We start from the raw sequence: 114,504 nt of genomic DNA on the forward strand, positions 1-114,504 counted from the left end.
GCGAGGTCAACGTCGACGCCGCGCTCGTGCGGGGCGGCGCTGCCGCGCTGCGCCGCGTGGAGGAGCGGCTCGTCGAGATGTCGAACGGCTGCATCTGCTGCACGCTGCGGGAGGATCTCCTGGTCGAGGTGGCCCGCCTGGCGGCGGAGGGGCGCTTCGACTACCTGCTGATCGAGTCGACGGGCATCTCGGAGCCGCTCCCTGTCGCCGAGACGTTCACCTTCGACGATCCGGCGACGGGCAAGCGCCTCTCGGAGGTCGCCCGGCTCGACACGCTGGTCACCGTCGTCGACGCGCAGCGGTTCCTCGCCGACTGGACGAGCGCCGACGATCTCCGCGCGCGCGAGGCCGCGCTGGACGGCGACGACGAGCGCACGGTCGCGGATCTGCTCGTCGAGCAGGTCGAGTTCGCGAACGTGCTCGTGCTCAACAAGACGGATCTCGTGAGCGATGACGAGGTCGAGCGGCTCACGGCGATGCTGCTGCACCTGAACCCCGGCGCCCGGATCGTCAGGGCTTGCCGCGGCCGTGTCGATCCTCGCGAGATCCTGGGCACCGGGCGCTTCGATTTCGAGGAGGCGGCGCGCTCGCCCGGCTGGATGCGGGAGCTGCGCGGGGAGCACGTCCCCGAGACCGAGGCGTACGGGATCGAGAGCTTCGTCTACCGCGCGGAGCGCCCGATGCACCCGGAGCGGCTCTGGGCCTTCCTCCACGGGGCGGCCGCCTGGGATGGAGTGCTCCGCTCGAAGGGGTTCTTCTGGCTGGCGACGCGCATGGACGTCACAGGCGCCTGGTCGCAGGCGGGCGGCGCCGCCTCGTTCGAGGCGGCCGGGCTCTGGTACGCCGCCTTGCCGGAGGAGGAGCGGCAGGAGGACGACCGGCCGTGCGCCGCATGGCATCCGGTCTGGGGGGACCGGCGGCAGGAGATCGTCTTCATCGGCGTCGACATGGCTCGAGAGGAGCTGACGCGCGGGCTCGACGCCTGCTTGCTCACGCCGGACGAGATGGCCGCGGGGCCGTCCGCGTGGAGGCGGTTCGAGGATCCCTTCCCGGCGTGGGAGGACGCGAGTGAATCGAGTGAACAGGAGAGCGAGGCCGGGCCGGCGCAGCTCCTGTCCTGAGGCGCTCCGTGCAGGCTGGCTGACTCAACCTCGGCGACGCGGTCATGCAGCGCACCCACGCTGGCTGCATGACCGTGAGCGCTGGAGTCGCGTTTACTTGCCGCCTCCCTTCGAGATCTTCCCTTCGGTGAAGACAACGTGTTTGCGGGCGATGGGATCGTACTTCTTCATCTGCATCTTCTCCGTCATCGTCCGCTTGTTCTTCGTCGTGTAGTAGCAGTGGCCCGTCCCTGCAGACGAGACGAGCTTGATGATATCGCGCACGAGGTGCCCTCCTTGCCAATCGGCGTCAGGTCGCGCTCCGCGGCAGCGGCGCCGGATCGGCATGACCTGCTGGATGCAACACCATTACTTCGGTCCTACCGTTGATGCAAATAGATTGCATAAACGGCGTGATTCATGACATCTCGTCCATGAGTCTTCGTCGCGGCAGCGCTTCGGTTGCACCGGGCTCCCCGGAGCGAAGCGCCCCTGCGAACACGGTCACCCGCCTTCACGTCGAGTCGGCATTCCCTCCAGAGATCGCCGCTGCGCGGCGTTCAGCCGGATCCCCGGCCGCCGGAGCCGGAGCTGGGCCTCCGCCTCGCTCACGCTCGCGGCGAGCCCCCGGTTCAACAGCAGGGCTGCCGCGATCGTCGCCGAGCGACCATGGCCGGACGCGCAATGCACGTAGATCGCTTCCTTGCCGTGCAGTCGATGGATGAGCTCACGCAGCGCGCCCGCTTCGGGGCCTGTGCCGTCGAGCACCGGCACGCACAGGTAACCTGGATGGCGGCGCATCACGGCGGCAGCGGGAAACTCCGCCGTCATGTCGACGATCACCCGCACGCCCTCCGGTAGCTCCTGGCCGCAGGGGCGCCGACCGACCCAGAGCCCCGGCACGACCTCGTTCGCGCAGTCCTCGCGCCCGAGCAGGCGCTCGCCGTGCCATATCCACCACGTGAGCAAGAAGTACGGCGCGAACAGCAGCCAGGCCCACCACGCGAGCGTGCCGTCGACCCGCTTTCCTAGCAGGGCGGGCTTGCGCGCCAGGTAGGCAGCGCCGACGAGGGCGAAGCTCAGCGCCGGCCAGAGGAGAGCGAGCCCGGCGCCGCCGGCCACGACGGCGAGCCACAGGAGCGACGCGCTCAGCGCGATGAACAAGGAGCCGTAGCGCATCGAGCGGCCCGATCGTACGGCCCGGGCTCAGCCGGCGCGAGCCTGCCGCATCACGGTCGCGAGGACGCGCTGCGCCACGCGGCGCATCATGGAGCGGAGTGTGGCTTTACAGAGCGCGCGAAGGGTGAATCATGCGGTCGACGCTGCGCGACTGCGGGATGGCCTTCAACACGGCACCCACGGTGCCCCGAGGCGTTCCCGCGGAGGCAGCGACGAGAGAAGTGTTGACGCGATTCCAGGATTGCATCGAGAGTGCGTGGGCGGACGCGCAAGGCGGCGCGGCCCTGGCATCGCGATCGACAGGACGACCCTGTAGGGAGGAGCGGACATGAAGCTGTTTCGGTTTGCGAGCGGCGGCGGCCCTCGGCTCGGGCTCGAGGACGAGCGGGGAGCGCGCCACGACCTCACGGCGGCATCCCCGGAGGCGTTCGCGTCCGTCGCCTCGTGGCTCGCCTTGCCGGATCCCCTCGGCGCGGTGCGCGACGCGCGCGCGCGCGCCGCGGCCCACCCCCTCCCGCCCGACGTCCCGCTGCTCGCCCCGATCGACGGGCAGGAGGTCTGGGCGGCGGGCGTCACCTACGAGCGCTCGCGCGCCGCGCGCAAAGAGGAGAGCGCCGGCGGCGGCGACTTCTACGACCTCGTGTACGAGGCCGATCGCCCCGAGCTGTTCTTCAAGGCGACGCCCCGCCTGGTCGTCGGCCCGGGCGCGCCGGTCCGCATCCGGCGCGACTCGAGCTGGAACGTGCCCGAGCCGGAGCTCTCGCTCGTCGTGTCCACGGCGGGCCGCATCGTCGGCTACACGGCCGGCAACGACGTCTCGTCGCGGTCCATCGAGGGCGACAATCCCCTCTACCTGCCGCAAGCGAAGGTCTACGATGGCTGCTGCGCGCTCGGCCCCGCCATCGCGCTCGCGGACGAGCCCGGGCTCGACCTGCGCGCGCTCTCCATCGAGCTCGCGATCCGGCGCAGGGGCGAGGCGGTGTTCTCGGGGAAGACCTCGACCGCGAGCATGCGGCGCTCGCCGGAGGAGCTCGTCGCCTACCTCACGCGCGAGCTGAGCTTCCCCGCGGGCGTCGTCCTCATGACCGGGACCGGCATCGTCCCGCCAGACTCGTTCACCCTGGAGCCCGGCGACCTCGTGGAGATCACGATCCACGGCGTCGGCACGCTGGCGAACCCCGTATCTGCACATTGACAAGGCGCCCCATGGAATTTCTCGCCCACAACGCCGCGACCGGGGAAAAACTCGGCGCCTACCGTGACGCCACCGCCGACGAGATCGACGCCGCCGCCCGCGCCGCCGGCGCCGCGGCGCCGGCCTTCGCCGGCCTCGCGCCGGAGCTGCGCGCCCGGCTCCTGGAGACCGCCGCCGACGAGCTCATGGCGCTCGGCGACCCCCTGATCCAGACCGCGCACAGGGAAACCGGGCTGCCCGTCGCCCGCCTCGAAGGCGAACGCGGCCGCACCACCGGCCAGCTACGCCTCTTCGCCGCCGTCGTGCGCGAGGGCTCCTGGGTCGATGCCCGGATCGATCCCGCGCTGCCCGACCGCAGGCCGCTCCCGCGCCCCGACCTGCGCCGCATGCTGCGACCGCTCGGTCCGGTCGCCGTCTTCGGCGCGAGCAATTTCCCCCTTGCGTTCTCCGTTGCCGGCGGCGACACCGCCTCCGCCCTCGCCGCGGGCAACCCGGTCGTGGTCAAGGCCCACCCGGCGCATCCCGGTACCTCCGAGCTCGCGGCCTCGGCCCTGCGCTCCGCCGTGCAGAAGGCGGGCCTGCCCGCGGGCGTGTTCGGCATGGTGCACGGCGCCTCGCCCGAGGTCTCGCTCGCGCTCGTGCGCCACGAGGCCATCCAGGCGGTGGGCTTCACCGGGTCCACCCGCGCCGGCCGCGCCCTCTGTGACGCCGCCGCGGCCCGCCCGCGGCCCATCCCCGTCTTTGCCGAGATGAGCAGCATCAACCCGCTCGTCGTGCTGCCCGGCGCGCTGCGCGAGCGCCGCGACGCGATCGCCGAAGGGCTGATCAACTCGTGCACGCTCGGCGTCGGCCAGTTCTGCACCAAGCCCGGCCTTGTCCTCGGGCTGGCCTCCCCCGAATGGGACGCGTTCGCGCGGTCGGTCGCCGACCGGGCCCGCACCATCACGCCGGGTGTGATGCTGCACGCCGGTATCCAGGCGTCGTTCGACCGCTCCGTGCGGGAGCTGAGAGGCGTGGAGTGGCTGACCGACACCGGCGCGCGCGTCGCTCGGGTGTCCGCCGCCGACTTCGCGCGGGAGCCGCACCTCGCGCACGAGATCTTCGGGCCGTACACGCTGCTCGTCACCGCTTCGGACCGCGGAGAGCTGCTTCGGCTCCTCGACGGGCTCGAAGGCCAGCTCACCGCCACGCTTCACGGGACCGCCGACGATCTCGCCGCCGCCCAGGACCTCGTCGACGTCCTCGGCCGCGTCGCGGGCCGCCTCGTCTTCGATGGCTACCCGACGGGCGTGGAGGTGTCGCACGCCATGCACCACGGCGGGCCGTATCCAGCGAGCAGCGACGTGCGCTTCACGTCGGTTGGAACCGCGGCCATCCTCCGCTTCGCGCGCCCCGTTTGCTACCAGTCGTGTCCGCCCGCGCTGCTCCCGCCGGAGCTGCGCGACGAGAACCCGCTCGGGATATCGCGTCTCGTCGACGGCCGAGCCACCCGCGACCCCATCGCACCCCGCGCATGAGCCACGATCCGGTTTTCGAGTCCGGCAGCGAGGCGATCTACACCCTGCGCACGACCGCGCCCGGACCGTCGGGGCGCCTCCCGCTCGGGGCCGAGCAGCTGCGCGCCATGTCGAGCGGCGAGCTGTTCGGCTGGACGCAGAATGCCGGGATGGGGTGGGATCCTGCGCGCCTGAACGGGAAGCAGTTCCTCGTGCTCAGCACGCAGGGGGGGATCCGCGCGCCCGACGGCACGCCGATCGCGCTCGGGTACCACACGGGGCACTGGGAGGTGGGGCTGCTCATGGAGGAGGCAGCCCGCACGTTCACGGCCGGCGGGGCCATCCCGTTCGCCGGCTATGTCAGCGACCCGTGCGACGGGCGGACCAATGGCACCGTCGGCATGCTCGACAGCCTCGCTTACCGCAACGACGCCGCCATCGTCTTTCGACGACTGATACGTTCGCTGCCCACCCGCCGAGGCGTGCTCGGCGTCGCCACCTGCGACAAGGGCCTGCCGGCCATGTTGATGGCGCTCGCCGGCACCCTCGACCTCCCTGCGGTGCTCGTGCCGGGAGGCGTCACGCTCCTCGCGGAGGAGGCCGAGGACACCGCCAAGGTCCAGACGCTCGCAGCGCGTTACGCGCGCGGGGAGGTGAGCCTCGATTACGCCGCCGAGATGGGCTGCCGCGCCTGCGGTTCCCCCGGCGGCGGCTGCCAGTTCATGGGCACGGCCGCGACGAGCCAGGTGGTGGCGGAGGCGCTCGGCCTCGCCCTCCCGCACGGCGCGCTCAGCCCGTCGGGCGCCGAGATCTGGCGCGACCTCGCCCGCCGCTCCGCGCACGCGCTCATGGCCCTCGATCGACGTGGCGTGACCACGCGGGACATCGTCACCGACGACTCGGTCCACAACGCCATGGTGCTGCATGCCGCCGTCGGCGGGTCGACCAACCTGGTCCTCCATGTGCCGGCGATCGCCCACGCGGCCGGGCTCCGGCGCCCCACGGTGGACGACTGGGCGCGCGTCAACGCCCTCGTTCCGCGGCTCGTGGACGTGCTGCCCAACGGGCCGAAACACCACGCCACGGTTCAGGTCTTCCTCGCGGGAGGCGTCCCGGAGGTCATGCTCCACCTGCGCGAGCTCGGCCTGCTGCGGCTCGGCGCGCGCACCGTCAGCGGCCGGACCCTGGGCGAGAACCTCGAGTGGTGGGAGCGCAGCGAGCGGCGCCGGCGGCTGCGCGACAAGCTACGGCAGCTGGACGGCATCGACCCGGACGACGTGATCATGTCCGCCGGAAAGGCGCGCGAGCGCGGCCTCACCAGCACGGTGACCTTCCTGCGCGGCAACCTCGCGCCGGAGGGAGCGCTCGTGAAGAGCACCGCGATCGCCCCCCAGGTGATCGGACCGGACGGCGTTTATCTGCACGAAGGGCCTGCGCGCGTGTTCGGCAGCGAGGACGCGGCGATCGAGGCGATCAAGGCGGGCGCCGTGCAGCCGGGCGACGTGATGGTGCTGATCGGCATCGGTCCCGGTATCGGGATGCCGGAGACGTACCAGATCACCTCTGCCCTCAAGCACGTGAAGGAGGGGCACCGTATCGCCCTGGTCACGGACGGTCGTTTCTCCGGCGTCTCCACCGGGGCGTGCGTCGGCCACGTCAGCCCGGAGGCGTGGGCGGGCGGCCCCATCGGCCGCGTGCGCGACGGCGACCGCGTGAGGCTGCAGATCGACACGCGCAGGCTGGAGGGGACGGTCGACGTCGTGGGCGTGGAGGACGGCGGTCTTGCCGCCCGTCCGCCCAATCCAGCCCTTCAACCGGACGGCCGAGTGAACCCGGATACGCGGTTGTGGGCTGCGCTTCAGGATGCCAGCGGCGGCAGCTGGGGTGGTTGCGTCTATGATGCGGAGCGCATCATCGGGCTCCTCGGTCGCGCCATCGCCGCGGAGCGGAGCTCCTCTGGCACATAGGCTTTTGATGTAGTGTCATTTTTCCAGGAGGAAGGCGCATCGTGCGAGGTTTCATCATCCAGCCAACGTGTGCAGCGTGGCTGTACGATGTGAACGGTCACAACGAGGAGCTTGACTTCCGGATCGCGTTTCGATTTCCTAAGCCTCGAAACCAGAAGATCTCTCGTGGTAGGCCCCACGAGCGTCGCCGATCGCGTCATTGAATTTTGAGGGTGCTCGCGGGATCCGCGTGGTGCCCCGGGAATGACGCGCGACACCGTCGCTCGCCAAACGCGAATCGTTTGTACCCCAGTGCTTTTGCCGTGAGCGACGCGGCGGCACGCAGACATTGCCCTCGTGGTCCGTGAGGGCGAGAACGTGACGACGTGGGATGGGCCGTAGAGCTCTCGATTCGACCACGTCTCTTTGCTCGAAAGGTAGCGGCACGATGTCGATTGGCCAGTTGAAGTCACGTGGATCGGCGCGGCGCGCAATGGCGGTGTTGAGCTGCGCGCTCGGGCTCTTGGGTCTGTCTGGTCTGCCTGCTTGCAAAGACAAGCCCGACAGCGCTCCGGCTGCAGGGGGCTCCGCCAGCGCCGCGGCCAGCGCCGCGGTTGCGCAGGCGCCGAGCGGGCAAGGGCCCAAGGTCGTGCCAGGGCCCGGCTATAACCCCGAGTGCTTCGCGCCGTGGAAGCAGGACACCAAGTATCTGCAGTGGACGGCGCGAAAGCCGCCGTTCCGCCTCGCGCTCGTCAACGGCTACGTCGGCAACGCCTGGCGCATCCAGATGGTCAAGACGGCCAAGGCCTTCGCCAAGGATCCGGCCATCGCGCCGCTGATCAAGGAGTTCAAGGTCGTGTCGACCGGCACCGACGTCGCGGCCCAGCTCGGCGCGATCGAGGACTTCATCAACCAGGGCTTCGACGGCATCGTCACGCTCGCCGTCAGCCCCGACGGCTTCGATCGCGTGATCCGGCTCGCCGACAAGAAGGACGTCATCCTGGTCCCGTTCGACAACGTGCTCGACACGGACAAGGTGATGCAGGTCAACGAGGACCAGCTGGCGATGGGGCGCCAGTGGGGCGAGTTCCTCGACAAGCAGCTCGGCGGGAAGGGCAAGGTGCTCGAGGTCCGCGGCCTGCAGGGCAACTCCGTCGATCGCGACCGCCACGTCGGCTTCCGCCAGGTCATGGAAGCGCCGGGGAAGAGCTACACCATCGTGGAGGTGGTGGGCAGCTGGGACGACGGCAAGGCGCAGAAGGCGGTGGCCGACGCGCTGGCCGTGCACCGCCAGTTCGACGCGCTCTTCGCGCAGGGCGGCTCGACGGGCGCCGTCCGCGCGCTGCTCGACGCCGGACACAAGCCGATCCCGGTCGCCACGGAGGCCGAGAACGGCGTGCGCAAGCTGATCGCGAAGCACCACGAACAGGGCATGAAGGGCCTGTCGCTCGGCCAGTCGCCGGGGCTCGCGGCCATCGCGATGAAGGCGGCGCTCGAGGGCCTGCAGGGCAAGGTGATGCCGCAGATGATCTCCGTGCCGATCCCCGCCGCCGATCACACGACGCTGAAGGACGGCGAGAGCTTCTTCTCCCAGCTCTCCGACAACTTCTTCACGCCCAACGAGTTCCCGCCCTGCGGGGTCAACATCTCGGGCGTGAAGATCATGAACGAGTCGGAATCCGACGTGAAGTAGACGTCAAAGACACGTCAAAGACACGTCAAATAGACATGAAGTCGCGCCCCGCGGGCGCCCCAGCAAATAGACATGAAGTCGCGCCCCGCGGGCGCCCCAGCATCATGATCGAACCGGTGAGCCCTCCGCTTCTCGAGCTCCGGGCCGTCTCCAAGCACTACGGCGGGGTCACCGCCCTGAGCGGCGTCGACTTCGCCTGCGAGCCGGGGAAGGTGCACGCGATCCTCGGCGAGAACGGCGCGGGCAAGAGCACCCTCATCAAGATCATCGGCGGCGTGGTCAAGCCGAGCGCCGGGGAGCTCTTGCTCCGCGGCAAGCCGGTCCGGTTCGACCACCCGATCGAGGCGAACGCCGCCGGGATCGTCTGCGTCTTTCAGGAGCTGTCCCTGATGCCGACGCTGACGGTGGCCGAGAACATCGGCATCACCATGCCGACGGGCCGCCTGGGGCTCTTCGATCGCAAGGCGCAGGTCCGCAGGGCCGAGGAGCTCCTGGCGCGCGTCGGCTGCGAGGGCGTGAACCCGAACGCCTGGGTGAGCGACCTGCCGCTCTCGCGCCGCCAGATGGTCGAGATCGCGAAGGCGCTCGGCAAGGACCCGCGGCTGCTGATCCTGGACGAGGCCACCTCCGCGCTGACCCACAGCGACGTCAAGAAGGTCTACGAGCTCCTGGCCGAGCTCAAGGCGCAGGGCGTCGGCATGCTCTACATCTCGCACCGCATGCACGAGATCAAGGAGCTCGCGGACGTGATGTCGGTCTTCCGCAACGGTCGGCACATCGAGACCTTCGCCAAGGGCCAGCGCAGCGACGACCAGATCGTGGAGCTCATGATCGGCCGTGACATGGGTCACGTCTTCCCGCCGAAGCCGGCGGCGCGCAGCTTCCCGGCGACGCTGCTCGAGGTGAGCGGCCTGAGCTGGGAGCGGCAGCTCGAGGACGTGTCGTTCAAGCTCGGCAAGGGCGAGATCCTCGGCATCGGCGGGCTCGACGGCCAGGGCCAGCGCGAGCTGTTGCTCGGCTTGTTCGGTGTGCTCAGGGATGTGCGCGGCGAGATCAAGATCGACGGCAAGCCGGTCAAGCTGACGAGCCCGCGAAAGGCCAAGGACCGCGCGCACGGCATCGCCCTCGTGCCTGAAGACAGGAAGACCGAAGGCCTGATGTTGCCGATGGCCATCGCCACGAACCTGTCGCTGGCGTCGCTCGACAAGTTCACGCGCGGCGTGGTGATCGACCGCCGGCGCGAGGCCGCGCGCATCGACGAGGTGGTGCGCCGCATCCAGATCAAGATCGGCTCGCTCGACCACCCGGTGTCGTCGCTGTCCGGGGGCAACCAGCAGAAGGTCGTGCTGGCCAAGTGGCTGATGACGGAGCCGCGGCTGCTGATGCTCAACGATCCCACCCGCGGCATCGACGTCGGCACGAAGCAGGAGATCTACCAGCTGCTCCGCGAGCTGGCGGACGCCGGCACGTCCATCCTCTTCTACACCACGGACTACGACGAGCTGATCGGCTGCTGTGACCGCGTGCTCGTCCTTTACCAGAACCGTGTGCAGGGCGAGCTCGTGGGGCCCGACATCACCGAAAAGAACATCCTGGACCTGGCCCTCGGTCTGCGCGGCGGGCCTGAGCGCGCGAGGCGCGAAGACGAACGCGCGCCATCGGAGGCACGATGAACGACTGGAAGCTCCGCCTGCGCCAGAACCAGGGCCTGCTCGTGGCCGTCGGTCTGTGCATCGTGTTCTACGGGCTCTACTCGGCGTCTCATCCCAAGGGCTTCAGCGCGCCGCTGGTGGGGCAGAACGCCAACGAGTCGTTCGTGCTGGTGGCGGCGGCCATGGCCCAGACGATCCCCGTGCTGACCGGCGGCCTGGATCTGTCCGTGGGCGCGGTGATCACGCTCGTCAACTGCGTGGCCTCGCACGTCCTCGCCGGCAGCGCGCTCACGATGTTCCTGGGCATCCTGCTGTGCCTGGCCGTGGGCATGGCGGCGGGCCTGCTCAACGGTTGCCTCGTGGTCTATGGCCGCCTGCAACCGATCATCGCCACCCTGGCCTCGGGCACGATCTTCCTCGGCGTCGCGCTGTTCCTGAGACCGACGCCCGGCGGCCAGGTCGACGGCGATCTGGCGTTCGCGGCCACCTTCGATCTCAACGAGCTGCTGCAGGTCGCGGGCGCCGCCCCCCTCGACGGCGCGCTGGGCTTCGTCGGCAAGATCCCGTCGCCCGCGGTCTGGATGGCGCTGCTCGCGCTGCTCTGGACCTACTACCGCCGCACCCGCTACGGCCTCGGCGCTTACGCCGTCGGCGCGTCGCAGGAGGCAGCGTACATGTCGGGCGTCCGCATCAAGCGCGTCAAGCTGGCCGCGTACACGCTGTCGGGGTTCTTCGCCAGCGTCGGCGGCCTCTACCTCGCGCTGCAGACGACGTCGGGCAACGCCGACATCCCGCAAGCCGGCTCGTACACGCTGAACTCCATCGCCAGCGTCGTGATCGGGGGCACCTCGCTGTACGGAGGGATCGGCGGCGCCATAGGATCGCTCTTCGGCGCGCTGGTGCTCCGCTCCGTCGCCTTCAACTTCCGCGTCTTCGACGAGGGCTCGGCGCTTGGCCTCCTCGCCAACCCGCTCTACCAGCCGCTGTTCGAGGGCCTCATCCTGCTCGCGGCCGTCTGCCTCGGCGCGCTCTGGGTCATCCGCGTCAAGAACCGGCTGCAGGTCTTCAGGTGAGCTCGATGCAACAGCCCCTCTCCCTCAAGAGCCGTCTCGGCGAGATCGACAAGCCGACCTGGTACGCGCTGCTGTCGATCGGCGTCGTCCTCGTGAGCGGCTCGATCGGCACGCTGGTCACCCAGGGCACGCTGAGCTTCCTGAGCCCGTACTACATCCTGCAACAGCTGCAGATCGCGGCCTTCCTGGGCGTGGCCGCCACGGGCATGATGTACGTGATCCTGCTCGGTCACATCGATCTCTCGCTGCCGTGGGTGCTCACCTCGAGCGCCATGCTGGCCGCAGGGATAGGCGGCTGGGCCGCGTTGCCCTGCGGCCTGGCCGTCGGCGCCGCCGCGGGTCTGGTGAACGGGCTCGGCGTCGCCTATCTGCGCGTGCCCTCGATGATCTTCACGCTGGGCACGAACACGGTGCTTCAGGGGCTGATGGTGCTCTACACCGGCGGCTTCGCGCCGCGCAGCGAGGCGCCGGCGTGGATGGAGGTCCTGGCCGTGGGCAGGACGCTCTCCATCCCGAACTCGCTGTTCGTCTGGATCCTGGTCGGCGGCGTCGCCACCTTCGTGCTGAAGAAGACCGCGCTCGGTCGCTACATCTATGCCGTGGGCAACCAGGAGCAGGCCGTCTACCTCTCGGGCGTCCGAACGCACTTCGTGCTGATCGGCGCCTTCGTGATGTGCGGCGTGTGCTCCGCCATGACCGGTATGCTGCTGGCGGGTTTTTCGCACAAGGCCTACCAGGCCATGGGCAACGACTACCTCATGCCGGCCATCGCCGCGGTGGTGATCGGCGGAACCAACATCATGGGCGGGCGCGGGACGTACCTCGGTACCGTCCTCGGCACCATCCTGATCGTGCTGCTCCAGAGCATGCTCAGCGTGCTGCAGATGCCCGAGGCCGGCCGCCAGATCATCTACGGCGCCGTGATCATCGCCATGCTGCTCGTCTACGGCCGACAACATCAGGAGGGACGATGACCCGTTCCAGGACGCCTTGGGGCGCCCCGCTCTAACAGCGGTTTCCGCCCCCCTCTGCACCCTGCCGAGCAGAGCGACGGTCTCCCGCACAGGAGACGGGCCCAGATCGGCGTTTTCGGCGCGGAAGCGAACGAAGGTGCGCTGAGCACCGAAAACGTCGAGGTGGGCCCGTATCCGAAGCGGGTGACCGTCGCTCTAGCCGCGGGTGTTCAGGTAGACGGCGTACAGCGAGGTCGTGCCGCAGATGAACAGGCGGTTGCGCTTGGCGCCGCCGAAGCAGACGTTGGACACCGTCTCGGGGATCAGCACCTTGCCGAGGAGCGCGCCGTCGCTCGCGTGGCAGTGCACGCCGTCGCCGGCCGACAGCCACAGGTTGCCGTGCACGTCGACGCGGAAGCCGTCGTACACGCCGACCGGGCAGGTCGCGAACACCTCGCCGCCGGTCAGCGTGCCCTTCGCGTCGACGCGGAACTTGCGCACGTGGCGCGGGCCGCCCTTCACGTGCGTCACGCCGGTGTCGGCGATGTACAGCAGCGACTCGTCCGGCGAGAAGGCGAGGCCGTTGGGCTGCACGAAGTCGTCCGCGACGACCGTGAGTGCACCGGAGACCGGGTCGAGGCGATAGACGCGCTGCGCGCCCTGCTCGCTCGGCGACGCGTCGCCTTCGTAGTCGCTGTCGATGCCGTAGCTCGGGTCGCTGAACCAGACGCTGCCGTCGGACTTCACGACAACGTCGTTCGGCGAGTTCAGCCGCTTGCCCGCGAAGTGCGACGCGAGCACCGTGCGCGAGCCGTCGTGCTCGGTGCGCGAGATGCAGCGGCCGCGGTGCTCGCAGGACACGAGGCGGCCCTGCAGGTCGACCGTGTGGCCGTTGGCGTTCATCGCGGGCTGCCGGAACACCGAGACCGAGCCGTCGGTCTCGTCCCAGCGCATCATGCGGTCGTTCGGGATGTCCGACCAGACGAGGTAGCGCCCCGCTGGGAACCACGCCGGCCCCTCCGCCCAGCGGCAGCCGGTGTACAGCTTGTCGACGTGCACGTGCGGGAGCGCGAGCTTGCGGAAGCGCGCGTCGACCACCTCGAAGCTCGGGGTCAGCTCGATGACCATCGGGTTCTCCTACTAGAGCGGGGAGCAGGTCCGAGGGATACAGTACCCGCAGTGGTTGAACCAGCCGCGTGCGTCCGTCGGAGTGATCGCTCCGATCGCGTGCCCCATCGACTTGTAGACGGCTGAGGGCGTTCGAGGTGCATCCGCTCGGATCGACTCTTTGATCTTGGAACCACAATTCTCGACCGGTGAAAAGTCCGGGGAGTAGGGCGGCAGGTACATCAACTTCGCGCCAGCGCCTTCGATCGCTTCGCGAACGCCCCGCGTGCGGTGTGACCCGAGGTTGTCCGCGATGACGACCTGGCCTGGCCTCAGCGCGGGCACGAGCTGCCCCTCGACGTACGCGCGGAAGGCTACGCCGTCCATCGTGCCCTCGAACGCGAAGGGAGCGACGACACGATCGAAGGCCAGCCCGATCGTGAGCGTGATCGTGGGGTCGGTGTTGATCGGCACCGCACCGTGGGCACGGACTCCCCGTTGCGCCCATGCGTGCCTCCGCGTCATGCCCAGATTGGTCCCAAATTCGTCAATAAAAATCAGCTTTTGTGGATCGAGTCGAGCGAGCTTCTTCGCGAAGGCCCGGCGAGCCGCTCTCACATCCTCCGTGTCGCGCTCGGCTGCGTGGAGCGCTTTTTTTTCCGGGTGATGTTCAGCCGCCGCAACGCCCGGCCGACGGTATGGCGGCTGGCTACGATGTGATCACGGCGCGCGAGCTGGTCAGCCAAATCGTCCAGGGTCGCATCGGAGGACGTCGCCACGAGCGACCTCAGGTCATCCAGGGCTTGCCCGTCGATCTTCGGTCGCGGCCCGTTGGCGCGAGGGCGCGGCGCAACGCTGCCGGTCGTCCGGTAGAGCGTGAGATAGGACTGCACGGTTTTCGGTGCGACTTCGAACTGCTCGGCCAGGTCGCGTACCGATCCTTCCCCGTTCTCGTACGCCTTGACGATGCGCTCTCGAAGGTCGAGTCCGCAGGGTCGCATCCTTGCTGCCCTCCCGCCACGGGGATGCAAGCCGCGTGCACCTCGGACCTGCACCCCGCTCTAGAGCGACAAACGGGTTGAAACCACGAGAAAAAGCAGGAACTTCACAGGGAGGCGGGGAGGCGGGGAGCGAGAGACGGCAAGAGGGAGAAATTTATTTCTTCTTCCTCCCCATCTCTTGCCTCCCTGTGAAAATTCTCCGGGTTTCAACGTGATCGATGTTCTAGCCGTTCCGGACTTGCCGCATCACCGTCGCGAGGATGAGCTGCGTCACGCGGCGCATGAAGCCGTAGTCGAGCGTCTCGGGGGTGTCCGTCGGGCGGTGGTAGTTCGGGTTGCGGAACTCGGCCGTGTCGGTCCAGAGCATGGCGGGGATCTTCGCCTTCCAGAACGGCGAGTGATCGCTCCGGTGGAGCACGGGGAGCCAGTCTTCGAGGCCGAGGTAGACCTTGAGGCCCACGACCGGCAGCTCGGGCACCATCACCTCTGCCTGCTTCGCGGCGAGCTCCACGAGGTGGTTCGAGCGCTGGTTCGTGAGCAGCCCGATGAAGTCGCCGACGTCCGGCGCGCCGGGGACCGGGACCGGCATCCGCTGGGATCCCGGCTCGTGGCTCGCGTAGCCGACCATCTCGAGCACGTGCACGGCGGCGATCGGCCCTCCGCCCTGCGAGCGATGGCGCGCCACGAACTCGACGCTGCCGAGCAGCCCGTCCTCCTCGCCGTTCCAGGCCACGAAGCCCACCGGCGGGGCCGGCTCGAAGCGCGAGAGCGCCCTGGCGCAGGCGAGCATCGCGGCGATCCCGCTCGCGTTGTCGTCGGCGCCGGGCGTGTCGGGCACGCTGTCGTAGTGCGCCCCGACGAGGATCATCGGGCGATCGACCGCGGCCCGAGGCGTCGCGACCACGTTCCCGAGCTCGCCCTCGATCTCGACGGCGTAGCCCCGCTCCTCCAGCGCCGCGGCGACGTACTGCGCCGCGCGGCGGTTCTCCGCGCGCTGGCGGAACATGTGCCGCGGCCTCGCGAGCGCGACGACCGCGTCGAGCAGCTCCGCCTCGCTGACCGACGCGAGCGCGTCGATCAGGCTGCCGTGACCGCCCATGGCCTTCGTGCGTCTCAGCTCCATCGCGGGGACTCCTCCTGCTACCGGCGGAGTGTAGCCGAGCCCCACCCCTCCCCTCACCCCTCCCCTCACCCCGAGGCTCGGCCGCGGCCAAACGACCGCATGGGTCACCCGAGCGGGTGCACTTCGTACCTCGGAACGCTGATGATCCCCTCGTCGCTCACGAGGCCGCACAGCGCCGGGTCGAGCAGGACGTCGGCCACGCAGCGCTGCTCCGACCCGAGGGCCATCAGGCCGCCGATCAGCCGCACCCCGTGGCTGTAGTCGACGTAGGTGTCCTCGTGCGGCAGCCGCCGCCGGAGCGACGTGTCCAGCGGCTGCCACGGCTTGCCGTCCGCCTTGTAGAAGCCGAAGATCGCCAGCCGGCGCGCGTGGTGGTGCAGCCGGTTGGTCACCACGACGTCCTTCTTGTGTCCCGCGAGCAGCTCGCCGAGCTCGCCGACCCGGCGCTGCTCGATGGCCAGGTGGTGCTCACGAAAGCGCTCCACCTTGGTGCCGTCCCGGGGATCGAACGGGATGGCCGTCTGCTTTCGCGAGGCGGCATAGACGTCCTTCACGAGCTTCTTCGTCGGCAGCACGCAGCCGCACGCATCCGCGACGCGCTGGGCGGTGACGCCGGTGAGCGGCATGCGCAGGAAATCGGTGTCCGGGCCGATCGCCAGGTAGTCGGCGCACACGTACACGACGCCCCGCTTTCCGTCGGGCGCCTCGACCGTCACGCGATGGAAGCGGCGCAGGAAGCTGGGCACGTTCCCCCGCAGCACCTCCTGGAGGAAGAGCTCCTCCCGCGCCGCGAGCGACAGGCCCCGGACCTGCTCGTAGAACCTCGTGCCGGTGAGCGCGCCCGGATCACGCGGCGGCAGCCAGTCGAGGCCCGTCCCGTCGAACACGGGCGCCAGCCGCGCGGACCCGGGCTGCGCCTGGCTCGACGCGAAGAACGCCACGGCGCCCCCGGCGTCGTTCGCCCGAGCCGCCGCGACCGGCTCGGGGGTGGCGGTCACCGTGAACCGGAAGCCGCTCTCCGCGAACGTGTAGCTGCGGGCGCCTGCCGCGTCGTGGCCCGGCGTCGCCATCGCCGCCGACCCGCCCGCCGCTCCCTGGAGCTCCGCCTGCGGCCCTGCGGCGCGCGCCGCGCCTCCCGCGGCCGCCCCCTGGCCGACGACGCCCAGGAGCGCTCGGCCCAGCGCGCGCGGCAGCTCGAGCGCGCAGGGCGGGCGCGGCAGCGCGCGCTGCATGGCGTCGCGCGTCTCGGGCCCGACCGCGCCGGTCACGGGCAACCCCATCTCCTGCTGGAAGATCCGCGTGGCCGCCTCGGTCTCCGCGCCGAAGTCGCCGTCCGCGCCGAACCGCGGCAGGAGCCCGGCGCGCCACATCGACAGGTGCTGTTGCCAGGCCTTCACCTCGGGCCCCTTGGCGCCGCGCGCGAGCCCGCCGCCCGGCGGCGCGGCGCCGTAGTCGAGGCCCGGGATCCGGCCCGCGTGCGTCCAGCCGCGGTCCAGCGCCGGGAACACGCCGACGCCATGCGCGGTGTCGCGCGCCTCGATGGTGCGGCCGTCGCCCAGGCTCATGGCCACGTGGGCGTGCTCGGGGCGCCCGCCCGTGAACGGGTCCGCCGAGAAGCGGAACAGGAGGGCGCCGCGGGTCGCGATCGCCGTGTCCACCGGCATGAGCAGCCGCGCCGCCTTCACGTGGCGCGCCTGCATCCAGGAGCCGTCAGGCATCGTGGGCTCGACGGCGAGCTGGGCGCAGCCCCACTCGATGAGCTCGGAGCAATCGAACGCGGAGGGGTTGGGATCGGTCAGGCGCACCTCGTGCCCGAAGATGTATCTGTCGTCCGCCTGCGAGAGCAGCTTCTGGCAGAGCGCGTCGGCCGTGGGCAGCGGCTCGGACGTCACGGACCCGGCCTCGAGCCGGGCGAGGCGCCGCAGATCGCTCACCGTTCCATTGAACAGGTTGGCGTCCACCGTGTTGGTCCGGATGCCCGGCATCACGGCCTTGGCGGTGATCTGCCAGAACGACCACGCAGACCAGGGGTCCCAGGACCTGAGCGGCTTCCTGTGCGCCCAGTCCGCCCATTCCTTCGGGTTGGCCGGCGGCCTCGCCCGCACCGAGTCGAGGCCGTAGGTATAGTTCGCGATCCAGAGCGGGCAGTCGACGAACTCGGAGCTGCCGCCGAGGTGATCGTGCCAGAAGTTGTGGCGGGTATAGAGGATGACCGAGCGGCCCGGGTAGCGCGACTTCACCTCCTGGACGAAGCGACGGGTCCACACCTGAAGAACCAGGGTGTCCTGCGACGTCCAGACATGGCCGCTATTGCCCGCATGCTGCGTCTCCTCGAGGTCGAGCACGATGTCGAGCTCCCCGGGCTCGAGGTCGCCGACCGCGCTGCATAGCTTCTGCGCCTGCGCGGCGGCGTCGAGGCGCGGCAACGCATAGTGGTAGTACCCCCGGAGGAGCCCGCAGCGCGCGGCCTCGGCCCGGTTGATTGCGAACTTCCTGTCGACCCCCTCCGTCCCGTACGTCGCCCGGATGAAGACGAAATCGAGCCGTGAGGCGAACGCGTCCCACTGGATATTTCCCTGGTGCACCGAGACATCAGCACCGCTCAACATAGGCTCCCACCTCCCCCGCACGCGCGGAGCGCGGCGTCGTGTCCGAGAGCCGTGCTCCGCGTGCGCGCCCTTACGCTCATGTCGCGCCGCCCGGGCGACGTGATCCCCGGGGTAGCTCAATTGCTATCGCAGGGCAGCGCGTCCGTCGAGCCAGGTCGACGCCGCGGAACATCCGTCCGTGCGGTCATGGTGGCTGTGGCGACGGTGAAGGCGGCACGATGGCCGAATCGGCTGGTCACATGTCGTTGGTGTGCACGAGCTACCGGCGCGGCGAAGGCGGGCAACGCGATAGCGCGCTTCAAAGGAAGGAGTCCTGCAATACCTGCTGCTTAAAGGTCATGCATTGCGGACCGGGCATTGCGATCGGCACGGGTCCCAACGAGCTGTCAGGGAATGTGACGAGCCGCTGCGAGCCCGCCCTCCACGGCGTCACCCCTCGCCCGCCGTGTCGACCGCCGCCGCGAGCACGAGCGCGGCTCTGCAGCTGCCGCCCCTCCTGCGCTGGCAGCGCCCTGGCCTGCTGGCGAAGCGGCCGAGCAGCGCGGCCCGATCCAGGCCCGCGCCCGGCCCTCAGGGCCCCTGCTCGCCGTCGCTCCCCCCGCCGAACCAGCGCTGGAGCGTCCGCCGATCGACGCCGAGCAGGGCCGCCGCCCGCTGCTTCTTGCCGCCCACGCGCCGCAGGACGACCTGCGCGTACTCGCGCTGGAGCTCGTCGAGCGTCATCAGCCGATCCGCCGCGGTGTCGAGGAAATCCGGCGCGCCTCGCCGCGCGCGCACGCCCTCGGGGAGGTCGTCCGGGGAGATCCGCGCGCCGTCGCAGAGCGCCACCGCCCGCTCGATCGCGTTCTCCAGCTCGCGGACGTTGCCGGGCCAGTCGTGCGCGAGCAGGCGCTTCACCGCCGCGCCCGAGAACCCGGCGATCGGCTTGCCCGCGTGCGCGGCCGCCCGGGCCAGGAAGTGCTCGGCCAGCGGCAGGATGTCGTCCGTGCGGTGCTTGAGCGACGGGATCGCGATCTCGATCACCGCGAGCCGGTAGAAGAGGTCCTCGCGGAAGCTGCGCTCGGCGACCGCCGCGCGCAGGTCGCGGTTCGTCGCCGCGATGACGCGCACGTCGACGGGCTCCGACGACGCCGCGCCGACCGGGCGGACCTCCCGCTCCTGGAGCGCCCGCAGGAGCTTCGCCTGGAGCGGGAGCGCGAGCTCGCCCACCTCGTCGAGGAACAACGTCCCTCCGTCGGCCTCCTGGAACATCCCGGGCCGGTCGCTGCGCGCGTCCGTGTAGGCGCCCTTGCGCACCCCGAAGAGCTCCGCCTCGATGAGCGACTCCGGGATCGCCGCGCAGTTGACCGCCACGAACTTCCTCCCGCGACGCCGGCTCTCGCCGTGGAGCGCGCGCGCCACGAGCTCCTTGCCGCTCCCGCTCGGGCCGCTCACGAGGACCGTCGCGCGGCTGTCGGTCACGCGCCGCACGAGCGCGATCACCTCCTCGATCGCCCGGCTGCGCCCGACCATCCCCGCGATCGAGAACCGCTGCGCGACCTCCGAGCGGAGGTCGGTCAGCTCGACCGTCATCGCCCGCTGCCCGAGCGCCCGCTCCATGCGGAGCGCCATGTCCGCGGGCTGGAACGGCTTCGGCAGGTAGTCGAACGCGCCGGCGCGCATGGCGCGGACCGCGGTGTCGATCGAGCCGAACGCGGTCATGGCGATGATCGCCGTCCGGGGATCGAAGCGCGCGATCCGCTCGATGAGCTCGATCCCGTCCATCTCGGGCATGCGCACGTCGGTCACGACGAGGTCGAACTCCCGCTCTTCGAGCAGCGGGAGCGCGAGCAGCGGCGCGGTCAGCGTCGCCGGCTCATGGCCCATGTCGCGGGCGATGTCGGCCACGAGCTTCACCATCTCGAGCTCATCGTCGACGATGAGCACCTTCGCGCGGGCGCTCACGCTCGAGCCTCCGCGCGCGCGGGCAGCGGCGCGGACACGGCGCGCGGCAGGGTGACGCGGAAGCAGGCGCCGCCGTGGTCCGTCGGGGCGAGCTCGACCGAGCCGCCCGCCTCGCGCACGATCCCCTCGACGATCGCCAGCCCGAGGCCGGTGCCGCCGCGATCGCCCTTCGACGTGAAGAACGCCTCGAAGACGTGCTCGGCGACCTCGCGAGGGACCCCGGGCCCGCGGTCCTCGACCTCGAGGGCCGCCTTGCGGGCGTCGACGGTCTGGAGCCGCACCGTGATCTCGCCCCCGCGAGGCTGCGCCTGCGCCGCATTCAGGCACAGGTTGAACGCCACCTGGAACAGGTGGTCCGCGTCGAGCACCACGTGCAGCGGCGCCCCGTCGTGCTCGATCCGGGTCGCGACGCCGCGCTGCCGGCACTCCGGCCCGAGGAACGCGAGCACCTCGCGCGCGACCTGGGCCACGTCGCTCCCGCGACCGAGGAGCCTCGGCGGCCGGGCGACCGAGAGCAGCCGCGCCACCACGCGGGAGATGCGCTCGGATTGCGTCGCGATCGTCTCCAGCTCGCCGCGGGCCGGCTCGGGCCACCCGGGCTGATCGGCGAGGCGGCGGGCGCGCGCCAGGATGACGCTGAGCGGGCTGCCGATCTCGTGGCCGATCGAGGCGACCACCTGCCCGACGGCCGACAGCGCGTGCGCCTGCTGCAGCTTCCGCTCGGCGGCGGCGCGGGCGGCCTGCTCCTGCTCCAGGCGGGCGCGCGCCTCGGTGAGCGAGGCCGTCATCGCGTTGAACGCCCGCGCGAGCCGCCGGAGCTCCTCGGCGCCCGCCTCGGGCACCGTCACCTCGAGCTCCCCGCGCGCCACCCGCTCGACGCCCGCCACGATCGCGCCCGCCGGGCGCCCGACCGTGGCCCGGCTCGCGAACGCGGCGATCAACGCCACGGCGCCGAGCAGCGCGGCGCCGGCGAGCGCCAGGCCCCGGTTCGAGCTCCGCGCGAAGGCGTCCAGGTAGCGGAGCTCCCGGACGACGACGGCGACGACCGACAGACCCCGCTGCGAGAACGTGACCGTGCGGACGAGCGCCCGCCCTCCGCCGAGCATCCGCTCCTCCTCGATCTCCTCGCCCGTCGCGAGCGCCCTGCGCGCGAGCGCCGCGAGCTCGGCCGACTCGCCGGCGATGGGATCCGTCACGAGGATCGGGCCCCCGCGCTCGTCGAACGCCGCGATCCCGAGGATGCGCTCGGCCTGCGCGAGCCGCTCGATGCGCTGCTTGAGCAGCTCGACCTGGCCGCGCTCGACGGCCCCGCCGATCGCCGCCTCGACCAGGCTCGCGTGGTGGCGCAGCTCGGCCGATGCCTGCCGGCGGAGGAACTGGTGCCGCGTCGTGTGGATCACCGCCCCGTAGAGCGCTACGGCCAGGACGATCGGCACGAGGAGCATGAGCCAGAGCTGGAGCGTCAGCCCCATCGCGCTCCGTCTCTCGTGGCTTTGCGCGTTCATGCGATCCATTGTCCCAGAGGCGACACGATGTCGCATCTCATCGGGCCTCGCAGGCGCCCTCGCGGCAGAGCTGGTCGGACCGGCAGTCGCGCGTGTCCCGGCACCGGGGCACGCATCGACCCTCGATGCACCGGTCCCCCGGGCTGCATAACGAGCTCGAGACGCACTCGACGCCGCGGGAGTTGATGCAGTACGCGAGCCCCTCGACGGGGCGCTGACACTCGCTGTCGTCGGCGCAGGGCGCGCCGCGTGGCTCCGGAGCGCAGCCCGCCGCCGCAGAACCGGCCATGGCGGCGAGCGCGGCGAGCAGGGGGAGCGGGGCGGCGTCCGTCCTTTTCTTCATGCATGGGCGGGCAGCAACTCCCGAGCCAGCTGGGCACGGATGCTGCTCCAGCACGGGCACGCGGCTCTCGGGCGCGAGAGCCCCGGCGCGCGACGGCCGCCAGAAGGGGCCTCCGTGCTCCGTCAACGCGTGCTGGCGACGATTGCTGGCGGGCTGCGGGGCGCACCGACGCTCGCGTGCACGCCCGCTCTGGAAGGCGACGGTGATTCCGGAACTCCTCATCAAGCGAACTCTCCCGGTAATCCTCGGCGGGATGATCATGACGGCTGCGTACCAGCAGGCCTCCGGGATCTCGTACCTCGTGGAAGAAGCGTGGCTGTCCGGACTTCCGCAGCCGCGGCCGCAACCGCGGCCGCAGCCGCGGCCTCTCCTGGACGACGGCGATCATACGACCAGCGCGACAGCCATCCTGGCGCGGAACCCGTTCGACTCGGTGACAGGGCCCCTCACGCCGAAGCCCGCCAGCCAGCAGGAGGACGAGGCCTCCGCCGTGGGCGCCGATCCTCTGTTGGATCCGATCTGTGAGGGCGCGCGCGTCCTCTTGATCGCCGCCTCGGAGGATCCCTCCTGGTCCTTCGCCACGATCGCGGCCGGGCGAGGGGAGCCGCTCCTGCGCCGTGAGGGCGACGTCATCGAGGGCCGCTCCGTCGTCGCGATCGGCTGGGATCGCGTCTGGCTCGCCGAGCCGGGGGCGCGGTGTCAGGTCCGCATCGGCGACAACCGGGGCGCGCCGCGCGCGCCCCCCGCGCCGCCGCCCGCGGCGCCGCGGCCGAAGCGCGGCGCGCTCCCGCCGGAGATCGCGTCGAAGATCCGGAAGGTGAGCGACCGCGAGTTCGTGGTCGACCGGACGGCGATCGAGCTGGTTCTGGAGAAGCAGGGGGAGCTCATGCGCTCCGCGCGGATCGTGCCAGCGCGGGAGGGGGAACGCGTGATCGGCGTCCGCCTCACCCGCGTCGCGCCCAACTCGCTGCTGACCGCGGTCGGCCTGCGCAAGGGGGACACGATCCGCTCGATCAACGGCTTCGACATGACCGACCCCCAGAGCGCGCTTCAAGCCTACGCCCGGCTGCGCTCGGCGAACAACCTCGCGATTTCCCTCCAGCGGGGGGGAAAGGACATGACGATCGATCTCCGGATCCAGTGAGCGCGCCCTTGCAGGTCCATGACCTCGACCTGGTCCGACGCGGACGACCCCTCCATGCCGGCGCCGCCTGCTCGCGATCGAGCGGTTTCTCGAGCGCGAGCCGAGGCTGCGGGACGAGGTCCGCTCCCTCCAGCTCGCCGTGCCCACGCGGGAGATGGCCGGCGCGTACACGGACTTTCGGCGGCTCGTGCACGAGAGGGTCGGACGCGGCGTCGTCCGAAGGCGCCCGCGCTTTCCAAGAAGAGCGCGGCGGAGCGGCGCGTGATAAGCCCGGCCATGGATCAGCACCCCAGCCGTGAGCCGCCGCTCGAGGAGCCGCCCGGGGGGGCCATCCCGGTGGCCCTGCAGGACCGCATCGCAGCCGCGTTCGGCATCGAACCTGAGGGTCGCGAGGCCATCGTCCGGAGCATGCTGGAGCGGAGCGCCAGGGGGGCAGCGGGCTACTGGCTCCAGCTCTTCCTCGCCATGGGCATCGCCTCGCTCGGGCTCGTCCTCGGCAGCGGGGCGGTCGTCATCGGCGCGATGCTGATCTCGCCGCTCATGGGGCCCATCGTCGAGCTCGGGATGGGCCTCGCGATCGGCTCGCCTTTCCTGGCGCTGCGCTCCTTCGCCCGCGTCACCTCCAGCGTCATCGCCGTGGTGACCAGCGCCGCGCTCCTGACCTTGGTGCTGCCGTTCTACGAGGTGACGGCGGAGATCGCGGCGCGCACCTCGCCGACCGTGCTCGACCTGCTCATCGCGATCTTCTGCGCGATCTCGGCCGCCTACACCACGGTGAGACCCGGCTCGGACACGACCTCGACGGCCGCAGGGACCGCCATCGGCATCGCGCTGGTGCCCCCGTTGTGCGTGATCGGGTACGGGATCGGCACGCGGATGAAGAACATCGCGAGCGGCGCCGCGCTGCTCTTCACGGCGAACCTCTGCGCGATCCTCCTGTTCGCCATCCTCTGCTTCCTGCTCCTCGGCTACGGCGCTGTCAGCACCGCGAAGCTCGAGCACGCGGAGCTCGCGAAGCAGAAGCCGGGGGCCATCCGCCGTGCGGCGCGCGCGTTCCAGGTCTTCTTCGAGCTCCGCCACGGGTGGATCTTCCGCGTCCTGATGCCGCTCGCGCTCCTCGGCGCCGTGTACTTCCCGCTCCGGGAGGCGCTCGCGCGGGTGTCGTGGCAGGTGCGTGTCCGCACGGCGATCCAGCGCATGCTGGACGCGCTGCCGCAGAGCACGGTGCGGTCGAGCGTCACCGTCGACCATGGTAGCGTCGCCGTGCGCCTGGTGACGCTCGGGCGAGCGGGCGATGCGGAGAAGCTCGAGCACGACCTGCGCGACAGGATCACCGCCGTCGCGGGCATGACGCCCAAGGTCGACGTGATCGCCGTCCCCGACGCCAGCGCGCTGGAGGAGGTGGCGGCGTCGGTCAGGGCGCCGCCCGCCCCCATCGACATGGTGCGCAGGGGGCCCGATCTCGTGCAGCTGCGAGAGGAGCTCACCGCGTCGCTCGCGGGATCGTGGCCCCACGCGGCCGGGCCGCTCGTCACGTGGCGGCTCCGGTTCCCGGAGAACGAGCCGGTCCTGCTGGAAGCCGTCCATGTCGGGCCAGAGCTCGGCGCCGCGGCGGCTGACCTGCTCGGGCGCGCGATCTCGCGGGATCTCGGCGCGGAGATCGCGGTGCACGATCGCGCCATCTCGCCCGAGCTCATCGCGGCCGAGCCGGCAGGCGGACGCTCCTGGATCGAGGAAGCGCGGTCCGCGCTCGCCTGGGTGGAGGACATCGAAGAGCTGTACGGATGCGTCGAGGTGCCCCAGAAGGTCCCCCAGAGTCCGAGGGAAAAGCCGAACGAGGAGAACGAGGAGATCGAAGCGACGCTCGAGGCGCTCCGGTCCCTGCCGGCGCTCCGCACCGATCGGGTGCACGTCCGTGAGGGCGCGCGGTGGCGGGCGGTCGTCTCGACGTCTCCGTGCGCACCGCCGGAGCCCGCGCCGGCCGATGCCGGCGCCCCGATGGACCCCCGAGCTCCAGCGGACGCCGCCGCGGTCGCTCGCTGAGGCCAGTCGCGCGAGGGATCCGCTCACGGCGATCATCGCGGATTGGGCCGGTGCCGGTGCCCTGCCGCGGACTGGCCGGGCGCCCTGCTGCAGCTTGGCCGGGGGCCCTGTTGCGGCTGGGTCTCTGATCCTGCTCTGGATCGGTGGAGCGCAATTCGAGGTGCAGTGTGGATTGTGAGCTGGCCGCGGCGCCGTATCGCGCTCGTGGCGAAGCTCGTGCGGGGCGTGACGGCGCGTGAGGCGGCTGTTTACCGGCGCCTCGCGACCTCCGTCGCGCGGAGCTTCTCGCCCGAGCTGCTCGGAGCGCAGCGTCTCGGGCGTCGGCGCTGGCTCCTCTACCTCGAACAGATCGTGCCGGCGCACCGCTGGCCCTGGACCGACAGCGCGCCCACCGCCCAGGTGCTCGAGCGGCTACCTCGTCGCGCGCGGCCTCGCCCCCGTGCTCACCCGGCCCCTGCGCGATGCCTACTGGTTCGCGGCGGCCTCCAACGTGCTCGCGGGCGCGCTCGGGCACCAGCTCTCGATGGCGAGCCGACCCGGGGCCTCCCCCAAGGCCCGCGCGGCCGCGACCCGGAACGCGACGGACTGGCTGCGCGTCATCCGCCGGGCGGACGCCTGCTGGCGCTGACATGCGCGCGGTCGTCAAAGAGCAGCGAGATGCCGCGGTCCGCGCGAGCTCGCACGGCGGGCAAACCGTGCAGACGTCGTTCGGTGAACTGGTGGCTCCCCCGGAGAGGCATCAAAGAGAAGATGTGAGGATGGAGAGCGCGGCGCGCTGTGAAAAGCGGGAGACGCGGGACATCGCTCCCTCATCCCCGCGCCCGGACGAGCGGCGTGAGGCACTTCTCGACAGCCGAGCGGGCGTTAAGCTTCCTTCATGAAGCTCGGCGCACGGCTCACCACCCACGCATTCTCGGCCGGCGCCGCCGGGATCAGCTTCATCGTCCAGCCGCTCCCGGGTTCGGACCAGCTGTTCGTCATTCCGATCCAGTACCTGCTCGCGGCGTCGCTCGCGAAGGAGCGAGGCACGTCCCTCTCGAAGCCGGCGTGGTCCCAGGTCCACCAGCTCATCTGGGGCGGCGGCGCCCTTCGTCTCATGATCGGCTTGACCCTGGGGCTGATCCCGCTGGCCGGCGCGGTGACGAACGCGATCACGGCGCTCGTTACGACCGAGTACCTCGGGCACTACGTGGACAGGGCCCTCGACAACCCGGACAAGCCGCCTCCTGACCTGTCGATCCAGGATATCCTGGACTCCATCACGTCCCTCTTCACCACGCGAGCGCGGTAGGCAAGCGGTCCCTGGGTCGAGCTCACCTGCGGCTCTTGGAGCCGAAAGGTGAGCTCCCCCAGACGGCCCTGCGCAAGGTGTTCGGTCGATGAGCCAGCCCGGCCGCATCAAGGCCCGCGCGAAGACGGGATACGCGCCCGCCGCGCGAGCTCGCCCGGGAGCGCGACGAGCAGCACGCCGACGGTGATCGTCGCGACGTCGGACCAGTCCGCCCTGAACCCGCCGAGCGTGATGAGCATCGTGGTCGCCGCGGCCGGCGCGTGCTGGGCCTTGAGCAGCTCCTGCGAGAGCAACGTCAGGGCCACGGCGAGGACGGACGCCCACGCGCGGCGCCACAGCAGGTGTCCGGAGCCCATCACGGACGGCTCGGCCGCGGCGCCGAGCACGGCCACGGCCGCGGCGGCAGCCACGATACCGAGCAGGTGGCCGACGAGCGTGTTGTAGAGCCGCGCGCCCGGGCTCCGCGGCGTGGTCACATGAACGAACACGGTCGGCCCGAGGCTCGGGAATAGCCACGGCTTGCCCATCACGAGCCCGACGGCCGCAGGGAGCGCCATGAGCGCCGCCCCGGCGAGCGGAGCCCAGACGGCCTCCGGTAACCTGGCGAGGCGAGCGCGCGCGGCGTGGAGCCTGGGTCTGGGTGCGGTGCGGTTCATCATCGGCCAGCGCTCGCCCGCGCCTTGGTCCGGGATCATCCCTCCTGCCGTCAGAGCGGGACGCCCAGGATCTGCGGCGCATGCGCGCCCACCTGCGTCAGGAGCCACGCCTGCTGACGATGGGTGTTCTCCTCGATCCTGTCGCAGCTCGCCATGAGCGCGCGATCGAGCAGCATCATGGCCGTCTTCTTCACGGCGACGAGCGTGATGTGCAGGTCGGCCGCGAGCACGTACAGCTCGTGCAGCCCCCGGAGCTGCCCGAGGTGGCCTTCCCTTGCCCGGTTCAGGCGGATCTTCTCCGGCAAGGAGCCGAGCTCGTTCGCGTCGCCGGCCGGCGGGGCCGGGTTGTACGGCCGCGCCGCCGGCTCCAGCCACGAAAGCGACTGCCGCGAGATCTCCTGGAGCCGCGAGAGCCCCATCGACAGCTCGCCTTCGTTCAGCGCGTGCTCGGACGCGGCGTCACACGCCACGATGAACCGCTCGTGGGCCAGCCGGAGCAGGCCGAGGTAGTCGGCCAGGCGCTGTCGCTCGGGCGCGTCGCCGGAAGGGCGCGTGATCGCCGACGCGATCGCCGAGGCCGCGGCGCCAGCCCGCTCGACGACCCGCTCCGCCACGCCGGCGACCTTCGCGACCGCGGTGCGGGCGGCGCTCACCTTCTGCAGTTTGGCCGCAGCGAACTTCACGGCCGGCTGCTTGCTCACCGGGTCCCAGGTCGTCATCGTCAGCTCGTTCGCGGCCCGCGGCCGCCCGTCCGGCTCCGCCCCGTCGGTCCCCTCCTCGTCCCAGTACCCGTAGTGAAACGGGATGAACACGTGCCCCGGGAGGATATCCCCGAGCCTCGCCGCCCCGCGCACCCGGCCACGGCGGGTGATGACGTCGACCATCTCGCCCTCGCTCACGTCCATGCGCGCGGCGTCCTCGGCGCTCATCTGCACGAACACGTCCGGGGCCGCCGCCTGCAGCGCCGGGGACCGGCCGGTCTTCGTCCTCGTGTGGAAATGGTAGATGAGCCGCCCGGTCGTCAACCAGAACGGATACTCGTCGTCGGGCGACTCCGGCGGAGCAAACCAGTCAGCAGCCTTGAGGATCGCGCGGCCCGCCGGGTCGTTGGCCGCGTACTGCTCGCGCGTGACCGCCGCGCCGGTCTCGATGTCGTGCCCATAGCTCCCGCACTCGTCGACGCCGGTCGGGAAGCGCAGATCCGTGTACTGCCGCTCGGTCCCGTCCGGGTGCTCGTCGTTCACCGGCCACTGGATGCCGGAGCCGCCAGTGAGCTTGGCATACGTCAGGCCGGAGTAGTCGCAGTTCTGCCCCTTGGTGCACGCGCGCCACGCGTCGAACGCGCCCTCGGGCGTGTCCCACTTGATGAGCGGTTGACCGTCCCTGTCCGTGAAGCCCATGCGCCGGGCGAAATCGATGAAGATATCCATGTCCGGCCGCGCCTCGCCCGGCGGGTCGACGGCCTTGTACGAGATGTGCACCGTCCGATCGGTGTTCGTGAACGTGCCGGTCTTCTCCCCCCACATCGCGCTCGGCAGCACCAGGTCCGCGAACCGCGTTGTCTCGGTCGGAAAGACGTCCTGAACGACGACGAAGAGATCCTCCTTCGCCAGCGTCTTGCGGATGCGGGGCAGGTTGGGCATCGAGACCGCCGGGTTCGTGGCGATGATCCAGAGCATCCGGATCGACCCCTGCTCGGCCAGCCGGAACAGCTGGGTGCAATGGGTGTGGGGCGCGAAGGTGGGGATCACGTCCGGCTCGACGTTCCACACGCGCGCGAGGTCGGCCACGTGCGCCGGGTTCTCCATGTTGCGGAACGCGGTGAACTCGCCGTCTGCGCCGGTCTCGCGGGTGTTCTGGGCGGTCGGCTGGCCGTTCGACTGGATCACGCCGCAGCCGGGTTTGCCGATCATGCCGCGGATCAGGACGAGGTTGTTGACCTGGCACGCCGCGGCCGTGGCCTCGTGCGCCTGGTAGATGCCCTGGAGCGCGGTGGCCAAGAGCCGCTCGCTCGTCCCGAGCAGGTGCGCCGCGGCGTTCAGCTGATCCACGGGGACGCCGGTGATCTCGGCCACGCGCCGGGGCGGGTACGCCGCGACCTTCTCCCGCAGCGCCGCGAACCCGACCGTGTGCGCGTCGACGAACGCCTGGTCCACATGCCCGTGCTGGATGATCAGGTGCATGAGCCCGTTCAGCAGCGCCACGTTCGTGCCGACGCGCAGGGCCAAGTGGACGTCGGCCTCCCGGGCGGTGTCGGTCGTCCGCGGGTCGATGACGACGAGCCTGGGCGGGTTCGGACCCCGGCGGCGGTCGAGGATGTGCATCCACGACACCGCCTGTGTCGCCGCGATGTTGTGGCCGACGTGCAGGATGCAATCGGCGACGTCGAAGTCCCGGTAGCTCGACGGCTGCCCGTCGCGGCCGAACGTCTCGCGGAGGGAGCTGCCAGCCGTGGCGGTGCACAGCCGCGTGTTCCCATCGATGTGGTTCGTGCGGAGCCCGGCTTGGGCGATGACGCTGAGCGTGTAATAGTCCTCGAGAAACAGCTGTCCGCTGTTGTAAATGGCGACCGCGCCGGGCGTGTACCGGGCGACCACGTCCTTGCACCGGCGGGTCAGGAGCTCCATCGCCTCGTCCCACGTGGCCTCGCGGAACGTGTTGCCCGGCTTCTTGCCGGTGCGGATCAGCGGCCGGGTCAGCCGGTCGGGGCTGTTGTTGGCGACCCAGCCGTTCAATCCCTTCGGGCCCAGCCGGCCGCGGTTGACGACGTCCTCTGCCCGGCCACGGACGCCGACGATCCTGTTCCCCTTGACGCCGATATCGAGCCCGCATCCATTCGTGCACAGCACGCAGCAGGACTGGACCCACCGCTCCGGCTCCTCGTCCGTCTGCGCGTCGACCCGTGCCGGCCACTGGTGCTCGCCGAAGTACGGCGTCCGCTCGCCCCACGGGCTCGTCACGCTGTTGCGTGTCTGGTGCATGCTTCGACTCCTTCCGCGTCGTCCTGCGTTACGCAGCGATCATCAGACCCATTCCCCTGCGAACAGCGGCGTTGCCCGGCGATTGCCGCAATCCATCCGGAGGTCCTTGCTCCGGCGGGCCCTGCCTTGCGGAGCATGGATGTCCGGGAGCTGCTTCTGCCCGATCACGATCAGCCGGTAGAGGTCCTTGTCGTCCGGCCGCGGCACGGCAAAGAGCCGCTGGACGTCGTCCATTCCCTCGACGTCACCGAGCTCCCGCTCGACCTTCGGCCGATAGAGGAATTCGGCCGATAGAGGAAGTAGATCTCGCCGCGCTCGAGCACCTCCGTCACGTCCCCACCTCCTTCGGCTCGGTCCCGGCGGAGCAAGCACTGAGCGTGCCGCCTGCGGCCGGGGGACCCAGCTCAAGGGTCACCGCCGCCCGACCAGGTAGGCGGCGAGCGGTGAGGTGCCTTGAAGGCGAGCGCCGCCCGGCTCAGCGCCGGAGCGCCGCCGCCGCCCGCCCCGAGACGGCGGTTCCGCTCACGACGACGGCCGACCCCAGCTCGAGGAGGGCGACGAACGTGAGCACCATGGGATAGATGCCGACCAGCGCGAGGATGCCGAGCACGACCGCGGCGGCGCCGACGAGCGACTGCAGGCCGGCGGCGGCGATCGACGCCTGACGAGCGACGTAGGCGAGGTGCTGGTGCGCGCCGTGAGTGTCGAGCGCGCCGAGGTCCGCCGTCGCGCCGCCGCCGAGCAGCAGCGCGCCGCCGAAGACGATCACCGCGATCGAGGTCAGCGTCATGGGGGCGAGGCCGAGGAGCGCGAGGATGCCGAGCACGACGCCGGCCGCGCCGCAGACGAGCTCCGCGCCCAGACCGCCTCCGAGCTTGCCGCGCGTGTCCCACTCGACGGGCGGCGTGGCGCGGGTCAGCGCGCCGAAGCGCGAGGCGATCGCGCCGCCGTGCGCGATCAGCGCGGCGCCGAAGACGATCGTGGCGATCGAGGTGAGCTCTCCCGGGATGATCCCCGTCAGCCCGATGATGGCGAGGACGATCGTCGCCGCGCCGCACAGCACCTCGGCGAGCGAGCCACCGAGCACGACCTTTGGCGCCGCCTTCTCCTGCTCTGGTATGCGCCGCGCGCCTGACAGCGGCGGTATCTGGCGCTCCGGCTGTGCAAACCGTTCACGTTCCTCGGGTCCTGGTGTCGGCATCTGCATGATTCTCCCGTCCTGTGGTGAGGCTTCGTCGCGCTCACGCGCGCTCGGACCTGCACGTGCTGCGCCGGCCTCACGTGAGGAGGCGCCGCCAGGGGGCGCTGCGCTGGGCCGCTGCGCGCCGCGCGGAGGCCCCGGCGATGGCCGCTGCGCACAGCGCTACGGCGCCGAGCGACCAGCGATGGATGTCGAACCAGAGCTCCGGGATCGAGGCCTTGGCGCGCCGGTCGAACGGGCCGCGTGCTCCGAAGTTCCACGGCACGGGTGCCCACAGGTTGTCGAGGCGATTCGGGTCCAGGGGCTCATCGGTCTGCTGTCGCGTGTACCCGACCTTCGCGAGCCAATGATCGAGCAGCCCCGGGATCACGCCCAGCGTCTGGGCGGGCGCGGCGGCTCCTGCACCGGAGGCTCAGCCGAGCAGGATCGGTGTTTCGTCTGCGCGCGCGGGCCTCGTGGTCGCCTCCAGATAGGCCTTTCCAATGTCGGCCTCGTCCACGAACCCGACGATCGCGCCCTCGCCGTCGACGACCGGGAGCTCGCGGACGCCGTGCGCCACCATCGCCTCGATCGCCGTCCGCAGATCGTCGGCGACCGTCACGGCCACCGGCGGTTGCATCGCGTCGGCCGCCACGGTCATCCGCTCGAGGTCGTGCTCCACCGCGACGATGCGGAGCGATTCGCCGGTGATCATGCCGACCATCTTGCGCGCCGTATCGAGCACCGGGAAGACCTCCTGCCAGCTCGCGTCGGCGGCTTGCCGGAGCATCTCGCGGGCAGGCGTCCCCGGCGCGAACGTCACCAGCGTGCGCTCCTCGATCATGATCTGCCGTACACGGATGGTCTTGAGCACGTCGAGCGTCGGCACCGGGTGCGCGGGAGACTCGCGCTGGGTCGGGAGCTGCGCGTGGTAGAGCGAGTGCTTCCGCAGCGCGACGAAGGCGACGCCCTCGGCGAGCATCAGGGGGACCAGGAGGTCGTAGCTGCCGGCGAGCTCGCAGACCATCACGAGGGAGCTCACCGGCACGTGCGCGACGCCGCCGTAGAAGGTGCCCATGCCCACGAGCGCGAAGGCGCCCGGATCGATGCGCGGATCGTTGAAGAGCAGCGCCGCCGCGCGCCCGAACGCGCCGCCGAAGAGCCCGCCGATGACGAGCGATGGCGCGAAGTCGCCGGCGCACCCGCCGCTGCCGAGCGTGAGCGACGAGGCGACGATCTTGGCGGCGCAGAGCAGGAGCATGAGCTCCACGCCGCGCCAGTCCGGGTGGAGCCACGGCGCGCCGGTGATCGCGACCTGGACCGCGCCGTAGCCGCCGCCGAGCAGCCCGAGCCCTTGCCCGGGGCTCTCGATCCTGTGGCCGACGAACCAGAGGACGGGCACGCAGAAGAGCCCCAGCGCGAGCCCGCCGAGCCCTGGGCGCGCCCAGGGGGGGACCGGCAAGCGCGCCGCGAGCGCCTTCACGCCGCCGAGGCACTTCAGGAAGCCGATCGCGACGAAGGCCAAGAGCAGCGCGAGCAGCGCATAGAGCGGGAGGTGCGACGGGATGAACGCATACTTGGGCGCGTGCGCGAAGAGCGTCGATTCGCCGAAGAACGAGATGAAGACCGAGTAGGAGACGACGCTGGCGAGCAGCGCCGGGATCAGCGCCTCCGCCTCGAAGTCGTCGCGGTAGAGCACCTCGACGGCGAGCAGCGCGGCGCCGAGCGGCGTGCGGAAGATGGCGGACATCCCGGCCGCGACCCCCGCCAGCATCAGGATGCGATGCTCGCGCCGGCCGACCGCGAGCCCACGCCCCACGAGCGAGCCGAGCGCTCCTCCGATCTGCATCGTCGGCCCCTCGCGACCGCCGGCGCCGCCCGAGCCGAGCGTGAGGATCGACGCGATCGCCTTGACCCACGCGACCCGCTTGCGCATCCGGCCGCCGTGGTGGTGGAAGGCCTCGATCATCGCGTCTCCGCCGCCGCCCGCGGCCTCGGGGGCGACGCGCCAGGTGAGGATGCCCCCGGCCAGCGCTCCGAGCGCCGGGATCACCAGCAGCAACCAGAGCCGGACGCTCCGGTGCTCGGAGCCGTCGCCGCTGAAGATCGCCTCGCCGTGGGCTCGAAGCCGCGCGTAGCCGGCGAGGCGGCCGAGGAGCAGCTCCTCGAGGAGCTCGAGGGCGCCGAAGAAGAGCACGGCGACCAGGCCCGCGATGGCCCCGACGAGCACGGCATGCAGGATCGTGCGCCCGACGAGCCGGAGATCGAGCGGCGCGATTTCCGAGATGAGCGCGGAGAACGGGCGCAACCGTCGCATCACGCCGGTGCGATTTGCTGGGACTGGTTCCGGCATGGCGATGGTCATGGTCGCGTCCGGGCGCGGGCGCAACGAGGCTGAGGCAGTCCGGTGCACGCTGAGCACACCGCCCTGACGGACGCGTCACATCGTCCTGTCCGGGCTTGAGCACCTAACATTACTCTGCTGACGTCGCTCGTTTCTCGCTTGAGCGGCGCGAAATGTGCGACAGAATACAGCATGGGCAAGCTGTTGGTGCCGGACGAACTCTGGGGACGAGTCGAACCTCTATTGCCGAAAACGGAGCCGAAGCCGCAGGGCGGCCGGCCGCGTACGCCTGATCGGATCGCCCTGACGGGGATCTTGTTTGTGCTCAAGACAGGGATCCCTTGGGAATATCTCCCGCAAGAGCTCGGCTGCAGCGGAATGACGTGCTGGCGCAGATTGCGCGATTGGCAGCAGGTTAGGTGCTCTTACCTCAACCCTCCTGGCGTTGTACGAGCCGTAACTTCCACCGTCCGATAAGGCGCGTGGCGGTAGTCAAACTTCAGTGGAACGGCCGTGAAGCACAAGAAGCCCAGCCACGACGCCCGGCGATCATCTCGTACCGCGCAGGACGACCTCGCCTCATCCTTTGCGAGATTCAGCAGGCTCGTCCCCGAGGGCGGCGGCGACGAGTGCTGGTATGGGTTGGGAGCGGTGAACGATCGCGGCTACGGCGTCTTCCGGCTCGGCCGCCGCATCGTCATGGCCCATCGGCACATGTTCGAGATCGATCACGGCCGCCCTCCCGCCGGGATGGTCCTGCACTCGTGCGGCAAGAAGTCGTGCGTCAACCCGCAGCACTTGTGCGGGGGTAAGAAGCCCAAGCCGCACGACGCGGACGCATCGCGGCTCGAACAGCTCGATCGCGCTGCTCTTCTCCCGGCCTCGCCGCTGCGCGGCACCTCCGGGGTAAACAACCCGCGGGCTCAGCTCAACGAGGAGCAGGTCCGGAAGATCTGCACGCTGCTCGACCAGGGCGTGAGCCCGAGGATCATCGCCTTCGACTTCGGCGTGGACGCGAAGAGCATCCGGAACATCGACCAGGGCAAGACCTGGCGACATCTTCCAGAAGTAGCGCGGCGCGTGGACATGCCGCGGAGGCGGCGTCGCCGAGCATGGCGGCGGTACGGTCGCTGACGCTCGGGCATGTACCCCCACTCCGGGGGCGAAGGACAATGCCGTCCACCAGCGCGCCCAGGTTAGAAAAACAGGCCGCACCCATCTCCTCGGCTGATCCGTGCTGCACTGGCATCGACGAAGCGGGCGGACTTTGCGTACTCGTCGAGGCGACGTTCTCGGCGCGGCGAGCTTCACGGAGCACCGTCCCGTGGACTACCTCGACCAGCTCCCGACGGGCGGCGTGCTCGTCGTCATCGGCTCGAGCGCCCGCCTTGAGGTGTCTTGCGTGAGCGGGTGCGAACTACGCGTCGGGCTCCATGTCGGCAGCCAGCGCCGGCAGCCAGCGGCTGGACCTCGGGCGTGCCAGGTCGCGGTGGACGTGGCGGACTTGTCCCTCCCTGTCTGCGCGGCTACCCAGGCCGGCGTGCAACACGCGGAGCACTTCCTGTCACGCCTCGATCGTCTGCCGCGCAACGAGGTGGATCTCGCGCTCGAACTCTACCGCGACCCCGAGCTGCTCCGCACTGTGCTCGACGCCACCACGCTGCCGGAGCGCGTGGAGCGGGTGGCGATCTCGCTCGACGATCCCGTGCAGGGCCCGTTCCTGGTCGTCACGCGCAGCGGCCACTTCGTCACGTGCCTCGGTAGGGGCATGCGGGCCGGGGATCTCCCCATCGTGAAGCGCGGCGAGCTCGACGCGATCTCCCGGAAGGTCGCCCGGCTCCGGGAGAGGATGGACCTCGCGAAGCAGCTCGGCGGCGAGCGAGGGCACGCGCGCCTGCTGCGGCGACTCCTCGTCGCGTCCGACTCGGTAAGCCGGGAGGACTTCCTCGCCGTCGCGGCCTGGGAGCCGCTCCTCGGCCCGGTGTTCCTCGACCTCTACCTGGCCATGGGGCGGGAGCTCTCACTGCAGGGGCCCATGCTCCGGACGCGTCGCAGCCGCCGGGCCCAGGACGAGGAGGTCCTTCACGCGTACTGGAACCTCCTGCACGCCGCGGGGCACATGGCCCTCCTGGGCGCGATCACCGCCGACCGGGAGCAGTACGTGTCGCTCACCGACCAGTACAAGGGAGCGCGGGCCGCGTTCAGCTATCCCCTCACCGGGACGGGCGTCGTCACGTTCATCCTCAAGGGCGCGTGGGCGGCGGCGCGCCTCGGCAAGCTCATGCTGCCCGACTACAAGCGGGCACTCACGGAGGACGTGAGCTTCTTCGAGCTGCTCGACACGCTGTTCGCGCTCCTCGCGATCGGGACCCGGGCGAAGAACACCCGCGCCGAGATCGTGAAGGCGCTCCACGCGGCACCCAGCACCGCCCGTACGCCGCAGGCCAAGCGGATCCGGGAGGCGATGGGCCGCCAGGTGCAGCTCTGCTGCGAGATCACCGCCCAGCTCCTTGAAGCGCCCCCCGAGGAGCTCGAGGCGGTGGTCCGTCGCATCGGCGAGAGCTACTTCGATCCGGGTGCCGAGCGGCTGGACGATCCGATCCGGGAAGAGCTCGTCCGTACGCTGCCGTTGATGTCCTGGACCGATGGGATCACGGACGGGAAGAAGCTGCTGGTATCGCTGCACCTCATCGCAGCCACGGCTCGTGGCACGCCGGAGCAGTTCTACGTGCCGGGCGAGCTCGCTGAGGCGCTCCACCAGCCGTGGACACCGGCCAACACGTGGCTGGTGCTCGATCCGCTGCTGAAGGCGGAGCAGGCAGGGCGCAAGCCCGGCGCACACGTGGCGTCGATCGGGCGGCAAGATCCCTGCCCTTGCGGCAGCGGACGGAAGTTCAAGAGGTGCTGCGGGAAGTAGTTACCGCGTGTGGCATGCGTTTCAGTCACCACCGCGTGGCTCTGCGTGGCCTTCGCCGTCGATGTCGAGCTTTGAGACGTGACGCGCGAGAGCGACCGGCAGCTCCCCATAAAGGTGGGGGAACAAGTCCCCGCCGCGGGAGGGCTCCCAGCGAAGGCCGGCGCCGAGATCATCGGGGTCGACCGCAACAAGCACGAGATCGCGCTGGCCGGCGAAGTGGCGGCGCAGGGTCTCGGCGAGCTGGGCGCCCGTGGAGAAATGGATGAAGCCGTCCCGGAGGTCGACCGCCGAGCCACGGTAGGCGCCCGCCGCGACGGCATCGCGCCAGTCGGCCGCGGGGCAGACCTTGTAGATGAGGTGGCTGTCGTCGGTGGGCATCGATCGGGCCTCGGCAGAACAGTCCGGGTCTCGACAGAACAGTCTCAGGCAAGGCGCTGGCGGAGACCACCCTCGGGCTCGTCAGAGCGCGCCGTGCTCGCGCTCGGCCGTGGCGACGGCCTCCTTCCAGCGGCCCAAGTCGCCGAGCTGGACCACCGCGTCCATGCCCACGTTCTCCAGCAGCATCCGGAGGATCAGCAGCCGGGTCTTCTCGTTTCCAAAGAGCTTGCCCCTGGAGATCTCAAGCTCGACCCCGAGCAACCGGTCGGCACGGGCGGTGAACTCCTCGGGCGTCCAGGATCGACCCTGGCGGCGGATGTCCCAGGCGATTGGCGCAGCCGCGTCGGGCGTCTCATCCATGGACATTCTCGTAGCAGTGCCCGCGAAGAGCGCACCGTGTCCGTGGCGTCGATGGCACCGTGGCAGCCGGACAGCTCGGCATGCAGGCTCTCGCGAGGAGGTGCACGATGGCCACGCGAACCACAAAGAAGCTAGCCGCGACAAGGAGCACCGCGAAGGAGTCCACGGCGAGCCAGCTCATGGTGGCCACCCGGCGCAGACCGGCGCGAGCGACCAGGCCGAAGGTCAGCACTGCGCGTCTCAAGGAGCTCATCAAGGAGGCTACCGTCGACGCATACAACGAGACTGAGCAGCGCGTCGGTTTTCTCGCGATGATCCAGGAGCACCTCGGGGTCCCCTTCGAGACGGACGTGCTCGGCGTGCCGGTTCAGGTCACTGGCATCGACTTCAACGACGCGGACGAGATCGTCGCCATCTGCAAGCGCGGCGAGCTGGTGCAGCGCATCCCGGTGGTGGATCTGCCGCTGCCGAAGTCTCCCCCGGAGGGGTTCGAGTGGATCGAGGCGTATCGCTTCCAGCGCGGCGGCAAATGACCAGAGCGCGGTGGTCGAACTCCCAACCGGGGAGCAACCGTGCTGCGCTTCATCGCGGCGGGCGGCGTCACACGGCTGCCGGCTGGTTGGCGGCAGAGGGCGGGCACGGTAGACCGCGCCCATGATGTTCAACATCCATCGCCCCCTGACCAACACGCACGGCGAGCTCGACGAGGATGTTGCGGGGGAGTTCGAGGCCGAACTCATGCAACGCTTTGCCGACTCGCCCGAGGCGACACCGATCCTGGAGCGCACCGGCGATCTGGGCTGGGCAGGCTCGGTGCTGGAATACGGCAGGATCTATGAGGGCGTCACCGTCACGACGATGGGCAAACGGGAGCTCTCACGCGTCCTGCTCGACGTCTTCCCCCGCAAGGTCTCGTGCGAGCCGTCATCGGCGCCGGAGATCATCGAGGAGCTCCGCTCGTTCTGGTCGTTCGTTCGTCGCGAGTTCGGCCTGCTGAACGCGGATGAATGCCTCGCCATCCTCGACGAGGAGATGAGCCGGATCATGGAGCGCGAGCTCGCCGACCCCAGGAACTTCGGCATGGCCAAGTCGTTCATGATGGGCGGGATGGCGGCGGGCTTCGACATGACCACGGAGGAGGGCATGGGCGCGTTCGTGCGCGCCTACAACACCAGCCTGCCTGCCGTCGCGCGTGGGCCGGCTCCAGCGCCCGGACGGCTGCGCCCGCCGACGCAGGCGGAGAGGAACAAGAAGAAAGCCCAGCGGAAGGCGCAGCAGGCCAGCCGCCGGAAGAGCCGCTGAACGCGCAGCCGATCGGGCGGCTCGCCGAAGGGGTCGAGCAGAGCGGCCGATGCCGCTCGAGAAGGTGTGGCGGAGGTTGACGTCGGCGCCGGAACGGGAGTCGCTTCATCGCATGGCGACCCTGCGCCGCATCGTATTCACCTGTTACTGAGGACGTCGATGGCCATTATGAAGAAGCCGCGCTTCACCGAGACGCAAGGGCGCTACCTGGCCTTCCTCCACGCCTACACGGCCGTCCACGCGCACGCGCCCTCCGAGGAGTGGTTAGCTCTCCGCAATCCGCGAGCGGGTTGACTCCGTGTGCTCACCGCCTGCGGGATGGTGCCAGCGGGGACCGAGGGCAGGCGACGTTCGGCATCCTGCCACAGGCTTCAGCGCGGCCGGGAGATCACGCCGAACGAGAACAAGGCCGTCCGGCGCGCCGCCGTGCACGTTCGCGGCGCCGAAGAGTGCGGTGTCCCAGCGAAAGAGCGGCCCTCCTTCACGAAGGAGCTCCGATCGGCCCCGATCGAACAACTTTTCCTTTGATTCCATGCAGATACGTAGCTCGACCCGGGGCCCAAGCTTGGCCTGCACCCCTGAAACTGTCACGAGGCAATGGCAAACCCAACAGCCGATCCCCGAGAGCACCATACGGCCGGCGAGCAGAAGAGCGGCTTCACGGTCCATCAGGAGCGGGTACTCCAACCGACTAGAAACGACGCCATTCCTATGAGTTACGAGGATCGTGCCGACACACGCGAAGAGCTCGAAGGGTTGACCGCCGAGATCAGGATCGGGGGCGTCTGGGTGGAACTGTTCGAGATCACCGACCCGACGTGCCGTGCTTCTGCCGGCGCGGGCGGTGAGCCTTTCGTACGGCGCGGTGAAGAACTCCTTCAACGGCAACTGGATTGTCCTTCCATGAGGAATAGGACCGCGACGCTCGGGCGCTCTTGTAGCTGAGCTCCCGGCCGACGTGCGCCGACTGAGCCGGTCGGATCTTGCCGCGGTGGTTCACGATCCGCGCCTCGGTGCTCGTAGAGGCCGGGCGCTTCGTGCGGGTCGAAAGCGGCGCTGCTCGCGTCCCGCTGCCCTCAAGCACCACGCATGAGCAACAAGTGCCCTGCGTGCGGGGTCGACAGAGAACGAGCAGTATGTCGACTTCGGGCCCGCCTACAATGAAGCCGAAGCGCAGCACGCCGAGGCGCAACACGTCGAAGCCCATCACGCCGAAGCGCAGGACGGAGACCTTCTCCACGAAGGCGGCGCTCCTCGAGAAGCTCATCCCGATGTGCGCCGACGAGTACGAGAAGCTGTTCGGCCATCCCTGGAGCCAGCATCCGCTCCGCTGGTACGAGGCGATCCTCGGGTGCTCGCAGATCGAGACCGACGCCTGGCGCGTGATGAACACGCTCGGCAAGGCGGCATCGGCAGCCCTGGATTTCTTCGAGAGCCGCGGGCTCGACCCGGACCGCCGCGACCACGGCATCTACTACGCGCACGAGCTGCACAAGCTGCTGAAGCGGCATCGTCGGCTCCTCGGAAGGCTCAAGGAGAAGGTGGGCGAGTACCCCCGCCCCATCGACAGGCGGCAGGCGCTCGTCAAGAGCGTGAACATCCCCGGGTCGAACGCCTTCGCGGGGTTTCTCTACGGCCGGAAGCTCAACGATCGAGAGCTCGCGATCATCAACCTGCTGATGCACAAGGGAGAAGGCCTCTCGTTCACGTCGGGCATGACGATCGGCGACGCGATCGATCGAGAGCGGCGCCGGATGGGCCTCGCGAACAAGCGCGCGTCCAAGCCGACGAAGAAGTGGATGAGAGAAGTTCCCGAGGACTGACACGCAGAGCCGCGCGGCCCTGAGGTCGCACGGCTCCGCCGTCGGTGCAGGAGCGTCTCGGAGTTCGGCACGATGCCCTCCAGCGCACCGTGCCGTGGAGGGATCTCCGGCGGGGGCTTACGTCTTTGCCCATGAACGATGCAGCAAGGGACTTCTCCCTGACGGCCGAGGAGCGCCGCTCGTTGCTCATCCTGATCGAAAAGATGGGTGAGCGCGCCGTCCTGGCCGAGCTGAGCGTGTCGCGCCAAGCGCTGGGCCGGGCGCTCGCCGGCCTCAGCGTCGCAGCTACCTGACGCACGTGGAACGGATGCTCCGCGACGCCACGGCTCGCCTCGAGAGCGCCTCGTGGCGCTTTCTCCGCCCCAATGGCGAGCGGTACATCGGGAACCTCGACACCACGGCGGACGCCGATGCGTGGCTGGTCGACTGGCTGCATGCCTTCTACGCGCCGGCGAAGGCGTTCCACGGGAAGTCGTACGGCGTGAGCGCGGCCAAGGCGGCTCGCGTCGCATTCGTCGGTGTAGCCCTCCGGGAGACGATCCCCGAGCTCTGGCTCGGTTGGGTAGAGGGTTACGCGCCGAAAGGCACCCTCGAGCCCGAGCTCCCGCGGTTCTATGGGCTCATCGACCCGCCCAAGCTGCCCGGCGTGCCCGATCCGGTCGTCGCTCTCGATGGCCTCGCGTGGTCCAGGGCCGCGCCAAACGAGGACCACCCGGAGATTCGCGTGGCGCTCGAGCGCGTGCCGCTCTCACTGATCGGTTCGGCATCCGACGTCGAGTGCGTGATCGATGCGCTCGTTGCAGCTCTCGGAGGGTGAGCGGCGCTTCTGCCCCGCGAAGGCCGTTCCGGAGGCACCAGCCGGCCGCCCGCGACCGCAACGCCGGGCGCGAAGAACGGCACCCTTATGCACCCCCCGCCTTCGCCAGGTTCACGAACTCGTCGCAGTGGTCGTAGAGCAGCGACAGCGACCCGTTCAAGTCGGCGAACGTCTGCTGCGCCGTCCTCGCCCGTCCTCCTCGTCGAAGCGGCGGTGCTGGAGCACCGTCTGTGGGGACCCCTGGTAGAGAGCGGTGGGTTGGGAGGACGCGGCCTCGGTCCAGCGACGTGCGGAGCGGTAGGCATCAGGGCCGGCCGGTTGCGCTCGACGAGGATGAGACCCGTGGAGAGGGCGCCGTCTTGACACCTGGCGAGCGCGAGGAACGCTCCTCCCGGAGCCGCGGAACAAGCGGCGGTCGACAATGCGCGACCGAGCCACACGGGTTGCTCTTCCCCCGCGTTTGGCGGAGCGTTACAACTTCCGTCTCGTACGCGACCCGCATGCCGACCCCCGAGACCGAACCCATGTCGATCCTCGTCGCCGCGAGCATCCCCGACGACAGCCGTGCCGTGCAGCTCACCGTGGCGTGGGCTGGCGAGGGAATCTGCGCGCCCCCGCGGCTCGGCTGGTGGCGGACCGATCTCGTGGCCGTGGAGGGCGGCGGCGATCTCCTCGAGCGCCTGCTGCCGCGCACGCACGCCTGGGCCTCGCTAGAGTCGGTCCTCAAGGCCGAGGCCAAGTACCCCGGTCCTGGCGAAAAGGGGCTGGCGGTCACGCTGGCCTGAGGTGCGGAAGGACCCACCTTGGAGACGCTCCAGTCACCCTTGGTGAGAGCGGGGCGCGGCACCGTCGGCGGTAATCGAGCGCGAAGGAGCGGATGATGGGCGAGGACAAGCGTGAGTTCTACAAGAAGTGGTCGCTCCCCGAGTGCCGCGACTACCCGCAGGAACCTCCTGCCGCCCATCAGGCCAAGGCGTTGGGTGAGCTGGGCAAGTGGTACGCGAAGCAGGGGAAGAGCGCAGGCGCCGGCATCCTGGTGCTCCCGACGGGCGGCGGAAAGACGTTCACCGCTGTCCGGTTCCTGGCTGAAGGTCCGCTCTCGGACGGGTACAAGGTCCTGTGGCTCGCCCATACGCATCACCTCCTCGAGCAAGCGTTTCACTGCTTCCGTCCCGGGAGGATCGGGGCCATCCGCGAGCCTCGCTGCGATCTCCGGCTCCGCGTCGTCTCGGGCACCGAAGGCCATTTCCCCCCGCGGTACATCGAGCCCACCGACGACGTCGTGATCGGCACGCTCCAGACGATCGCCATCGCAGTCCGCGACGGGCTGCCCAACATGAAAGAATTCCTCAAGGCCGCCGGTAAGAAGCTCTTCGTCGTGTTCGATGAGGCGCACCACGCGCCTGCTCCGAGCTACCGGAAGCTCCTCCAGGGACTGCAGGCGCAGGGCGCGCCCGTCCTCGGCCTCACCGCAACCCCGATATACAGCGACGAGAGCAAGCAAGGCTGGCTGAAGAAGCTCTTCCCCAGCGGGATCATCGCCCAATCCCGCGCCAATGAGCTGATGGCTGCAGGCGTCCTCGCCCGTCCCCATGCGGTTCCGATGAAGACCAGATTCACGCCGCGCTTCGACGCCCGCGACTACCAGAAGTGGCTCGGGACCTTCAAGGACATCCCTGAGCAACTGGTCGACGAGCTCGCAAACAGCAAGGAGCGCAATGCCTTCATCGCCCAGACGTATGCCGACAACCGGGAGAAGTTCGGAAAGACTATTATCTTCACCGACCGTTGGTACCAGTGCGAGGCCATCGCTGAAGCCCTCCGCAAGCACGGGGTCAAGGCCGGCTCGGTGTACTCGCACGTCGACGCCAGCGTACCGGCCGCGCAGCGGCAGAAGCGTGATGCCAACGAGAACGCCAAGGTGCTCGCTCGCTTCCGCAACGACGAGCTCGACGTCCTGATCAACGTCCGCATGCTGACAGAGGGCACCGACATTCCCGACGCCCAGACGGTCTTCATCACACGGCAGACGACGAGCCGTATTCTGCTCACCCAGATGGTTGGACGAGCGCTGCGCGGTCCGAAGTTCGGCGGAACCACGGATGCGTACATCGTCTCGTTCGAGGACGACTGGCGCCAGCAGATTCAGTGGGCGGGCTTCGACCTGAGCGACGGCAGCGCCGGGCCCGGCGAAACCGGGAAGCGGCAGGCTCGCCCGCCGCTCCAGCTCATCTCGATCGAGCTCGTGCAGAGGTTAGCTCGCCAGATGGCCGGTGGCAGCAACGTGGCGTCGGTGCCGTTCCAGTCGCACCTCCCCGTGGGCTGGTATCGAACGATGTTCGACGCTCGGCTGCCCGAGAGCGACGCCGTTGAGCCGGCGGATCTGCTGGTCATGGTCTACGAGGACGAGCGCGCGGGCTTCGAGAAGCTCATCGACTATCTCCTCGCGGAGGTGCCCGAAGCTCTCGCCGACGAGAGCGCCACGCTCGAAGCGCATGAGGCGCGTGTACGAGGCTGGCGTGAGAAGTTCCTCGGGAAAGCCGGCCGCAGCGCCACGGACCTGGAAGTCGAGATCCTTCAGCTCGCTCGCCATATCGCCCAGCGCGGCGCGGCTCCGCAGTTCTTCGCGTTCGAGGTGCGTGCGGACCACGATCTGGATGCGATCGCGGCGCGGCACATCAAGAATCGCATCGACGTGGTTGGAGCCAACGACGAGCTCCGGCGGGAGTTCGCCAGGGAGGATCGGTTCTGGCGGACGCTGTTCTACCGCTACGAGCAGTTCCGCAACTTCTATGATGGCTGCTTTCAACGCATCATCGCTGGCCCGGCTGGTCCGGCGCCGGATCCCAGCGAGACGAAGAAGGCGCCGCCGCCCAACGAGGTCGACGAGGTGACGAAGGCGGAAGTCCTGGCGCGTGACGGGCATGCCTGCCTGGCCTGCGGGACGACACGAAACCTGAATGCCGACCACGTCGTCGCAGTCTACGTCGGCGGCTCGAACGAGGTAGGCAACCTCCAGACGCTCTGCCGGCAGTGCAACATCCTCAAGGCCAAACAGCGCATCAGCTTCCGGGTCGCGCGGACATCCCTCGTACAGCCGGCCGCGGCACTGCCAGACACCCGAGCGCCTGCGTCGGCGGACGCCGCGAACGCGGAAGCCTGGGGGCGGTTCCTCCGCCGATCGATCAACTTCTTCTACCAGTGCGCAGCGGTTGGTGACGTCGCCATCGGGCAGAAGGGCGACGGCTACTACAACTGGACCGTGACGCTGTGGAGCGACAACCCGCAGTCCTGGCTGAAACCGCACATGGCGGGGCTCTTGGAGCGGATCCAGGCCGTGCGCGAGGCAGGCGGGAAGCCGCGGGTAGCGAGCCTGCGGATCGTGGCGCCGGGGCAGAAGGATCTGATGGTGAAGGACAAGGGATGACCCATGGCTGACGACGGAGCCAAGATCCTCGACGAGCTCTCCCCGAAGGACCGGCGGTGGGCCCTGCCCATACTGCGAACGATCGCGGCGCTCGGAGGGGCCGGCCGGCGCAAGGAGGTCGTCGAGCGCATTCACGCCGAGCACCGCGCGCTCCTTCCCGAGGCGACCTGGACGTGGATCCTCAAGAGCCACCGGATCGAGTGGACCCGCATGGCTCTGCGAGACGAAGAGTTGCTGACGAGCGGTGGCCACGGGATCTGGAAGCTCACCGACCGCGGGCGTCGAGCGCTCGCCGAATGCGAGGACGACAGCGTGGACCTGAGTGGGGAACGTCCGCCCGGATCCGCGGAAGGCGGAGAGCGAGCTCCAGAGGTGGAGCCGGCCAGGGTGCCCGGCGAAACGGTCCTCCGGACCAGCGTCAGCGGTTTCGAGCTACCTGCCCTCGAGGCGCTGGCCGCCGGCGCTGACGATCACGGCAAGATCGAGGCATTCATCGAGAAGCAGTACGGAAAGAAGCTCACGCCGGGTGATCGCCGACTTGGTTTCAACGGCAAGGTGCTCTGGCAGTACACCGCGTCGTGGGCCCTCTCCTACCTGAAGAAGCGCGGGCAAGCGCAGAACCCGAGCCGGGGCCAGTGGGCCATCACCGAGGCGGGACGCCAGCGGCTGGAGGAGGAGAAGAAGCACTTCTCCCTCCCGAAGTACCAGACCTCACGCACCAGCGTGCCGATCGGCGGAGGCTCCGTGGCGGGCGCGGACGGCGTCGAGACGTCCGACGATGAGGCGGCCGCGCGGGCCGAGCAGATGCAGCAGTTCGATACGGCACTCAAGGACGTCGTCTCCCCCGAGATCCTGCGCAAGCTGCACCACGTCCTGCGCGTGGATCTCGGAGCCGCCCCGAGCCGGGCGGTGCCGCGAAACATCATCTTCAGCGGACCGCCGGGCACGGGGAAGACTTGGCTCGCGGAGGCCGTAGCCCGCGCGCTGACGGGCGAGGAGGGGCCCTCCGAGGAGGGGCGGATTCGTCTGGTCCAGTTCCACCCGAGCTACGGCTACGAGGACTTCATCTGGGGGATCCGGCCGGTCCTGAGCGACAAACGCACGGGGTTCAAGGAGCACCGCGGGCCGTTCCTGGAGATCTGCGAGGACGCGAACGAGGAGCAGGATCGCTTCTTCGTGCTCGTCATCGACGAGATCAATCGCGGCGATCCCGCGCGGATCTTCGGCGAGCTGCTCTACGCCCTCGAGTACAGGAACCGCTCGGTCGCGCTCGCTAGCGGAGGCACGCTCGTCGTGCCACCGAACCTGGTGGTGATCGGCACCATGAACAGCGTGGACCGCTCGGTCGCGCTCGTCGACTATGCGCTTCGCCGTCGGTTCGCGTTTCTGCGCGTCGATCCCGATCCCGAGCTGGTAGCCGACGTGCACCCGACGCCGGCGGGTCGAGCAGCAGCTCGCGCGTTGGGGGCGCTCAACAAGCAGATCTGCGCCGTCGCGGACCCCGATCACCAGCTCGGGCACAGCTACTTCCTCTCGGCTGGCCGTCTGCTCGCCGGGCGAGCGGATCTAGCACTGATCTGGGAGATGGAGCTCGAGCCCCAGCTCACCGAGCTGTTTCATGGCCAGGCCGATCGCGTGAAGGACCTTTACAAGGTCTGGGTTCAGCACGTGGACGAGACCCTCGCCGAAGAGGCCGAAGAGCAAGAGGAGGCCGCGGCGTCGTGAAGGAGGTGCGGGAGGGGGTGGCCGTCGACCTTGACCTGGCGCCGGGCGACGTCGCCTATCTGCGACCGCTCCTCGGTCTCGCCTCAAGCTTCGAGCGGCAGGGCAGTGGGGCCTTTCGCACGCTCATCCGCCGCGTCGCCGGCCTGTGGGCCCTGCCTTCTGGAGAGACGCTGGTCGTGCAGCCCGAGAAGGGAAACGGCGCTGACGTGTTCGCCTGGATGTGCGCGGTGGATCCGCGCTTCCGACCGGTGAAGTGGCGAGGGACCGCGCCCGAGGGTGCCGACGGACAGCACGGCGTGGCGTCGATCGCGGTGCGTGCTTTCGCACAGATCCTCGAGGAGGACCTCTCGCGCGCTGGGCCGCGCCGCGACTACCAGCGGCGAGAGGCCGACGCGAGCGTGCTTCGCGGCACCATCCGCTGGGCGGAGTTGGCCCGCCGGACGTCGCCTGTCCCGGTGCCGTGCCGCTACTGGGAGCGCACTATCGACACGCCGCTCAATCGCCTATTTGCCGCGGCAGTTCATGCAGCGTCCGCGCACGACAGCCTCCGCGAGGCCGGTGGCATGCCCCTCGATCGACTCCATGGCATCTTCGGGCACATCCCGCGCCTGCCACCGGCCTGGATCCTCGACAGTACGCGCCCGCTGCCCCGACTGGAGGCCGACTTCGAGGCCGCGCGGAGCCTTGCCATCACCATCCTGGAAGCGTTCGGCATTTCCCACGGCGGCGCGCAGCGGGCGCTGGCATTCCACGTGGATCTGGAGCGGCTGTTCGAGATGACCATCGAGGCCGCAGCGCGAACGCAAGCGTGGGACGGCAAGGTGGCGATTCAGTGTCAGCCGCCGTACGAGGCCGACGTTGCGGGCGAGGAGAGCCGCATTGACGTGCTGGTGCGCGCTCGTGGAGAGGCCCTCGTGATCGACGCCAAGTACAGTAAGGCGTTCTCCAAGAGCCACTTGTACCAGGTGCTGGCCTACATGAAGATGCTCGGCGCACGGCGCGGTGCGCTGGTGTACCCGAAGGGGGCGGAGCTGCGTGGCGAGAGGTTCTGGTCCGCGCCCGGGGGGCCAGAGTGGGAGGTGCGCCTCCACGAGGTGGATCTCGTCGCGGTGGCGAGCAATGGTCGACGGGAGCTCGAGCGCCTCGGGGAGGCGCTGAAGGCTGGCATGGGCCGAACGCCCGAAGAGGCTACGGCGTGAGCCACTCGAGGAGGCTGGTCAGAAGGGGCGGGAGCAACCGGGAGCCATAGGCGCTGGCGTTCGACGAGCTGCCCAAGTCCGAGGCGGCGCCGGTGCATGCCGCGTGCGGGGTACGCTTCGTCGAACCCCGGCATGGCGAGATCGAGACGGTTCACCGCGGGGGCGCACCTCGCCTGGCGAAGTGCGCGTAGTAGCGCTGGTACATGTCATGCCACCTCGCGTACTCGGCCGGGGACCCGCGAAGCCGCTCTTTCCAGGCCGCATCGACCACTGACCGGACCTCGCTGAAACCCAGGCCGTAGCGCTGGAAGATCGACTCGGCCATGGCGGGGGCCAGGGCCAGCTCCGCGCAGAGCGCGGCATACTGCGCGAGCGGCAGGATCGTCTCCAGCGGCTCTGGGAGGGGCACCATACCGCCCTCCCCGGCCGTGCTCGACGGCTTGGAAGGCGGCGATGCCTTGGAGGTCTGGGAGGCTGCTCCGGTCACAGGGGCCGGCGAGGACGCGGTTTGCGTCAGCAGCTCACGGGGGATCGCGACGTGCAGCGACGTCTCCCGGAGGTCTGCTGCCGCGTGAGGAGCGGGCCTCGATGCCGCCAGAGCGCCGGCACGCCTCGTGGGGTCTGCTGCCGCGAAGGGGCTCACCGGGAGCAGGGGCCCCGTGCCCTGCAGCGCCGCCGGGGTCAGGGCCGACGCCACAGGACCAACGATCGCCTCGCAGGACGGCACGGCGGGCGCAGATGACGCGGCGGTAGATGCTGGCGAGCGCTCGACATTGCCAGCCTCCCGCGCTCGGGCGAGGAGCATCTCCAGCCGACGCGCGTGATGCGCCTGGAGCCGCTCGAAGTCTTTCGCCAGCGCCGCGTCACGCTCCAGCGCTGCTTGCCACCGCCGATCCAGCGCGGCGCGCAGCTCCTCATCGACCAGGCCGTGGCGTCGCAGCACCCGTTCACGTTGCTCCGGCAGCGCATCGAGCTCCGCGCAGAGTGCAGCGTACTCGGCCAGGCCCAGCCCGGGCTCGCCGAGCGGTACCGCCGCAGAATGTTCGTCTGCAGGCCCCTTCGCCGATCCCCGCGCCTCGGCTACCCTCGACGGTCGCAGCACCCGAGGGGCGATCCGGAGCGGCCCCAGCTTCCCGGGCTTCGCGTGCAGCTCCTCGAGGAGTTCACCGACCTTCGCGTTCTCTGCGGCGCGCCGCGCCCATCGGCGGCGGAGCCGCGCGACGTCGTTCATGCCCAGGTCGTTCTCCTCCAGCAGCTCGAACGGGGCCGGGTGCGCCCCGAAGGCAGCAAGGAAGCTCGCCCAGGCGGTCGGTTCCTCCGCGAGCGGTTCGACCTGCCGATCCAGCCAGTCCTCCGCCTGCGCCAGTTCCTGCTCGTACGCCGCGAGCAGCTCCAGCTCCGCGGTCAGCCGCTGCTTCCAGGCAAGATCGGCCCGCGCAAACGTACGCGGCTTCAGCCCCTCGACCGTGAGCACGTCCGCGAGAGGGAACCCCTCCGCCATCGCCGCCCTGACGGCCGCATACTGCGCCAGCGAGATCCCTTCGCTCGCTTCCAGCGCCCCCGCTGCAGGCTTCGTGGCTGCCGCCATCCTCTTGGTCCCTAGTCGCCGACCAGCACCGTCCCGGCGGCGATCACGTTCCCATTCGGGGCATCGGCCGGGTCGTTGCAGGTCAGCGCCAGATCCCCGAGGTGCGCGGCGGGCTTGTTGTTGATGAGCACCGTCTTGCTGCCCGTATGCACCCTGGCCTGGTTTGACGGAGGACGCTGGAAGGTGCCCCCTGCGGGCGCATGCGCGGGCGTGTTCGTCGCGGTGCTGCCCTGGATCGCTGCTGGCTTGCCCTCGACGAGAACGTCTGCGCTCAGATCGCCGGACAGGTTCCCGCTGAACGGCATCGGCGTCGGCGTGGGCACAGGCCCTCCCGGCGACGGGACCATCAGCACATGCGTGTCGATGCCGACGATCCTGTCGCCTTGCTTCGCCGCTGGCTTTCCTGGCCTGGGGGATCGTGATCGCATGTTCCTCCGTGCTCTCCTGTGCTGGTTACCGGGGCGATGTACCGCGCGTGTCTCCTGCTCGAGTGGACTCGATCGGACCGACGGCACTCCGGCAGCTGTCTGCGTCCTTCAGGACAGGTGAAGGCGCCATGCGTCGTCGTGCTGCTCGGGCCATCAGGCGATGTTGCTTCTGTCGGGCGCGCGGGTGTCGATCGGCGTCAGCCGCTCCCCTCGTCACCCGGCTTCGGTGCGGCGACCCCGAGGGGTGGATCCAGGGGCTTGCCCGTCTGCGGGTCGAACCGCTGGAGCCGCTTTCCCTCCGGTGCGCTCTGCCCGGCGGCCCGCGCCTGGCCGGGCTGGAACGGCATGTCGGGTCGCGGAACGAACTCCGCGATGTCGGCCGTGCCCTGGGGGATGCCCGCCCGTTCCGGTGGGCTCGGCGGGCCGCCCCGCCGGAGGGGCGCTGGCGGGCCTGGCGGCGTGGCGACCACCTCGGAGCGGGGCGGAGGCGGCGCCGGAGGCCGGCTGCCGTCGCTGGCGGGCCGGGCGTGCGCATTGGCGGCCCAGGGCGAGACCTCGTTGCGTTCGGTTGGCAAGCGCGGCGAGACGAACGCCGGCCCCTGAGGGGGCGCGAGCGCCGGCGGCGCTGCAGGCGGCGGCCGGGCGTGCGCCGGCGCGGCGTCCTCCGCCGCCGGGCGCTGCGCCGGCCCGATCGACGCCAGGGAGGGGCGCTTCGCCTCGAGGCTGCGCCGGGTCCTCGCGAAGGCCGAGCTGAAGCGGAGCGCCTGGATGCCCTGGTTGCGCTTCGCCGAGAGCGCGAGCTCTGCCGTGTGCTCGGCGTCGGCCCGCTCCCAGTCTGCCGGCGCGACGCCGAGGCGCGCGAGCACCTCGTAGAGATCCGCGCCGCGGAAATAGACCACATGGGCCAGGACCTCGGCATACCGCTCAAGCCGCATAGACCTCTCTTCCCTCCCGATCACGGCCGCTCTCCGTCATCACCGTTCTTCCTCGCCGGTCGACGGCGGCGGGACGGGTCTTTGCAGGCGGCGGAGGTCCTTGCATGACCTCCCCCGATGCTGGCACATCGTCGTGAAGATCTCCACGGCCTTCTCGACGTCCTTTTGCGTCCCGGTGCCTGTTTCATACATTCTCGCGAGCTGCTCGCAGCTCCGTATCCAACCGGATCCGCGCAGGTCTATGCGGCAACCCATCTTCGTGACCTCGAAGACCTTCCTGTCGATCTCGGGCCCGCTACCCTGCTTCATGAGGCGGTCTGCCGTGCGCCAACATCCGTCGTAGTCGCCGTGTTGGCAGGCGGCCAGGTCGAAGAAGCGCGCCTTCTCAGGATCCCCGGGAACGCCGTCGGCGGATTCGAACCGAGTAGCAAGGGCCGCGCACCGCTTAAAATCTCGACCGTCGACACACGCATGATACGTGAGCTCCGCGGCGGCCGATGGCCCTTGCGGGTCGTAGTTGTGCGGGCCGACGCAGGTGACGGCGAAAGAGCACCTCTCCGCTCGCCCAGCGCGGCACTCGGCCTGGGAGAACTTGCACCATGGAACCCCGGTCTCTTTCCTGATGCTGCTCCGCTCCTCTGGCGTCTTGTTCGTCCAGGAGTAGAAGAGCGCGGGCTCGCAGGCGCGCATCTCGCCTGCACGGCACATCGCGAGGAGCTTTTCCGCAAGGGCTCTCGCTCGGGGCTCGTCCTCGTGCCGCTGGGCTACTTCCAGCAGCGTCGAGCACGCGGCGACGTGGGACGCCGCGCAGGCGTCCTCTGCGGTTTTCCGTGCGCTCTTGCCCACAGTGTCTCGCCAGATGCTCAACTCCTCCGGATGACGGAGCACATCCAGCGCGAGCGCCAGGCAGCCCTCTTTCTCACCATGGTCGCAAGCTAGCTGATGTTGGGAGGCCATCGCGAGCTCCGGCCGCACCTTGTCCGGCCAGTCGTGCGAATGGTAGTACTCCACGGCGAGCTCCATGCACGCCTTCGTGTTCTTGCCGCGGCACGCCTTGTCGTAGAGGCCCTCCGCGCGCGCCGCGTCCTCCACCACACCAAAGCCGTGGAGGAACAGCCAGCCGGCAGTGCGGCAACCCTCCATATCCCCCTGCTCGCAGCGCAGAAGGGCGGGCGCTGGGTCCTCTGCTTTCGGCGAGGAGAAGCGCTCGTCCGGAGCCTTCCCTGGCCCGGGCGGGGCGGAGCTCGGCGCCGACCGCCGCGGCACGACGATCGGACGCATCTCAGCTTTTCCGGATGGCGTGCTCGAAGCGCCGCAGCTGACGAGCAGGACCGAGAGGGCCGCCATGGCCAGAGCCGAGTGTTCATGAAAGCGCTTGCGCATCGTCATCTCCCTTGAGCGGGGGCGCTCCGTCCAGGAACATCGAAGGCGTGAGCGCGTCGATCTGCTCCTCGACCCCTTCACCGAAGCTCGGGTGCACAAAGACTTTATTCCACGCCGTCTCCTTGAGCTTTGTCTCGAGCGGCGGAGGCCACGCACCGCCAGGTTCTGCTTTCCCTGAGCCTCCGGACATGTACTTCCATCGACACTGAAACCTTGTCTTTCCGGCGTACTCCGGGTGCTGCTGCCCGCTGTTCGTGATCGCCACGGCGGGGAAGTAGTGCTTGTACAATATCAGGCTCTTTGCCTTACCGAACTCCTCTTTCTTGGATGCAACCTCAGACATGAACATGCTCAACGTCATCTCGCGCCCGCCATGCGCCCACATGGAACGTGCGAGCACCCCGCACGGGATGAAGAAGATCACCCATGGCTGCAGGTTCGTGAATCCTGGGGTGTTCCGGAGCCCCCAGAGCATCTGCGCGATCGTGTAGTTCTGCTCGGGGGAGCTGCCGTACATGCGGGCGAGCCGGCTCACGTAGAGCACGTCGTTTGGCGTCATCACCGCCTTGCTGGGCCGCAGCGTCAGCACAATGCGAAACAGGCCGATCGGGCGTGCCTTCTTGATGAACGCGGCCATCTCGCCGAGGTCCTCGGGAGGAGGCGGCGTGACGCCCATGCCGCAGAAGCCGAGCATCTGCCCAGGGCCGACCTTGTTCTGCGCGCTTCCGTCGACGATGCCGACCTGCATGAACTCGACGAGCGCTCCCCGCCCCGGGCTCTCCCGGTTCTCCCCCTTGATCTTCGCCCAGAAATTGGCACCGTTGCCGGTGTCCATGAGCTGCACGAGCGGCTTGTCCTTGTGCACCCGGAGGACGTAGTGGATGTGCGAGCCGTCGAGTTGCTTCTTGAGATCGATGACGACGGCGCTCGTCTTGGTGTCGAGCGCCAGCGCCTTCTGGTGCTCCCATTCGGCGAGGCCTTTGTTCAGCTTCTCTTGCATCTGAGCGCGCTTTTGCTCCGCGAGCGCCGGCTGGCGGTTCTTCTCGAGGAATTGAATTTCCTTGAGGAGCCCGGGGTCTTCCTTCGGCTTCGCGAGGTCCAGCTCTTGCTGGTAATCAGGGGCGATTCTGCCCTTCTGCGAGTAGGGGCTCTCGACCTCCTGCGCTCCGGGCGTCTTGCGCGCTGCGAAATGTTTCAGGAGGACCTTTTCACGAATGCATTCGTCCTCGTACCTGCTCAGGTAGAGCGTGACCTTCTGGGCTCCGGCGTCGGGATCGAACACGAAGATGGTCCCTGGCGCGAGCGGCGGCGACAGCTGCCTGGCGCGCTCGATCTTGAGCAGGTCCTCGTACGTCACGGGTGCGGACGACGCTCCTGCATCAGGGGCCGTGTTCACCTTGTCCGCGGCAACGGGCTGGAGCGTGTACCAGCGCCCGCCCTGCGGAGGAGGCTCATCGCCGGGCGCCGCCGGCTTTCCCGAGAAGATGGCGAAGCCACCGGTGCCGAACTGGGCCGCATAGCCGACGCTGTCCAGGTGCTCGATGCGAAAACCTCGCGTTAGCGCCCCATACGTCGCGAGGTGCTGGCAGGCGACGACGATGGGCACGGCGGGATCGGTGTTTTCCTGCTCCCTCCAGCGGGGGCCCACCGGGTCCGCGAGCAGCTTGCCGTCCTTCATCGGGCCCACGACCGGCGGCTTGCCCTCGGGCGGCGCCGGGTCATCGAAGGGCCCGCTCGAGGCGTCATCGGGAGGTGTGGGCTTGTCCGGATCGATCAGATCGTCCGGAATGGGTTCCGGGTTCTGCCAGGAAGCGACATTGTGGCATCCGTAGATATACTTCTGGTTCTTCGTGGGCCGTGCCAGCTTGCTCCGATACCGCCTCTGGATCCGGCTGAAGATGTACGACTCCCAGTTCTCCGACACCGGGAACGGAGACGCGTTCTTCTTCGTCCCCATGTTGTAACAGCCGCCGGGGCCGCCGTACGTGGCGCCGAAGAGGATCTCCGTGACCGCCTGGGCCCACTGCTCCTCCTTCGGATCAGCGCACCAGTTCATGAGCGGCCCTGCCTGCGTGAGCCACACCTGATCCATTGGAAAGGCGTGGATTCGCTGGTCGATCCACGCGAGCACATCACCGATGGTCTCCGGCCGGTAGATCGCGTCCTCCGGCACCTCGTGGCACACCGGTCGTACCCCGTCGTCGCCGAACACGGAGCCGTCGGGCGCCCCCGCGGCCATGTCGTTGATCGCGACCGTCAGCCGCGGCGGCTCGTCGCCGTAGGGGTACGCCTCGGAGAGCTTCGTCAGGAAATCCCCAGCCGGCGCCTGCGCCTGCCCACCACCGCCCTGGTTCCCGTCCGCCATCTCGATGCTCCTCAGCTGCCGTGTACTCGCGCCAGCTCGCTTGCCGTCTGCGCGTCGAGCTCCCCTGCTTCCCCGAGCTCGTGGTCCTTCTGGAACCACGCGAGCGCCGCCCGGAACCCCTTGTCCGCCGGGTGGTTCTCCTTGATCGCCCCCTCATAGTACCCGAGGTTCTTCAGCCGTCGCAGCGCCCCCTCCACCGTCGTCGCCTCGGGCAGCGCCGCGACGCGCACGGTCCACTTCTTCCGCGGGCCCGTCGGGTACTTCCCCGGCCACATCGTGATCTCGACGAGCTGCGCCGTCTCCGGGATCTCCACCGCGATCGCCCCGTCCACGTCGGTCTCGCCCTCGAACAGCCGGCCCTCGGCGACGAGCTGGTAGCGTTTGCCTCCGTACGGCTCGAGCTCCTCGTCCGTGAGCTGCACGTTGAACGGCTTCGTCTTCTCCTCGTCCTCGTCGCCGCCGGGCGGCGGTTCGTCGCGCGAGCAGTTCAGCTTCACCAGCTTGCCCCACAGCGCGGCGTCCTCGTCGAGCTCCAGCGCCGCGTCGGTGGAGAGCATGCGGATCTTCTTGGCGGCGAGCTCCGCCTCTTCCCCGAGCGACAGGGTTGGTCCCTTGCCCGCCAGCGAGAGCGCCTGCGTGCCGGCGATCTCCACCTTGCCGGCCATGATCCGGATCCCCTCCGGGCTGATCTCGAGGGAGCTCTCGCCCGCGGAGAGGGTGAGGCTCCCCTGCGTGATGAGGCGCAGCGACCTGGAGCCGCCGATCACCAGCGAGCCGGAGACATTGATCTGAGCCGCGCCCGCGTCGTCGCCCGTGCCGACGTCGATGCTGTACTCGCCCGTAACGCGGAGGATGGACGGCCCCTCGACGGTGAGGACCGAGCCGCCGAGGAGGTTGGTCTTGTCGATCCCGTCGACGCGCAGCGCGCGGTTGCCGAGGACGTGCTCCTCGCTCTCGCCGAAGACGCGGACGCTCCTCCGGCCCTCGACCTCGAGGTCGTCGTCGCGGCGAACCTTCGTGAGCCGATCGCCCGTGTCGAGCGCGTCGCGGCTGGCCACCGTGACAAAGCGGTCGCCTCCGACACCGACCCGCTCATCGGTCCCGACGCGGACGTCGAGCTCGCGCTCGGCGCGCAGGTGGACGAGCTCGCTGCCCTTCCGATCCTCGAAGCTCAGCTCGTTGTGACCGCCGCCGTTCGGGCTGCTCCGCGTCTTCACGCCGCTCCGGGTCCTGGCATCCGGGAGCTGGAACGGCGCGCGGTTCACCGCGTTGGCGACACAGCCGGTGACGATCGGGCGGTCGACATCGGCCGAGCGCTGGAACTGCTGACCGAGACGATGTTCCACGCCTGGCATCGCGTGCGCGACGGCACCATGACCCGAGAGGCGTTCCAGAAGCTCATCCCACCCCTACGCGAGCACGTGGGCGCACGACTGCGGGAAGGCGCGTCCTGCCCAGCCTGGCCCGTCGCCGCACGATGCAGCGAGATCCTGCTGTTGGAGCCTGCGCTCTGGACTTTTGCGTCCGTCGAAGGGGTCGAGCTGACGAACAACGCCGCCGAGCAGCGCGTGCGTCACGGCGTGATGTGGCGAAAAACCAGCTTCGGCACGGACAGCCCAAACGGCAGCCGCTTCGTGGAGCGCATCCTGACCGTGGTGACCACCCTGAGAATGCAAGGACGCAACGTGCTCGACTACGTCACCACCGCCTGTGAAGCCGCCCTCTCTGGGCACGCCCCGCCGTCCTTGCTGCCCAGCACCAGTTGAAACCGCTGCCGGACTTCGCATCGGAGATCCAGACGGCGAACGCTTACCGACGCCATTCCTATGAGTTACGAGGATCGTGCCGACACACGCGACGAGCGCGAAGGGTTGGCCGCCGAGATCAGGATCGGGGGCGTGTGGGTGGAGCTGTTCGAGATCACCGATCTTCCTTCATCACGGAGTGCTTCAAGGGCGGCGCCTCGGCTCCGACGGTGCAGCAGCTCGCCGGCCACCTGCACCTCTCGGTCACCCAGCGCTACGCGCACACCAACGACAACCTGAAGAAGGACGCGGTGCAGGTCTTCACCCGGCGGTCGGCGTAGCCTCGGCGTCGCCGTGTGAATGGCGTGTGAATGGACCCGCGAGGCTCACCAGGGAGCGCCCACGCTCCCCAACGAAATCCTCAATGGTTTCAGCGGAGGAGAAGGGATTCGAACCCCTGGTTGAGTTGCCCCAACGGCGGTTTTCAAAACCGCTGCCTTCGACCGCTCGGCCACTCCTCCAAACATCCAGAACGACTCGTTTTTCTGCCTCTTCTACCGCCCCCTGTCAACGCCGCCCTGAGACCAGCACCCCTACCCTGCCCTGCTCCGGGCAGCCCCCTGCGCCCTCCAGTCCCGGCCCCGCCACTTCCGCCCCCACCGGCATCCCCCGCAGCCCCACCGCCCTTCGACCCCTGCCCCTTACTTCTCCCTCTCCGCCGCCTGCACCCCCGCCACCGCCCCCGCGGCCTGCACCCCCGCCCCGCCCTTCATCACCTCCGCCAGCCACTTGCCAGCGCCCGCGCACGTCCCCGCCGCGCTGACCTCCCCTCCCCCACCTCCCCCGCGCCTCGCGTACGGCCCCGCGACGATCGCCACGTCGCTCCCTCGCGCCGTCCACGCGATCGGCCCGAGCGCCTCCCGCCGCCGGCACACCTTCCCGAAGCGCCGCTCGATCAGCTTCCCCGCCTCTGCCGCGTCGGCCGCGCTGTCGAACCGCAGCCGCCACGCGAGCGCGAACTCTCTCCGCGACGGGTCCTCCGGATCATCCCGCCGCACCACCGCGAACCGATCCCCGCCCCACCCCGCCGCCGCGCCGATCGCGGCATCGCGGTGCGCATACGCCGCGAACGCGATGCGCAGCGCCTGCTCGCCCATCACGTCGTCGAAGACGACGCGGAACCCCGGGCCCAGCGCCGCGGCCGTCGGGACCGCCACCGCGACGGCGGGCTCCCGCGCGGCGAGCTTCTCCGGATGGAGCAGCTGCTCGGTGGTCTCCGGCAGCGCGCGCCAGACCGCATCCACCGAAGCCCACCCGCCGTCGCGGCGCAGCGCCTGCACGAACGCGAAGCCGTCCGTGTACGGCGCGCCCAGCGACTCCTGCAGCACGAGCGGCGTGTCGCCCACGGACGACAGCGCCGTCGACATCGCCACGAGCCTCCGGAGCATCGCCTCGTCGACCTGGAAGGCCGAGCCGACCAGCACGTCGAACATCGCGCTCATCGCCTCGCCCTCGACGAGCGCGTGCGTGGCCGCCAGCCGATCGCTGTCGCCGAGCTTGAAATCGAGCAGGCTCCCCAGCGAGAAGCTCTGGTCCTGGAGCGCGTGAACGAGCTCGTGCGCCAGCGTCTCCTCCGCCTCGGCCTCGCTGAGATCGTCGACGAGGTACATCGTCGCGTCCTCCGGCTCGTAGAAGCCCGCGATGCGGCCCTCGAGCAGGCGGTACATCCCGGCGGTGAAGTCGTAATCGGCCGGGATGAGCTCGAGGGCCGCGAGCACCTCGCGCTGGTGATCGAGCACGCCCTCGGGGATCTCTCGCTCCACGTGCGCGCGGACCCGCTCCAGGATCTGCCCGCGCGCGAGCACGCGGCTCCGCACATCGCGGCGCACCGGCAGGCCGCGCGCCTTCGCCACGCGCGCGAGCACGCGCGCGATCTCGCCGTCGGTCAGGCGAGCCGCGTCCTCGTCGAGCTCGCCCGCATCCACCGGGCCTGCGCCCCCGGCCAGTCCAGGCGCGGCTGACGCCACAGGGCGCGCCGCAGCCGAGGCCTGCGCTCGCGGCGGCGCCGCAGGCGCGGCCGCCGGCGCGCACCCGACCAGCGCAGCCGCCCCGACCACCCCGACCACCCCGACCGGCCCCGCCGCCGCAAGCCCCGCCACCGCCGCGAACGCCGCGCCGCGCCAGCGGCCGCGCTTCGACGTCACGCCCATCGCGAACGCCGCGCCCATCCCACACCGCCCCTGACCCGCCGCGGCAGCGTCCTCGACGCGCCGGGTCACGACGGCTCCCTGGCGGGCGCGCGAAGCGCGCCGATCGCCTCGGCATACCGCGCGACGCGCTCGTCGAACGGCAGATCCTCGCCCCGCGCCACCACACCGAACACCGCCGAGCCCGCGACGAGCGCCCGCGCCCCGGCGGCGATGACCTGCCCGGCGGTCGACGGGGCGACGCCGCCGTCGACCTCGAGCGCGATGTCCAGGCCTGCCTGGTCGATCGTCTGGCGCAGGCTCCGCAACTTCGTGAGCGCCTCCGGGATGAACCGCTGGCCGCCGAACCCGGGGTTGACGCTCATCACCAGCACCAGGTCGATATCCGCCATCACATGCCGGATCGACTCCTCCGGCGTGTGGGGGTTCAGCACGACGCCCGGGCTCGCGCCTGCGTCCCTGATCTGCTGGAGCGTCCGGTGCAGGTGAGGCGACACCTCGACGTGGACCGAGATGCGATCGGCGCCGGCGGCCGCGAACTCCGCGACGTAGCGCTCGGGCTCGACGATCATCAGGTGGACATCGAGGGGAAGACGCGTCGCGGCGCGAACCGCGCGAACGACGAGCGGCCCGATCGTGATGTTTGGCACAAACCGGCCATCCATCACGTCAACGTGGATCCAGTCGGCGCCAGCGGCCTCGGCGGCCCGTACTTCCTCCGCGAGACGACCGAAGTCAGCCGACAGGATCGACGGAGCGACGATGATTTTCTCGTGACGCACAGGGTAGCGCTAGCAGGCGTGACGCGCGGCGGCTAGCCGAGCATCCCACGAGCGCGCTTACGGGGAGGCCGGCGCGGCTGCTAGGCTGCGCAGGTCTTCGCGAAGCGTTCGTGTCGTGCGCGCGGACGCTGCAGATCGAAGGCTGGGGATCCGAACCGCTCGAGTGAGGTGATGCATGGAGACACGGCCGCTGACGAAGCCCGACTACGACCGGATCGTGGGCGAGATCGATCGGTGGTGGGCAGGCCCAACCAGCGCGCTCGCGCACCCGATCTTCTTCTACGAGCTCGGCAGGCTCGCGCGGGTCGTCGAGGATCGCGGGCTGCTCGTCGGCTTCCTGCTCGGGTTCAGGTGCCCGGACGCGGCGGTCGGGTACGTGCACCTCGTCGGCATTCACCCGGACTATCGCCGCCGCGGCGTCGGCAGGATGCTCTACGCGGCGTTCGAGGAGGACTGCCGCCGCGAGGGCTGCCGGCAGCTCAAGGCGATCACGACGCTGGGCAACGAGGGCTCGGTGCGCTTCCACGCCGCGGTCGGCTGGTCGGCGGCCGAGGTCGAGGACTACGCCGGGCCTGGGCGTCCGCGGATCGTGTTCACCAAGGACCTCTAGTGCGGCCTCTGGTGCAGATCGCGCGGAGCACGCTCGTGTTGCGGCGTCCGCTCTCGACGGGGTACATCTGCTCGGGACCGCGAGGTGGAGTGATGCGAGAAGGCGGGCATGTTCGCGACGTGGTGGTAGGCGGTGTCGGGTCAGCCGGCAGGACGGTCGCCGCGGGCGCCCTCGGTGCATCCACGTGAGCCATCACCCTTCGCTGATCACGCAGCTGCGCGAGATCGGGCTGTTCGGAGGCCTGGGCGATCACGTCCTCCAGGGCCTCGCCGACACCCTGGAGCTGCTCGATCTGGAGCCGGGCGCCGTCGCCTTTCGCGAGGGCGACAGCGGCCGCGAGATGTTCGTGCTGCTCTCGGGGGAGATGGAAGTGCTCAAGCGGTCGAAGCGCGACGTCGAGGCGCGCGTCGCGGTCCTCGGGCCGAACGACTGGTTCGGCGAGATGTCGATCCTCGACGTGATGCCTCGCTCGGCGACCGTCCGGGCGATCGCCCCGTCGCGCTTGCTGCGCGTCACCGCGCACGATCTCGACGCCCTCTACCGGCGCGATCTCAAGTCGTACACGCTGCTGGTGCTGAACATCGCGCGCGAGATGTCGCGCCGCCTTCGCGTGGCGGACAGCCTGCTCGCCGAGCTGGTAGCGAACATGCTCGACGAGTACGCGCGGCCGCGGCGACCCGCGATCTGAGCCGGCGCCGCCGCGTCAGTCGGCGCCGAGCGCTCTGCCCGCGGGCGCCGGGCCCACCGGTCGCCTCATCCGCCGTCTGGACCGATCGCTCCACCGCCCCCGGCGTCGCCGCCCGCGCCCCCGGCGTCGCCGCCCGCGCCCCCTGCGCCGCCTGCACCACCGCTGCCGGCGCCGCCTTCGCCGCCCGCACCACCGTCGTCGGCTTTGCCCCCCGCGCCGCCCGCACCACCGCCGGCAGGGTTGGCCGGTTCGCCCCCCGTGCTGGTTGTATCGGTGCTGGTACCGGCCCCAGTCGAAGCGGCGCTGCTCGAACCGGGCGCGTCTGGCAGGAGGCCACCGCCGCCCGTGCCGTCGTTTTCGCCGGGATCGCCGGCGGCGACGCTCCCTCCTGCGCCGGTCGCGCCCACGTCGCCGCAATCCCCGCACCCGATGCCCCCCTCAGCGGGAGGCTCCGGTTGTGGATTGAACACACAGCCCGCGAGGACGACCCCGAAAACAAGGACGACAAGCTGGCGCATAAGCTCCCTCCTCATAGCACCCTGCGCATCTCCCTGCCCGCTTGTGCGGCGCCCTCGTCCGCGGGAATGCTGCGTCGAGCGCGATCCGTCGGCTGCTTCTCGCTCGCTCTTACCGCCGGGTCGACGCCGCCGTCAGGCCCGGGCCGCGTGCTCCTTCAGCCGCATTCCACCCCTCCAGCGCCTCCAGCGCCCCCCACACCGCAGGGCTCGCCGCCCGCGCCGCCCGCGCCGCCCGTGCCGCCCTGACCGCCCGTGCCGCCCTGACCGCCCGTGCCGCCCTGACCGCCCGTGCCGCCCTGACCGCCCGCGCCGCCCTGGCCGCCCGCGCCGCCCTGACCGCCCGCGCCGCCCGCCGTGCCCCCATCGCCACCGCCGCCCGCGCCCGTGGTCTCCCCGCTGCCAGCGCTGGCCGCTACCGCTGTGTTGCCGGCGCCGGTGCCACCGGAACCTGAGGTGCCGACCCCCGCACCGGTCGACGACGACCCCGAGGGATAGGGATCCCTGTCATCGAGCGGCGGTTCAGGCTGCGGGTTGAACGAGCATCCAACCGCGAGGAGCAGGGTGAGGAACAGCAGGCTTCGCATGGCGGGTACGCCGAGTATGGCAATCAACATGCCACGTGAAAATGGCCGAAAAGCACTTCGATCGGTCCGCCGTCGACGCGGTGCTCAGGCACACTCTGGCACGCCGCTCGGGCGGTTGGATCCGGCACTTCCCTCCGCGCCACGACCTGCACAGGCCGCCCGCTGCGGGTCCCCCTGGTGTCCACGGCGGCAGCTCGCGGTATCGTGCGGCGTGATTTCGGAAGACCTGGGGAACATCGCATCGCGGCTCGACGAGGTGCGGCGCCGGATAGCGAGCGCCGCCGCGCGTGCAGGGCGCGGGCCAGAGGAGGTCCGGCTCATCGCCGTGTCCAAGGGGAAGCCCGCGGAGGCCATCCGCGCCGCCTACGCCGCCGGGCAGCGCGATTTCGGCGAGAACTACGCGCAGGAGCTCGTCGAGAAGGCCGAGGCGCTCGCCGATCTCGACGGGCTCGTGTGGCACGCCATCGGCCAGCTCCAGAGGAACAAGGCGAAGCTCGTCGCGCGCGTCGCGCACGTCGTGCAGTCGGTCGACCGGGAGGAGCTCGCCGTGGAGCTCGATCGGCGCGCGGCGGCGCTCAACCGCACCCTCGACGTCCTGATCGAGGTGAACGTCGGCGGCGAAGCCTCGAAGGGCGGCTGCGCCCCCGGCGACTTCGCGCCGCTCCTCGCCGCGATCGCCCGGTGTGCGCACCTCCGGCCGATCGGCCTCATGACCATCGCGCCGTTCCTCGAGGACCCGAACGACGTCGCGCCGTTCTTCGCGCAGCTGCGCGCCCTGCGCGACGCGCACGGCGGCCGGGCCGTGCTGCCCGAGCTCTCGATGGGCATGTCGCACGATTTCGAGCCAGCCATCGCGGAAGGCGCGACGTGGGTCCGCGTCGGCACCGCCATCTTCGGGGCCCGCGGATGACGGCGACGTCCGCCGCGTCGCGCCTCGGCGCGGCCCTCCCTGGCGGTGGCGTCGCGCGCGGCGCCACGTTGGCTACGTGCGCGCTGCTCGCGCTCGGGTGCGGGTTGGCTACGTGCGCGCTGCTCGCGCTCGGGTGCGGGCCGGGCGCGATGCCCGCGTCGGTGCGCCACCCGCTCGTCGGCAGCGCCGCGCCGGAGTTCCACGCGGAGTCCACAGCGGCGGTCACCGTCGGCGTACCCGGCACGCGCAGGACGCGGGTCACCGTGATCGACTTCTGGGCGTCCTGGTGCGCGTCGTGCAGCCGGACCATGCCGGCGCTCGACCGGCTCTGGCGCGACCGCAAGGCGGACGGGGTGGCCGTGATCGGCGTGAACGTCGACGACTCGGAGGCCGCCGCGGAGGCCGCCGCGTACGAGCTCGGCGCGACGTTCCCCATCGTCGCGGATCTCGATCAGCGGCTCTCCGGGACCTACGGCGTCGCGCAGGTCCCCCTCACGTTCGTGGTCGACGGCGCGGGCACCGTGCGCTGGGTCGGGCACGATCCGGCGAGCGCGCGCCGCGCCGTCGAGGTCCTCCTCTCGGAGCGCCCCGCGGGCGCACGGTCGGTCTTCGAATGAGCGCGCCCCGGGGCGGCGGCGGCGCGCGACGGCGGCCCGCGGGCGACGAGCCGACGCTCTTCGACGCCGCCCGGCAGCGGGAGCCGGAGCTCAGGGCCGCGGTGCCCCTCGCCGAGCGCATGCGCCCGCGCTCGCTCGAGGACATGATCGGCCAGGGCCACCTCCTCGGCGAGGGCAAGCTGCTCGCGCGCGCGATCGCGGCCGACCGGATCCCCTCCATGATCCTGTGGGGCCCGCCGGGCGCCGGAAAGACCACGCTGGCGCGCGTCGTCGCGCACACGACGAACGCCCGCTTCGTCCCCTTCAACGCCGTGCTGGGCGGCGTGCCGGAGCTCCGCGAGATCCTCGCCCAGGCGCGCACCGCGCGCTCCTACGAGGGCAAGCGGACGATCCTGTTCGTCGACGAGATCCACCGCTTCAACAAGGCCCAGCAGGACGCCTTCCTCCCGCACGTCGAGGACGGGACGATCACGCTGATCGGGGCGACCACCGAGAACCCCTCGTTCGCGGTCAACGCGCCGCTGCTCTCCCGGTGCAAGGTCTTCCGGCTCCAGGGCCTCGGCGCTTCGGAGCTCGTCGAGCTCCTGCGCCGCGCCCTCGAGTCGCCCGCCGGGCTCGCCGGCGCGATCGCCGCCGACGACGACGCGCTCTCGGCGATCGCGGCGCTCGCGCAGGGCGACGCGCGCAGGGCGCTCACCACGCTGGAGATCGCCGCGGACGAGGCGGGGCGCGCGGGCGCCCCCACGATCACGCGCGAGCTCATCGCCGGCGCGAGCGAGCACAAGACGCTGCTCTACGACAAGGCCGGTGAGGAGCACTACAACGTCATCAGCGCCTTCATCAAGTCGATGCGCGGCTCCGATCCCGACGCCGCCATCTACTGGCTGATGCGCATGATCGAGGCCGGCGACGACCCGCTCTTCCTGCTGCGCCGGATGATGATCTTCGCCTCCGAGGACATCGGCAACGCCGACCCGCGCGCGCTGGAGATCGCCGTCGCCGCGGACGCCGCGTTCCGGCGCATGGGGATGCCCGAGGGGCTCTATCCGATCACGCAGGCGGCGCTCTACCTCGCCACGGCCCCGAAATCGAACGCCTGCAAGACCGCCTGGCACGCGGCGCAGGCCGCCGTGCGCGAGCACGGCGCGCTCCCGGTCCCGCTCACGCTGCGCAACGCGGTCACGCGGCTGATGCGCGACGAGGGCTACGGCGAAGGCTACCGCTACGCGCACGACGAGCCGGGCGGCGTCGCGCGGGGCGAGGCCTACCTCCCCGAGCCGCTCGCGGGCAGCCGGTTCTACGAGCCGACCGATCGCGGCTACGAGCGGACCATCGGCGAGCGCCTCCGCCGGATCCGCGGCGAGGGGGAGGGCGAGGGCGGCTGAGGCGCGGCGCCGGCCGAGCCGTCACGCGTCGTCGTCGTCGCCGCCCGCGCCGGCGAGCGCCTGCTGGAGCTCGCTCAGCGCGTGCTGATCTCCCTTGCTGCGCGCGACCCCGATGCCGTCGGCCAGCCAGGCGCGCCCCTCGTCGAGGCGGCCTGCCTTCACCAGCATCGTCCCGCACATGAGGTACATCGGCACGTACGCCGGATCCATCGCCCGGAGCGCGCCGAACGTGGCGAGCGCGTCGTCGTGGCGGCCCTGGCCCGCGTACTCCAGCGCGAGCGCGTACCAGTGAAACGGATCCTTCGACCCATCCCGGGTCATCTTCTCGAGCATCAGCAGCCGCTTGCTCACGTCGCCTCCACAACCCCGATGAACGGCAGGTTCCGATAGCGCTCGGCCCAGTCGAGCCCGTAGCCGACCACGAATTTGTCCTCGATCGTGAAGCCCAGGTAGTCGATCGGCACCTCGACCCGCGCGCGCGCCGGCTTGTGCAGGAGCGCGCAGACCTTGACGCTGTTCGGCATCCTCGTGCGGAAGAGCTGGAGCAGGTGCGAGATCGTGAGGCCCGTATCCACGATGTCCTCGATGAGGAGGATGTCCTCGCCCTCGATCGGGCGGGTGAGGTCCTGCGTGATCTGGACGACGCCGGTCGAGGCCGTGCCCTCGCCGTAGCTGCGCACGCCGAGGAACTCGATGCGCACCGGCAGGTCGATGTGGCGCGCGATGTCGGCGGTGAACACGAAGCTCCCCTTGAGCACGGAGACGAGCACGAGCCGGCGCTCCGCGTACTCCCGGGTGATCTGCGCGCCGAGGTCGCGCACGCGAGCGCCGATCTGCTCGGCGGACAGGAGCGTCCGGACATTCGTCATGCCGCCCGCTAACATCGCGGCGCCCGCGCCACCAGCGCCCAGGCGGGCCCTCGGTCGCCGCGCGCTGCGATCCCGTGTCGTGCGGCGGACGTCGCGCGGTCGCTCTGCTGCTGCCCGGGTCGAAACTGGGTTAATCTCTGCGCCTCCCGCGATGCCGCTCCCTTCTCTGCCCGACGCGCCCCCGCACCTCACCTCGCGCACGCCCCTGGCCGTCCGCTTCTGCGAGACGGATCTCATGGGCATCGTCCACCACGCGAACTACGTCATCTACCTGGAGGCCGGCCGCATCGACTGGCTGAAGCGCCGCGGCCTCTCCTACGAGGAGATGGTGCGGCGCGACCTTCACCTCGCCGTCGCGGAGCTGCGGATCAAGTACCGCCAGGCCGCGCGGTTCGGCGACGACCTCGTGGTCGAGACGACCTGCCGCGAGGTCCAGCGGGTCACCGCGCGCTTCAGCTACCGGATCCTCCGGGGCGAGGACGTGATCTGCGACGGCGACATCCTCCTCGCGTGCCTGGGCTCGAACCTGACGCTGACGCGGATCCCGGACGACATCGTCCAGCTCCTGGCGAGCCCCGAGACGACGGCCGATCGCTAGGGCAGGGGACGCCGTCCTCGCTTCCGCCGCCCCGCTTCAGCCGCCGTCCGCCGCCCCGGCCTCGGCCCCGCTGCGCACGATGCGCGCCGGCATCTCGACCGTCTGAGGCGGCTCGATGCGCTCGCCGAGGAACGTGCGCCACTGGACGACGTAGCGCCCGCGCAGGGGCCCGATCACGTAGCGCTCGCTCGCCTGCGGCACGGCGACCGCGGGGATGCCGTCGACGAGCAGGTAGAGCAGCGCGTCGGTCTGGTTGACCGCGACGAACCCCTCGCCGGGCGCGCCCGGGTCGACGCTCCCGGGCAGCTGGAGCGGCTCTTCTCGGATGGCCGCGAGCTCGTCGCGCGTCAGGAAGACGCCGCCCTCCGCCGACGGGAGCCCGGCGGCGGCGTACGCGGCGCTCGGGGGCGGCATGAGCATGTCGGTCGAGATCAGGTCCGTTCGCCGGGCGACCGACGTGACCTCGAACGCGACGCCGCCGCCGCCTTGCCAGGCATAACTCGCGTAGAGCGGCACCTCGCCGGCCACGCACTCGGGCGACTTCGGGTCCACGCCGAGGATCTCCAGCAGCGCCCGGCAGAGCAGCGGCCCCCCGTCGCCGGCCTCGGGGACCCTGCCGAGCTCGACGTACAGCGCGCCGAGGCTCCCGTGCACCTCGACCTTGCGGACGTCGATCTCGAGCCGCTTGCCGTCGCCGACCGGACGCGCCGGGCCCGTCGACAGCGGCGTCACGTCGACGCGCCGCTCGCCGAGGAGCGTGCGGAGCGCCCCCGGCGGCACGACCCGGTACTGGGTCAGGGACGGCCAGAGCAGCACCTCGCCGTACACGTCGTGGCGCGCGCGGAGCTCGGAGCCCGCGGGCAACGGGAGCGCGCGGGACGTGAACTGGACCCGCATCCGGCCCGTCTCCGCGAGCTCGACCTTCCACGTCAGCTCGGTGAGCTTCTGCGCCGCGTGGATCCCGGAGGTCGCCACCTCGGGCGCCTTGGGGGGCTGCGGCACGTCGCGGAAGCGGAAGGCCGCCTCGAGCAGGATGCCGGGGAGCTCGCGGGGCGAGAGCGCGTCGTCCGGCAGGGGGGTGGCGGGCGAGAGCGGCAGCGGCGACTGCGGGCTCGCCTCGGACATGATGAGCCGACCGTAGTCGTCGGCGATGATCTTCGCGGTCGCCTCGGCGGCGGAGGCGTCGAGCAGGTCCGGCGTCTCGTTCGCGAGCGGCGCGGGGAGGATCCTCGCGTTCGGGCTCGCGCCGGCCTCCACGGGATCGACGGGCGGGTGGCGCGACGGCTCGCACCCGCCGGCGGCGAGCAGCAGGAAAGCCGCGGCGGCGCGCGCGGCGATCACGGCTCCAGCTCGAACGTGTGGATGACGCGCACGCGCGCGTCGAGCGGCGGCGGGTCGGGCGCGCACTGCGTGTCCAGGAAGACCGCGGTGCAGCGGGGATGGCAGCCCAGGAGCAGGTTGCAGTTGGCCGCCTCGTTGTCGAACACCGCGATGACCCGCCCGAGCCGCGAGAGCTGCGGCGCCACGCTCCGCTTGAACTCGGTGTCGGGCATCTCGAACCTCGGCTTCACGACGAGCTCCGTGCCGATGACCCCGATGGGGAAGCCGAGATCGCGCAGGCTCGCGAACGAGCCGAGCGCCATCTTCGGCAGGTCGCGGCCGGTGAGGTACACGAGGGTCGCCCCCGCCGCGTGGCAGTCGCGCGCGTACTGGCTCGCGCCCGGCACCTCGACGTCGTGCCGGATGTGCGGATCGTTGAAGAAGCGGGCCCTCCAGAAATCGAACGCGTGCAGGTGGAGCGCCTCGTCGTCGACGCCGAGCTGCCGCAGGTTGTCCTGGAACCCGTACACGATGCCGTCGGGCGACGCGCGCTCGAGGAGGGCGGCGGCGTGCGGGTGCTTGCGGCGCCACTCCTCCGCCAGCTCATGGAGGATCGCGACCACCCGCGGCCGGTTATCCATGAGGGTGCCGTCCAGATCGAAGACGATCACGGGGGGCCCCTCGGACCGATCGGCCGCGCGCTCGACGATGGATTTCAGGAGCCGCGTCCGCTCGAGCGGGACGAGGCGCTTCTCGTGAAACAGCGTGCTCAAGGTCGTCGCGCCGCGGAAACGCGCACCGTCCGCGCGGCTCCTCGGGCCGGAACCCTAGCGCGAACTCGCCCTCCCCAGAAGCGGCGGCGCCATCCCCTCGCCGAGCGCTGCGATCCTGCGTAGATGTGCAGAAACATCCTACATTGTTGGCCTATTCATGCAGCTCTTCGTAGGATTTTTCCAATCGGGACCCCTCGAGGCTCCGAAGGAAGGCCCATGCAGAACCGCATCAAGACCGCTCTGGCCCTGGGGATGGCGATGACCGCCGTGGTGGGCTGCTCGAAGACCCCTCGCGATCGTCTGCAGGGGCGCTGGTATGGCGATGCCATCGAGAACGCCCCTGTGGATCAGCTCACCAAGGCGACCGGATGGGTGAAGGGAACGGCGCTCGAGTTCAACGGCAGCAAGGTGACGGTGACCGTGCCCGCGGAGACGCCGCGCAGCGGCACCTTCAAGGTGACGAAGGCGGACGGCGATCAGGTGACCGTCGCTTTCCTCCGCCCCGAGGGCGGGCTCGATGAGGCGGCGTTCCGCTTCGCCACGGATCAGACGCTGCGCTGGGAAATCGGCGACGGCCGCGCCATCGTGCTGACGAAGGCGAAGAACTGAGCTCGTCCGGCGCCGCGGGCGCCCGGCCGGCTATCGCCGTACCCGCTCCCTCCGCACCCGCGTGAGCCACCGCGCCTCGCCGCGATCGCCGTCCCGCGCGAGCAGCACCACGACGTCCTCCGAGAGCGGCCCGGTGAGCCGCCGCCGCGCTTCCTCGATGGAGCGCACCTCGACGCCGTTCACGGACAGGAGCCGATCGCCGGGCTCGATGCCGGCCTCCTCGGCCTCGCTCGCCGGGGGCACCGACACCACGGTCACGGTCCTTCGCTCCTCGCCGAGCGTCACCGCCAGGCTCCCCGCGCCCTTCGGGTCTCGCCGCGCGCCGTCCCCCGGCAGCGCGATCCTCACGCGCTCGGTCGTCCTGCCGGCCCGGACCTGCACCGGCTGCGACTCGGCGCGCCCGAGATCCGCGCTGTACGCCTCGATGACCGCCGTGCCCTCGGGCAGCCCGCCGAGCTGGAACCGCCCGTCGCGGTCGGTGGTCACGACGCCCGGCGGCAGCGGGCCGAGCGGCAGGTACGTCGGCACGCGGTCGCGCGCCACGCGGGCCCCTGCGACAGCGTCCCCGCGCTGATCGACGACCTGGCCGGCGACCTCTCCCGCCTCGGACAGGTCGATGCGCCCGAGGTCCGTCGGGCGATCGGGATCGCCGGCGATCGTCACCCGCAGCGTCGCCGGCGCGTACCCGTCGCGGCTCACCGTCACGCGGAACTGGCCCGGCGCGAGGTCGGTGAGCGTGAAGTCGCCCTCCGCGTCGCTCGTGGCGCGGCGCGGCCCGGTCGTCGAGAACAGCGTGATCCGCGCGCCCTCGAGCCGCTCGCGCCCGCCGCGCCCGGTCACGGCGCCGGTCGCCTTGAGGGCGGCGCCCATCTCGAGCCGCAGCTCCTTCGGCGCGGCGTCGACCTGCTCGACGCGCGGGGACTTGCCGGAGCGCACGAGGCTTACCCGGAGCGGCAAGCCGGCGGCGTCGGGCAGCAGCGCGTCGCCGTCGTCGTCCGTGAACAGCGTCTTGCGGAGCGGAACGGCCACGTCGAGCGAGAGCACGCGCACCTCCGCGCGATCGAGCGGGTAGCCGCGATCGTCGGTGACGTGGATGGCCACCGCCTCGCGCGCCTTCGGGAGGACGACCTCGATCTCCTTGCGATCGCGCTCCGGGACCTCGACGACGAGCCGCGCCACGACGTCGCCGGGCGACTCGGCCCGGGAGACGGAGACGAGCACCTCGTCGGGGACCGCGGCGAAGGCGAACGTGCCGTCGTCCGCGGAGTACGTCACCCGCTCGAGCGAGCCCGCGGTCGCGGCCAGCTCGACGCGCGCGCCGGCGACCGGCTTGCGATCCTGCTCGAGGACGCGGCCCTCGAGCAGGCCGCCCTGGCGCATCACCACGCGCACGCGGGCCTCGCCGCCCGGCTGCAGCGTCACGATCTCGCTGGGCGTCTCGACGTACTCCGGGTGCCGGACGATGGCGTGGACGCGCCCGGGGGTGACGGGCTCGGCCCGGAACGTGCCGTCGGCGCGCGTGACCCACGGCTCGCCCGAGCGCACCGAGGCGGCCGGCAGGACCGCGTCGCCATGCGGCAGGTCCGGGATGGGGCCCGGCATGACCCCGAGCTCGCCCGCGGGGATCAGCGGCGCCGGGCCGGGCAGGGCGCGCTCGAAGTGCTCGTCCCTGAACTCGGACATCGCGGTGGTCTCGTCGATGGGCATCCCCTCGGCGTCGGCGCCCACGATCTCGATCGTCGCGCCCGGGACCGGGTAGCCGCGATCGTCGACCACCTCGCCCACGAGCGCGCCGCCGCGGAGCAGGGGGATGCGCACCTCGGTGGCGCCCGCGTCGACCTGCACGGCGTTCCTCGGCACGAAGCCGGCCGCCAGGGCCGAGGCGCTCGCGTACCCCGGCGCGATGGGCCCGAGCGTCACGGACCCGTCGTCGCCCGTGCGGCCGTGCAGCGGGAACGCCGACAGGCCCTGCTCGACGAGCACGACGTTCGCGGCCTTCACGGGCGGCGCGCCCTCGCCGTCGCCGTCGGTCACGAGGAGCCGCACGTGACGGCCGGGCCCGAGGACGAGCTTCACCTCCTTGCCCTCGCCGCGCCTCACGGGCACGGCCAGCGCGGTCGCGCTCACGGCGGCGCCGCGCCGGGCCTTGAGGTCGTACACCCCGTCGCGGAGCCCGGCGATCCGCGCGGCGCCCGTCGCGTCGGTGGTCGTGCTGCGCGCCGGCCACAGCCCGGTGCCGGCGGCGAGCACGGTCGCGCCGTCGGCCGGCTGCCCCTCCGCGTCCACCACGCGGACCGTGAGGGCGCCGAGCCGATCCAGGCGGAGCCTGAGCGGCGCCGGCCCGGGCACGATGCCCGTCCGCACGGTGTCCTCGAAGCCGAGCGCCGACGCGCGGACGACGTAGGGCGCTGCCCCGAGCCGATCGAACCGCGCGCGGCCGCCTTCGGCGGTGGTCGCCACGAAGGGGAGGGGATCGGCGGTCGCGACCGTCACCTCGGCGCCGTCGATCGGGCGCTCGGCCTCGTCGACGACCAGCACGTCCAGCACCTTCGCGGGCCGCAGCACGAGGTCGAGGGCGCGGGGGCCTGGCTCGAGCGCGACGCGGGTCGAGGCGCGGGCCCGCTCCGCGCCGTACGCCATGATCCAGGCCTCTCCGGACGGCAGCCCGGCGAAGCGAGCCTCGCCCGAGGGATCGGTCTTCAGCTCGCCCGCGAAGTAGGCGCGGTCCTCGCGCATGGCGAAGACGCGCACGGCGGCGTCCTTCAGCGGCCGCCCCTGCTCGTCGCGCACGGTGACGGTGAGCTCTGCCGCGCGCCCTTCCACCCACGCGGGCACCGGCGGCGCCGGGATCGGCGCCCGCGGCAGGAACCGCGGCCCCAGATCGCGCAGCGTGGTCGCGGCGAGGAAGCAGACCAGCGCGGCGATCGCGGCCAGGACGGCATCGAGCCGCGACCGGCGCCCGGCCCGGTCGGCTTCCGCGGCGGGTTGCTTGTCCTGTTCCGCTGCGGGCTGCTTGTCCTGCTCGGCCACGGCCTGGATTTCTACTCTGGATCCGTGAAAACGCCGAACGTCCCGCCGCCGTTCCCGCGGCCGCGCCCGGATCCCGCGGCGCCGCGCCGGCGTCCCGAGATCAGGCCGGGCGGCCGCGGTGCAGCTCGATCACGGCCTGGATCTCCTCCTCGGACAGGATGTGATCCGTCGCCTTGGCCTTCGCCAGGATGGCGTCGACGAGCTCCTTCGAGGGCTCGATCTTCCGCTGCCGGAGCCAGTAGTTCACGTTGGAGGCCCCGGACATGTAGCCCACGCAGATCTCCTGCTTTCGCCCGAACATGCCGGCGGGGACGCCGGAGTAGATCCGGTCGGCCATCCAGGAGTCGCCCTTCGACTCGGCCTTGATGATGGCCGCCGCGTGCACGCCGGTCGCCGTCCGGAAGGCGTCCCGTCCGACCAGGGGATAATTGATGGGCACCTCCCAGCCGACCGCCTGCGCGGCCGTCGTGCAGTACTCGAGGAGGTGGGTGAGGTCCTGGTGCTCGAGGAGGCCGAGGAGCTTCATGTTGAGCAGGATGAGCTCCATCGCGGCGTTGCCGACCCGCTCGCCGATCCCGAGCGCGGTGCCGTGCACCCGGTCCGCGCCGAACTGGAGCGCCCAGATCGCGTTCTCGAGCGCGAGGCCGCGATCGTTGTGGCCGTGCCAGTCGATGCCGACCGACGCCCCGGCCCCCGCGACGATGGCCCGCGTGAAGTTGATGAGGTTGCGAACCCCGTCCGGCGTCGCGTGCCCGACGGTATCGCACAGGCACAGCCGGGACGCGCCGTGATCGATGGCGACCTTGAAGAGCGTCGCCAGCACCTCGGGGCGCGAGCGCGTCGTGTCCTCCGTGACGTAGGCGACGGGGAGCCCGGCCTTCACGCCCGCGTCGATCGCCGCGGCGCTCCGCTGCGCGATGAGGTCGACGTCCCACGCCTCCGCGAGCTGGCGGATCGGGCTCGATCCGATGAAGGCGTAGATCTCCACGGGGATCCCTGCGCGCTGGGAGATCTCGATCATCGGCGTGATGTCCGAGACGACCGTGCGGCCTGCGCAGGCGATGCGGAGCGGCAGGTTGTTGTCGGCCACCTCCCTGCACATCCGGAGCACGTCCTCGAACGCCCGTTGCGAGCTGCCGGGCAGGCCGACGTCGGCGATCTGGATACCGATCTTGGCCATCAGGTGGAGCAGCTTGAGCTTGCTCTCGATGTTCGGATCGGCGACCGAGGGGTTCTGCAGGCCGTCGCGCAGGGTCTCGTCGAAGAAGCCGATGTTCTCCGGGATGACCCGCCCGACGCGATCCACCTCGTTCCAGTCGTAGATCAGCTCGGTCGGGCGGATACCGGAGGCAGCGATCGCCATGCACCAGTATAGTGCGCCGCGCTCGACGCCGGGCCTGAAGCGAAGCTTTTCCGGGGCGCTCGTCGATGACGCACGGCGCAGGTGAGGGCGGTCGATCGGTCGCGCGCTGCGGTGCGCTGGCCCTGCGCGCCCGGCAAGCCTAAGCTTGCGCCCACGACGATGTGGCAATCCCTACCTGAGTTCGGGACCGGCGTCCTTTACGCCATTCTGGTCACCGCGGCGTATACCTTCGCCGTCGGGCTCGCGTCAGCGCGCGGGCGGCCGCGGCTGCTCCAGGCCGCGCGGCTCGGCGCGTACGGCACGATCGCGCTGGTCGGCCTCGCGGTGCTCGTGCTGGCGTACGCCTTCGTCAGCCACGATTTCCGGATCGCCTACGTCGCGCAGTACAGCGACCGGTCCATGAGCACGCCGTACCTCATCGCCGCGCTCTGGGGCGGGCAGGACGGCTCGCTGCTCTGGTGGATGTTCCTGACCGCGCTCTTCTCGGGGGGCTGCGTCGTCTGGCTGCAGCGCCGGTATCTGGAGCTCCAGCCCTACGTCATCGCGACGCTGATGAGCGTCCTGATCTTCTTCGCGGCGCTGATGATCTTCGCGGTGAACCCGTTCCGGACGAGCGTGGCGGGCGCCCCGCTCGACGGCAACGGGCTGAACTTCCAGCTGCGCAACTTCTACATGATCATCCACCCGCCGAGCCTCTACATCGGCTTCACGAGCGCGGCGGTCCCGTTCGCGTTCGCGATCGCCGCGCTCGCCACGGGCCGGCTCGACAGCGAGTGGATCGTGGCGACGCGCAAGTGGATGCTCTTCTCCTGGCTGTTCCTCTCCATCGGCAACGTGCTCGGGATGCTGTGGGCTTACGAGGAGCTCGGCTGGGGCGGCCCGTGGGCCTGGGATCCGGTCGAGAACGCCGCGTTCCTCCCGTGGCTCACCGCGAGCGCCTACGTCCACTCGACGATGATCCAGGAGCGCCGCGGCATGCTGAAGGTGTGGAACGTCTCGCTCATCTGCGGGACGTTCTTCCTCACCATCTTCGGCACCTGGCTCACGCGCTCCGGCCTCATCGCGAGCGTCCACTCGTTCGCCCAGTCCGGCATCGGCATCTGGTTCGTCGGCTTCATGGCCGTGATCCTGGCCACGTGCACCGCGCTCATCGTCTACCGCCTGCCGCGGCTGCGCAGCGACGGGCAGTTCGAGTCGATGCTGTCGCGCGAGGCCGCGTTCCTCTTCAACAACTGGGGCCTCTTCAGCATCATGATCTTCATCGCGGTCGCGACGGTGTGGCCGCGCATCAGCGAGTGGCTGCTCGACCAGAAGTCGACGCTCGGGCCGACCTTCTACAACATGTGGCTGCCCCCGGTCGCGCTCGTGGTCTTCCTGCTCATGGGCGTCGCGCCGCTGCTCGGGTGGCGCAAGACGTCGCCGGAGCTCTTCCGGAAGAGCTTCCGCTGGCCGGTGCTGGTCACGGTCGTCACGGCGGCGCTTCACCTGACGCTCGGGAAGAGGGTGGGCTTCGCCCCGTTCGTCGCCGTGGACCCGATCTACCCCGGCCCGCTCGGCGACGCGCTGGCGAAGCTCGCGTCGACCTACCCGTTCTTCACGGTCGCCATCGCGTCGTTCAACGTCTCCGTGGTCGTGCAGGAGTTCGCCCGCGGCATCGCGGCGCGGCAGAAGCGGGCGAAAGAGCCGCTCTTCACCTCCTTCTACAACCTGATCGCCAGATCGCGGCGCCGCTACGGCGGCTACATCGTGCACGTCGGCATCGCGGTGATGTTCCTCGGCTTCGCCGGCCGCGCGTGGGGCGTCGACAAGGAGATCAGCCTCCACCCGGGCGAGTCCGTGCAGGTCGAGGAGTACCACCTCACCTACGCGGGTCCGCGCATGGAGGTCGACAGCGAGAAGCGTATGGTCTTCGCCGACCTCGACGTCGAGCGCCACGGCACACCGGTCGGCCGGATCAGCCCGGCGAAGTTCATCTACAAGGCGTCCCCGGAGGCGCCGTCGACCGAGGTCGCGCGGCACATCACCGTCAAGAACGACCTCTACGTGATCATCGGGATGGCGAACCCCCAGACGAAGGTCGCTTCGTTCCAGATTCACGTGAACAACCTGATCTCGTTCATGTGGTTCGGCGCGGGCATCCTCATCCTGGGGGCCCTCGTCGCGATGTGGCCTGACATCACGCTCGAGGAGGCCGGCGCGTTCGGTTATGTGCGGGCGGCGGGGTCCGTCACCGCGTCCGTCGTGTTCGCCTTCCTGCTCGCCGGCGGCCCGTCGCAGGCCTACGGGCGCCCCGCCCGGGAGGGGCTCGGGCGGCCCGTCTTGGTCGCGCCGGCCGCGGCGGACGGCGACGTCCGCGCCCCGGGCACCGGCGCTGCGGTTGATCCCGGGCGGACGCCCGCGATCGGTGCCATGCTCCCGACCGCTGCCGAACCGAGGCAGCCGGCGTTCGAATGAGCCGCACACGAAGACTCATCCAAGGCATCACCCTCCTCGTCGCGGGCGCCCTCGCCCTCGTCGTCTTGCTGCGCTCGCCGGAGTTCGCCCACAGCCAGCAGCTCGGCGAGGGGATGCAGCGCTCGGGCGTCGTCGGCATCGCGAACGACATCGAGCGCAAGCTCTTCTGGAGCCTGATCTGCACGTGCGGCTGCCCGCGGGAGACCCTCGGGACGTGCACGTGCGGCACCGCGCACGAGCGCCGCGACCAGCTCCGGGCGGCGCTCGCGTCGGGGCTGTCGATCGAGGCCATCCAGGCCGCCTACGCCGAGCGCTACGGGGCGGAGGCGCTGGCCGTGCCGCCGAACAAGGGGAGCCAGCGGCTGCTCTACCTGCTCCCGCTCGGCGCCATCGTGGTCGGCGCGGGCATCGTCGTCGCGACGCTGCGCCGATGGAAGCGGCGCAGCGACGAGGCGGGCGCCGCCGGCCAGCAGCCGTCCCCGAAGGGCGTTGTCCCCGGCGCCCGTGACGATTACGACGACAAGCTCGACGCGGAGCTCAAGAGCCTGGACCGCGAAGACCGCGAATGAGCGCCGAACAGCCCGCCAAAAGCGCCACCTCGGCCACGGCCGACGAGACCGTGACCCGGGGTACTGACTCGCCGCTGGAGCGGCAGATCGTGCACTACGCCCGCTTCGGGGCGCCGCTCGTGGCGCTCGTCGGCGCCGGCGTCGCGGGGCTCGTCGCCGGGCCGCCCGCGGCGATCCTCGTGCTCGCGGGCGGCGCGCTCGTCGCCGTCATCGCCATCTTCTGGGCGAGCCTCCGCGTGCTGATCGGGGAGACCCCGCTGAGCGGCGCCGACGCGTACGCGATCGGCGCGCCGCGCGCGGAGGAGGAGCAGAAGCAGGCTGTCCTGCGCGCGCTCAAGGACCTCGAGTTCGAGCGGAGCGTCGGGAAGATCAGCGACGAGGACTACGCCGAGCTCGTCGCGAAGTACCGCGCCGAGGCGAAGCGGCTCCTCCGCCTGCTGGACGCCGACGCGCAGCCGCGGCGCGAGCAGGTCGCGGCGCTCGTCACGAGGCACCTCCGGCGCGCCGGGCTCCAGGACGACGGCGCGCCCAAGGAGCCGGACGAGGCCGCGGCGACGGCGGAGCCCGCGGCGACGGCGGAGCCCGCGGCGACGCAGGGCGTGGCGTGCGGGGAGTGCGGCACGCTGAACGACGAAGACGCGGTGTTTTGCAAGAAGTGCGGGACGAAGCGCGCGCTCGCCGCGCCTCAGGACGACCCGGCTGCGACGGACGACGCCGCGGCCAGCGTCGATGAGGATGAGAACGACCGCAGGAGGGCCTCGTGATGCGCTGGACCGGGTGTACCGCGCTCGCCGCGATCGCCTCGCTGAGCATCACCGCCGCGCAGGCGGTGCAGGCGCAGCCGGCGGCGTCGGCGCAGCCCACGGCGGACAAGGCCGCTCCAGCGCAGCCCGCAGCGGGGGCGGCGGACGCAGGCGCGCCCGACGCTGCGAGCGAGCTCCCGCCGGGGCATCCCGAGGTGGGGCAGGGGCTGCCTTCGGGCCATCCGCCGGTGGGGAAGCCTCCCGCGGCGGATGCGGCCTCCCGGCGCGCCTCGGAGAAGCTGACGGGCCTGTTCGATGCGCCCGATGACACCGTCCAGGAAGACACGGGGCTCCCGCCCGGCGTCCTCGTGCTCACCGTGCAGGACGCGGACGGGAACCCTGTCCCTCGCATCTCCGTCGACATCGACATCTTGCAGAGCTCGGTGGCGAAGGGCGACTCGCGCGAGCGCATCAGCCGCGAGACGGACGACGCGGGCGCGGTCCGGCTCGAGAACCTCGCGATCGCCGGCGGCACGAGCTACGGCATCTCGGTCACGCGCGACGGCGGCACGTTCTCGATCCCGCATTTCGGGCTCAGCGCCGAGGCCGGAAAGCGGGCCGTGCTCCACATCTACGACGCCACGCCGAACGTGAGCGGCCTGATGGTCGGGACGCAGGGCATCGTCTACCTCCAGCTCAAGCAAGACGCGATCTCGGTGGAGCAGCTGTTCCAGGTCTTCAACCTCGGCCGCGTCGCCTGGCTGCCCAACGAGACGTTCGCGCTCCCGCGCGACTACAAGGCCTTCAACAAGACCGAAGGCATGGGCGAGGAGATGCGCTTCGACGAGGTCAAGGGCACCGGCGTGGCGCTGCGCGGCACCGTGAGCCCTGGCCGGCACGAAGGGCAGTTCCGCTGGCAGGTCCCGCTCCACGACGAAGAGCGCCAGACGATCCGCATCGAGCTGCCGCCGCGCATCGCCCAGATGCGGGTGATGGCCGAGGCGTCGAAATCGATGACGCTGACCGTCGCCGGCTTCCCCGCGGCCCAGCGCACCCAGAACCGCGACGGGAAGAAGATCCTGATCACCGAGATGGCGGGCACCCGCACGGAGGGCGGGATGAAGGTCATCGAGATCACGCTCGGCGGTCTGCCGACGCCGGGCGTGGGCCGGTGGATCGCGCTGGTGCTGGCCGGCGCGGCCGTGATCGGCGGGGCCGCGCTGAACCTGGTCCGGCGGCGCGACCAGGACCGCGGGCCCGACGACGAGGAGCGGCGGGAGCTGCTCGAGGCGCGGAACGCGCTGCTCGACGAGTTCGTCGAGCTCGAGCGCGCGCGGAAGCGGGGCGACGTCGGCCCGAAGACGTACGATCGCGTCCGTGCGGCGCTCCTCGACGCGCTCGCGCGCATCGTGGCCATGATCGAGGCCAGGCCGGCGCGCGGGAAGGCCGCCGGCGCGCGCGAGGCGGCCGGCGCGCTCAAGGCCGACGCCGCTGGATCGCCGCGCTCCTGAGGGGTGAGGGCAGCACCGGACGTCGGGCGGATGCCGGGGTGGAAGGCCGGCCTCGCCGCGGGCGCGGCCCTCCTGATCGGCGCCGTCGTCGCGCTCGCGCTCCATCGCGCGGAGCCGCCGGCGCGCTGCGCGCCGGGGATGGTCGCGCTCGGCCCGCGGTGCTGCGGCGAAGGCCAGCGCCTCGATGACGCCCGCCGCTGCGCAGGCACGCCGAGGCGATGCGGCGCCGGCCTCACGGTGACCGCCGCTGGCTGCGTCGCGCCGGGCGCGGCCGTCCGCATCGCCGCCGGGACGCTGCGCCTCGGACCAAGCGACTGGGAGGCGCAGGGCATCGTCGACCCGCGCGCGGTGTTCGTCCCGGCGTTCTCGCTCGACGCGTTCGAGATCACCGAGCAGCGCTACGCCGCTTGCGTCGAGGCCGGCGCGTGCGCCCCGCTCCCGCTGCGCGGCGAGCCCGGGGTCCCCGTCACGGGCGTCACCCTGGCCGAGTCGGCTCGGTATTGCGCCTTCGCGGGCGGGGCGCTCCCCTCGCGTGATCAGCTCGCCTTCGCCGCGGCGGGCGACGCGGGCCGGCGGTACCCGTGGGGAGACACCGGCGCGGTCTGCCGGCGGGCCGCCTTCGGCCTGCGAGCGGGCCCGTGCGGCTGGGGCGCGACGGGCCCCGAGCTCGCCGGCTCGCGCCCCGACGGCGCCGCCGTGCACGCGGGCGGCCGGGTGTTCGATCTGGCCGGCAATGTTGCCGAGTGGGCCGCCCCTGATCCGCTCGAGGGCGAGTTCTCGGGAATTCACGGCGGATCATGGACGGATGGGGCCGCGACGGCGCTCCGCACCTGGAATCGTCGCCTTGTCCCGATATCCGTCCGAGCGCCGGATCTCGGCTTCCGGTGTGTCTATCCACCGTAGCGCGCGCGAGCGCGCCCCGCGCGGCGGCGGGCGGGTGGGAGAGGGGATGGGGTGGGGAATGGGGTGGGGGAGGGGGACAAGACCCATGGCGTGGGGGGGACAAAACCGCCCCTTTCCGACCGCAAAACAATCCGGAAACGCGCTCCGGCGGCGCCGGATGGAGTTAGAGTCCCGAGTCCCAATGGCTGTCGCGCTTCTCTCGATCGGGACCGAGCTCACCCGCGGCGAGATCATCAACACCAACGAGGCCTGGCTCGCTGCCGAGCTCACCGCAGCGGGCTTCACGGTCAGCGAGTCCAGCACCGTCGACGATGACGTCGATCGCATCGTCGCCGCGGTCCGCCAGCTCGCGAGCGCGCACCGGCTGGTGATCGCCACCGGCGGCCTCGGCCCCACGACCGACGACCTCACCGCGAAGGCCGCGGCGCGCGCGATGGGCAGCGACCTCGTGCGCGACGACAGCACGCTGCTCGCCATTCGCCGGCGCGTCGAGAGCCGGGGCAAGACGATGAACGCGGGCCACGAGAAGCAGGCCGAGGTCCCCGCCGGGTCGGAGATCCTGCCGAACTCGTCCGGCAGCGCGCCCGGCTTCGGCATCCACCTTGGCGATTCGACGGTGTTCTTCCTCCCGGGTGTGCCGCGGGAGATGAAGAGCATGTTCGCCGAGCAGGTGCTGCCGCGCGTGCGGCCGGCTGCGCCGAACAACACCTTTCAGGTCCGCCTCCGCACCTACGGCCTCCCCGAGTCCACGCTGGGCGAGCTCCTGAAGGGCGTGGAGGAGGCCTATCCCGGCATCACGCTCGGCTACCGCGTGCACTACCCGGAGGTCGACGTGAAGGTCCACGCCCGCGCCGCCACGCAGTCGATGGCGCACGAGCTGGCCTTGAGGGCGACGGCCGATGTCCGTGAGCGGCTCGGCACCGCCGTGTACGGGGAAGGGGGCGACGCCTTCCCGGAGATGGTCGGGCGTTCCGTGCGCGCCCGTGGCTGGAGGCTCGCCGTGTCGGAGTCGTGCACCGGCGGCCTGATCTCCCACCTGCTCACCAGCTATCCGGCGAGCGACTACCTGGTTGGCGCCGCGGTCACCTACGCGAACAGCGCCAAGACGCGGCTGCTCGGCGTCGCGGAGGACACCCTGCGCGGCCACGGCGCGGTGTCGGCCGAGGTCGCCGCCGAGATGGCGCAGGGCGTCCGCCGCCTCTGCGAGGTCGACGTCGCCATCTCCGTGACGGGCATCGCCGGCCCGACGGGCGGCACGGCGAGCAAGCCGGTGGGCCTCTGCTACTGGGCTGTGTCGCACCCCGGCGGCCTCGTCGTGCGCGACCGCGTGTTCTCGGGGGATCGCGAGGAGGTCCAGCTCGGCGCCGCCTACGCCGTCCTGGACCTCCTCCGCCGCATCGCCGGCAATCTCCCTGAGCGCTGACGCAGGCCGAGCGCTGACGCAGGCCGAGCGCTGACGCAGGCCGAGCGCTGACGCAGGCCGAGCGCTGACGCGGGCTGGCGAGCGTCAGTTCGGCGCCGCGCGCGTGAAGGTGAGCCCTCCGGCCCCGCGCTCGATCCGCACCGTGTCTCCCTGCTTGAACTCGCCCCCGAGGATCCGCTTCGCGAGCTCGTCCTCGATGCTCCGCTGGATGGCGCGCTTCAGCGGCCTCGCGCCGTACTGCGGATCCCACCCCTGCTCGATGAGGTAGCCCTTCGCCTCCGACGAGATGGTGAACAGCAGCCCGCGTCGATCCAGGCGCTTTCGCAGCAGATCGAGCTGGATATCGACGATCTGCTCCATCTGCTCGCGCGCCAGCCGCCGGAACACGATGAGATCGTCGAGGCGATTCAAGAACTCCGGGCGGAAGTGCTTCCGCACCTCCTCGATCACGGCCCTCCTCACGAGCTCGGCCTTCTCTTCCGCCGGCAGGTTCGCTCGCTCCTCGATCGCCGCGGCCGCCGGCGTCCCGAGGTTCGACGTCAGGATGATGATCGTGTTCTTGAAATCGACCGTGTGCCCCTGACCGTCGGTCAGGCGTCCATCGTCGAGCACCTGGAGGAGCGTGTTCCAGATGTCCGGGTGGGCCTTCTCGATCTCGTCGAACAGCACCACGCTGTACGGCCGCCGGCGCACCGGCTCCGTGAGCTGGCCGCCCTCCTCGTAGCCGACGTACCCGGGCGGCGCGCCGATCAGGCGGGCCACCGCGTGGCGCTCCCCGTACTCGCTCATATCGAGCCGCACCATGGCCTTCTCGTCGTCGAAGAGGATCTCGGCGAGCGCGCGCGCGAGCTCGGTCTTGCCGACGCCGGTCGGCCCGAGGAACAGGAACGATCCGATCGGCCTGCGCTCGTCGCCGAGCCCGGCCCTCGAGCGCCGGATGGCGTTCGACACCGCGCGGAGCGCGTCCTCCTGCCCGACGACGCGCCGGCGCAGCTCCTCCTCGAGGCGCAGCAGCTTCTGCATCTCGCTCTCGAGCATCTTGGAGACGGGGATCCCGGTCCATTTCGAGACGACCGCGGCGATGTCCTCGTCGGTGACCTCCTCCTTCAGGTAGCTCTGCTTCGACTGCACCTGGGAGAGCGTGGCGCGGATCGACTCGAGCTTCTTCTCGATCTCCGGGATCTTGCCGTAATGGATCTCCGCGGCGCGACCGAGGTCGCCGGCGCGCTTCAGCCGCTCCTCCTCGAGCCGGAGCTCCTCGATCTGCGGCTTGAGCCGGCGCAGCTCGGAGATGAGCTCCTTCTCGCGCATCCACTGCGCCCGCATCGCGTCGCGCTGCCCCTGGAGGTCGGCGATCTCGCGCCGCACCTCGTCGAGGCGGACCTTGCTCGCCTTGTCGCTCTCGCGCTTGAGCGCCTGCTCTTCCATCTGCAGCTTGAGCAGATCGCGCTCAACCTGATCGATCGGCGTGGGCAGGCTGTCGATCTCCATGCGGATCTTCGACGCCGCCTCGTCGACCAGATCGATCGCCTTGTCGGGCAAGAACCGCTCGGTGATGTACCGGTTCGACAGGACGGCGGCCCCGACGAGCGCCGCGTCCTGGATGCGGATCCCGTGGTGGACCTCGTACTTCTCCTTAAGGCCTCGCAGGATGGCGATCGTGTCCTCGACGCTCGGCTGCGTGACGAGCACCTGCTGGAACCGCCGCTCCAGCGCCGCGTCCTTCTCGATCCGCTTGCGGTACTCGTCGAGGGTGGTCGCGCCGATGCACCGGAGCTCGCCGCGCGCGAGCGCCGGCTTCAGCATGTTGGCCGCGTCCATGGCGCCCTCGGCCGCGCCGGCGCCCACCAGCGTGTGGAGCTCGTCGATGAACAGGATGATGCGGCCGTTCGAGCCCTCGATCTCCTTGAGCACGGCCTTCAGCCGGTCCTCGAACTCCCCGCGGAACTTCGAGCCTGCGACCATGGCGGCGAGATCGAGCGCCGCGATGGTCTTGTCCTTGAGCGACTCCGGCACATCGCCCGCGACGATGCGCTGCGCGATGCCCTCGACGATCGCCGTCTTGCCGACGCCGGGCTCGCCGATGAGCACCGGATTGTTCTTGGTGCGCCGCGAGAGCACCTGGATGACGCGCCGGATCTCCTCGTCTCGGCCGATCACCGGATCGATCTTGCCCTGTCGAGCGAGCTTCGTGAGATCCCGTGTGTACTTCTCGAGCGCCTGGAACTTCCCTTCCGGGTCCCGGTCCGTCACGCGCTGATTGCCGCGCACGGCCGCGAGCGACGAGAGGAGCTTGTCGTACGAGAGCCCCGCTCGCTCGAAGATCGATTGGATCTCCTTGTCGGCCTTGATGCCGGCGAGCAGGACGTGCTCTGTCGAGATGTACTCGTCCTTGAGCGCCTTCGCCTCGTCCTCGGCCTTCTGCAGGACCGTGAGCGCGCGCCTCGACAGGTTCGGCTCGGCGCCGCCGCTGACGCGAGGATAGGTGTCGATCTTCGCGTCGAGGAGGCGCAGCACGCCTGCAGGATCGGCGCCCGCCTTCTGCACCAGAGGCGCGCCGACGCCGCCGTCCTGGCTGACGATCGCCCGCACAAGGTGCTCGGGATAGAGCTCGGGGTTTCCCCGACGGCTGCCGAAATCGACAGCGTCTCGTATGGCCTCTTGGGCCTTCGTCGTCATTCGCTCGATTTTCATGGCCCCTCGAAGCTAAGGCGGGTGACCCGCCTAGCAAGGGGACGGTCAGGCAAGCGGCTTGCCAAAAATGCTGAAGCGCGCTGAAGCGCGCTGAAGGCCGCTGAGGGGACGCCGAAGAGGCGCTGAAGGGAAGCCGAGCGAGCGGGGCAGGTGAGCGATGCAGCGGCAGCGCCGTGTCAACCCCCGACCGTGCGCCTCGAACGGGGGGCTCGACGCCCCGCACGCCACCGCACGCCCGGGCGCGGAGCCGGGGTGCCGCGCCCCCGGGCGCAGGAGCCGCGCCGGGCGCGCAGGAGCCGCGCGCCGGCGACGGGGCGACGCGGGCTCAGATATCGAGGTTCTTCACGTTGAGCGCGTTCTGCTCGATGAAGTTGCGCCGCGGCTCGACCTGATCCCCCATCAGGATCGTGAAGAGCTCGTCCGTCTTCACCGCATCGTCGATGCGGACCTGGAGGAGAGTCCGAGCGTCCGGGTTCATCGTCGTCTCCCAGAGCTCGTCGGCGTTCATCTCGCCAAGGCCCTTGTAACGGCTGATCGAGATGCCCTTCTTGCCGCGGTCCTCGATGTAGTCGACGAGCGACTCTCCGTTCTCGATGGTCTCCTCGCCGCTCGAGGTGCGCGCCCGGTACGGGGGCGCGCCGATGGACCGGAGGTCCTGCTCGATCGACCAGGCTTCCTGGTACTCCGGCGAGTTCACCAGATCCCAGTCGATGACGCTCTTTCGCGCGCTCGCGCCCGGGCGCGGCACGACCTCGATCCGGCTCGTCCCGTGCTCCGTGTCCCGGGGCGTCGACAGCGTGAGCGGGAACAGGTCAGGATAGCGCTGCTTCAGGTAGGCGCGGAGCTCGTCGGCGGCCGCGGCGACCTTCTTGGTCTCGCGCAGGTCGTCGCGCCCGAGCCCGCTGGACCGCAGCAGCGCCGCCACGATCCGCGCGTCACAGCGCTTGTCGATGTTGGAGAGCACGGCGCGGAACCGCTTCAGCCGCTGCGCCAGCCGGTAGAGCGGCTGGCCCGCGATGCCCGTCTGGGCGCCGCTGGCGACGATCTCGAGCCCGTCCACGGCGTTGCCCACGAGGAACTCGTCCAGGGCGCCCTGGTCCTTCAGGTACAGGTCCCGCTTGCCCTTGCGCACGCGGTAGAGCGGCGGCTGCGCGATGAACAGGTACCCCTTCTCCATGATCTCCGGCATCTGCCGGAAGAAGAAGGTCAGCAGCAGCGTGCGGATGTGGGAGCCGTCGACGTCGGCGTCCGTCATCAGGATGATCTTCTGGTAGCGGAGCTTGTCGATCTCGAAGCCGCCGGCGTCGTTGATCCCGCAGCCGAGGGCGGTGATCAGCGTGCCGACCTCGGCGGAGCTCAGCATGCGGTCGAGCCGCGCGCGCTCGACGTTCAGGATCTTCCCCTTCAGCGGCAGGATCGCCTGGAAGTGCCGGTCGCGCCCCATCTTGGCGCTGCCGCCGGCGCTCTCGCCCTCGACGATGTAGATCTCGCTCTTCTCCGGGTCCTTGGACTGGCAGTCGGCGAGCTTGCCCGAGAGCGAGGTCACGTCGAGCGAGCCCTTGCGGATCACCTCGCGCGCCTTGCGGGCCGCCTCGCGCGCCTTCGCCGCGACGACCGCCTTCTCGATGATCTTCTTCGCGCTCTGGGGGTTCTCTTCGAAGTACTGCCCGAGCTTGTCGCTGACGGCGGCCTCGACGATGCCCTTGACCTCGCTCGACACGAGCTTGGATTTCGTCTGCGAGTCGAACGACGGGTCCGGGTGCTTGATGCTGAGCACGCACGTCAGGCCCTCACGCGCGTCCTCGCCCTGCAGGCCCTGCTTCAGCTCCTTGAAGAGGTTGTGCGCGCTCCCGTAGTTGTTGATCGTCTTCGTGAGCGCGGCGCGGAGCCCTGTGAGGTGGGTGCCGCCATCCCTGTTGTGGACGTTGTTCGTGTAACAGAAGATGGCTTCCGTATAGGAGCCGTTCCACTGCAGCGCGACCTCCACGCCCACCGGCGGAGTCGCGGCGCTGCCGCGGCCGTTCGCGCCGTCGCCTGCGGCGCCGACCTCGTGCTGCGACACGAAGCTGATCACGTCGTCGTGAATCGGCTCCTTGGTCTTGTTGAGCAGCGACACGAACTCGGAGATGCCCCCCTTGTACTCGTAGATCTCCGCTCTCCCGTCGGGGCGCTGGTCGTGGAGGTGGATGACGAGCCCGGCGTTCAGGAACGCGAGCTCGCGCAGGCGGCTCGCGAGGATGTCGAAGCTGAACTCGACCGTGCTGAAGACGACCGGATCGGGCTTGAAGGTGAGCTTCGTCCCCGTCTTGTCCGTCACGCCGATCCCCTTGAGCGGCGCCTTCGGCACGCCCCGGGCGTACTCCTGAAACCAGAGCTTTCCTTCGCGCTTGATCTCGAGCTTCAGCCACTCGGAGACGGCGTTCACGGCGCTCACGCCGACGCCGTGCAGGCCTGCAGAGACCTTGTAGCTGGAGTTGTCGAACTTGCCGCCGGCGTGGAGGACGGTCATGACGACCTCTGCCGCGCTCACGCCCTTGGCGTGCATTCCGACCGGGATCCCGCGGCCGTTGTCCTCGATCGACACCGAGCCGTCGAAGTGGACGGTGACCCTGATCTCCGTGCAGGCGCCGGCGAGGTGCTCGTCGACCGCGTTGTCGACGGCCTCCCAGACCAGGTGGTGGAGCCCCGATCCGTCGTGCACATCGCCGATGTACATGCCGGGTCGCTTTCGCACCGCTTCAAGGCCTTCGAGCGCCGTGATGCTGTGGGCGTCATACGACGCCTTGGTGAGGTCGGTCGGCTGGCTCAGGGTGGGTTCCGTCATCTCGGTCCTGGTGGCGCGCCCGCCGCCTCTCACCGGGGGCGCAGAGCGGCGGAGGCCGCTCGGATTGCCGGAGTTCTTGCAGTGGAGGGGCCGGCTCGATGGCAGCTCGTCTGGTGAGACCCGGGCGCCGCGGCCGCGGCGCCGGATCGATTCCGGGGCCATGAGCGTTCACGCGCGGACCGCTCGTCGATGCCCCGTAAAGACTGCGGAAATGTAGCCGAAATCAGGGGCTCGGGCAAGCGTTTCGCCGGGTCCGGAAGGCTCGTAACACCGTATTTTCGGTGCCCGTCGCGGGCGCGTCCGGAGCATCCCAACTCGCGCGCTCCGGGGCAGGGATCAACGCGTTTGACGGCGGTCGCGGCGCCGTCGGCCGGCGTTCGACACGCGCGCCGCGCGCCGCGGCGTCCGGCAGCCGGCGCGCCCGCGACGAACGTCAGCCGACAGCGCCGCTTTCGACGTGGAAATCGCGCCGCTCCGAGGAAGGTACGCCCGGCGTGACGATGAGCTCGCGCCGCGTGGTCGTCAGGAATACCTGTCCGCGCGCCATTCCGAGGAACATGAACAGCGCCGCGGTCCGGTCGGGATCGAGCTCGCTCGACACGTCGTCGAGCAAAAGGATGGGCTCTACGCCCCGGACGGAAGCGATGGCAGCGGTCTCTGCTGCTTTGAGCGCGAGCGTGAGGGCCCTGTGCTGGCCCTGGGAGGCGATCACGCGGGCGGGGTGGCCGTCGAGCTCGAGCAGCAGGTCGTCTCGGTGGGGGCCGTAGCCCGCGCTCGGCCGGTGCGCGTCGCGGCGCCGCTGCTCGCGCAGCGCCTCGCGCGCCTGCTCGGCGTCGCCGCTGCCGCCCGGCGTGTACCGCGCGGCCAGGGTCAGGTCGGGCGCGGCGATGCGGGCGAAGGCGTGCGTGAGCTCCGGCGCCAGCGCCTGGACGGCGGCCTCGCGGGCGCGGGTCAGCGCCGCGCCATGGAGGGCGCACAGCGCCTCGAACGCGTCCAGCTCGGCGCTCGCCTGGGCCTGCGCGCCCCCGCCGCGGTGGAGCAGCTCGTGGCGCGCGCGGAGCGCCTGCGCGTAGCGGGCCCGGTGGTCGGCGCTCTGCGGGTCCATGAAGAGCGCCAGGCGATCGAGCAGCGTGCGCCGCGCGCTCGCGGGCCCGGTGGACAGCGCGAGCTCCTCCGCGTGGAAGGCGACGACCGGCGACCGCGTCGCGAAGCTCGCCAGGCTCGGGGGCCGGTTGCCGTCGATCCGCACGACGCACCGCTTGTTCTCCACGGCGGCGGTCTGCTCGCGCGAGAGCGGCTGCAGCGCGTCCCGGCGCTCGACGAAGCGCGCCCGCGCGCTCGCGATGGGGGCGCCGTGGCGGACCAGCTCGGCCAGCCGGTGGGTGCGGAAGCTCCTCGAGGTCGCGGCGAAGTAGATCGCCTCGAGCAGGCTCGTCTTGCCCTGCCCGTTGTTGCCGGCGATCACGTTGATGCGCGGCGCGGGCTCGACGTCGACGCGGCCGAGGTTCCGGAACTCGCGGACGTGGAGCCGCTCGAGGAGGAGGCTCGGGGAGGGCCCCTCGGGCCCGTCGGAGGGCGCGCTCAAATCCGCATCGGCATGATGACGGCGACGTAGCTCTGCTGGTTCGACTCGCTGCCGGGCCGGATCACGGCGGGGTCGAGCTCGCCGGAGATGCCGAGGATGACCTCCTCGTCGTCGATCGAGGCGAGCACGTCGAGGAAGTACTTCGCGTTGAAGCCGATGGTGACCTCGGGGCCGCTGTAGTCGACGGCCACCTCGTCGAAGCCGGCGCCGGTGTCGGGGCTCTCGCTGGTGATCCGGAGCGTCCCCGGCGCGATCGACAGCTTGACGCCGCCGGTGCGGTCGTTGGCGGCGAGCGCGATGGCGCGGAGGGCCTCGGCGAACGCGACGCGGGGGGCGCGGACCGAGCGCTCGGTGACCGACGGGATGACCTGCTGGTAGGGCGGGAACTGCGCGTCGACGAGCTTCACCGAGAACTGCATCCCGGCGATGTTGAAGAAGGCGTTCGGCCCGCTCTGGGTGATGGCGACCATCGGGGTCTCCTTCTCGGCGCGCGCCTCCTCGGCGAGGCGGCGGAGCTCCGTGATGGCCTTGAGCGGGATGAGCATGGTGGCCGTCGCGGAGCTGCCCGACACGGTCGCCTCCATCTTGGAGAGGCGATGGCCGTCGGTGGTCACCATCCTGACGCGATCGCCGGCCCACTCGAACAGGGCGCTGTTCACGTGGGCGCGGGTCTCGTCGGTGGAGATCGAGAAGTGGGTCCGGGTGATCAGGAGCGCGAGCTGCTCGACGGGGAGCTCCAGCGAGGGCGCGTCCACCGCCGGGGCGGGCAGCTGCGGGAACTCCGAGCCGGGGAGCCCGGGCAGCGTGTAGCGCCGGGGCGATCCCACGGCCTTGAGCGACGTGTGCGCGCCCTCGGTGGTGGTGATCTGGATCGGGCCATCGGGCATGGCCTTCACGCGCTCCAGCAGGTCCCTGGCCGGGACGGCGACGGTGCCGCCGGTCTTGATGTCGGCGTGGGTCTGGCCGGTGACGCCGAGGTACAGGTCGGTCGCGGCGACGCGGACCGCGTTGCCCTCGGCGGCGAGCAGGACGTTGGCGAGCGCGGGCATCGCGCTCTTCTTGTCCGCCACGCCTTGGCAGCGCGCGACGAGGCGAAGCAGATCTTTCTTGGGGATCACAAGGTCCATAGCCGACTCCGGAGCTGCTCCCTTTAGCAGGGTTATCGCCCGGGGGTGCGCTGGAAATGAGCGCTCGCGTGACCTTGCGCAACGCCTCTTCTTTCCATGAAATAGATAGATAAAGACATCGTCTTCGTCGTAGGCGCTGTGGAGGGCGGGGATAACTCAGAATGTTCAACGAATCCGATGAGTTAGAGGCGGCCCCCCTGGGGTAAATGGACCGTCCTCAGGGGTAGGTGGACAGGGGAGAGCTGGCGGATGGCCGATCTCCCCCGTTTTTCCCCCAGGGTTGTCGGCGGGGTTATCCCCAAGGATCCCCCAGGGGGCGTGCGGGGTGATGTGGATCCGGGCGCCGCCTGCGCGCTCTTCCCCGATGCGCTGTGCAGTTCCGAGCAGCACCTGGATGGAGTATTTCAAATTGTACGGACTTGAGTTCGGTGCGGTGCATCCACTGCGGTAGCCACCACGATCTCGCGGTGGTCGTGTGTCCGGCGACCGGGCTGGTCGTCGCTCCGAGCGATCCGCCGCCCTCCCGCCCGGGCGCTCGCGCTGGCGTGGCTCCGTTGCCGGCGATCCGTCGGCCATCCGCGCATCCTTCGTCGAGGGTGGCGCCGCCGTTGCTGAGGTGGCCGGCGGGCGTGGCGCCGAGCTCATCGGTGCGTGGGGCGCTGACGCCGGGTGCGGAGCAGCGGGCTTTCGCGTCACGCGCTCCGTCGTCTGCCATGGCGGGCTCGCGGACGCCGGCGTGGCCCGGGAGCCGCGGCGTGAGCCCGACCTCTTCCGGGCGCTCGCTGCTCGGCCACGTGATCGGCGACAAGTACGCGGTCACCGCCATCATCGGGGAGGGCGGCATGGGCGCTGTGTACGAGGCGGAGCACCTCCAGATCGGGCGGCTGGTCGCTGTCAAGGTGATGCATCCGCGGGACACCCAGAAGCGCGAGGCCATCTCGAGGCTGGAGCACGAGGCGCGGGTCGCCGGGCGGATCGGTCATCCCAACATCTGTGAAGTGTACGATATGGGGTGGCTCCCTGACGGCAGCCCCTACCTCGTGATGGAGCGTCTCCACGGGGAGACGCTGGCGCAGCGGATCGAGCGCTGTGGTGTCGTTCCGCCGAACGAGCTCGTCGACATCATGCTTCAGGTGCTCTCGGCGCTGGTGACGGCGCATGATCGCGGGGTCGTCCACCGTGATCTGAAGCCGGAGAACATCTTCCTCTCGGAGCGCGCTGGCATGTTGCCGGTGGCCAAGCTGCTCGATTTCGGCATCTCCCAGGCCTCGGGCATGGATGGGGTGATGACGGATCTGACCCGCACCGGCATGGTGGTGGGCACGCCGTATTACATGGCGCCCGAGCAGGCACGGGGGGATGTGGAGCTTGACCGCCGGCTCGATCTGTGGGCTGCGGGCGTGATCCTGTACGAGGCGCTGACAGGCCAGCGTCCGTTCGTCGCCCGCAACCACAATGCGTTGCTCGTCCAGATCCTCACGCTGTGGCACCGCCCGATGACGGAGCTCGATCCGACGATTCCGCCCGGCCTCTCGCGCCTCGTGGATCGCGCCCTGGCGAAGGCGCGGGATGAACGATTCCAGAGCGCGCGGGAGTTCCTGGAAGGGCTGCGGCGGTTCAAGAACCAGGTCCCGGTGTCACAGAAGCGCCGGCTGGAGCGTGCTGTCGTTCAGGATGTCATCGATGAACGGTCCGGCGGGAGCGCTGTGCACAGACCGAGCGGGCCGGTTGCGGAGACGGACGACGGGCAGTCTCGAGACGATGAGTCGGAAGATCGACCGACGATCCCGTCGTTGAGCCCGCTCGAAGCGGAAGCGGAGCTCTCCGACGATTCCGAGGCGACTGTCGTTGATCCGCCGGCGTTCCCGGAGGACATCACCACGGTCGTTCCGGGCGAAGGTCGCGCTCGAGGCGGCGACAAGAGCTGACGGGAACGCGAGCGCAGGAGCGAGGTGAGCGCTGTGATGACGATCGAGCGCGTGGTGGCCCGTGGCGTCGTGAAGACCTACGGCCCGACGGCGGCGTTGCGTGGGGTGAACGCGACGATCGAGGCAGCGCGATTGACGCTCATCGAGGGGGCGAACGGGTCGGGCAAGTCGACGCTGCTGGGGATCCTCGGGACCGTGATCCGTCCCACGTCGGGCGCGGTGAGCTACGAGCCGCTCGGCGACGATGCCGGGATGGCGCGCGGGACCATCGGCTGGCTGTCCCACGAGTCGCTGGCGTACCCGGACCTCTCCGGTCGGCAGAACGTCGAGCTGGCGGCCGGCTTCCACGGGCTCGACGCGCACGAGGCCTGGCGTCATGCGGAGGAGCGCTTCGAGCTCGGGAGCTTCGCGCTGAGGCCGCTTCGCACGTGTTCGCGCGGCCAGCGACAACGGATCGCGCTCGCGAGAGCCCTGGTGCACCAGCCTTCGCTGGTGCTGCTCGATGAGCCGACCACGGGCCTCGACCGGGCAGGGGTGGCGCGGTTGCTCGCGGTCGTGGACGCGGAGGTGGCGCGAGGCGCCGCGGTGGTCGTGGTGTCTCACGAGCCGGAGGTCTTCCGGGAGCGTGCGGCCGCCCGTCTGGTGCTGGAGCGGGGTCGCGTCGTCACCGGCGCTTCCTGAACCAGGTGCTCGGGTCCGGTAGCTCGGCCTGATCGCTCACGACCTCGGGGCTTCTCACCCCTTGAACGTGACGACGTCTCGCTACGACAGCGCGAGACGCGCCAGGGCGACCCGCGCCGCGGCGAGCGACGCCGGCGCGGTTGGAGCGGCGCGCGGCATCACGACAGCGCCGGAAGCGATGCCGAGCGCGGCGAGCTCCCCCGCGTTCGTGCCGGTGGACGCATCAGGCACTGTCGGCGGGTTGAGCACGATCACGGCTGGCGGAAGACCAGGGGCGAGCGCGCGGAGGGCGAGCGTGCAGCAAGCGATCTCGTGAAGGATGCCCAGCCGGTCGAGGCCGACCAGCACGACGGCATCGGGGGAGAGCGCGCGCACGAGATCCGCGTTCGTCAGGCCTGGTCCGAGCGGAGAGAGGAGCGCGCCGGCGCTCTCCACGATCGCGAGGCGAGCGGACTGCCTGTCGACCCACGCGGTGGCGACGTCCAGCGAGATGGCGCGTCCGCAACGGCGCGCTGCCAGGTGAGGGGAGATCGGTTCGGCGAAGCGGTACGGTGCTGGCTCGGGCTGGACCGAGCTGACGAGCGCCAGCTGCTCGGCGTCAGTCGTCGTGGTGCCGTCGATGCCCGATTCGATGGGCTTCAAGCCGCAGACCTTGTCGCCGCGAGCTGCCAGCGCTGCGACCAGCGCGACCGACACGTGCGTCTTGCCCACCCCGGTCCCGGTTCCGACCACCACGACCCGGATCCGTCCTGTTTCACGTGAAACAGGATGTCCGCTCATCGCATCGCCTCCCGGAATCCTGCGAGCGCGCGCTCGACGTCCGCCTCGGAGAGCGACGCGTTCGCCACGATACGGAGCCGCGACGTACCCGCCGGCACCGTCGGCGGCCGGATCGCCTGGACGAGGACGCCCTCGCTCGCGAGGCGCCGGGACATCTCCACCGCGGCCCCCGGCGACTTCAGAAGCCAGGGGAGGATCGGGCTCGAGGAGCCAGGAAGCAGCTCGGCTCCCAGCGCCAGCAGACCGGAGCGAAGCCGGCGGGTGACCATCGCCAGACGCGCCCGAGCCGGGTCGTCCGCGGCGGCGCGGCGGACCCGCTCCACCGCAGCGAGCGCAAGCACGGGGCTGATGCCGGTCGAGTAAACGAAGCTCCTGGCGCGGTTCCACAGGTAGGTTCGCAACGTCGAGGAGCCCGCGACGAAGGCGCCGTGAAGCCCGAGCGACTTGCCGAGCGTGCCGATGAGCACGTCGGGGCGAACCCCGGCCTCGGCGCAGAGGCCAGCCCCGCGCGGCCCGAAGACACCGAGGGCGTGCGCCTCGTCCACGATCAACGCGGCATCGTGCCGATCGCAGAGCTCGCGGAGGCGGCGGAGGTCGGGGGCGTCGCCATCCATGCTGAAGAGCGATTCGGTCACCACCCACCGGCGGCGCGCGCCCCCGGCCCGCACGAGGGCGCTCTCCACCGCCTCCACGTCGACATGGCCCACCACCTCGACCGTCGCCCCCGAAAGACGACACCCGTCGATGAGCGACGCGTGGTTCAGCGCGTCCGACACGACGACATCTCCCGGCCTGGCCAGCGCAGCGACTGTGCCGACGTTCGCCGCATACCCCGAGGAGAACAGCAGCGCCGCTTCCACGCGCAGCCATGCGGCGATCTCCCGCTCGGCCATCAGGTGGGCCTCGTGGGTCCCGCTGACCAGCCGGGACGCCCCCGCGCCGCTCGCGGCTCCGACCTCGGAAGGCAAGGCGAGCCCGGCGTAGCCGAGGTAGTCGTTCGAGCACAGGACCAGCAGCCGGGCGGAAGCCGGGGCAGCAGGAGGCGTGCGCAGCAAGCCCGCGCGCTCCATCTCGGAGAGCTCGTCCTGAAGATGGCGAAGAGCGTTCGCGCCTCCAGGCGTCGGGGCGAGGGCCTGGAAAGCTTCATCCATGGGTGCAGGCATGCCATCTCCAGTCAGCGGCAGGGGCGCTCAGCGGGACCCCGCCAGGTACGGCCGCTCCAGCTCAGCGCGTGCTGTCGTTCGCTCCGCTGGACGAGGGCGACTCGGGACCGGCGCCGAGGACCGCGTCGACCCGCTGCAGGATACGGCCAAAGGCATCCCGCGCGCGCCCCGCGATCACCGACGCCCGGGTCCGCTCCTGCTCGAGATCGTGCGCGAGCGCGATGGCGGCGAGCAACATGGCCTGGGGGGTCACGGCACGGCCGGCGGGCACAACGGCAGCGAGCTTCTGGTCGACGACCGCGGCGAGCCGCTGGAGCTCTTCGTCGCTCGCGGACGTCACCACGCGGTAGGTCTGACCTCCTACCCGTAGCTGCACTGTGCGTCGCGCCATTGCCCCCGGACGCTACCATGAACGCTCGCAGGCGCGCAGGGCGGGCTGCGCGCCGAGAACGGAGCCGCTCACCCGCGACGGATGCGACGCACGCGACACACGCGACACCCCGAACACGAGCTCCGGCGACCTCACGCAAGGCAGAAGCCCCGTGCAGCAGAATTCAGGCGCGCTACCCGCCAGCGCCCTGTAGCATCGCTCCATCATGGCCACCGCGGGCCGCCCAGCTGCCTTGGTTGCCGCGCTGTTCGGAGCCGTTCTCCTCCACGGCACAGCCCGCGCCGAGCCCCAGGCGAGCGCCGGCGTCACCGTCGGCGTTGCCGGCGTCGGCCTCGATCGGCAGCTGTGGGACGCGACGGTCTTCCACCTCGGGCTGCGCGGGGATGTCCTGTTCGGCCGCGCTGCCAACGACGACTTCGGCGTCGGTCCCTACGCCGAGGTGCTCACCCACGCGTTCGACGAGATCCAGACCGGCGCGGGCGTCTCCGTGCTCGCGCCCATCCACGACGCGTTCCCTCTGGTCCTCTCCACCGGCGCCTACGCCCGGTGGAGCGACGACGCCCGCGGCGTGGAGCCAGGGATCGCCGCCGCCATCTTCTGGGGTGGACGCAGCTACAACTTCCACTCGCGCTACGGGATGAGCACAGGGCTGCTCGCCCAGGGGCGGTTCGGGCTCGGCGGCTCGAAGGAGACCGCGGTCGTCCTCGCGGCGCAGCTCGATCTCGCGCTGCTCGCCCTTCCGTTCGTCTACCTCTTCGAGGCTGCGAAAGGGCCGTCGCCCGAAGCAGCCCCCGTGCACCGCGCCAGACCGGCGCGGTGACGGCGGCTCGGGCCGGGGCCTGCGGGGAGCGCTCTACAGGCCGAAGCTCGCGATGTGCTCGGCGCAGGTCCGACCGAGGTCACGACAGTCCTGTGGGCCCCGGGCGCCAGGGCAGGAGCCCTCGAGCTCCTTGGCGTCCTCGCACTCCTCGTCCGCGGAGCTGGAGCAGCACTTCGGCTCCGACGTGTCGACGCACCGGCTGCAGCCGAAGCAGACCCGGACGGGGTAGGTCCACTCCGTGGTCTCGACCTCCTGGCCGCCCAGCGTCCTGCCGCGCAGCACCACCGTCGCCCACACCTGGATATCGCGCCGGAGCTGCGCGGCCTGCCTGCGCAAGGTGTCCATCGTGGCGCCGTCGATCAGGAGGACCTCGGTGCAGTTGTAGCCGGGGTCGCCGGACGAGCCCGGGTCGACCGTGCCGGTGATCGGAACGACGTAGCCCGGCGTCACGTCGTTGCCCTCGATGTCGGCGACGCGGACCTCGGCCTCGTAGAGCTGGACGCGGGACGTCTCCGTCCGGAGGACGTCGGGGTCGCCGCGCTCCACGATCTGGTTGCCCACCAGGAGCAGCGCGCTGTGGCTGCCCGCATACGCCGAGTCCACCGCGTCCTCGCTCCAGAACGGTTCACTGGGGCCGCAGCTCACGCTGCAGTCCCCCGTCTCTGCCATCCGCATGCGGATGAACAGGCTGCTCTCGTTGTCGGCGCATGCAGACCCGAGCAGGCCACCCGACGTCGCGAGCAGCGCGAGCGCGCACAACCTCCTCGCGAGGCCGGGCGTTGCGTTCACGGACCCTTCTCCTTCATCAGTCATGTCCAACGCCTCCACCGCGGAAATGAACATCAGCAGCGAACAACGAGCGCCGCGGATGCAAGTCGACCTGCCGGATCGTACTGCGCGAGCCGACCCACGGCCGGGGCGAAAAGAGTAGCGGGTCAGGCCGCCGACCGGCAAATTCGCGATGGCCGTCGCCGTCCGAAGAGCGACGTCACCGGGCCTCGCGGGGACCACGCGTGAGCTCCAGATACGCTACGATGCCGCCGGCCAGATGAGCAAACCCGAGGAGAGCGGCGCCGTCGGCGAGTGGAGTCGCCTCGCGATCACCGAGCGCGCCGAAGGCGTCCGCATCTCGGTCCAGGTGCGCCCGAAGTCGTCGCGCTCGGCCATCGTCGGGGTGCGCGAGGGCGCGCTCGACGTGTCGTTGACCGCGCCGCCCGTGGAGGGCGCCGCCAACGCGGAGCTCGTCAAGCTGCTCTCGCGCGCGCTCGACGTGCGCCGGAGCGATGTCCAGATCGCCCTCGGCGCGAGCGGCAGGAGCAAGGTCGTCGCCGTCCGCGGGCTCAAGGAAGCCGAGGCGCGAAAGCGGCTCGCCGAGGCGAAGCGATGAAGGAAAACGTCGTCCGGTTCGAGAAGTGGGAAGGTCTTGGCAACGACTTCATCCTGGTCGAGGCGGTCCCGATGACCGCCGAGGCGGCGCGGCGCCTCTGCGACAGGCGGTTCGGCATCGGCGCCGACGGCGTGCTCGTGATCGAGCGCGACCCGCCACGCATGCAGGTCTGGAACGCCGACGGGAGCCGCCCCGAGATGTGCGGCAACGGGATCCGCTGCGTCGCGGCCTACCTCGTCTCCCGCGGGACCCCCCAGAAGGCGGTCACCATCGCGACCGACGCCGGCGACAAGCGGTGCGAGGTCACACGGGCGGGCGATCGCTTCGACGTGCTCGTCGGCATGGGCCGGGCCCGCATGGGCGAGACGCTCGTCGTCACAGCGCTCGGCGCGGAGCACCGGTTCGCCTGCGTCGACGTCGGCAACCCGCACGCGGTGACGTTCGACCCCTACACGGAGGACGCGATCGACGAGCTCGGGCCGATCGTCGCGACCACGCCGGCCGAGGGCATCAACGTCGAGTTCTGCCGCGTTCGACCGGCCGACCCCGGCGAGGCCGCGCGCATCGACGTGACCGTCTGGGAGCGCGGGGTGGGCCGCACGCTGGCGTGCGGCACCGGCGCCTGCGCCGTGGCGGCCGCGGCGTGCGCGCAGGGCCGCGCCCCGTACGGAGCACCTCTCCGCGTGGCGCTGCCGGGCGGCTCGCTGCGCATCACCGTCGCCCCCGGATCCCTGGAGCTGCTCATGCAAGGCCCGGCGCGCCGGGCGTTCTCGGGCGAGGTGGTGATCGCGTGACCGCCTCGCCCGAGGGGGTCTGGGGTCCTGGCCGGGCGCCGGCCCGCGAGTTCTCGCTCAAGGTGCTCGCCGTCATCGCCGACGAGGCGACCCGCACGCTGTTCTCGCGGGTCATCACGTCCGATGAGCTGATGCTCGCCGGCGATCTCGCCGAGGGGATCGTCCTCGCCGAGACCGCCGCGCCCGACGTCGCCTTCATCGATGTCGGGCTCGGGGACGGGGCCGGCCTCGCCATGGTCCACCACCTGAAAGCCCTCGCGTCCGAGGCCACCGTCTTCGCGCTGGCGACGAGGGCGGAGCTGGAGGCGGGCGCCCATGCGGTCGCCCTCGGCGGCGCCGGGCTCTTCCTGCTGCCGCTCGGCGGGGACGAGGTGCTGAACGCGGTCGGCTCGGTGCGCCTGCGCTTCGCCGAGCGGGCCCTCCGGGTGCAGCTCGAGCAGGAAGCCGCGCGCAGCGCGCGCGCTGCCGGGTGGATCGCCCGCGTGGCCGAGCTCGCCGATGCGCGCGACCGCAACGCGGCGGCCCAGCAGGTCGCCGAGGTGTTCGTCGAGGCGACGGGCGCGGCGGCGGCCGCCGTCTACCTGGCCGCCGGGGAGCGCTCCAGCGAGCTGGTCCGCGCCGCGGCGATGGGGCCGCTCGACCGCGCGCCCGCCTACGGGACCGAGACCGACATCCTCGATTTCGCCCGGCGCGAGCAGCTCATCGTCGTCCCGCTGGCGCTCCGCAGGCTCGCCGCGGGGCACCTCCTTCTCCAGAAGGAGCCCGGCCGCAGCTCCGCGTTCCCTTCGGTCAGGCGCCCGGACAGCGCGGCCTCGACCCCGCGGCGCGCCCCGCTCCTCGACGGCCTCGTCAAGCTGCTCGCCACGCAGGCGACGACGGCGCTCGCCCTCCTCGGCGAACACGAGCGCTCGGCGGGCGGCGCCGCGATGAAGGATCCGGCGTCGAGCGCCTACTCGTTCGCCTACTACGTCGACGTCGCCGGCCGGGAGATCGACAAGGCCAGGCGGTACGGCCGCCGGTTCACGATCGCGACCATCGTGATCGAGCCGGATGCGGCGGCCGCGCCGGAGCGCCCGGGCGACCTCGCCTTCTGGAGGACCACGCCGGCGCCCCCCGCGAACACGCACAACCCGGGTCAGGTCGTCGAGCACCTGCTCCGCGCCGTGCGCGACACCGACATCCTGGCCCGCGTCGACGAGAACGAGTTCCACCTGCTCATGCCCGAGACGGCCGCGCTCGAGGCGCACGCCTGCCATCGACGGATGCTCTCCCACGTCGCCGAGAGCGAGAAGCGGGCCGGGTACCTGCCGAAGGGCCTGCTCGTCGGGGTCGCCACCTTCCCCCATGACGGCCAGAGCCTCGCTCAGCTGCTCCGCATCGCCCGGCGGCGCGCCGACGCCACCAAGTCCTCGATCGTCCACCGCGTCCCTCAGGACCGGCGGAGCATCGGCGAGATCGTCAGCCTCCTCGTCCGGGAGTCCTCCGCGCCCGGCGGCGCTTCCGCGATCTCGGCGCCCCGCGCGCTCGATCTGTCGGTCGCCGACACGATCCTGCTCGCGACGTCGGTCGTCAGGAACGCGCTCCGCGGGGGCGCCGTGTTCCTGCTGGTCGCCCACCACGACGGGCTGAGCCTGGGCGCGCAGGTCAAGGCGCAGCTGGCCTCGCCGCGCGACGACGTGGTGGTGCACACCGTCGACCTCCGCGCCTCGCCGGGGTGCGACGACATCGAGGCGCTCTGTGTCCTCGCGGAGCACGGCGCGTACGCCCTGGTAGGGCGCAATCAGGGGGGGTTCGTGAAGGGGTTCCACGCCGCCGATCCGCTGCTCGCGGACTTCCTCGCCGAGCGGCTCGGCCGCGCGGCCGGGCTGCGGGTCTTCGGCTGACTCGGAGGGCGCCGATCCAGTGTCTCGCAGGGTGCTGTTGGTTGATTCGGACGTGGACGCGCTCGGCGCGCTCGCGTCGGCGCTCAGGGCGCGTGGTCTCACCGTGACCAACGCGAACGGCGCGTTCGAAGCCGTGGAGCAGGCGTTCAAGCGCCGGCCCGACGTCGTGCTCGCCGCCAGGGCGCTCGACGAGGACAACGCGCTCGCGGACGCGTTCGCCGCCGTCCCCGACCTCGCCGATACCCCGATCCTCTTCCTCGTCGACGGCGCCGAGGGCGATCCGGGCTTCGACGAGGTCCTGCGCGGCGACGTCGATCACATCGTCTCGCGGATCACCGAGGCGTCGCCCCGCGGCTCCAAGCCGACGGTGCCGCAGGAGATCCGCGGCGACCTCCAGCAGGTCCCGCTCGTCGACCTGCTCCAGCTGCTCGCGATGAACCGCCGGAGCGGCACCCTCGGCATCACGACGCCGACGGGGGCAGGGGAGCTGCGGCTCCTGGCCGGGGAGGTGATCGATGCCGTCTACCGCCGCCTCGAAGGGGAGAAGGCGCTTTACCGGCTGCTCGGCGAGCGGGACGGGCACTTCGCGTTCTCACCCGGCGAACCGGCGAGCGTGCGCCGCATCACGGTGCCGACTTCGCGTCTCCTGATGGAAGCGCTCCGCCAGGTCGACGAGGTCCAGCGCCGGCGATCCGAGCTCGCGCCGGCCGGTGAGGCCTTCCTGGTGACCGAGCCCGCGAGCGACGAGCTCGACCTGCCCCCGCTCCCGGACCACGAGACGTTCAGCGTCGACGCGACCTTCGGCGACGGCGCCGCGGCGGACCGAGGGAGCGCCGCGCCCCTGGCGAGCGCCATGTCCTCGCTGCCCGACTTCACCGCCTCGCCGATGCCGGCCAGCGACGTGAAGGGCAACCGCGGCGGGTCGATGCCGCCGCCGCCCACGCTCCGCGCCGCGGAGCCGGCCGCGTTCCGGCTCGAGGCGCTGCGCACCCCGACGACCTCACCGCCGGCGCCCCTCGGGGAGCCGGCGGAGCGCGCGGCCGTGGCCGAGAAGCTGATGGCGCTGCTCCAGATGCCGCACAACCTCGACGAGCTGCTCGACGAGATCAGCGGGCCGGATCTCCTGATCCTCGAGGTCCTGATGGAGCTCACCGCCTCCGGGAAGGTCCGCCGCATCTCGCTCGCCGACCTCACGACGCCGTTCGCGCCGTCGGAGCACCTGCCGGTCCTCCGGTCGCTGGTGACCCGCCTGGCCCGGCCCGGCTTCGCGCCGCCGCCCCACCTCGTCATCGCCGCGAGCACGCGCCGCATGGCGACGCTGTCCCATGCGGTCCGCCGCATCGGAGACGCCATCGTCCCCGCCGAGCCTCCGCCGCAGGCGGCGATCCCGAGGCCGCTCGGCGTGATCCGGCTCGGCGACGGGGTCGAGCTCGCCCTGGTCGGCCTCCCCATCGAGGAGAGCTTCGCGCCGGCCTGGCCGCTCGCCCTGCACGGCGCGGCCGCGGTCGTCCGGCTCGGCGACGGCGGCGAGGACGCGCTGGCGGCGCACTGCGAGGCCCTGGAGCTCCTGCTGCTCGACGCAGAGGCCATGATGGGGCCGCTCGATCTCGCCTCGCCGGGACAGATCACGCTGCTCGTCCGCGCCGCGCTCGAGGCCGCCGCGGGCGTGTAACCGGCCGACGAAGACGTCGCTTCAGAACGGATCTTCCGTGTTTTTCGCCTCGGAAACCGGCGTTTGACGCGGCGGCGCTCGGCGTGCGAGGGCAGGTTTCTGCTATCGTCGCACACGCCTCGCTTCAGCAGTCCGGCGAGGAGAGGAGCGCAATCGTGCTTATCGGCGTCCCGAAGGAGATCAAGACACGTGAGTACCGCGTCGGAATGACGCCCGCGGGAGTCCGGGCCCTGGTCGGGCACGGGCACAAGGTCCTCGTGGAGTCCGGCGCCGGCGAAGGCAGCGGGATCTCCGACGAAGCCTACGGACGCGCGGGCGCCCTCATCGCGAGGTCGGCAGCGGAAGCGTGGAGCGCCGACATGGTCGTGAAGGTGAAGGAGCCGCTCCCCGCCGAGTACGGCCACTTTCGCCAGGGTCTCCTCCTCTATACCTACCTGCACCTGGCCGCCGAGCCGGATCTCACCCGGGAGCTCGCCAGGCGCGGCGTGACCGGCATCGCGTACGAGACCATCCAGCTCGAGGACGGCTCGCTGCCGCTGCTGCGGCCCATGAGCGAGGTGGCCGGCAGGATGGCCGTTCAGGTCGGCGCCTCGTGCCTGGAGAAAGAGCGGGGCGGCAAGGGCGTGCTCCTCGGCGGCGTGCCGGGGACGCGGCGCGGCCGCGTGGCGATCCTCGGCGGCGGCGTGGTCGGCCGGAACGCAGCGACCATCGCGGTCGGGATGGGGGCGCAGGTCACCGTGCTCGACGTCCGCGCCGAGACGATGAGCTACCTCGAAGACGTGTTCGGGGGCGCGATCGAGACGCTCTACTCCAACGCCGAGAACATCGAGATGATGTGCGAGCGCGCCGATCTCGTGGTCGGCGCGGTGCTCGTGCCCGGCGCCAAGGCGCCCCAGCTCGTGACCGAGGAGCACATCCGCCGCATGGAGAGAGGGACGGTCGTCGTCGACGTCGCCGTGGATCAGGGCGGGTGCATCGCGACCTGCCGCCCGACGACCCACGACAACCCGACCTACGAGGTGCACGGGGTCGTCCACTACTGCGTCTCCAACATGCCGGGCGCGGTCTCGCACACGAGCACCTGGGCGCTCACGAACACGACGATCGGCTACGCGGTGGCGATCGCCAACCAGGGCATCGTCGCCGCGGCCAAGGCCGACAGGTCCGTCGCCCTCGGCATCAACACCCACGGCGGCCACGTGACCTACGGCCCCGTCGCGGCGGCCCACCGGCTGGAGTACGTGCCGGTCGAACGCGCGCTCGGCTGACCGGGAGCGCGACCTCGTGGCAACCAAAAAAAGGAAGAAAATCGCGATCATCGGCGGTGACGGCATCGGCCCGTCCGTCATCGCCGAGGCGAAGCTCCTGCTCGAGCTCTACCAGGAGCGGGCAGGGCTGCCGATCGACCTCTGGGAGCTCGATCTCGGCGCCGACCGGTACCTGCGCGACGGGACGACCTTCCCGAACCAGATCCAGATCGCCATCCAGCGCGAGTGCTCGGCGGTGCTGCTCGGCGCCCTGGGTGATCCCCGCGTACCCAACCTGGAGCACGCGCGCGACATCCTCTTCGGCATGCGCTTCGGCTACGACCTCTACGCCAATGTGAGGCCCGTCCGCGCGCTGTCGGACCGGCTGGTGCCGCTCAAAGGCCGCACGGCGAAGGACATCGACTTCGTTGTGTTCCGCGAGAACACCGAGGGGATCTACGTCGGGATGGGCGGGCAGTTCAAACGAGGCACCCCCGACGAGGTCGCGATCAACGAGGATGTGAATACGAGGAAGGGCGTCGAGCGGATCATCCGCGCGGCGTTCGACTACGCGCGCGCGAACGGCCGGACGCGGGTCACGATGGCGGACAAGTCCAACGCGATGCGGCACGCGCACGAGCTCTGGCTGCGCGTCTTCCACGAGGTGCGCGCCCAGTATCCGGAGATCCAGTCGAACCACGTCTACGTGGACGCTCTCTGCCTGTACGTCATCCAGGATCCCTCGCAATTCCAGGTGATCGTGACGAACAACCTGTTCGGCGACATCGTGACCGATCTCGGCGCGGCGCTGCAGGGGGGGCTCGGCATGGCGGCGAGCGCGAACGTGCACGCGTCCGATCCGGCGCGGGTCGCGCTGTTCGAGCCGGTGCACGGGTCGGCGCCGCCGCTCGCCGGCAAGGACATCGCGAACCCGTTCGCGGCGATGCTCACCGCGGGGCTGCTGCTCGCTCACCTCGGGTGGCCCGAGGAAGAGCGCCGCATCGAGCGCTGGGTCTCCCAGGCGCTCGACCAGGGGATGTGCACGGTCGATGTGGGCGGGACGCTCGGTACGCGCGCCGCCGGCGCGTGGGTCCGGGAGCAGATCGCCGCCGAGCTGGGGCCGCCGTGAGGTGACCCGGGGGCGCCGTCGCGCGGCCGGGAGCCACGGGCGCGGGGGCTCGATCGCCGAGAAGTTCGGGTGTCCGATCCTCCTGTGATACGGGACCGCCAATGGGCGTAGGATCGACGGCAGTGGAGCACGCGGGGCCGCGCAGCAATGCAGCGAGCGAGGCTCGGCACGAGCGGCTGGGCGGAGCGCGCGCCGAGTTCGTGGCGAACCTGGGTCGCCGTGTGGCGGAGCTGCGCGAGATGGTCCGGCGGATCGAGGCGGAGGGCGATGCGCCGCGGCTCGTCGAGGAGCTGAAGCGGCGCCTGCACTCGCTCGGCGCGGGGGCGCGCCTCCTGCGCTTCGTGCGCGTCGCCGAGCGGCTCGCCGAAGGGGAGTCGCAGCTCGCCGCCGCGAACGGCGCGCGGCTCGGCGGCGAGGCCGCGGCGGCCCTGCGGAAGCTGCTCGAGGAGCTGCCCGCCCTGGCCTGGGGGCAGTCGGCCATGGGTGAGCAGGCGCCGCCCCGCGCGAGCGCCGCGCCGCGCGAGCAGGCGCCTGCGCCGCCCCGCGCGCGCGCCGCCGCGGATCAGCCGAGCGCACGCAGCGCCGGCGCGCGGCCGGAAGCCGCGGGCGCGGGCGCGGCCAAGGGCCAGGCCACGACGTGGATCGCGGGCTTGAGCAACGGCCGCGCGCTCGCCGCCGAGCCGCTCTCGCTCGAGGAGGAAGAGGAAGCGCGCGCTTCCTCGACGCGCGGCGTGGAGCAGGCGGCCCCCGCCGAGGCGCCGGAGGCCGCGCCGGCCGCGTCGATCGACGCGCCGATCACGGTCCTCGTCGTGGGCGCCGCGCCGCTCGCCCAGGCGCTCGAGCCGGCGAGCGCCGACGTCGGGCCGTCGTTCGAGGTCGAGCGGACCGACGACGTGGAGACGGCGATCGATCTCGCGCGGGCCTTCGCCCCGGATCTGGTCCTGCTCGACGCGGACATGCCGGGCGCGCGCGGGCTGGCGGAGGCGCTGGCCGCCGATCCGCTGACCGACCTGGTCCCCGTCGTCGCCGTCGGCCGCTTCGCGCGGCCGGAGGACGCGGCCCCCTACCTGGCGCTCGGCGCCGCGCGCGCGCTGCCGAAGCCCGTGTCGCCGGACGCGCTCCGGCGCGCCGCCGCGGAGGCGGCGGTGGCCTGCGTGCGCGCTGAATCCGCGCGCGCCGTGCGCGGGCCGTTCGGGGCCGTCAGCCTCGACGAGCTCGGGGCGCGCCTCGCCGAGGAGCTCCGCCGCGGCCTCTGCGACGCCGCCGAGCCGAGGAGCCGCGGGGCGAACGTGGATCTGGGCGACGGCGCCGAGGTCCTCGCGGCGCTCTGGGGCGCGGTGGCGCGCATCCGCGATCTCGTGACGATCCGGTCGCAGGGCGGCGTGCGGTTCTCGCCGGACGGGCCGGAGGGCGCGCTGCCGCTCGCCCCGTGGATGATCGCGCCGAGCGCGCCCGACGGTGAGCGCTCGCGGCTGCACAGCGAGATCCGCGCGAGGTCGCCGGCGCGCACGATCAGCGCGTCGAGCGCGGCGCCGGGCGACGCGGCGCTCGACGCGATCGACATCGTGGTGGCGGACGACGATCCGGCGGTGACGTGGTTCCTCGCCGGCGTGCTCCGGGCCGCGGGCGCGAACGTGCACGAGGCGCACGACGGCGCGCGGGCGCTCGACCTCGCGTACCAGACGACGCCGGACCTCGTCGTGAGCGACGTGCTGATGCCGCGGCTCGACGGCTTCGCCCTCTGCCGCGCGCTCAAGCGCGACGTCGCGCTGCGCGACGTGCCGGTCATCCTGCTCTCCTGGAAGGAGGACCTGCTCCAGCGGCTCCGCGAGCTAGGCGCCCAGGCCGACGGCTACCTCCGCAAGGAGGAGAGCGCCGCGGCCTTCGTGCAGCGGGTGCACGAGGTCCTGCGGGGCAGGCGGCGCGTCGCGGAGCGCATCGCGACGGGCGGCGAGGTCCGCGGGCGGCTCGACGGCATGACGGCGCGGACGCTGCTGTCGCTCTCGTGCGCGCGCCGGCCCGACGCGCTCGTGTCGGTCCGGGACGCCGCGTTCCTGTACGAGGTGCTGCTCAAGGACGGCCGCCCCGCCGGCGCGACGCGGACGGCGCAGGACGGGACGTTCCACCGCGGCCCGTCCGTGCTCGCGGCGCTCCTCGGCGTCGGCTCCGGCCGCTTCGTGGTGGCGCCTCTGCCGGAGAGCGAGCTCGCGGCGCTGCCGCGCCCCGGGTTCGAGGGGACGCTCGCGGAGCAGCTCCTGCCCGCGATCGCCGCGGCCCGGGCCGCCCAGCGGCTGTTCCACGGGCCGCCGCTGATGCAGGTCGAGCGCGTCGTCCTCGACCTGGAGGGGATGGGGGCGACCGCCGACGCGACGCCCGAGCCGGCGCGCTCGCTCCTGAGGGCGCTCGCCCGGGGGACGTCGCCGCGGTCGGTCATCACCTCGGGGGAGTTCGCCGCGGGCCTCGTCGAGGACGTGCTGAACGACGTCGCGGCCCGCGGCGGCGTGCGCCGGGTGATCGACCGCGAGGGAGAGGACCTGCTCGCCCCCGCCGTGGCCTACGAGGAGGAGACGCTCCGCGGCGTGCGGCGCCTGCCGGAGCGGGCCGCCCCGGTCGCGGAGCTGCCGCCGGAGCTCGCCGGCGACGCCGCCGCCGCGTCGTCGCGCGCCTCCGTCGAGCTCACCGACGATCAGCTCACGGTGGTGCCCGGCTCGGTGGCGCCGCGATCGGCCATGCCGGCGCGCGGCCCGGCGGCGCCGAGCTCGGCGGTGTCGGTGCCCGGCCCGGCGGCGTCGTCGGCGCCGGAGTCGTCGGCGTCCGTCTCCGTGCTGTCCGTGGACGCCGAGGACGAGGACACGGCGTTCGCGAGCGTGCGCAACGAAGACGCGAGGGCGCTCGCCGGCGCGCTGGTCAAGCCCCGCGTTCCGAGCGATCTCGCCGAGCTGCGAGGCGGCGCGAGCAGCGCGCGCCCGGCGTGGACCTCCCAGATCGAGGCCGCCGTGCTGGCGGGCGTGACGCCGGCCGTGCCCGGCGTGGCCCCGGCGCCCCGCAGGACGGAGGCCACGCTGCCCGCGCTCGAGTACCCGAAGCCCGAGCGGCTGCTGACGCTGGGCTCGCTCCCGCCGCCGCCCGTCGTCGAGGCGCCGGCGCCTGCGGCGCTCCAGGTCCCCGCGGCGCCGCCCGCCGCGCGGCTCGCGGCCCCCGCGCCCGCGCCCGCGATCGACGAGTCGCCCACGCCTCGCCGCGTGCGCCGCCCGTCGGCCTACGTGCCGACGCCGCAGCCGCCCGCCCGCGACAACCGCGCGACGATGTGGGTCCTCTTCGCGGTGGCGGCGTTCGTCTTCGCGGTGGCCGCGCGGCTGTCGCGGGATCACGAGCTGCAGAGCGCCCCGCCGCCCCCCGAGCAGCCGGGCCCGGCGGCCGCGGAGCCCGCGGCCGCTGCCCCGCCTGGCGCTGCCGCGCCGGCCGCGGCCGGCTCGTCGGGCGCCGTCGTGGCGGCGGCGGTCGCCGCCGCGCCGGCCCCGGCTGTCGCCGGGCCGATCGGCGAGACGACGTCGAACCCCGTGCTCCCCGAGGATCTGCCGCTGACCGCCGGGCACAAGGTGCCCGAGGGGCAAGGCATGCTCGAGGTGATCGCCGGCGTGGGCGACACGCTCTTCGTGGACGGGCGGAAGGTCGGCACCGGCAGCGTCAAGCTGCCGCTGGCGCCCAAGGACGGCGTCTACGAGATCCGGGCGAAGCTCCGGGACGAGGAGCGCGTGCGCTTCGCGGTCGTGAAGGCCGGCCGCCTCACCCGGCTCCGCGTCGCGCCGCCGTGGCGGCGCTGAGCGCCGCGCGGCGCGGGCTGCGTGCCGCGCCGCCGTGGCGGCGCCGAGCGCCGCGGCGCCGCGCTACGCCGGCGGATTCTCGACGGCGGGGGCGGACTTGACCTTCTTCGGCCCCTGCGTGCTCTTCTTGAAGAACCGCCCCGGCCAGTCCTTCGGCAGCCTCCGCTCTTCCGCCCGCTGGATCAGCAGGCCGTAGCGCGTGCGCCGCGCGGCGTTGATGTCGTCCACGAACCGGACGATCTCGCGCACGCGTTGATCGGCGGTGGCCGCGGCGGCGCGCTGCCGCTCCTCGACCGCGGCGTCGCCGCGGGCGATGTCCCCTTCGAGCCGAGCGCCGAGCGCCTGGAGGGCGGGCTCGCCCTCGGTCTTGAGCGACGCCGGCCACGCGCGCACGACCTCGATCTCGCTCTCCAGCCCGAGGCGCACGATCTCGTGGCGCGCCTTCTTGAAGTAGCGCTTGCGCTGCGGCGCGTCCCGGTCGCGGAAGGTCCGGAGCAGCTCGTTGTCGAGCTCGTCGACGGTGTCGTCGAGCATGTCGTCCTCGGCGTCGATGCCCGCCTGCGCGACGATCTCGGCGCGCCATGCGCTCCGCTGTCCGGTGTTCACCTGGGTCCAGCGCTCCACGAGCGCGCCGGCCTCCGACGCGAGGTCGCTCGCGTTCCTGTCCTTGAGCAGCCGCGCTTCCTCGTAGACCAGGACGCTCCAGATGAGATCGAGGGAGTCGTCGTAATGGATGGTGTTGATGGCCATGGTTCCCCTCTCGTTGTTCCTTCGAGCCTTCGAGCGCCGCCGGTGAAGGGCCGACGAGCGTCGAGGATCGTGGAGGCTAAGGGGGCGCAAGCGGGCTCGTCAACCGAGCGCGGCAGCGTCGGGGGCGATGTCGGCGGCCGAGCAAGCTTCCGACGCGGCGTCGGGAGCGATGCCGGCGGCTGCGAGCGTTTCTGACGGGGCGGCGGGGGCGGTGTCGGCGGCTGCGTGGGCACCCGACGGAGCGTCGGAAGCGATGCTGGCGGCTGCGAGGGCACCCGACGGAGCGTCGGAAGCGATGTTGGCGGCTGCGCGGGCTTCCGGGTTCTCACGGACCTCGATGCGATACCCCCGAGATCGCGACAGCCGTGGACGACGATGGTTATCGTGAGACCCAGCGCTAGAACCGCCCACGACGCCATCCATGCTACTTTCCAGTACGCACCGACGGTCCGATGACACCGGCCGCCCAGGGCTCCCGCTCGTGGTAGAGCACGCCCCGTGCGCGCCCGCGTGATCCGACCCCGCCATCCCTCCGCCGCGCTCGCGCTCGCCTCCGCCGCGGCCGCGCTCCTCTCCGGTTGCACCGGGTGCGAGACGTCGACCCGCGATCTGCCTTCGGACGCCCCGGCCGCGGCGTCCGCGAGCCCGGAGGCGACGCCTCCGCCGCCGGCGCGCGACGCCGTGCACCTCATCGACGAGCTGCCGAGCTGCGATCTCGAGCACCGAGGGCTCCTGTTCGATACCGGCGCGGGCACGCTCATCGGCCGCTTCGCGTGGCAAGGGACCGTGCCCACCGGCATCCGGGCGATCGAGCACAATGGATCCACCTGGGCGCGGATCTCGCAGCGGCAGATCAAGCTCACGTTCGTCCTGCCGTCCGCGAGCCCCATCTTCGTGTCCGCCCGGGCCGTCGGGCTCACCTCCAGGTACGCCACCGTCTCCCTGGACGACCAGCTGCTCGGAACGCTCCGCCTCCAGCGCGACCAGATCCGCATCGCCTCGACCCCGACCACCACGCTCCCCGCCGACCCCGGCCTGCACACCCTCACGCTCCAGTTCTCCGGCCGGCTCCGCGAGGGGGAGTCGTTCGCCGACGTCGACTGGGTGCGCGTGGGCATCCCGGACGAGGACCCGGCCACGTACGGCCCCCCGACCCTGCGCGACGTCGTCTCGCCCGCCGCCGCGCTGTCGGGCGTCCCCCACCGGTCCATCGCGCTGCGCGCGCCGGGCGCGGTCCGCTGCGCCTTTCGCCCCTCCACGGTGACCCGCCTCCACACCTCCATCGGCGTGCTGGGCGCGGGAGACGGCGACGCCGAGATCCGCGTCCTCCGCGACGGCCAGGAGCCCCTCGTGATCCATCGCGTCCACGTCGAGGGCGGCGACAAGGCGACCTGGACCGACGTCGAGCTGCCGCTCGCGCCCTTCGCCGGGTCCCTCATCTCCCTCGAGCTCCGCGCCGCCGCCGCGGCCCGCGGCGGGCGCATCCTCTTCGGCGACCCCGTCCTCGCCGGATCGCCGGAGCCGCCTCCGTCCGTGCCCCCGGCGCGCGCCGTCGTGATCGTCGCCCTGAACGGGGTCGAGCGGCCCGATCTGCCCCCCTGGAGCGGTCGTCCGGCGCCGCACCTCGCCACGCTCTCGGAGCTCGCGAGGTCCGCGACGACGTTCGATCACCACCGCGGGCCGAGCACGGTCGTGTCCGCCGTGGCCGCGTCGCTGCTCACCGGCCTTCCGCCGCCGGCCCATACCGTCGCCGACGCCGGGGCCCGCCTCCCCGCCCGCGTCACCACCATCGGCGCCATCGCGAGCGACAGCAGCATCCGCACCGGGTTCTTCACCGGCGTCCCCACCACGTTCCGAGCGTTCGGCTTCGGACCCGGCTGGTCCCGGGTCCTCGAGCACCCCCCGACGAGCGGCGAGCCGGCCACCACCCCGATCGACGCCGCCGCCGCCTGGATCAACGAGACCGTCCGCCAGGACGCTTCCAACCGCCTCCTCGCGTTCGTCCACGCGCGCGGCGGACATCCGCCCTGGGAGGTCAGCCCGAAGGAGCTGAACGCCCTCAAGCCCGCCGAGTACGCCGGCCCCGTCGAGCCGCGCCGCGCCGCCCAGGTGCTGGCCAGGCTGAGGGGCCGGCGCCGCGACGTGCTCAGCCCCGAGGATCGCGACCGGATCCGCGACCTCTTCTCCATCGCCCTCGCCGGCCAGGACCGCGCCCTCGGCAACCTCATCGGGACCCTCAAATCCGCCGGCCTGTGGGACGAGACCCTCTTCATCGTGACCGGCGATCTGGCCAGCGGGCGCTCCGACGCCGTGCTCTACGGCGAGGGCATGGACCTCCAGGAGCCCGTCCTGACGCTCCCGCTTTATGTCCACTTTCCCGGCGATCTGTACGCCGGCCAGCGCGTCGTCGCCCCGACCGAGATCATCGACGTCGCGCGCACGGCGGTCGCCGCCCTCGGCCTCTCGTTCGCCCGCAAACCGCTCGGCAAGGATCTGGCGGCGGTCGCCTCCGGCCTCGAGGGCGTCGAGCGCGGCCCCCAGATCGCCGCCCTCGGCGATCGTTACTCCACCCGCTGGGGCAACCTCGTGCTTTCGGGTCGCCTCGGCGTTCCCCCCTTTCTCTGCGACCTCGACGTGGACCCGACCTGCGCCTTCAACCGTCGCGAGGTGATGCCCCTCGCCACCGTGTCGCTCTTCCGGCGCACCGTGACGTTCGACCTGTCCGTGCGCGCGCCCGCGGCGCAACGGGAGCCGGCCACGATCGACGCGGAGACGGCGGCCGTGCTCAACGTATGGGGCGCGAACTGAGGCCCGCGCGAGCGCCCTGCGCCCGCGCGCGCGAGCCGACGAAAGCCCGCTGACGGCGCCCGGCGGCGCGCCGGCGCCCTGCGCGGGCGGAGGCGTCCGCGACATCGCGCAGGCCGCGCGCGATCACGCTCCAGCGGCGCCACGATGCCTCGCTGCGGGGCAGCACGCCCCGCGTCGCGCGCGCCGCGAGGCCCCCGCGCGGTTGGCCGATCGACGTACGCCCGCGCCCGCGCGTGCGCGTCGTGCGCTCGCTTCGCGCGCTTCTCTCGCCTGGCATGCTTCGCGCAGACCCGCAGACCGCACAGGCCAAGCGCCTCGACGGCGCTTCATCTTTCCGTGAGAGGAGTCCCCGCATGAAGGCGACCGACCTATTGAAGGAGCAGCACCAGGAAGTCGAAGAGCTCTTCGAGCGCATGTCGCAGGCTGGCAGCGACGAGATCAGCGCGCTCCGCGACGAGCTCGTGGCGACCCTCGTGAGCCACACGGCCATCGAGGAGGAGCTCTTCTACCCCGAGAGCCGGGAGGCGCTCGGCGCCTCCCCCCTGATCGCGACCTCGTACGAGGAGCACGCGCTCGTCGACATCATGTTGCAGAAATTGCTCAGCACCGAGCCGGGTGACGAAACCTTTCACGCCAGGCTCGGCGTGCTGAAGGAGCTCGTGCAGCACCACGTCGAGGAGGAGGAGAAGCAGCTCTTCCCCCAGGTCGAGAGCGCCATGGGCGCCGCGCGCCTCGAGGAGCTCGGCAGCCGCCTGGAGGCGCGCTTCGGCCAGGTGCGCAAGAGCGACGTGGAGGCGCTCCTCGCTCGGAACGTCGCGAAGAGCATGCCCGCCGCCACCGGCCGCCGCGCGCGCGCGGCGAAGCCGTCGGCGCGCAAGGCGGCGGCCAAGCGTCCACCCGCGAAGCGCGCGTCGACGCAGCGCGCCGAGCCGGCGCGGGGCGCGCAGAAGGGGCGCCGCACCACCGCGACCGGACGGAAGAAGACAGCGGCGACGGCGCCCGCGAAGACCGGGCGAGCCGCGCCCGCGCGCAAGGCGAGCCGACCGGCGAAGACCAGCCGCACAGGCCGCAAGGGCGGTCGCACGAGCAGCGCCTCCGCGCGCTGAGCGTCGCAAGTTAACCAGCGCACATCGACGTACGTTGCGGCCGATCAGCGGCGCGAGGTCCGGCCGGAGGGGACGGCGGGCCTCGCGCCGCCGTCGAGATCGAACAGCGGAAGCGTGCCGCCGGCCTTCGGGGCAGCGGCCCTCGGAGCAGCGGCCTCCGCCGCGAGCTCCTGCAGCAGGGCGGGGTCGTCGTGCGCGACCGAGTTGACGCGCGGCGAGACGGCGCGGGCCGCGAGGGCGCCGCGAGGCGCCGGCCGGAGCAGCGCCTCGGCCCGATCCGCGTCCGCGCCTTCGTCGAGGCCGAGCCAGAGGTCCACGTCCCCGGGGCCCAGCAGGACCGGCATGCGGTCGTGGATCGGCGCGACGTCGGCGTTCGCCTCGGTGGTCAGGATCGTGAACCGGACGTCGGGCTCGCCCGTGCCGGGGTCCTTCGCCGGCTGGTACAGCCCCGCCAGGCGGAGCAGCCCGCCCTCGGCAGGGTGGAACCAGGTGGGCCGCCGCGCGCCCTTGGGCCCGGTCCACTCGTAGAAGCCGTCCGCCGGCACCACGCAGCGGCGCGCCGCGAACGCCTCGCGGAACGTCGGCTTCGCCCGCGCGCTCTCGGCGCGCGCGTTGGCCAGGAGCGAAGGCCCGGCGCCGCCCCTGGCGAAACGCGCCACGAAGCCCCAGGTCGCCGCCACCAGCGCGCGCCGGCCGTCCCGCGCGCGCAGCACCGGGTGGACGGTCGCAGGTGCGATGTTGAAACGAGGCCGAAACCTCGCCGCCATCTCTGGATCAGCGGCAATCGACCGAGCCGTGCGGCCCGCGCCCGAGGACGGCTCGAGCATTGCCAGGAGGGTCGCAAAGTCCGGCACGGCGAGGGTGAAGCGCGCGCACATAGGACTAGATTAGCGGCTTCGGGGCGCCTACAAGGGCGCTCCGGACGTTGGAGGAGGCCGCATGGTCGACAGCTTTGGCACCAAGAGCACGCTGACGGTTCAAGCCGAAACATACACCTACTACAAGCTCACCTCGCTGGCGCAAGGCGGCGCGTCGATCGACAAGCTCCCCTTCTCGCTCCGCATCCTCCTGGAGAACCTCCTCCGCCACGAGGACGGGCGCGTCGTGCGCAAGGACCACGTGGAGGCCGTCCTCAACTGGGACCCGAAGGCCCGCCCCTCGCAGGAGATCGCGTTCCACCCCGCGCGCGTGCTGCTCCAGGACTTCACCGGCGTGCCCGCCGTGGTCGATCTCGCCGCCATGCGCGAGGCGCTCGCGAAGCTCGGCGGCGACTCGCTCAAGATCAACCCGCTCCAGCCCGTCGATCTCGTGATCGACCACTCGGTCCAGGTCGACCGGTTTGCGTCCTCGACGGCCGTGAAGGTGAACGCGGCGCTCGAGTTCGAGCGCAACGTGGAGCGCTATGCGTTCCTCCGCTGGGGAGCGCAGGCGTTCACGAACTTCCGCGTGGTGCCGCCCGACCAGGGCATCTGCCACCAGATCAACCTGGAGTACCTCGCGGGCGCCGTCATGCGGCAGGGCTCGCTGGTCTATCCGGACACGCTCGTCGGCACCGACTCGCACACCACGATGATCAACGGGCTCGGGGTCGTCGGCTGGGGCGTCGGCGGCATCGAGGCCGAGGCGGCGATGCTCGGCCAGCCGCTCTCGATGCTCATCCCCGAGGTCGTGGGCTTCAAGCTCCACGGCAGCCTGCCCGAGGGCGCGACCGCGACCGATCTCGTCCTCACGGTGACGCAGATGCTGCGGCAGAAGAAGGTGGTCGGGAAATTCGTGGAGTTCTACGGCCCCGGCCTGAGCGCGCTCTCGCTCCCGGACCGCGCCACGATCGCCAACATGGCGCCCGAGTACGGCGCCACGATCGGCTTCTTCCCCGTCGACGACGAGACGATCGCGTACCTGCGCTTCACCGGCCGGCCCGCGCAGCTCGTCGCGCTCGTCGAGGCCTACTACAAGGAGCAGGGGCTGTTCCGCACGGACAGCACCCCGGACCCCGTCTTCAGCGACACCCTCTCGCTCGACCTCGGCGACGTGGTGCCGTCGATCGCCGGCCCGAAGCGGCCGCAGGACCGCCTCCCGCTGCGCGACGCGAAGCGCGCCTTCCGCGCCTCGCTCCAGGGCATGCTCGAGAAGGAGTTCGCCGCCGCCGACGCGCCCGCGGTCAAGGCGTTCCTCGAGGAGGAGGCCGGCCACGCCGCCGCGCGCGTCCCCGCGCTCGAGAAGGTGATGCGCCCGGCGGAGATCACCGAGGGCGACACGCGCTACACGCTGCGCCACGGCTCGGTCGTGATCGCCGCCATCACGTCCTGCACCAACACGTCGAACCCGGCGGTCATGCTGGGCGCGGGCCTGCTCGCGAAGAAGGCCGTCGAGCGCGGGCTCACGGTGAAGCCGTGGGTGAAGACGTCGCTCGCCCCGGGGTCGAAGGTCGTCACCGACTACCTGCGCCAGGCGGGGCTCCTGCCGTACCTCGAGGCGCTCGGCTTCCACCTGGTCGGCTACGGCTGCACGACCTGCATCGGCAACTCCGGGCCGCTGCCGGACGTGATCGGCGACACGATCCGCAACAACGATCTCGTCGTGGCGAGCGTCCTCTCGGGCAACCGCAACTTCGAGGGCCGCATCAACCAGCACGTGCGGATGAACTTCCTCGCCTCTCCGCCGCTCGTCGTCGCGTACGCGCTGCGCGGCGACGTCGACGCCGACCTCTTCAAGGAGCCGGTCGGCACGGATCGCAACGGCGAGCCGGTGTACCTCAAGGACATCTGGCCGAGCTCGGCCGAGGTCAGCGAGGCGATCCGGACGGCCGTGCGGCCCGAGCAGTTCCAGGTGCAGTACGAGAACGTCTTCGCGGGCGACGAGGAGTGGCAGAAGCTCTCGGTCCCGGGCGGCCAGACGTTCGTGTGGGACGAGGGCTCGACCTACGTGCGCAGGCCGCCGTTCTTCGAGGGGCTGTCGAAGGAGCCGGCGCCGCTCACCGACATCCGGGCCGCGCGCGTGCTCGCACTGCTCGGCGACTCGGTGACGACCGACCACATCTCCCCGGCCGGCAACATCGCCAAGAACAGCCCCGCCGCGAAGTACCTGGTCGAGCACGGCGTCGCGCCCGTCGACTTCAACTCGTACGGCGCCCGCCGCGGCAACCACGAGGTGATGATGCGCGGCACGTTCGCGAACATCCGCCTCAAGAACGCCCTTCGCCCCGGCGAGGAAGGCGGGATCACGGTGCACCTGCCCGACGGCGAGAAGACCACGATCTACGACGCGGCCATGCAGTACAAGGCCGAGGGCGTGCCGCTGCTCGTGATCGCCGGCGCCGAGTACGGCACCGGGTCGTCGCGCGACTGGGCGGCCAAGGGGACCAAGCTGCTCGGCGTGCGCGCGGTCATCGCGAAGAGCTTCGAGCGCATCCACCGGTCGAACCTGGTCGGCATGGGCGTGCTCCCGCTCGAGTTCGCGCCGGGCGAGGACGCGTCCACCCTCGGCCTCACGGGG

At 71.1% G+C, this 114,504-nt stretch carries 96 protein-coding genes, 1 tRNA gene and 1 pseudogene (2 of these 98 only partly in view); 53 read left to right on the top strand and 45 right to left on the bottom strand.

The annotated features are described in order from the left end of the window. Nucleotides 1-1,121, top strand: the 3' portion of a protein-coding gene (gene zigA / locus ACSRUE_RS07370) for a zinc metallochaperone GTPase ZigA (RefSeq protein WP_441290390.1). The gene continues 124 nt to the left of window position 1, outside the view; 1,121 of the gene's 1,245 nt are visible here — the last part of the coding sequence; its start codon lies beyond the left edge, outside the window; it ends in the stop codon at nt 1,119-1,121. Between the two features lie 93 nt (nt 1,122-1,214). Here the strand turns inward: zigA and rpmG are convergent, their stop codons facing one another. Together rpmG and ACSRUE_RS07380 are read right to left on the bottom strand one after the other, a co-directional pair. Then, nucleotides 1,215-1,385, bottom strand: a complete 171-nt coding sequence (gene rpmG, locus ACSRUE_RS07375; RefSeq protein ID WP_441290391.1) for a 50S ribosomal protein L33 — start codon at nt 1,383-1,385, stop codon at nt 1,215-1,217. Between the two features lie 219 nt (nt 1,386-1,604). Beyond that, the gene (locus tag ACSRUE_RS07380; protein ID WP_441290392.1) at nt 1,605-2,279 is read right to left on the bottom strand and encodes a dual specificity protein phosphatase family protein; all 675 of its coding nucleotides are present in this window, start codon (nt 2,277-2,279) and stop codon (nt 1,605-1,607) included. Between the two features lie 328 nt (nt 2,280-2,607). Here ACSRUE_RS07380 and ACSRUE_RS07385 point away from each other — a divergent pair, with 328 nt between their 5' ends. The 7 genes from ACSRUE_RS07385 to ACSRUE_RS07415 all read left to right on the top strand — a co-directional run bounded on the left by ACSRUE_RS07385 (nt 2,608) and on the right by ACSRUE_RS07415 (nt 12,308). Next, nucleotides 2,608-3,474, top strand: coding sequence for a fumarylacetoacetate hydrolase family protein (locus ACSRUE_RS07385; protein ID WP_441290393.1), 867 nt, complete (start codon nt 2,608-2,610; stop codon nt 3,472-3,474). Nucleotides 3,475-3,485: 11 nt separating this feature from the next. After that, nucleotides 3,486-4,991 carry an aldehyde dehydrogenase (NADP(+)) gene (locus ACSRUE_RS07390; protein ID WP_441290394.1) on the top strand — a complete coding sequence of 502 codons (1,506 nt, stop codon included), beginning with the start codon at nt 3,486-3,488 and terminating at the stop codon, nt 4,989-4,991. Continuing rightward, nucleotides 4,988-6,937, top strand: a complete 1,950-nt coding sequence (locus tag ACSRUE_RS07395) for a YjhG/YagF family D-xylonate dehydratase (protein WP_441290395.1) — start codon at nt 4,988-4,990, stop codon at nt 6,935-6,937. Before ACSRUE_RS07390 ends, ACSRUE_RS07395 begins: the two co-directional genes overlap by 4 nt. A 472-nt stretch (nt 6,938-7,409) precedes the next feature. Beyond that, the gene (locus tag ACSRUE_RS07400; RefSeq protein WP_441290396.1) at nt 7,410-8,609 is read left to right on the top strand and encodes a sugar ABC transporter substrate-binding protein; all 1,200 of its coding nucleotides are present in this window, start codon (nt 7,410-7,412) and stop codon (nt 8,607-8,609) included. A 104-nt stretch (nt 8,610-8,713) separates the two neighbouring features. Continuing rightward, a complete protein-coding gene (locus ACSRUE_RS07405; protein WP_441290397.1) occupies nt 8,714-10,282 on the top strand; it encodes a sugar ABC transporter ATP-binding protein in 1,569 nt (522 codons plus the stop codon). After that, a complete protein-coding gene (locus ACSRUE_RS07410; protein WP_441290398.1) occupies nt 10,279-11,334 on the top strand; it encodes an ABC transporter permease in 1,056 nt (351 codons plus the stop codon). The genes ACSRUE_RS07405 and ACSRUE_RS07410 overlap by 4 nt, the downstream gene beginning before the upstream one ends. A 5-nt stretch (nt 11,335-11,339) precedes the next feature. Further along, nucleotides 11,340-12,308, top strand: a complete 969-nt coding sequence (locus tag ACSRUE_RS07415) for an ABC transporter permease (protein ID WP_441290399.1) — start codon at nt 11,340-11,342, stop codon at nt 12,306-12,308. 195 nt (nt 12,309-12,503) lie between these two features. Here the strand turns inward: ACSRUE_RS07415 and ACSRUE_RS07420 are convergent, their stop codons facing one another. The 8 genes from ACSRUE_RS07420 to ACSRUE_RS07455 form a co-directional block, all read right to left on the bottom strand. After that, nucleotides 12,504-13,415, bottom strand: a complete 912-nt coding sequence (locus ACSRUE_RS07420) for an SMP-30/gluconolactonase/LRE family protein (RefSeq protein WP_441290400.1) — start codon at nt 13,413-13,415, stop codon at nt 12,504-12,506. 12 nt (nt 13,416-13,427) lie between these two features. Continuing rightward, complete coding sequence (locus tag ACSRUE_RS07425) at nt 13,428-14,012, bottom strand: transposase (RefSeq protein WP_441290401.1); 585 nt, start codon at nt 14,010-14,012, stop codon at nt 13,428-13,430. Then, nucleotides 14,009-14,395 (bottom strand): helix-turn-helix domain-containing protein, encoded by a 387-nt coding sequence (locus tag ACSRUE_RS07430; protein WP_441290402.1) that lies wholly within the window; start codon nt 14,393-14,395, stop codon nt 14,009-14,011. The genes ACSRUE_RS07425 and ACSRUE_RS07430 overlap by 4 nt, the downstream gene beginning before the upstream one ends. 223 nt (nt 14,396-14,618) lie before the next feature. Further along, nucleotides 14,619-15,518 (bottom strand): M20/M25/M40 family metallo-hydrolase, encoded by a 900-nt coding sequence (locus tag ACSRUE_RS07435; protein ID WP_441290403.1) that lies wholly within the window; start codon nt 15,516-15,518, stop codon nt 14,619-14,621. 104 nt (nt 15,519-15,622) lie between these two features. Beyond that, on the bottom strand, nt 15,623-18,127 hold the full coding sequence (locus tag ACSRUE_RS07440) for a GH25 family lysozyme (protein ID WP_441290404.1): 2,505 nt from the start codon (nt 18,125-18,127) through the stop codon (nt 15,623-15,625). Between the two features lie 570 nt (nt 18,128-18,697). Then, a complete protein-coding gene (locus ACSRUE_RS07445) occupies nt 18,698-20,071 on the bottom strand; it encodes a sigma-54-dependent transcriptional regulator (protein WP_441290405.1) in 1,374 nt (457 codons plus the stop codon). After that, nucleotides 20,068-21,576: an ATP-binding protein gene (locus ACSRUE_RS07450; protein WP_441290406.1), complete on the bottom strand. Its 1,509-nt coding sequence runs from the start codon at nt 21,574-21,576 to the stop codon at nt 20,068-20,070. The genes ACSRUE_RS07445 and ACSRUE_RS07450 overlap by 4 nt, the downstream gene beginning before the upstream one ends. A gap of 37 nt (nt 21,577-21,613) precedes the next feature. Then, entirely contained in the window at nt 21,614-21,919 is a 306-nt protein-coding gene (locus ACSRUE_RS07455) for a hypothetical protein (protein ID WP_437943488.1), read from the bottom strand. Between the two features lie 253 nt (nt 21,920-22,172). Here ACSRUE_RS07455 and gspC point away from each other — a divergent pair, with 253 nt between their 5' ends. From gspC to ACSRUE_RS07475, 4 genes are all read left to right on the top strand, one after another. Continuing rightward, nucleotides 22,173-23,063, top strand: a complete 891-nt coding sequence (gspC, locus tag ACSRUE_RS07460) for a type II secretion system protein GspC (RefSeq protein ID WP_441290407.1) — start codon at nt 22,173-22,175, stop codon at nt 23,061-23,063. A 276-nt stretch (nt 23,064-23,339) separates the two neighbouring features. Next, nucleotides 23,340-25,106, top strand: coding sequence for a DUF389 domain-containing protein (locus ACSRUE_RS07465; RefSeq protein WP_441290408.1), 1,767 nt, complete (start codon nt 23,340-23,342; stop codon nt 25,104-25,106). A gap of 439 nt (nt 25,107-25,545) precedes the next feature. Next, nucleotides 25,546-25,734: a hypothetical protein gene (locus ACSRUE_RS07470; RefSeq protein WP_441290409.1), complete on the top strand. Its 189-nt coding sequence runs from the start codon at nt 25,546-25,548 to the stop codon at nt 25,732-25,734. Between the two features lie 249 nt (nt 25,735-25,983). After that, nucleotides 25,984-26,397: a hypothetical protein gene (locus ACSRUE_RS07475; RefSeq protein WP_441290410.1), complete on the top strand. Its 414-nt coding sequence runs from the start codon at nt 25,984-25,986 to the stop codon at nt 26,395-26,397. A 107-nt stretch (nt 26,398-26,504) separates the two neighbouring features. Here ACSRUE_RS07475 and ACSRUE_RS07480 read toward each other — a convergent pair whose 3' ends face one another. From ACSRUE_RS07480 to ACSRUE_RS07505, 6 genes are all read right to left on the bottom strand, one after another. Then, nucleotides 26,505-27,092 carry an HPP family protein gene (locus ACSRUE_RS07480; RefSeq protein WP_441290411.1) on the bottom strand — a complete coding sequence of 196 codons (588 nt, stop codon included), beginning with the start codon at nt 27,090-27,092 and terminating at the stop codon, nt 26,505-26,507. An 11-nt stretch (nt 27,093-27,103) separates the two neighbouring features. Continuing rightward, a complete protein-coding gene (locus tag ACSRUE_RS07485; RefSeq protein ID WP_441290412.1) occupies nt 27,104-30,034 on the bottom strand; it encodes a molybdopterin oxidoreductase family protein in 2,931 nt (976 codons plus the stop codon). Nucleotides 30,035-30,076: 42 nt separating this feature from the next. Further along, on the bottom strand, nt 30,077-30,268 hold the full coding sequence (locus ACSRUE_RS07490) for a hypothetical protein (protein WP_441290413.1): 192 nt from the start codon (nt 30,266-30,268) through the stop codon (nt 30,077-30,079). Nucleotides 30,269-30,509: 241 nt separating this feature from the next. Next, nucleotides 30,510-31,235, bottom strand: a complete 726-nt coding sequence (locus ACSRUE_RS07495; protein ID WP_441290414.1) for a hypothetical protein — start codon at nt 31,233-31,235, stop codon at nt 30,510-30,512. Between the two features lie 76 nt (nt 31,236-31,311). Further along, nucleotides 31,312-31,605, bottom strand: coding sequence for a hypothetical protein (locus tag ACSRUE_RS07500; protein ID WP_441290415.1), 294 nt, complete (start codon nt 31,603-31,605; stop codon nt 31,312-31,314). 42 nt (nt 31,606-31,647) lie between these two features. Continuing rightward, on the bottom strand, nt 31,648-33,531 hold the full coding sequence (locus tag ACSRUE_RS07505; protein WP_441290416.1) for a chloride channel protein: 1,884 nt from the start codon (nt 33,529-33,531) through the stop codon (nt 31,648-31,650). 219 nt (nt 33,532-33,750) lie between these two features. Here ACSRUE_RS07505 and ACSRUE_RS07510 point away from each other — a divergent pair. The 3 genes and pseudogenes from ACSRUE_RS07510 to ACSRUE_RS07520 all read left to right on the top strand — a co-directional run. Next, nucleotides 33,751-33,969: pseudogene (locus tag ACSRUE_RS07510) on the top strand (transposase); the annotation flags it as partial. A gap of 102 nt (nt 33,970-34,071) precedes the next feature. Further along, nucleotides 34,072-34,692 (top strand): HNH endonuclease, encoded by a 621-nt coding sequence (locus ACSRUE_RS07515; protein ID WP_441290417.1) that lies wholly within the window; start codon nt 34,072-34,074, stop codon nt 34,690-34,692. Between the two features lie 190 nt (nt 34,693-34,882). Continuing rightward, nucleotides 34,883-36,475, top strand: coding sequence for a YecA family protein (locus ACSRUE_RS07520; RefSeq protein WP_441290418.1), 1,593 nt, complete (start codon nt 34,883-34,885; stop codon nt 36,473-36,475). A 21-nt stretch (nt 36,476-36,496) separates the two neighbouring features. Here ACSRUE_RS07520 and ACSRUE_RS07525 read toward each other — a convergent pair whose 3' ends face one another. Both ACSRUE_RS07525 and ACSRUE_RS07530 read right to left on the bottom strand, forming a co-directional pair. Further along, nucleotides 36,497-36,853, bottom strand: a complete 357-nt coding sequence (locus ACSRUE_RS07525; RefSeq protein ID WP_441290419.1) for a DUF952 domain-containing protein — start codon at nt 36,851-36,853, stop codon at nt 36,497-36,499. An 81-nt stretch (nt 36,854-36,934) separates the two neighbouring features. Next, the gene (locus ACSRUE_RS07530) at nt 36,935-37,213 is read right to left on the bottom strand and encodes a hypothetical protein (protein ID WP_441290420.1); all 279 of its coding nucleotides are present in this window, start codon (nt 37,211-37,213) and stop codon (nt 36,935-36,937) included. Nucleotides 37,214-37,320: 107 nt separating this feature from the next. On the opposite strand from ACSRUE_RS07530, the gene ACSRUE_RS07535 reads away from it, so the two are divergent. From ACSRUE_RS07535 to ACSRUE_RS07580, 10 genes are all read left to right on the top strand, one after another. Continuing rightward, complete coding sequence (locus ACSRUE_RS07535) at nt 37,321-37,746, top strand: calcium-binding protein (RefSeq protein WP_441290421.1); 426 nt, start codon at nt 37,321-37,323, stop codon at nt 37,744-37,746. A 121-nt stretch (nt 37,747-37,867) separates the two neighbouring features. After that, complete coding sequence (locus ACSRUE_RS07540) at nt 37,868-38,515, top strand: hypothetical protein (protein WP_441290422.1); 648 nt, start codon at nt 37,868-37,870, stop codon at nt 38,513-38,515. Nucleotides 38,516-38,683: 168 nt separating this feature from the next. Further along, the gene (locus ACSRUE_RS07545) at nt 38,684-38,809 is read left to right on the top strand and encodes a hypothetical protein (RefSeq protein ID WP_441290423.1); all 126 of its coding nucleotides are present in this window, start codon (nt 38,684-38,686) and stop codon (nt 38,807-38,809) included. Between the two features lie 842 nt (nt 38,810-39,651). Beyond that, nucleotides 39,652-40,338, top strand: a complete 687-nt coding sequence (locus ACSRUE_RS07550; RefSeq protein WP_441290424.1) for a hypothetical protein — start codon at nt 39,652-39,654, stop codon at nt 40,336-40,338. A gap of 131 nt (nt 40,339-40,469) precedes the next feature. After that, nucleotides 40,470-40,631, top strand: coding sequence for a hypothetical protein (locus ACSRUE_RS07555; protein ID WP_441290425.1), 162 nt, complete (start codon nt 40,470-40,472; stop codon nt 40,629-40,631). A gap of 5 nt (nt 40,632-40,636) precedes the next feature. After that, the gene (locus ACSRUE_RS07560; RefSeq protein ID WP_441290426.1) at nt 40,637-41,155 is read left to right on the top strand and encodes a hypothetical protein; all 519 of its coding nucleotides are present in this window, start codon (nt 40,637-40,639) and stop codon (nt 41,153-41,155) included. 500 nt (nt 41,156-41,655) lie between these two features. Further along, nucleotides 41,656-41,940 carry a BREX-6 system BrxE protein gene (brxE, locus tag ACSRUE_RS07565; RefSeq protein WP_441290427.1) on the top strand — a complete coding sequence of 95 codons (285 nt, stop codon included), beginning with the start codon at nt 41,656-41,658 and terminating at the stop codon, nt 41,938-41,940. Nucleotides 41,941-42,035: 95 nt separating this feature from the next. After that, entirely contained in the window at nt 42,036-44,582 is a 2,547-nt protein-coding gene (locus ACSRUE_RS07570; protein ID WP_441293066.1) for a DEAD/DEAH box helicase family protein, read from the top strand. A gap of 3 nt (nt 44,583-44,585) precedes the next feature. Further along, nucleotides 44,586-46,307, top strand: a complete 1,722-nt coding sequence (locus tag ACSRUE_RS07575) for a winged helix-turn-helix domain-containing protein (protein ID WP_441290428.1) — start codon at nt 44,586-44,588, stop codon at nt 46,305-46,307. Beyond that, entirely contained in the window at nt 46,304-47,506 is a 1,203-nt protein-coding gene (locus ACSRUE_RS07580; RefSeq protein ID WP_441290429.1) for a 5-methylcytosine restriction system specificity protein McrC, read from the top strand. The genes ACSRUE_RS07575 and ACSRUE_RS07580 overlap by 4 nt, the downstream gene beginning before the upstream one ends. 151 nt (nt 47,507-47,657) lie before the next feature. On the opposite strand, the gene ACSRUE_RS07585 is transcribed toward ACSRUE_RS07580, so the two are convergent. From ACSRUE_RS07585 to ACSRUE_RS07610, 6 genes are all read right to left on the bottom strand, one after another. Further along, entirely contained in the window at nt 47,658-49,094 is a 1,437-nt protein-coding gene (locus ACSRUE_RS07585) for a hypothetical protein (RefSeq protein ID WP_441290430.1), read from the bottom strand. An 11-nt stretch (nt 49,095-49,105) separates the two neighbouring features. After that, complete coding sequence (locus ACSRUE_RS07590; RefSeq protein ID WP_441290431.1) at nt 49,106-49,522, bottom strand: PAAR domain-containing protein; 417 nt, start codon at nt 49,520-49,522, stop codon at nt 49,106-49,108. Between the two features lie 197 nt (nt 49,523-49,719). Beyond that, complete coding sequence (locus tag ACSRUE_RS07595) at nt 49,720-50,457, bottom strand: hypothetical protein (RefSeq protein ID WP_441290432.1); 738 nt, start codon at nt 50,455-50,457, stop codon at nt 49,720-49,722. Nucleotides 50,458-50,496: 39 nt separating this feature from the next. After that, nucleotides 50,497-51,600, bottom strand: a complete 1,104-nt coding sequence (locus ACSRUE_RS07600; RefSeq protein ID WP_441290433.1) for a hypothetical protein — start codon at nt 51,598-51,600, stop codon at nt 50,497-50,499. 220 nt (nt 51,601-51,820) lie between these two features. Further along, nucleotides 51,821-54,205: a hypothetical protein gene (locus tag ACSRUE_RS07605; protein ID WP_441290434.1), complete on the bottom strand. Its 2,385-nt coding sequence runs from the start codon at nt 54,203-54,205 to the stop codon at nt 51,821-51,823. A gap of 11 nt (nt 54,206-54,216) precedes the next feature. Beyond that, the gene (locus tag ACSRUE_RS07610) at nt 54,217-55,551 is read right to left on the bottom strand and encodes a bacteriophage T4 gp5 trimerisation domain-containing protein (RefSeq protein WP_441290435.1); all 1,335 of its coding nucleotides are present in this window, start codon (nt 55,549-55,551) and stop codon (nt 54,217-54,219) included. Here ACSRUE_RS07610 and ACSRUE_RS07615 point away from each other — a divergent pair. Then, nucleotides 55,543-55,971, top strand: a complete 429-nt coding sequence (locus ACSRUE_RS07615; RefSeq protein ID WP_441290436.1) for a hypothetical protein — start codon at nt 55,543-55,545, stop codon at nt 55,969-55,971. The genes ACSRUE_RS07610 and ACSRUE_RS07615 overlap by 9 nt on opposite strands. A gap of 134 nt (nt 55,972-56,105) precedes the next feature. Continuing rightward, a complete protein-coding gene (locus ACSRUE_RS07620; protein ID WP_441290437.1) occupies nt 56,106-56,291 on the top strand; it encodes a hypothetical protein in 186 nt (61 codons plus the stop codon). 93 nt (nt 56,292-56,384) lie between these two features. Here the strand turns inward: ACSRUE_RS07620 and ACSRUE_RS07625 are convergent. The 3 genes from ACSRUE_RS07625 to rpe form a co-directional block, all read right to left on the bottom strand. After that, nucleotides 56,385-56,471, bottom strand: a tRNA-Ser gene (locus ACSRUE_RS07625). A gap of 180 nt (nt 56,472-56,651) precedes the next feature. Beyond that, complete coding sequence (locus ACSRUE_RS07630) at nt 56,652-58,229, bottom strand: hypothetical protein (protein ID WP_441290438.1); 1,578 nt, start codon at nt 58,227-58,229, stop codon at nt 56,652-56,654. Further along, entirely contained in the window at nt 58,226-58,939 is a 714-nt protein-coding gene (rpe, locus tag ACSRUE_RS07635; RefSeq protein ID WP_441290439.1) for a ribulose-phosphate 3-epimerase, read from the bottom strand. The genes ACSRUE_RS07630 and rpe overlap by 4 nt, the downstream gene beginning before the upstream one ends. A gap of 175 nt (nt 58,940-59,114) precedes the next feature. Between rpe and ACSRUE_RS07640 the strand changes: the two genes are divergently transcribed. Beyond that, nucleotides 59,115-59,549: a GNAT family N-acetyltransferase gene (locus ACSRUE_RS07640; protein WP_012240797.1), complete on the top strand. Its 435-nt coding sequence runs from the start codon at nt 59,115-59,117 to the stop codon at nt 59,547-59,549. 184 nt (nt 59,550-59,733) lie between these two features. Further along, nucleotides 59,734-60,237, top strand: a complete 504-nt coding sequence (locus ACSRUE_RS07645) for a cyclic nucleotide-binding domain-containing protein (RefSeq protein ID WP_437763442.1) — start codon at nt 59,734-59,736, stop codon at nt 60,235-60,237. 65 nt (nt 60,238-60,302) lie between these two features. Here the strand turns inward: ACSRUE_RS07645 and ACSRUE_RS07650 are convergent, their stop codons facing one another. Then, nucleotides 60,303-60,755, bottom strand: coding sequence for a hypothetical protein (locus ACSRUE_RS07650; RefSeq protein ID WP_441290440.1), 453 nt, complete (start codon nt 60,753-60,755; stop codon nt 60,303-60,305). Nucleotides 60,756-60,910: 155 nt separating this feature from the next. Next, entirely contained in the window at nt 60,911-61,339 is a 429-nt protein-coding gene (locus ACSRUE_RS07655; protein WP_441290441.1) for a hypothetical protein, read from the bottom strand. 211 nt (nt 61,340-61,550) lie between these two features. Between ACSRUE_RS07655 and ACSRUE_RS07660 the strand changes: the two genes are divergently transcribed. Genes ACSRUE_RS07660 through ACSRUE_RS07670 form a run of 3 tightly spaced genes read left to right on the top strand, consistent with a single transcriptional unit; the run spans nt 61,551 to nt 64,251 of the window. Then, complete coding sequence (locus tag ACSRUE_RS07660; RefSeq protein WP_441290442.1) at nt 61,551-62,249, top strand: YggS family pyridoxal phosphate-dependent enzyme; 699 nt, start codon at nt 61,551-61,553, stop codon at nt 62,247-62,249. Continuing rightward, nucleotides 62,246-62,866: a redoxin domain-containing protein gene (locus tag ACSRUE_RS07665; protein ID WP_441290443.1), complete on the top strand. Its 621-nt coding sequence runs from the start codon at nt 62,246-62,248 to the stop codon at nt 62,864-62,866. Before ACSRUE_RS07660 ends, ACSRUE_RS07665 begins: the two co-directional genes overlap by 4 nt. Continuing rightward, on the top strand, nt 62,863-64,251 hold the full coding sequence (locus ACSRUE_RS07670) for a replication-associated recombination protein A (RefSeq protein WP_437763447.1): 1,389 nt from the start codon (nt 62,863-62,865) through the stop codon (nt 64,249-64,251). The genes ACSRUE_RS07665 and ACSRUE_RS07670 overlap by 4 nt, the downstream gene beginning before the upstream one ends. Before the next feature lie 21 nt (nt 64,252-64,272). On the opposite strand, the gene ACSRUE_RS07675 is transcribed toward ACSRUE_RS07670, so the two are convergent. Together ACSRUE_RS07675 and hpt are read right to left on the bottom strand one after the other, a co-directional pair. Beyond that, nucleotides 64,273-64,602, bottom strand: a complete 330-nt coding sequence (locus tag ACSRUE_RS07675) for a tetratricopeptide repeat protein (protein ID WP_437763448.1) — start codon at nt 64,600-64,602, stop codon at nt 64,273-64,275. Continuing rightward, on the bottom strand, nt 64,599-65,120 hold the full coding sequence (hpt, locus tag ACSRUE_RS07680) for a hypoxanthine phosphoribosyltransferase (RefSeq protein ID WP_437763449.1): 522 nt from the start codon (nt 65,118-65,120) through the stop codon (nt 64,599-64,601). Before hpt ends, ACSRUE_RS07675 begins: the two co-directional genes overlap by 4 nt. Nucleotides 65,121-65,271: 151 nt before the next feature. Here hpt and ACSRUE_RS07685 point away from each other — a divergent pair, with 151 nt between their 5' ends. Further along, entirely contained in the window at nt 65,272-65,718 is a 447-nt protein-coding gene (locus ACSRUE_RS07685) for an acyl-CoA thioesterase (RefSeq protein WP_437295991.1), read from the top strand. 36 nt (nt 65,719-65,754) lie between these two features. Here the strand turns inward: ACSRUE_RS07685 and ACSRUE_RS07690 are convergent, their stop codons facing one another. Beyond that, nucleotides 65,755-67,059: a hypothetical protein gene (locus ACSRUE_RS07690; protein WP_441290444.1), complete on the bottom strand. Its 1,305-nt coding sequence runs from the start codon at nt 67,057-67,059 to the stop codon at nt 65,755-65,757. Beyond that, nucleotides 67,056-67,811, bottom strand: a complete 756-nt coding sequence (locus ACSRUE_RS07695) for an HAD family hydrolase (RefSeq protein WP_441290445.1) — start codon at nt 67,809-67,811, stop codon at nt 67,056-67,058. The genes ACSRUE_RS07690 and ACSRUE_RS07695 overlap by 4 nt, the downstream gene beginning before the upstream one ends. A gap of 216 nt (nt 67,812-68,027) precedes the next feature. On the opposite strand from ACSRUE_RS07695, the gene ACSRUE_RS07700 reads away from it, so the two are divergent. Further along, the gene (locus ACSRUE_RS07700; protein WP_441290446.1) at nt 68,028-68,420 is read left to right on the top strand and encodes a hypothetical protein; all 393 of its coding nucleotides are present in this window, start codon (nt 68,028-68,030) and stop codon (nt 68,418-68,420) included. A gap of 30 nt (nt 68,421-68,450) precedes the next feature. Here the strand turns inward: ACSRUE_RS07700 and ACSRUE_RS07705 are convergent, their stop codons facing one another. Then, nucleotides 68,451-71,450, bottom strand: a complete 3,000-nt coding sequence (locus ACSRUE_RS07705; protein ID WP_441290447.1) for a carboxypeptidase regulatory-like domain-containing protein — start codon at nt 71,448-71,450, stop codon at nt 68,451-68,453. Between the two features lie 100 nt (nt 71,451-71,550). Further along, nucleotides 71,551-72,813, bottom strand: a complete 1,263-nt coding sequence (locus ACSRUE_RS07710) for a LeuA family protein (RefSeq protein WP_437763454.1) — start codon at nt 72,811-72,813, stop codon at nt 71,551-71,553. Nucleotides 72,814-72,972: 159 nt separating this feature from the next. On the opposite strand from ACSRUE_RS07710, the gene ACSRUE_RS07715 reads away from it, so the two are divergent. The 6 genes from ACSRUE_RS07715 (at nt 72,973) to ACSRUE_RS07740 (ending at nt 80,416) form a co-directional block, all read left to right on the top strand. Then, nucleotides 72,973-75,267, top strand: a complete 2,295-nt coding sequence (locus ACSRUE_RS07715; protein ID WP_441290448.1) for a heme lyase CcmF/NrfE family subunit — start codon at nt 72,973-72,975, stop codon at nt 75,265-75,267. Continuing rightward, on the top strand, nt 75,264-75,836 hold the full coding sequence (locus tag ACSRUE_RS07720; protein WP_441290449.1) for a cytochrome c-type biogenesis protein: 573 nt from the start codon (nt 75,264-75,266) through the stop codon (nt 75,834-75,836). The genes ACSRUE_RS07715 and ACSRUE_RS07720 overlap by 4 nt, the downstream gene beginning before the upstream one ends. Continuing rightward, the gene (locus ACSRUE_RS07725) at nt 75,833-76,600 is read left to right on the top strand and encodes a hypothetical protein (protein ID WP_441290450.1); all 768 of its coding nucleotides are present in this window, start codon (nt 75,833-75,835) and stop codon (nt 76,598-76,600) included. Before ACSRUE_RS07720 ends, ACSRUE_RS07725 begins: the two co-directional genes overlap by 4 nt. Beyond that, nucleotides 76,597-78,090 carry a carboxypeptidase-like regulatory domain-containing protein gene (locus ACSRUE_RS07730; protein ID WP_441290451.1) on the top strand — a complete coding sequence of 498 codons (1,494 nt, stop codon included), beginning with the start codon at nt 76,597-76,599 and terminating at the stop codon, nt 78,088-78,090. Before ACSRUE_RS07725 ends, ACSRUE_RS07730 begins: the two co-directional genes overlap by 4 nt. 30 nt (nt 78,091-78,120) lie before the next feature. Next, a complete protein-coding gene (locus tag ACSRUE_RS07735) occupies nt 78,121-78,993 on the top strand; it encodes a formylglycine-generating enzyme family protein (protein ID WP_441290452.1) in 873 nt (290 codons plus the stop codon). A 181-nt stretch (nt 78,994-79,174) separates the two neighbouring features. Beyond that, nucleotides 79,175-80,416, top strand: coding sequence for a CinA family nicotinamide mononucleotide deamidase-related protein (locus tag ACSRUE_RS07740; RefSeq protein WP_441290453.1), 1,242 nt, complete (start codon nt 79,175-79,177; stop codon nt 80,414-80,416). Nucleotides 80,417-80,500: 84 nt separating this feature from the next. On the opposite strand, the gene clpB is transcribed toward ACSRUE_RS07740, so the two are convergent. The 4 genes from clpB to dnaN all read right to left on the bottom strand — a co-directional run bounded on the left by clpB (nt 80,501) and on the right by dnaN (nt 88,646). Further along, entirely contained in the window at nt 80,501-83,110 is a 2,610-nt protein-coding gene (clpB, locus tag ACSRUE_RS07745; RefSeq protein WP_441290454.1) for an ATP-dependent chaperone ClpB, read from the bottom strand. Nucleotides 83,111-83,435: 325 nt separating this feature from the next. Further along, nucleotides 83,436-85,934, bottom strand: a complete 2,499-nt coding sequence (gene gyrB, locus ACSRUE_RS07750; RefSeq protein WP_441290455.1) for a DNA topoisomerase (ATP-hydrolyzing) subunit B — start codon at nt 85,932-85,934, stop codon at nt 83,436-83,438. Nucleotides 85,935-86,367: 433 nt separating this feature from the next. Then, on the bottom strand, nt 86,368-87,519 hold the full coding sequence (gene recF / locus ACSRUE_RS07755; RefSeq protein WP_441290456.1) for a DNA replication/repair protein RecF: 1,152 nt from the start codon (nt 87,517-87,519) through the stop codon (nt 86,368-86,370). After that, a complete protein-coding gene (dnaN, locus tag ACSRUE_RS07760; protein ID WP_012240773.1) occupies nt 87,516-88,646 on the bottom strand; it encodes a DNA polymerase III subunit beta in 1,131 nt (376 codons plus the stop codon). The genes recF and dnaN overlap by 4 nt, the downstream gene beginning before the upstream one ends. Nucleotides 88,647-89,017: 371 nt before the next feature. Between dnaN and ACSRUE_RS07765 the strand changes: the two genes are divergently transcribed. Both ACSRUE_RS07765 and ACSRUE_RS07770 read left to right on the top strand, forming a co-directional pair. Further along, nucleotides 89,018-90,574 carry a protein kinase domain-containing protein gene (locus ACSRUE_RS07765; protein ID WP_441290457.1) on the top strand — a complete coding sequence of 519 codons (1,557 nt, stop codon included), beginning with the start codon at nt 89,018-89,020 and terminating at the stop codon, nt 90,572-90,574. Between the two features lie 36 nt (nt 90,575-90,610). Continuing rightward, the gene (locus ACSRUE_RS07770; RefSeq protein WP_441290458.1) at nt 90,611-91,255 is read left to right on the top strand and encodes an ATP-binding cassette domain-containing protein; all 645 of its coding nucleotides are present in this window, start codon (nt 90,611-90,613) and stop codon (nt 91,253-91,255) included. Between the two features lie 81 nt (nt 91,256-91,336). Here the strand turns inward: ACSRUE_RS07770 and bioD are convergent, their stop codons facing one another. The 3 genes from bioD to zapA all read right to left on the bottom strand — a co-directional run bounded on the left by bioD (nt 91,337) and on the right by zapA (nt 93,589). After that, nucleotides 91,337-91,990 (bottom strand): dethiobiotin synthase, encoded by a 654-nt coding sequence (bioD, locus tag ACSRUE_RS07775; protein ID WP_441290459.1) that lies wholly within the window; start codon nt 91,988-91,990, stop codon nt 91,337-91,339. A 41-nt stretch (nt 91,991-92,031) separates the two neighbouring features. Continuing rightward, a complete protein-coding gene (locus ACSRUE_RS07780; RefSeq protein WP_441290460.1) occupies nt 92,032-93,186 on the bottom strand; it encodes an aminotransferase class I/II-fold pyridoxal phosphate-dependent enzyme in 1,155 nt (384 codons plus the stop codon). Nucleotides 93,187-93,259: 73 nt separating this feature from the next. Further along, nucleotides 93,260-93,589 carry a cell division protein ZapA gene (zapA, locus tag ACSRUE_RS07785; protein WP_437763468.1) on the bottom strand — a complete coding sequence of 110 codons (330 nt, stop codon included), beginning with the start codon at nt 93,587-93,589 and terminating at the stop codon, nt 93,260-93,262. A 205-nt stretch (nt 93,590-93,794) separates the two neighbouring features. Between zapA and ACSRUE_RS07790 the strand changes: the two genes are divergently transcribed. After that, entirely contained in the window at nt 93,795-94,409 is a 615-nt protein-coding gene (locus ACSRUE_RS07790) for a hypothetical protein (RefSeq protein WP_441290461.1), read from the top strand. Nucleotides 94,410-94,442: 33 nt separating this feature from the next. Here ACSRUE_RS07790 and ACSRUE_RS07795 read toward each other — a convergent pair whose 3' ends face one another. Beyond that, nucleotides 94,443-95,198: a hypothetical protein gene (locus ACSRUE_RS07795; RefSeq protein WP_441290462.1), complete on the bottom strand. Its 756-nt coding sequence runs from the start codon at nt 95,196-95,198 to the stop codon at nt 94,443-94,445. 259 nt (nt 95,199-95,457) lie between these two features. Between ACSRUE_RS07795 and ACSRUE_RS07800 the strand changes: the two genes are divergently transcribed. The 7 genes from ACSRUE_RS07800 (at nt 95,458) to ACSRUE_RS07830 (ending at nt 106,345) form a co-directional block, all read left to right on the top strand. After that, nucleotides 95,458-95,796 carry a DUF167 domain-containing protein gene (locus ACSRUE_RS07800; RefSeq protein WP_441290463.1) on the top strand — a complete coding sequence of 113 codons (339 nt, stop codon included), beginning with the start codon at nt 95,458-95,460 and terminating at the stop codon, nt 95,794-95,796. After that, complete coding sequence (gene dapF / locus ACSRUE_RS07805; protein ID WP_441290464.1) at nt 95,793-96,590, top strand: diaminopimelate epimerase; 798 nt, start codon at nt 95,793-95,795, stop codon at nt 96,588-96,590. Before ACSRUE_RS07800 ends, dapF begins: the two co-directional genes overlap by 4 nt. Next, on the top strand, nt 96,587-98,473 hold the full coding sequence (locus tag ACSRUE_RS07810) for a diguanylate cyclase domain-containing protein (RefSeq protein ID WP_441290465.1): 1,887 nt from the start codon (nt 96,587-96,589) through the stop codon (nt 98,471-98,473). The genes dapF and ACSRUE_RS07810 overlap by 4 nt, the downstream gene beginning before the upstream one ends. A 52-nt stretch (nt 98,474-98,525) precedes the next feature. Beyond that, nucleotides 98,526-100,145, top strand: coding sequence for a DUF4388 domain-containing protein (locus ACSRUE_RS07815; RefSeq protein ID WP_441290466.1), 1,620 nt, complete (start codon nt 98,526-98,528; stop codon nt 100,143-100,145). Nucleotides 100,146-100,300: 155 nt separating this feature from the next. Further along, entirely contained in the window at nt 100,301-101,413 is a 1,113-nt protein-coding gene (gene ald / locus ACSRUE_RS07820; RefSeq protein WP_437763475.1) for an alanine dehydrogenase, read from the top strand. 16 nt (nt 101,414-101,429) lie between these two features. Continuing rightward, nucleotides 101,430-102,521: an isocitrate/isopropylmalate dehydrogenase family protein gene (locus ACSRUE_RS07825; RefSeq protein WP_441290467.1), complete on the top strand. Its 1,092-nt coding sequence runs from the start codon at nt 101,430-101,432 to the stop codon at nt 102,519-102,521. A 122-nt stretch (nt 102,522-102,643) separates the two neighbouring features. Next, nucleotides 102,644-106,345, top strand: coding sequence for a response regulator (locus ACSRUE_RS07830; RefSeq protein WP_441290468.1), 3,702 nt, complete (start codon nt 102,644-102,646; stop codon nt 106,343-106,345). A 63-nt stretch (nt 106,346-106,408) separates the two neighbouring features. Here the strand turns inward: ACSRUE_RS07830 and ACSRUE_RS07835 are convergent, their stop codons facing one another. Further along, the gene (locus ACSRUE_RS07835) at nt 106,409-107,095 is read right to left on the bottom strand and encodes a hypothetical protein (protein WP_012240758.1); all 687 of its coding nucleotides are present in this window, start codon (nt 107,093-107,095) and stop codon (nt 106,409-106,411) included. A 510-nt stretch (nt 107,096-107,605) separates the two neighbouring features. Between ACSRUE_RS07835 and ACSRUE_RS07840 the strand changes: the two genes are divergently transcribed. Together ACSRUE_RS07840 and ACSRUE_RS07845 are read left to right on the top strand one after the other, a co-directional pair. Beyond that, the gene (locus ACSRUE_RS07840) at nt 107,606-109,903 is read left to right on the top strand and encodes a sulfatase-like hydrolase/transferase (protein WP_441290469.1); all 2,298 of its coding nucleotides are present in this window, start codon (nt 107,606-107,608) and stop codon (nt 109,901-109,903) included. Between the two features lie 353 nt (nt 109,904-110,256). Beyond that, a complete protein-coding gene (locus tag ACSRUE_RS07845; RefSeq protein WP_441290470.1) occupies nt 110,257-111,009 on the top strand; it encodes a hemerythrin domain-containing protein in 753 nt (250 codons plus the stop codon). A gap of 44 nt (nt 111,010-111,053) precedes the next feature. On the opposite strand, the gene ACSRUE_RS07850 is transcribed toward ACSRUE_RS07845, so the two are convergent. Further along, complete coding sequence (locus ACSRUE_RS07850) at nt 111,054-111,887, bottom strand: SOS response-associated peptidase (protein WP_441290471.1); 834 nt, start codon at nt 111,885-111,887, stop codon at nt 111,054-111,056. Nucleotides 111,888-111,948: 61 nt separating this feature from the next. Here ACSRUE_RS07850 and acnA point away from each other — a divergent pair, with 61 nt between their 5' ends. Continuing rightward, nucleotides 111,949-114,504: the 5' portion of an aconitate hydratase AcnA gene (gene acnA / locus ACSRUE_RS07855; RefSeq protein ID WP_441290472.1), read on the top strand. Its footprint extends 198 nt past the window's final position; only the first 2,556 of its 2,754 coding nucleotides appear in the window; its start codon is at nt 111,949-111,951; the stop codon falls past the right edge of the window.

This window comes from Sorangium sp. KYC3313 (assembly GCF_052075895.1).
GTDB lineage: Bacteria > Myxococcota_A > Polyangia > Polyangiales > Polyangiaceae > Sorangium > Sorangium cellulosum_B.

Coding starts and splice junctions, on each gene's coding strand:
- ACSRUE_RS07380 (WP_441290392.1), bottom strand. CDS start 2,279: ATGCGCTACGGCTCCTTGTTCATCGCGCTGAGCGCGTCGCTCCTGTGG.
- ACSRUE_RS07385 (WP_441290393.1), top strand. CDS start 2,608: ATGAAGCTGTTTCGGTTTGCGAGCGGCGGCGGCCCTCGGCTCGGGCTC.
- ACSRUE_RS07390 (WP_441290394.1), top strand. CDS start 3,486: ATGGAATTTCTCGCCCACAACGCCGCGACCGGGGAAAAACTCGGCGCC.
- ACSRUE_RS07395 (WP_441290395.1), top strand. CDS start 4,988: ATGAGCCACGATCCGGTTTTCGAGTCCGGCAGCGAGGCGATCTACACC.
- ACSRUE_RS07400 (WP_441290396.1), top strand. CDS start 7,410: ATGGCGGTGTTGAGCTGCGCGCTCGGGCTCTTGGGTCTGTCTGGTCTG.
- ACSRUE_RS07405 (WP_441290397.1), top strand. CDS start 8,714: ATGATCGAACCGGTGAGCCCTCCGCTTCTCGAGCTCCGGGCCGTCTCC.
- ACSRUE_RS07410 (WP_441290398.1), top strand. CDS start 10,279: ATGAACGACTGGAAGCTCCGCCTGCGCCAGAACCAGGGCCTGCTCGTG.
- ACSRUE_RS07415 (WP_441290399.1), top strand. CDS start 11,340: ATGCAACAGCCCCTCTCCCTCAAGAGCCGTCTCGGCGAGATCGACAAG.
- ACSRUE_RS07420 (WP_441290400.1), bottom strand. CDS start 13,415: ATGGTCATCGAGCTGACCCCGAGCTTCGAGGTGGTCGACGCGCGCTTC.
- ACSRUE_RS07430 (WP_441290402.1), bottom strand. CDS start 14,395: ATGCGACCCTGCGGACTCGACCTTCGAGAGCGCATCGTCAAGGCGTAC.
- ACSRUE_RS07435 (WP_441290403.1), bottom strand. CDS start 15,518: ATGGAGCTGAGACGCACGAAGGCCATGGGCGGTCACGGCAGCCTGATC.
- ACSRUE_RS07440 (WP_441290404.1), bottom strand. CDS start 18,127: ATGTTGAGCGGTGCTGATGTCTCGGTGCACCAGGGAAATATCCAGTGG.
- ACSRUE_RS07450 (WP_441290406.1), bottom strand. CDS start 21,576: ATGAACGCGCAAAGCCACGAGAGACGGAGCGCGATGGGGCTGACGCTC.
- ACSRUE_RS07455 (WP_437943488.1), bottom strand. CDS start 21,919: ATGAAGAAAAGGACGGACGCCGCCCCGCTCCCCCTGCTCGCCGCGCTC.
- gspC (WP_441290407.1), top strand. CDS start 22,173: ATGATCATGACGGCTGCGTACCAGCAGGCCTCCGGGATCTCGTACCTC.
- ACSRUE_RS07465 (WP_441290408.1), top strand. CDS start 23,340: ATGGATCAGCACCCCAGCCGTGAGCCGCCGCTCGAGGAGCCGCCCGGG.
- ACSRUE_RS07475 (WP_441290410.1), top strand. CDS start 25,984: ATGAAGCTCGGCGCACGGCTCACCACCCACGCATTCTCGGCCGGCGCC.
- ACSRUE_RS07480 (WP_441290411.1), bottom strand. CDS start 27,092: ATGATCCCGGACCAAGGCGCGGGCGAGCGCTGGCCGATGATGAACCGC.
- ACSRUE_RS07485 (WP_441290412.1), bottom strand. CDS start 30,034: ATGCACCAGACACGCAACAGCGTGACGAGCCCGTGGGGCGAGCGGACG.
- ACSRUE_RS07490 (WP_441290413.1), bottom strand. CDS start 30,268: ATGGACGACGTCCAGCGGCTCTTTGCCGTGCCGCGGCCGGACGACAAG.
- ACSRUE_RS07495 (WP_441290414.1), bottom strand. CDS start 31,235: ATGCCGACACCAGGACCCGAGGAACGTGAACGGTTTGCACAGCCGGAG.
- ACSRUE_RS07505 (WP_441290416.1), bottom strand. CDS start 33,531: ATGCGACGGTTGCGCCCGTTCTCCGCGCTCATCTCGGAAATCGCGCCG.
- ACSRUE_RS07525 (WP_441290419.1), bottom strand. CDS start 36,853: ATGCCCACCGACGACAGCCACCTCATCTACAAGGTCTGCCCCGCGGCC.
- ACSRUE_RS07530 (WP_441290420.1), bottom strand. CDS start 37,213: ATGGATGAGACGCCCGACGCGGCTGCGCCAATCGCCTGGGACATCCGC.
- ACSRUE_RS07535 (WP_441290421.1), top strand. CDS start 37,321: ATGGCCACGCGAACCACAAAGAAGCTAGCCGCGACAAGGAGCACCGCG.
- ACSRUE_RS07540 (WP_441290422.1), top strand. CDS start 37,868: ATGATGTTCAACATCCATCGCCCCCTGACCAACACGCACGGCGAGCTC.
- ACSRUE_RS07545 (WP_441290423.1), top strand. CDS start 38,684: ATGAAGAAGCCGCGCTTCACCGAGACGCAAGGGCGCTACCTGGCCTTC.
- ACSRUE_RS07550 (WP_441290424.1), top strand. CDS start 39,652: ATGTCGACTTCGGGCCCGCCTACAATGAAGCCGAAGCGCAGCACGCCG.
- ACSRUE_RS07555 (WP_441290425.1), top strand. CDS start 40,470: ATGAACGATGCAGCAAGGGACTTCTCCCTGACGGCCGAGGAGCGCCGC.
- brxE (WP_441290427.1), top strand. CDS start 41,656: ATGCCGACCCCCGAGACCGAACCCATGTCGATCCTCGTCGCCGCGAGC.
- ACSRUE_RS07570 (WP_441293066.1), top strand. CDS start 42,036: ATGGGCGAGGACAAGCGTGAGTTCTACAAGAAGTGGTCGCTCCCCGAG.
- ACSRUE_RS07575 (WP_441290428.1), top strand. CDS start 44,586: ATGGCTGACGACGGAGCCAAGATCCTCGACGAGCTCTCCCCGAAGGAC.
- ACSRUE_RS07585 (WP_441290430.1), bottom strand. CDS start 49,094: ATGGCGGCAGCCACGAAGCCTGCAGCGGGGGCGCTGGAAGCGAGCGAA.
- ACSRUE_RS07590 (WP_441290431.1), bottom strand. CDS start 49,522: ATGCGATCACGATCCCCCAGGCCAGGAAAGCCAGCGGCGAAGCAAGGC.
- ACSRUE_RS07595 (WP_441290432.1), bottom strand. CDS start 50,457: ATGCGGCTTGAGCGGTATGCCGAGGTCCTGGCCCATGTGGTCTATTTC.
- ACSRUE_RS07600 (WP_441290433.1), bottom strand. CDS start 51,600: ATGGAGGGTTGCCGCACTGCCGGCTGGCTGTTCCTCCACGGCTTTGGT.
- ACSRUE_RS07605 (WP_441290434.1), bottom strand. CDS start 54,205: ATGGCGGACGGGAACCAGGGCGGTGGTGGGCAGGCGCAGGCGCCGGCT.
- ACSRUE_RS07615 (WP_441290436.1), top strand. CDS start 55,543: ATGTTCCACGCCTGGCATCGCGTGCGCGACGGCACCATGACCCGAGAG.
- ACSRUE_RS07640 (WP_012240797.1), top strand. CDS start 59,115: ATGGAGACACGGCCGCTGACGAAGCCCGACTACGACCGGATCGTGGGC.
- ACSRUE_RS07650 (WP_441290440.1), bottom strand. CDS start 60,755: ATGCGCCAGCTTGTCGTCCTTGTTTTCGGGGTCGTCCTCGCGGGCTGT.
- ACSRUE_RS07655 (WP_441290441.1), bottom strand. CDS start 61,339: ATGCGAAGCCTGCTGTTCCTCACCCTGCTCCTCGCGGTTGGATGCTCG.
- ACSRUE_RS07665 (WP_441290443.1), top strand. CDS start 62,246: ATGACGGCGACGTCCGCCGCGTCGCGCCTCGGCGCGGCCCTCCCTGGC.
- ACSRUE_RS07670 (WP_437763447.1), top strand. CDS start 62,863: ATGAGCGCGCCCCGGGGCGGCGGCGGCGCGCGACGGCGGCCCGCGGGC.
- hpt (WP_437763449.1), bottom strand. CDS start 65,120: ATGACGAATGTCCGGACGCTCCTGTCCGCCGAGCAGATCGGCGCTCGC.
- ACSRUE_RS07685 (WP_437295991.1), top strand. CDS start 65,272: ATGCCGCTCCCTTCTCTGCCCGACGCGCCCCCGCACCTCACCTCGCGC.
- ACSRUE_RS07700 (WP_441290446.1), top strand. CDS start 68,028: ATGCAGAACCGCATCAAGACCGCTCTGGCCCTGGGGATGGCGATGACC.
- ACSRUE_RS07710 (WP_437763454.1), bottom strand. CDS start 72,813: ATGGCGATCGCTGCCTCCGGTATCCGCCCGACCGAGCTGATCTACGAC.
- ACSRUE_RS07715 (WP_441290448.1), top strand. CDS start 72,973: ATGTGGCAATCCCTACCTGAGTTCGGGACCGGCGTCCTTTACGCCATT.
- ACSRUE_RS07720 (WP_441290449.1), top strand. CDS start 75,264: ATGAGCCGCACACGAAGACTCATCCAAGGCATCACCCTCCTCGTCGCG.
- ACSRUE_RS07725 (WP_441290450.1), top strand. CDS start 75,833: ATGAGCGCCGAACAGCCCGCCAAAAGCGCCACCTCGGCCACGGCCGAC.
- ACSRUE_RS07735 (WP_441290452.1), top strand. CDS start 78,121: ATGCCGGGGTGGAAGGCCGGCCTCGCCGCGGGCGCGGCCCTCCTGATC.
- ACSRUE_RS07740 (WP_441290453.1), top strand. CDS start 79,175: ATGGCTGTCGCGCTTCTCTCGATCGGGACCGAGCTCACCCGCGGCGAG.
- clpB (WP_441290454.1), bottom strand. CDS start 83,110: ATGAAAATCGAGCGAATGACGACGAAGGCCCAAGAGGCCATACGAGAC.
- gyrB (WP_441290455.1), bottom strand. CDS start 85,934: ATGACGGAACCCACCCTGAGCCAGCCGACCGACCTCACCAAGGCGTCG.
- dnaN (WP_012240773.1), bottom strand. CDS start 88,646: ATGGACCTTGTGATCCCCAAGAAAGATCTGCTTCGCCTCGTCGCGCGC.
- ACSRUE_RS07770 (WP_441290458.1), top strand. CDS start 90,611: ATGACGATCGAGCGCGTGGTGGCCCGTGGCGTCGTGAAGACCTACGGC.
- ACSRUE_RS07780 (WP_441290460.1), bottom strand. CDS start 93,186: ATGGATGAAGCTTTCCAGGCCCTCGCCCCGACGCCTGGAGGCGCGAAC.
- zapA (WP_437763468.1), bottom strand. CDS start 93,589: ATGGCGCGACGCACAGTGCAGCTACGGGTAGGAGGTCAGACCTACCGC.
- ACSRUE_RS07790 (WP_441290461.1), top strand. CDS start 93,795: ATGGCCACCGCGGGCCGCCCAGCTGCCTTGGTTGCCGCGCTGTTCGGA.
- ACSRUE_RS07800 (WP_441290463.1), top strand. CDS start 95,458: ATGAGCAAACCCGAGGAGAGCGGCGCCGTCGGCGAGTGGAGTCGCCTC.
- dapF (WP_441290464.1), top strand. CDS start 95,793: ATGAAGGAAAACGTCGTCCGGTTCGAGAAGTGGGAAGGTCTTGGCAAC.
- ACSRUE_RS07835 (WP_012240758.1), bottom strand. CDS start 107,095: ATGGCCATCAACACCATCCATTACGACGACTCCCTCGATCTCATCTGG.
- ACSRUE_RS07845 (WP_441290470.1), top strand. CDS start 110,257: ATGAAGGCGACCGACCTATTGAAGGAGCAGCACCAGGAAGTCGAAGAG.
- ACSRUE_RS07850 (WP_441290471.1), bottom strand. CDS start 111,887: ATGTGCGCGCGCTTCACCCTCGCCGTGCCGGACTTTGCGACCCTCCTG.